Source organism: Curtobacterium sp. DN_7.5 (genome assembly GCF_022655355.1).
Classification (GTDB): domain Bacteria; phylum Actinomycetota; class Actinomycetes; order Actinomycetales; family Microbacteriaceae; genus Curtobacterium; species Curtobacterium luteum.
The window spans coordinates 228,758-340,608 of record NZ_CP093378.1; the positions used below are offsets into that span (position 1 = coordinate 228,758).

Consider the following 111,851-nt stretch of genomic DNA (forward strand, 5'->3'; position numbering starts at 1 on the left):
CGGCTGCTGGTTCCGTCTCGGTACCATCGGCCCATGTCCTCCCGACCGCCGTTCCGAGCCGACGTCGTCGGCAGCTTCCTCCGCCCCGCCGCCGTGCAGGAGGCCCGCGCCGCCCACGCCGCCGGGACCCTCGACGACGACGGACTCCGCCTGGTCGAGGACGAGGCCGTCCGGGCGCTCGCCGACGCGCAGCAGTCCGCGGGGCTGGAGGTCGTCACCGACGGCGAGGCCCGTCGCAGCTGGTGGCACCTCGACTTCTGGGGCGGCCTCGACGGCGTCGAGGTCGTCGAGCTCGACCACGGCATCGCGTTCCAGGGCACGAGCACCACGCCGAAGGGGCTCCGTGTCACCGGGCCGGTGTCCTTCCCGGTCGACCACCCGTTCCTCGCGCACGCCCGGTTCGTGGTCGAGGAGGCCGCCCGTCGCGGGGTCACGGCGAAGTTCACCATCCCGTCGCCCACCGTCTTCGACTTCCGCCTGGACGCCGACCAGGTCCGCACCGACCACTACGCCGACCGGGCCGCCATCACCGAGGACCTCGTCACGGCGTACCGCGACGCGATCGCCGCGTTCCACGCCGTCGGGGTGCGCTACCTGCAGCTCGACGACACCGCGTGGGCGTACCTCTGCTCCGACGTCGAGCTCGAGAAGGCCCGCGACCGCGGGATCGACACCGAGGGCATCGCCGCCCGGTTCTCGTCGATCGTCCGGCGGGTGCTGGACGGCCGGCAGTCCGACCTCGTCGTCACGACCCACGTCTGTCGTGGCAACTTCCGCTCGACGTGGATCTCGTCGGGCGGGTACGAGCCGGTCGCCGAGGAGCTCCTCGGCAACACCGGCTACGACGGGTTCTTCCTCGAGTACGACTCCGACCGTGCCGGCGGCTTCGAACCCTTGCGGTTCCTGCCGCAGGGCGACCAGGTGGTCGTGCTCGGCCTGGTCACGTCGAAGACCGGCGAGCTCGAGGACCCGGCGGTCGTCGAGCAGCGCATCCGGGACGCCGCGCAGTACGCGCCGCTCGAGCAGCTCGCGCTCAGTCCGCAGTGCGGGTTCGCGTCGACGGAGGAGGGCAACGTCCTCTCCGAGGACGAGCAGTGGGCGAAGGTCCGCAGCGTGGTCGCGATCGCGGACCGCGTCTGGGGCTGACGCACCCAGGACACGGACTGGAGGCGCGGTGCCGGTCGGCACCGCGCCTCCAGTCCGTGTCGGATCGGTCCGTCGCTACGCGACCGCGATCTCGTTGGGGACGCCGGGGAGCTCGTCGCTGGAGGCGACGACCTCACCACTGGTGAGGTCCACCGCGTGGACGGTCTTCGTCGCCGGATCGGTGACGAAGGCCGTGTCACCGACCACCTTCAGGGCGGGGTGCGGGTCCTGCCACTCGACGGGGCCCTCCCACGCGTCGATCACCGGGACGGTGCCGAGACGCGCACCCGTCGTCACGTCGAAGGTGTGCAGGGATCCGTCGGAGCCGAGCACGACCGCTTCGTCGTCCGGCCCGCGCGCGAGGTCGCGGAAGGTGAAGCCGACGCCCTCGGGCATGTCCGCGGTCTCGTAGGAACCCTGCTCGGTGTCGATCAGTGCGAGCTGGTCGAGGAGGTAGCCCTCGCTGTCCGGGTCGTCGTTGTGGTCGCCGACGGCGATCGGGCTCGAGTCGGTCGTGAACAGGTTGCCGGTGCGGCCGTACTCGGTCGGGGCGTCGATCTTGGTGAAGGTGCCGTCCCGGTACACGAGCGCGCCGTCCTCGCAGCCGAACACGGCGACCTCGTCGGCCACGGTGCCCTCGCCGTGCACGCCCGGGCAGACCTCGGAGCGTGCGACCTCGGAGCCGTCCTCGTCGAGCGCGCGCACGCCGGATCGCGACTCCTCGGTGCCGATGGTCGTGAGGAGCGTGCCGTCCTCGAGCTCGATCGCGACGCCGTGGTGTGCCGTCTCCGAGCGCGTCGTGTCGACGTCGGGCAGCGTGCCGTCCGCGACGGCGTCGGCGAGGTCCTCGTGGTCGAACGCCGTCACGTCGCCGGAGCCGTCGGCGAAGAGCGTCGTCCGGTCACCGTGGACGACCGCGTGGCCGCCGGCGTCGGCGGGGAAGACCGAGTCGGTGAGCGCCGGGTCCGACGCGGTGTCGAGGACACGGAAGCCCTCGGGGACGGTGACGAGCACGTGACGGCCGTCCCCGGCGGGGTTGACGCGGGTGAACCCCTCGATCGGGTCGTCGGACACCACGCGGAGGTCCTCGTCGAGGACGAGCACGCCGCCGTCGTAGGTCACGGTGACGCGCGTCCCGTCTGCGCCGCTGGTCCGTTCGGTACGGTCCTCCGCGTCCGCGGGGTCGGTGGAGCACCCCGTCAGCGCGAGGGCGGCGACCCCGAGCAGCAGGGCGGGGGCGACCGCGGTGCGTCGCTTCGATGGTGACGTCATGGTTCTCACTGGTTCCGTTCTCTTCCTCATTCGTGGGTCGACAGGCCGTCGACGATGGCCTCGGCGTTCGAGCGGGTCATGCCGAGGTAGGAGCTCGCCGGCCCGGTCGCGGTCAGCGACTCGGTGGCGAGCGGGGTGATGGTGACCTGGATGCCGGCCTCGTCCGCGAGGACCTCGGCGAGCCGGGCCGGCTGGGAGAGGTCGGCGAAGATCGTCGGGACGCCGGCGTCCTCGATCGCGGTCGCAAGGTCGCGGAGGTCTGCGGCGCTCGGCGAGGCCAGGGTCGTGCCGCTCGGGATCACGGCGCCGACGATCCGGAAGCCGTAGCGGTCGGCGAGGTAGCCGAACACGTGGTGGTTCGTCACGAGCGCGCGACGGTCGGCGGGGACGGTCGCGAACGCCGTGGCCACCTCGCCGTCGAGTGCGTCGAGCTGGGCGCGGTAGCCGTCGGCCCCCGGAGCGTCGATGCCGACCTCGTCGAGGGCGTCGTCGAGGGCCGAGACCACCTCCGCCATCCGCCGTGGGTCGGTCCAGAAGTGCGGATCCGGCCCGGAGTCGTCCTCGGTGCGCCAGTCGAGCACGTCGATCGCATCGCCCGCCGTGAAGACCGGCACGCCGTCCGCGGCGGCGGCCTCGACGTGCCGGGCGACGCCCTCCTCGAGCCCGAGTCCGTTCTCGACGACGAGGTCGGCGGACCGGAGCCGTGCGGCTTCCCGGGCGGAGACCTCGAAGGAGTGTGGGTCCGCACCCGCGGGCATGAGGACCGCGACGTCAGCGGCGTCGCCGACGACCTCGCTGACGACGTCACCGAGGATGTTCGTCGTCACGGCCACGAGCGGGCGGTCACGGTCGGCCGGGCTGCAGCCGGCGCTGGTCACGACGAGCCCGGCAGCGAGGACCGCGACGGCGGTGCGCACGGCGGCGGTGCTCGCCCGCGCGACGCGGGTCACCGACCGACCTCGGCGAGGGCGGCGACGGGGCGACCGAGCTCGATCGTGCGCGCCACCCGGGCGTCGTCGCCGAAGTCGATCTCGTGCACCACACCGGCCGTCGGGTCGGCGGCGTACGCCCGCTGTGCGTCGACCTGCAGGAGGGCCGGACCGTTCGCGGTGACCAGGGGTCGGGTCGTGGCGGTCCGGCCGTCCGGGGACGTCGGGTCCGCCGTCGCGACGACGACCACCCGCCCGGTGTCGTCGACCGCGACCACGTGCCCCTCGGGGTCGTCGACGGCCACGACCGCGCGGAACGGTCGTTCCGAGGGGACGTACCGCCAGGAGTGCTCCCGTGCGTCGAGCAGCCAGGCGCCGCCGTCCCCGGCGACCCCTGCGACGGTGGGCCGACCCGCCCGCGCTGCGAACGACGTCGGACGGCCCGCCGACCCCTCCGGCAGCGGGACCGTCGTCGCGCCGTCCTCGTCCACGACGACGGCGCCGTCGGAGCACCCGATCACGGCGCCCGCCCGGGTCACGATGCCGCCGGCGGGCTCCGGGCAGGCCACCGGCTCGCCCACGGCACGGCCACCCCGGTCGAGGACGGTCACCGCGCCGTCGTCCCCGGCGACGAAGCGGTCGCCGAACGGCAGCAGGACGGATGCCTCGACACGCAGGACCTCCGAGACCTCGCCCTGTCCGAGTGCCTCGCGGTCCAGTGCCACGGCCTCACCGTGGTCCGGCCAGGTCAGCGTGGTCGTCGTCTCCGAGGAGTGCACCGCGATCGCGCCGCCACGACCGACGTGCCCGACGACCCGCGGATCGGCGGCGTAGTAGTGCGTGTGGTCGCCGTGGTCGACCGTCCACGCGCCTCCGTCGGTGATCGTCGTCCGCTCGTCGTCGGACGTGACGAGGAAGCGCCCGTCCGTCGCGGCGTGCTCCGGGGCGTCCACGCCCTGGAGCTCGGACGACTCGTCGGTGAGCAGGTCGTGGATCGTGGTCCGGCCGTCCGGGCTCACCGCGAGGAGGCGGAGCTGCGGTTCGCCGGCCTCCCGGGCGCCCTCGACGTACCCGTGCGGGCGGTCCGTCGTCGTGGTGGGTCCCGGTGCGCCCGGGTCGGACGAGCAGCCGGCGAGCAGGAGCGTGAGCCCGAGTGCAGCGCCGACGGCGGGGGTGGAGCGGTGGTTCATGAGGCCTCTCGTGGTGCGGTGGGTGCTGGGGTCCGAGTGGTCGGGGCCTGCGTGGGCGCGCGGCCACGCAGGAGGGCAGCGGCACCGCGGGAGACCGCGACGCCGAGGACCGAGACGACGGCGATGCTCGCTCCGGCGGCGGTGCCGAGGTGCCACGAGACGAGGAGGCCGGCGAGGACGGCGGCGGCACCGATGCCGGCGCCGAGGAGCATGGTCGAGCCGATCGAACGAGACCATGCACGGGCGGCAGCGGCCGGCGCGAGGAGCAGCCCGACGACGAGGAGCGTCCCGACGGCCCGGTACGACGCGACGACGGCGAGGGTGACCAGGGCGACGAGGACCACCTCCGCAAGGCGCGGTCGCAGCCCGAGCGTCGCGGCCTTCCGGACGTCGAACGCGGTCGCGGTGAACGGGCGGTGGAAGCAGATCGCGGTACCGAGTGCCACGGCGGCGGCCGCAGCGAGGCCGACGAGGTCCGCGGAGGTCACGGCGAGCACGTCCCCGAAGAGGATCGCGGTCACGTCCGTCGCGAACGAGCGCGACCCGGACACGATGATGACGCCGAGGGCGAGCATGCCCACGAACAGCAGGCCGATCGACGAGTCGTAGGACAGCCGAGCATGCCGCCGCAGTGCGCCGACGCCGAGGACCATGGCGCCCGCGCTCGCCGCGGCACCGAGGACCGCGGGGAACCCGGTGAGGGTCGCGACCGCGACACCGGGGAGCATGCCGTGCGCGAGCGCCTCGCCGAGGAAGGCCATGCCGCGGACGAGCACCCAGGTGCCGACGACCGCGCACAGCACCGCCGCCAGTGTGCCGCCGACGAGGGCGCGCAGCATGAAGTCGACGGAGAACGGGTCGGTCAGCCAGGTCACGGACCCAGACGCTACATGAAAATGACTATCAATACTGATAGCGTGCTCAGGTGCCGCTCTCCACGACCATCGAGCTCTCCGGCGTCGCCCTGCACCGGGACGGGCGTCGCGTCCTCGACGGACTGCACGCGACGTTCCGGTCCGGCGAGGTGACGGCGCTCACCGGACCGAACGGATCGGGGAAGTCGACGGTGCTCGACGCGATCGCGGGTGTCGTGCCGTGGTCTGCCGGACGGGTGACGGGCCTCCCGGCCGACGTCGCCTACGTGCCGCAGTCCGTCCCGCCCACCGCGCTCCCGCTGACCGTGCGCGACGCTGTGGCGATGGGGCGGTGGCGGGCGCGACCGTGGTGGCGCCCGTCGACGCGACGCGACCGGTCGGTCGTGGAGGCGCAGCTCGAGCGCCTGGCCGTCGCCGACCTCGCGGACCGCTCGTTCGACCGACTGTCGGGCGGACAGCGGCAGCGCGCTCTCGTCGCGCTCGGGCTCGCACAGGAGGCCGCGGTGCTGCTCGTCGACGAGCCCACTGCCGGTGTCGACGCGGCATCCGCGGCGCTCGTCGTCGCCGCGCTGGCGGAGGAGGCCCGCGGCGGGGTGGTCGTCGTGCACGCAGCACACGATCCGGTCGCCGTAGCGGCCGCTGACGCCCTGGTCGCGCTCGGTCAGCCCTCGGCGTCGCCGGCCTGCTCGTAGAGGCTCGTCGCGAGGTCGCTCAGCAGGCTGGCCAGGTCGCCGTCGTGCGTGTCGTCGACCGCCGTCAGCAGGTCGGCGTACCGCTGCCGGTACCGACCGACGACCGCATCGCCCTCCGATGTGAGCCGGAGGAGCGATCCGCGACGGTCGTTCGGGTTCGGCGCGCGCTCGACCAGGCCGGCCGCCACCATGCGGTCGACCATGTTCGTGACGGCACCGGAGGTGAGTCCGAGGTACCCCGCGACCTCGGTCGGGGTCGAGTAGCCCGTGTCGTCGATGAGCACGAGGGCGCGGAGGGCGTTCTCGTGCACGCCCGCGCCGGCGCTGAGTTGCCGGACGAGCACCGCGTTGGCGCGCACGACCGCCTCGAACGCGCTGATGAGTTCTGCGGGGTCCGCGTTCCCTGCTCGGGTCACAGGTGGCTCCACTCCGGGTCGGGAGGGGCCGTCCGAGGCGTCCCTCGCACTGGGGACAGTACACGAGTGGCAAAGTTGGTGAATGGTTGAGTATCTTGATGAGTGAAGCAAGTGAACCCGAGCCATTTGCTCCGCGACCGTACGACCGCAGAACGAGGAGGTCCCCGTGTCCGACAAACCCCGCGCATCGCCCGTGCAGTGGCGCCGGTACGTGCCGGTCGGGCTGCTCGCCGGCATCGCCGCTGCCGTGGTCCTCTCGCTGTCGCTCACCGGTTCACTCGCCGGCGGGTAGCACGCACCACCGAGCCGGCGGCCCTCGATCGCTCCCCCCATCGAGCGAGTGCCGCCACCCCCGGCGACGCCTGGTCGCGCCCCCCCTCCGATCAGGCGTCGCCACCTTCCCCTCGCCCCACCCGCACCGGCGGCGCTCGACCGACCCCCCACCGGCCGAGCGCCGCCTGCCGTGTCGCGGCCGCGGCAACGGGCCGACGGCGTCGACGTGCTCGCTGGTCGACGGGGCATCGCGGCGACCGCCCCGGGGGTCCCGGTGCCGACTGACCGGTGTTGCCGCTCGTTCGGGTCGGGCGGCAGCACCGGTCGTCCGGCGGACGGCCCGCAGGGTGACGGGCCGGGCTCCGGGTCGGCGGCCCGCAGGATGACGGGCGCGCGGACGCAGCAGCGCCGGGTGCGACGATAGGCGCAGGCGCTAAGCGGAGTCAACTCTCCACTTGAATCGGACAGCTAGGGTCGGAGCATGTCCGCTGCCGAGCGTGCCCGTGCCGAGCGCATCGAGGTGCGCCGGAGCCGCGAGTCCATCCTCGCCGCGGCCGAGCGGCACTGGGCGGTCCACGACGCCGACCCATCGATGGCCCAGCTGGCGAAGGACTCGGGCGTCGGCATCGCGACGCTCTACCGTCGGTTCCCCGGCATCGACGAGGTGATCCGGGCCCTCCACGCCCGACTCGTCGCCGAGTTCGCCTGCATCGAGGAGGCGGTGGCGGTGCAGCCCACCGCGTGGGACGGCGTCGTCGCGCTCGTGACCGGCATCGTCGACGTGCTGCAGGATCACCCGGCGATCCCACGACTGAACCGCAAGATGGTGGCCCTCGACGACGACCGGCAGTTCAGCGACGGGTGGGCGGACCGACTCGCGGCGCTGGTCACCGCGGCCCAGGCCGAGGGACGTCTGCGGCCCGACGTCAACGCGAACGACGTCACCTTCGCGGCGTTCCGCATCGGGAGCTACTCGAACCTCCCGCCGGACGAGGCGGGACGGATCCTCGGGCGGCAGATCGGGATCGTCCTCGACGGGCTGCGCGCGGACGGCGGGACACGCCCGCTGCCGGGCGGACCGATCGCGATGGACGACCTCCACCGCGTCTTCCGCTACGAGGTCGAGCACCCCGTCGACTAGCGGCCGGTCAGCCGACGGCGTCGACGGCCCGTCGGGCGGCGGCGACGACCTCGGCGTCCGTGACGAAGTGCGCGGACCCGTCGTCGGACCCGCCCATCGGCACCCCCGCGTGGGCGCTGCCGGATGCGCGGCGCTTCGCCGAGAGGTGGACGGCCGCGGCACCGGTCGCGACGAGTGCCGGGACGTCCGCGGGGGTGACGCCGGCGCCGGCCATCACCTGGACCGACCCGGCGGCGTCCACCATCCGGGTGATCGTGCCGGCACCTGCCACGGCCGTCGACGCCCCGCCGGACGTCAGGACACGGGTGAAGCCGAGGTCGTGCAGTGCCGCGGCCGCTCGGACCGGGTCGGCGGTGTGGTCGACCGCGCGGTGCAGGGTGACCTCCGCGACGGCGCTCACCGAGCGTGCGGCGTCGACGAACCGACGGAGCGCGTCGACGTCGAGCGTGCGGTCGGGCCGGAGCGCGCCGACCACCACCCCGGCCGCGCCGGAGCGCAGCACCGTCCGCACCTCGCGTTCCATGAGCTCGAGCTCGCCGCGGTCGTGCACGAACCCGCCCGGGCGGCACCGGACGAGCGCGTGCGCCGGGATGCCGGTCTCGTGCACCGTCTCGACGAGGGCCTGGGACGGGGTGAGTCCGCCGAGCTCCAGGCCGACGCAGAGCTCGACGCGGTCGGCGCCGTGCTCGCGGGCGACGACGGCCCCGGCGGGGGAGGTCACCGCGATCTCGAGGGCGACGGAGGCGGTGGTCACGCGATGGCTCCGAGGGGTTCGTTCGACGGTGGGATGATCCGGGCGCCGAGGTCGGGCGCCGACGGGAACACCCGATCGTAGGGGAACATCGGGCGCTGGATCCTGTGGTGGCCGAGGCGCTCGAGGTCCTGGTCGACGCCGCCGGGCGTGAGGGCGAGCATCCAGTCCGCAGCCATGTCGAAGAGCTCGGGTTCGAGGTAGCCGATCTTCACGATCACGAGGTCGGCGTCCCGCGGAGCGAGGTCGAGGTCGGTGAAGTCGTGCTCGTGGTGGTACGGCTTCCGGAGCTTCGTGAGGATCGCGAACACCGACCCGACCTGCAGGACGACCTCGGTCTCCGCGTCCCGGTCCCCGTGCTTGACCGCGTGGACCCGCCCGGTCATGGTGATCGGCCCGGCGTGCAGGTCGTCGACCTCGGCACCCGCGGTGACGGTGACGGTCGCGCCCACCCCGGCCTCGACCGCGGTCTCCACGGCCGCGGGACCGGGAACGCTCGCGTAGATCACGGTCGGGCCGTCCGTGCTCGCGAACACTGGGTTCGCGAGCACCCGGGTGAGCCCCCACGTCATGTCCCCGGAGCCGCCCGCCGTCGGGTTGTCGCCGGAGTCGGACACGAAGAACGGCCGCGCCGCACCCGGGGCGAGCGCCGCGGTCAGACACTCGTCGAACGAACCGGTCGGGGCGACGAAGACGAACTCCTCGCGGACGTCCCAGAACGCGCGGGCGAGCCGCTCCGCACCGGCGGCGACGGCCTCGCGGTCCCACCCGGTGACGACCGTCACGGCACGGTCGCGCGGCTGGTCGGCCCACGCGTACCCGACCCAGATCGCTGCGTCGAGGACACCGGGGGTCGCCTCGACCTCCGGTACCTGCGCGTACAGCGACGCCGCGGGCTCGATGCGGGTCGAGGTCTGCTCGCCGGGGAGCAGCACGGGGATCGGGACCCACGCCTTCACGGGCCGCTGCTGCCCGACCGGTCGGGTCGTGAGCACGTCGACGAGGTTCCGGACCGCGCGTTCCTTCGTCTCGAGGGCGTCCTCGTGCGGGGCCATCCGGTAGCAGGTGACGAGGTCGACCTGGTGCGCGAGCTCGGCCGTGACGTTGCCGTGCAGGTCCATGGACGCCGACACGACGACGTCCGGCCCGACGACCGCGCGGATGCGGCCGAGCAGGTCGGTCTCGGCGTCGTCGAGCCCGTCGACGACCATCGCGCCGTGGATGTCGTACCAGAGGCCGTCGAGCTGCTCGGCGGCGGTGATCGCGCCCAGCCGGGACACGATCTCGTCGGCCAGCGACTCGTACGAGTCGCGGTCGACGACCCCGCCGGGCAGGGCGTGCCCGATGAGCGCACCCCGGAACTCGGCGCGGTCGGCGATGTCCGCGAGGAACGGGTACCGCGCGACCACCTCGTCGCCCCGGTCCGGGTGGAAGGCGGCTGCGTGTGTCCGGGTGGGCGTGAAGGTCGAGGTCTCGATGGCGAGTCCGGCGATCGCGATGACCGGACGACGTGCGGTGGGGGTGGGGTGGGACTCAGACACGGACGCTCCTCTTCCGGGCGGTGGACTGCGGGATGGGTGCGGACAGCTCCTCGAGCGAGGCCGTGAGTCCGCGCTGCAACGCGAACTGACCGGCCCCGACGAGCCCGGCGTCGGCACCGAGGGACACCGGCTCGATCGCGAGGTGCTGCGTCATGAGCGGGTGGCAGCTCTCGTACAGCTGGCTGCGGACCGCGGCGATGAACGGGTCGAGGGTGGACAGGATGCCACCGAGGTAGACGGCGTCCGGGTTGAAGAAGTTCACGTTCGCGGCGAGGACCTCACCGAGGTAACGACCGGCCAGGCGCACCGCCCGGGTCGCCTCCGGGTGGGCGTCCGAAGCGAGGCGCACGACGTCCGCCGTGGACTCGACCGCGACCCCGGCACCCGACAGGATGCGCACGAGGGCGGCCCCGGAGGCCACCGTCTCGAGGCACCCGGTGTTGCCGCACGAGCACGGGGTGTCACCGGCGGCGTCGATCCGGACGTGCGTGATGTCCCCCGCGGAGCCGGTCGCCCCGCGGTACAGGCGACCGTCGATGACGATGCCTGCGCCGATCGCCGACCCCGCCTTGATGGTGATGGTCTGGCGCCGCGAGGGGTCCTGCACGCTCTGCTCGCCGGCGGCCATGCAGTTCGCGTCGTTGTCGACGACGGCGGGGAGGCCGAACCGTTCGGTCAGCCACGCCGCCACCGGGAACCCGTTCCACCCCGGCATGCGGCTCGGGAGGTCGACGACCCCGGCCTCGACGTCGACGGGGCCGGGGAGGCTGAGCCCGACGCCGCGGAGGCCCGCGCGCCCCTGGTCGTCCGCGAGCCGCTCGAGCAGACCGGCCAGCCGTTGCAGCCCGGCGGTCGGGCCGTCCGCGAGCGCGAACGGGACGTTCGCGACGGACTCGAGCGCGCCTCCCGGCCGGACCACCCCGATGCGGGCGTGACCGCCGCCGACGTCCGCGGCGACCGCGTACTCGTCGGCGCCGCCGATCCGGAGCACCTTGCGCGGGCGACCCCCCGTCGAGACGTCCGTGCCCTCCTCCGCGAGCAGACCGTGGGACAGGAGCTGCGCGACCACGTGGGACACCGTCGAGGGCGCCGCGGCGAGCAGGGCCGCGATCTCGGTGCGGCTGGAGGCCTGTCCGGAGGCGACGAGCTCCAGGACGCGGGCACTGAGGTCCGGCACGACTTTCTCCAATCCGGTGGAAAGCGGTCGACGACCGCCCGTGGAGCCGAGCCTAGGCGGTGATCCGACCCGTCCACCCTTTCGTCCGTTCCGCAGAAACGCACTATTTACACGGAGATGTTTGTTTTTCCAACGGCTTTGGTCATTGACTGTCCCCGTGCCGACCGGCACGCGTGCTCCACACCCCGACACTTCCCACGCACCAGGAGACACACATGACCAAGCCCCGTCGCTGGGCGCTCCTCACCGGAGCCGCGATCGCCGTGAGCGCGCTGCTCGCCGGCTGCTCCGGGGGCGGCAACGCCTCGTCCGGCAGCAGCAACGCCGACGAGATCGACTACGCGCTGCCGGCGAACTTCACGCCGAACTGGATCCTCCCGATCGGGACGGCCGCCCACCTCAACACGAACAACGGCTCGATCGCGCAATCGCTGTACGAGCCGCTCGTCGCCTACGACGGCTCGACGGGCAAGATCGCGTGGAACAAGGCCGGATCCGTGGCCACCGACGCCGCGTTCGCGAAGGACGGCAAGAGTGTCGAGGTGACCCTCGGCGACCGCCACTGGTCGGACGGCAAGCCGATCACCAGCCGCGACGTCGAGTTCTGGTTCAACCTCATCAAGGCGAACAAGGACCAGTGGGGCTCGTACTCGAAGGGCAAGGCGCCCGACAACTGGACGTCCTTCACGACGGTGGACGACACCCACTTCACGATCACGTTCGACAAGGCGTACAACGCGGACTGGATGCTCGCGAACCAGCTGAGCCACATCGTCCCGCTGCCGCAGCACGCGTGGGACAAGACGAGCGCGAGCGGCTCCGTCGGCAACGCGGACGAGACGACGGCCGGCGCGAAGGAGGTCTGGAAGTACCTCAACACCGCCGCGGGCAAGATCTCGGACTACGCCAGCGACGACCTGTGGAAGACGATCTCCGGCCCGTACGGCGTGAGTGCGTTCACCACCGCCGGCAAGGTCACCCTCACCGCGAACAAGAAGTACGACGGCGGCGAGAAGCCCTCAATCACGACCGTGAACCTGCTGCCGTTCACGTCCGCGGACGCCGAGGTCAACGCGGTCCGCTCGGGCGGTGTCGACTACGGCTACATCAACGCCACCGACATGGACCAGAAGCAGTCGTTCGAGGCCAAGGGCTACGAGGTGCAGCCGTGGACCGGCTGGGCGATCACGTACATGCCGTACAACTTCAACAACCCGACGATGGGGGCGGTGTTCAAGCAGCTGTACGCCCGCCAGGCCGTGCAGATGTCGATCGACCAGACCTCGCTGTCGAAGGTCGTCTTCAACGGCACCGCGACCTCGACCTACGGCCCGATCCCGCAGGCGCAGGAGTCCGACTACGTCTCGAGCGTCCAGAAGGACAACCCGTACCCGTTCAGCACGTCGAAGGCCAAGGACCTGCTGACCAGCCACGGCTGGGAGGAGCAGGGCGGCACGATGGTCTGCACCGACCCGGGCACCTCCGACAGCCAGTGCGGCGAGGGCGTGGACAAGGGCACGAAGTTCACGATGAACGTGCTCTCGCAGTCCGGCTCGACCGTGACCGACAACATGATGAGCGCGATCCAGTCCTCGCTCGCGAAGACCGGCATCGGCTTCACGATCAAGACCGCGCCGGTGTCGAGCGTCCTGTCGCAGACCCCGACCTGCACGAGCGACGAGGCCAGCTGCGACTGGGACCTCTCCTTCTTCGGGACCGCGGGCAGCTGGTACTTCCCGGCCTACCCGACCGGTGAGTCGCTGTTCCAGACCGGTGGGTCGGCGAACTTCGGCTCGTACTCGAACAAGGAGGTCGACCAGCTCATCGACGCGACCACCACCTCGACCGACTCGTCGGCCGTCCAGGCCTACAGCGCGGCCGTCGCGAAGGACCTCCCGGTGATCTGGCTCCCCGAGCCCGACTACCAGATCTCGGTCGTCAAGAAGGGCCTGACCGGGTTCGACCAGGACTCCCTCGCGAACTTCCACCCCGCGCAGTGGAAGTGGAGCAAGTAACACCAAGGACAGCCGGGAGGCGCGGTGCGCGTCCGACGCGCACCGCGCCTCCCTCCCGGCTCACGTCCCCGACCCGACCATCGGAAGCCGCATGACCACAGCCCTGTACCTGCTCCGGCGCGTGCTGCAAGCACTCGCCGTGGTCCTCATCGTCACGATCGTCGTGTTCTGCCTGCTGCACGCCCTGCCGGGCGGACCCGCCCGCGGCGTCCTCGGCGTCTCCGCGACGCCGGCGCAGATCGCCGCCTTCAACCAGTCCCAGGGACTCGACCAGCCGCTGCCCGTGCAGTACCTCCGGTTCCTCGGTCGTCTGCTCACCGGCGACATCGGCATGTCGTACACGCTCAACGAACCGGTCTCGCAGCTCATCGCCGAGCGCCTGCCGAAGACCCTCGTGCTCACCGGGATGTCCGCCGTCCTCGGGCTCGTCATCGCGATCCCCGTCGGCATGTGGCAGGCCGTGCGCCGCAACGGTGCCGTCGACTACGCCGCCACCGCGCTGGCGTTCGTGTTCTACTCGACGCCCGCGTTCTTCCTCGGGCTGCTCCTCATCATCGTGTTCAGCCAGCAGCTGCCGTGGCTGCCGGCGCAGGCGCCGAGCGGCACCACCCTCGCCGAGGTCTTCCAGGACCCGGCCGGCCTCGTGCTGCCGGTGGTCACGGGCGCACTCGCGATGATCGCCGTGTTCAGCCGGTACATGCGGGCCTCCACGCTCGAGAACCTGCAGGAGGACTACGTGCGCACCGCCCGGGCCGGTGGCGCGTCGACGGTGACCATCCTCCGGCGACACGTCTTCCGGAACTCCCTGACCCCGGTCGTCGCGATGCTCGGGTACTACCTGCCCGTGCTGTTCGGCGGCGCGCTCGTCACCGAGCAGCTCTTCAACTACCCCGGCATGGGTCTGCTGTTCTGGAACGCCGCGCAGACCTCGGACTACCCGACCCTGCTCGGCTGCGTCCTCGTCATCTCGATCGCGACCGTGGTGGGCACGCTGCTCGCCGACGTCGCGCAGTCCCTCATCGACCCGCGAACGAAGGCGAGCCGCGCATGAGCGTCGTACAACTGGCACCGGAGGCGCCCGGCGCCCCGGTCGTCGTCGCATCGACCGGCTGGCGGCTCGCCGCCCGGCGCTTCCGCCGCAACACCCTCGCGGTGATCGGCCTCGTCGTCATCGTCGTGGTCGTGCTGTTCTGCTTCGTCGGTCCGTTCCTGTACCCGACCGACCAGACCCACACCCAGCTGGACCAGGTGAACCTCGCCCCGGGTGCTGCGCACCTGCTCGGCACCGACGCCGTCGGGCACGACGTCCTCGGTCGGCTCATGTTCGGCGGGAAGGTGTCGCTCATGGTCGGCATCGCCGCGGGCATCCTGGCGACGGTCGTCGGGACGCTCTGGGGCTCGGTCGCCGGGTACGTCGGCGGTTGGGTCGACGCCGTCATGATGCGGGTCGTCGATGCCGGCATCGCGATCCCCGCGCTCTTCATTCTGCTCGTCATCTCGGCGATCACGACCCCCGGTGTCTGGGGACTCATCGTGATCCTCGGGCTGGTCTCGTGGCTCGTGCCCTCCCGACTCATCCGCGCCGAGACCCTGACGCTGAAGAACCGCGACTACGTCCTCACCCTCCGCGCCATCGGCGGCTCCCACGCCCGCGCGATCGGTCGGCACCTGCTGCCGAACTCGGTGTCGACGATCGTCGTCGCGGCGACGTTCCAGGTCGCGGACGCGATCCTGCTCGTGGCGTACGTCTCGTACCTCGGTCTCGGTGTCCAGGCACCCGCGACCGACTGGGGCGGGATGCTGTCCGCCGGGCTGACCTCCGCCTACTCCGGGCGGTGGTGGCTCATCGTCCCGCCGGGACTCGCCGTGATCCTCGTCGTCTGCGCGTTCAACGCGGTGGGCGACGGGCTCCGGGACGCCTTCGACGTGAGGGGCCGCTGATGTCCATCCTGACCACCACCGACCTCGGGATCACCTTCGCCACCGAGTCCGGCACCGTCGACGCCGTCCGCGGGGTCACCCTGCACGTCGAACCCGGGGAGACGCTGGCGCTCGTGGGGGAGTCCGGCTCCGGCAAGTCGACCGTCGCGCTCGCCGCGATGGGCCTGCTGTCCGGCAACGCCACCGCCACGGGCAGTGCCGTCGTCGACGGCCACGAGGTGGTCGGCGCCCCCGAGCCCGCCCTCCGGTCCCTCCGCGGGTCCACCGTCTCCATGGTCTTCCAGGAACCCGCCACCGCCCTCGACCCCCTCACCCGGGTCGGCGCGCAGATCGCCGAGGTCATCCGGAACCACCAGGACGTGTCCGCGACGGACGCGGCGGCGCGCGCGGTCGAGCTCCTCGAACGGGTCGGCATCCCCTCGCCGGCGGCGCGTGCGAAGGCGTACCCGTTCGAGCTGTCCGGTGGGCAGCGGCAGCGGGTGGTCATCGCCATGGCGATCGCGAACCGGCCGAAGCTCCTCATCGCGGACGAGCCCACGACCGCGCTCGACGTGACCGTGCAGGCCGAGATCCTCGAGCTGCTCCGCGGGCTCGCCGCCGACACCGGCACGGGCGTGCTGCTCGTCACGCACAACATGGGCGTCGTCGCGGACTTCGCGGACCGGGTCGCGGTGATGCTGCAGGGGGAGATCGTCGAGACCGGCCCGGTCGAGGACGTCCTGCTCCGCCCGCAGCACGACTACACGAAGCGGTTGCTCGCGGCGGTGCCGCGGCTGACGGTGGCGTCGGAACCGACGGGCACGTCATCCGCGTCGTCGGCTCGGTCCGATCCGGCCGGGAGGCCCGACACAGCCCCGGTGGTCGACCTGCGGGACGTCTCGGTGACGTTCGGGCGCGGGGCACGCGCCGTGCAGGCGCTGCGCGGCATCGACATCGCCGTCCACGCCGGCGAGACCGTCGGGCTCGTCGGGGAGTCCGGCTCGGGGAAGTCGACCGCCGCCCGCGTGGCCCTGGGGCTCGTCCGGCCGACCGCGGGCAGCGTGCACCTGTTCGGCACCGACCTCGTCCGCTCCCGCGGTCGCGCCCGTCGCGCGCTGCGGTCCGGGATCGGTGTGGTCCTCCAGGACCCGGTGGCGTCGCTCGACGCCCGGATGTCGGTCGCCGAGTGCATCGCCGAGCCCCTCGCCGTGCACCGCCGCGGGATGTCCTCGGCCGACAGGCGTCGCCGCGTCGACGAGGTGCTCGACGCCGTGCGCCTCCCGCGCACCCTGGCGTCCCGCGCACCCCGGGAGCTCTCCGGTGGCCAGCGGCAGCGGGTGTCGCTCGCGCGGGCGCTCGTGCTGTCCCCGCGGTTGCTCGTGGCCGACGAGCCGACGAGCGCGCTCGACGTCAGCGTGCAGGAGACCGTGCTCGACGTGCTCCGCGAGCTCCAGGCCGACCTGGGCTTCGCGTGCCTGTTCGTCTCGCACGACCTCGCCGTCGTGCAGCAGTTCGCCGAGCGTGTCGTCGTGATGCGCCAGGGCGGCGTCGAGGAGCAGGGGCCGACCGGCGCCACGCTCGTCCACCCGGAGACCGACTACACCCGACGCCTGCTCGCCGCGGTCCCCGTGCCCGACCCCGTCGTGCAGCGTCGTCGCCGCGCCGATCGTCTCGCGACCCTCGGGACGGTGACCGCGTGAGCGCCGAGGTGCTCGCCGGCATCGACGTCGGCGGGACGAACACGAAGGTGCTGCTCACGACGCCGGACCTCGAGGTCGTCGACCGCGTCGACCTGCCGACGCCCGCGCACGCGGGCGGCGCGGCCATCGTCGCGACCGGTGTCCGTGCCGTGACGGACCTGCTCGACCGGCACCGGGCCTCCTTGTCGGGTGTCGGGGTCGGCGCAGCCGGCGTCGTGGACGCCGCGACCGGCACGGTCCTGGTGACCGGGAACTCCTTCACCGGCTGGGCCGGGTACGGCGTGACCGCGGCCGTCACCGGAGCACTCGGCGTGCCCGCGACCCTCGACAACGACGTGAACGCGTTCCTCCTCGGCGAGGTCGCCACCGGCGCGGTCGCGGGCGAGCCGGACGTGCTCGGGATGACGCTCGGGACCGGTGTCGGCGGGGCGCTCGTGCTCGGCGGATCCCTCTTCGCCGGACCACGCGGCGCCGCGGGGGAGATCGGTCACGTGCCGGGCTTCGGCGACGCGGTGTGCACGTGCGGCCAGGTCGGACACCTCGAGACCCTCGCGGGCGCCCGGGGCATCGCCGACCGCTACGAGGAGCGGTCCGGCCGGCGTCGCTCCGTGCGCGAGGTCGCCGAGGCCGCGCGCACCGGCGACGCCGACGCCGCCGAGGTCTTCGGGCGCGCCGGGTGGGGGCTCGCCCGCGCCGCACTGCTGACCGCTGGGGTCCTCGACGTGACGACCGTCGTGATCGGCGGGGGGATCGCCCGGTCGTGGGACCTCCTCGAACCCGCGATCACCGCGGCCATCGAGGCCGAACCCCCGGTCAGCGGCGCACCGATCCGGCTCGCGCTGTCCACGCTGGGGTCCGACGCCGTCGCGCTCGGTGCGGCGGCGCAGGTGCGGGACGTCGTGTTCGGGGCTGCGCCCGTCGTGTGACGCGGGTAGCGGTCACGGGCCGGCGACACCGACCTGGGGCGGGTGTTCGACCACCTCGGCGGCGCCCGCCTTGTCGAGTGAGCCCGGGAAGTTGAACCGGGCGAACCGGCCGGTCGGGTCGTGGACGCTCGACGGGCGGGTGATCGACGATCCGGCGAGCGCCGCGAGGAGCGCATCGCGGTGCGCCCCGGTCACGGTGGCCTCGCGACCCTCCCTGATGACGAGCACCACCGTGCGCCGCTTGCGGATCCCCAGACGGATCGAGAGCAGGTCCGGATCCAGGTTCGTGAACGGCTCCAGTTCCGCGGAGTCCACCGCGGAGAACGGCACGACCCTGCCGCGGATCCGCACGAGACCGCGTTCGCGGTCGATCGCGAAGGGCCGTGACACGAGGTGGAGCACACCCCACGCAGCGAGCAGGACGAGTCCCCATCCTGCGAACCAGATCGGGACCGCGATCCACCCGAACGACTGGAACGGAGACGGACCGCCCTTGCTCATGAACGCCGAGGCCGTCCCGAACGCCAGGACGAACGGCCACAACCGTCCGAGTCGACGGCGGATCACCCGCCGCTTCGGTCCGTCGTCGAACTCGACCCAGTCGCCCGCCACGGACCGGACGGTACCCGCGCGCATCCTCCGCCGACCGGCAGGGTGCATCCGCGACAGCCTCATCGACATTCGTTCAGGCTGTGGATGCTGTCACGGCGTGTGCAGCCCCGTGCCCCTGGACCGGCGCGGAGCAGCTCCCGAGCATCGTGGCCGCATGAGCCAGTACGACAAGCGCGACCCGAACACCCTCTACCCCGCACCGCCGTACCCGGAGCAGGAACAGTCCCTGCCGGGCGCCGCCTGGAAGATGGACCCGCAGCCCGACCACGGCGAGCAGAGCTACGTCGGCAAGGAGCGACTGGCGGGGTACCGCGGCATCGTCACCGGCGCCGACTCCGGCATCGGCCGTGCCGCCGCGATCGCACTGTCCCGCGAGGGCGCCGACCTCGTCCTGTCCTACCTGCCCGACGAGCAGGAGGACGCCGAGCAGGTCCGCGACCTCCTCGAGGGCGAAGGGCGCCGCGCCGTGCTGTTCCCCGGTGACATCTCCGACGAGCAGTACTGCCAGGACCTCGTGCAGAAGGCCGTCGACGAGTTCGGCGGCCTCGACACGCTCGTGATGGTCGCCGGTCGCATGGACAGCAACGACGACGTCCTGACGCTCACCACCGAGCACTTCGACTCCACCTTCAAGACGAACATCTACTCGCTGTTCTGGCTCACGAAGGCCGCGGTGCCGCACCTCGAGCCCGGTTCGACCATCGTGACGACCGGTTCGATCCAGGCGAGCACGCCGTCACCGGACAAGATCGACTACGCGATCTCGAAGAGTGCCGTGAAGACCTTCACCGAGGCCGTCGCCCAGCAGCTCGCGCCGAAGGGCATCCGCGTCAACTCGGTCGCACCCGGTCCGGTGTGGACCCCGCTGCAGCCCGGTTCGGACGACGCCGAGACCGTCGCGCACTTCGGGGAGTCGTCGCCGTTCGGTCGCCCGGGGCAGCCCGCGGAGCTCGGCGCCGCCTACGTCCACCTGGTCAGCCCGGAGTCGAGCTACCAGTCCGGCTCGACCATCACCATCGCGGGCGGGACCCCCGCGTTCTGACGGCCCACTGTCCCCCGGACTCCGGAAGACTGAGGAGTCCTCGTGAGTACGGTCTCGACCATGGTCGTGTGGATCGTGGTCGGGATCGTGCTCCTGGCGTCAGTCGTGCTCATCGTCGTCGAGGGCAACGTCATGCGGAAGCCCGCGGCCGAGCGCTCGAGCGGTGAACAGCGCTTCATCCGTGCGAGCCGGGCCGTCGGGCGCGGACAGCAGGCGTACGCCCGCGTCGTCGCGCCGTGGCTCGTGCTCGGCTCCGCGCTCGTCGGACTCTTCGCCACCGTGCCGCTCTGGATGAGCGGGGAGACGGGCGTCGCGATCGGGCTGACGGTGTTCTTCCTCGTCTTCGCGGCGGGCATGCTCGTGTTCTGGGCGAAGGTCCTCCGACACCGGGGGCCGGGCAGCGCGTGGCGGGCCGCCGAGGACGAACGCATCCGATCCGCCGACGAGGCCGGCCGGCCGCGCTGGTTCGTGAGCGTGAAGGCCGGCTGGGCCCTGTCCGGGATGTTCACCGGCCTCGGCGTGGTGTTCCTGGTCCTGGCGCTGACCGGCGGCGGCTCGCTGCTCGCACCGGCCGTCGTGCTCGGCGTCGGGCTGCTGTTCATGGTCCTCGTCGGCATCCAGCAGCGGGTCGAAGCCCGGAAGTGACCGCGGGGCCCCGCGCCCAGCGGATGAGACCGGGACCGACGGGCGCCACCGCTGCACGGTGCTGGCAGCATCGGACCCGACGACGGGAGTGACGATGACCGGTGTGACGCACGTGGTGCTGGTGACGTGGGACGGCGACGACGGACGAGCGGCACGAGGGGACGCGCTCGCACGGGAGCACCTCACGCGGATCGAGGGCGTCGAGACCGTCCGGTCGGGGACCAGCGTGAGCACCGAGGGGCTCGAGGGCGGGTTCGACTGGATGCTCGTCGTCGGGTTCCGCGACCGCGCAGCGCTCCAGGCCTACCTACCGCACCCCGAGCACCAGCCCGTCGCCGAGCACATCCGGGCCGGCAGCAGCCGGGTCGTCGTGTTCGACATCGACAACTGACGCCGCCGCGGCGGGGACGGCCGGCTCGGCGGTCCGACAGGGCCGGTTCCGGCCCCGGCGGTGACCCGGTGACGGCCGGGAGGCGCGACACGGCGCCGCCACGTGCCTCCCGGCCGATCCGTGCCTAGGCTGGGCCGGTGGCCGACGCGACCGGACCGACCGTCCTCCTGACCGCCTTCGAGCCGTTCGGGGGTGCCACGACGAACCCGTCCTGGGACGCCGTGACGGCGCTCGCCGGCCGGTGGGACGGGCCCGCCCGGATGCGGGTCGAGCAGCTGCCGGTCGTCTTCGCGGAGGTCCGGCAGCGACTCGTGGCCGCGATCCTCGAGCACCGGCCGACCGTGGTGGTCGCGACCGGTCTCGCCGAGGGTCGGTCCGCGGTGACGCCCGAGCGCGTCGCGATCAACGTGCAGGACGCGAGGATCCCGGACAACGCAGGAGCTCGGCCGGTCGACGAGCCCATCGACCCGAACGGTGCGCCGGCCTGGTTCTCCGGGCTGCCGATCAAGCGGATCGTCGCGGGCATCCGGGCGCTCGACGTCCCTGCCGCGGTCTCCAACACCGCCGGGACGTTCACGTGCAACCAGGCGTTCTACGAGCTCATGTCGCTCGCCGACCGGCACGACTTCCGTGGCGGGTTCGTGCACGTGCCGGCCACACCGGGCTTCGGTGCCCCCGGCCTGCCGACACTCCCGCTGGACGACGTCGTCCGGGCGCTGGACGTCGTGGTCCGCGAAGCCCTCCGCGGCGGACCGGACCTGGTCGAGCAGGGCGGGGCGGAACACTGAGCGCTGCGACGCTGAGGGGTTTCTGATCTTCCGTCACGGGTCTCCGGGTCGGGTGCGCCGACGACCTGGGACCATGGTCGGATGACCGCCGACGCCCCGCAGCTCCGTCCCCGAGGCCGCTCGGCCACCGCGACCGACGTCGTGGGCATCCTCGAGCCGGCGCGCTACCCACTCGTCTCGGTCGCGGTCGCCGTCATCGCGGTCGTCGTCATCACGGGGGTCGGCTTCCTGCTCGGCACGGTCGACCTCGGGCTCTCGAAGGCCCTGAACACGCTGCACACCGGGGCGCTCGGCGCGTTCACTGACGCCGTGTACCACGTGATCAGCCCGGCCCCGGCGATCGGGATCACCGTCGTCGTGGTGGCCGTCATCTGGTGGCGGTCCCGTGACCTGCGTCCGGCGCTCGCGTTCGGCGGCACGATCGCGATCACGTGGGTGCCCTCGGCGGTCGTGAAGGAGATCGTGCACCGCGCGCGCCCCGACGTCGCCGTCCTGCCGCACCCGTTCGCCGTGCAGCCCGACCCGGGGTACCCGAGCGGGCACACCGTGTACATCACCGCGTTCGTCATCGCGCTCATCTGGCTCCTGCGCGACAGCCGGTGGCACCGCACCGTGCTCGTGGCGGGCACAGCGGCGATCGTCGTGGTGTTCTTCGCGGTGTCGATCGACGCGGTGCACTACCCGACCGACGCGGCGGCGTCGATCCTCTGGTCGCTCGCCGTGGCCCCCGGCGTCCGGGTGGTGTGGGTCGACTGGCTCATGCCGCGCATCCCGTTCCTCCGGAAGCCCGTGGGCGGTCGCGCCGTCCGGTCCTGACGCCCGGGGGCGCCGTCGGTCGGGCAAGCGCGCCCGCTCCGACGTCGCTCGTGGTGATCGACGCGCGCTCCGTCGGAACGCGCACGCTCCCCGGTCCGGCCCCGCCGGTGTCAGGCGCGATGCCGGGCGAGGAGCAGGGCGACCACCGAGACCACGGCCGCGGCGAGCATCACGACCGCGAGCGGCCCCGCGGTCGTCGACCCGCCGATGCTCACGAGCGGTGAGACGAGGGCCGCGAGGCCGAACTGCAGTGCACCGAGCACGGCCGAGGCGCTCCCGGCAGCCGACGGCACCGCGCCCAACGCCAGCGCGGTCGCGTTCCCGAGCACCAGGCCGAGCGACCCCACCGCGGTGAACAGCGGGACGGCGAGCCAGAACACGGGCGCCCCGGTCACGACGAGCAGCCCGAACGCCACCGTCGACGCCGTCACGAGCCCGATCCCGACGCTGAGGACCCCGACGACGGAGCGGGTGGCCGTGAGCTTCGCGGACAGGATGCTCACGCCCATCAGCGCGAGCGCGTTGCAGCCGAACGCGACGCCGTAGCCCACCGTCCCGAGCCCGAGCATGTCCTGGTAGAGGAACGGCGACGCGGAGATGTACGCCATCATCACCGCGAACGCGAATCCGAACACGGCGGTGTACCCGATGAAGGCCGGAGAGCGGAGTGCCCGCACAGGGGAGCCCGAACCCGCCCGCTCGGCCCGGAGTGCGTCCCGGCGCGAGCGCAGGTGGGTCTCGCGGACGACGGCGAGCACGGCGACGAGCATCGCGACGGACAGGCCGAGCACGATCGTGAGCAGTCCGCGCCAGCCGAGCGGCGCGGTGAGCAGGCCGCCGAGCAGCGGGGCGACGACCGGGGCGACGCCACCGACGATCATCATGAGCGAGAACGCCCGCGCCGCGGCCCTGCCGGAGGCGAGGTCGGAGATCACGGCACGACCGATGACCATGCCGGCCGCACCACCGAGCCCCTGGAGCAGACGGGCGACGATCAGCACCCCGACGTTCGGTGCGAGCACCGCGGCCACGCTCGCGAGGACGCACAGCGCCGCACCCGCGACCAGCGGCGGCACCCGGCCGAAGCGGTCGGACAGTGGACCGAAGACGAGCTGCCCGGCCGTGACCCCGACGAGGAACGCGGTCAGCGTGAGCTGCACGGTCGTCGCGGAGGTGTGCAGCTCAGTCGTCATCTGCGGGAACGCCGGCAGGTAGAGGTCGGTGGCGAACGGCGCCACCGCGCTGAGGAGTCCGAGGACGAGCAGGAGCGCCGTGGTGATGCCCCGTGTCGTGGTCGGTGCGGCCGCGTCGTACGCGCGGATGGTCCCGGTGTCGGTCGTCATGGTTATGAAATCATAACTCATGGAGTGCCCGCGGTACAGTGCTGCCATGCCCCCGGTGTCGGACGACCTCCTCGCGGAGTTCGCCGACGTCCTGCTCCGCGTCTCGCGCGACGTCGACCCGCACGGCCTCCGCACGCTCGACATCGTGCCGCTCACAGGGACCGAGGCGCTCGTCATGCGGTGGGTCGACCGCAACCCCGGGACCTCACCGAGCGCGACCGCCGAGGCGACGGCCCTCAAGCGCAGCAACCTCAGCGTCGCGCTCAAGGCGCTCGTCGACAAGGGGATGGTCGAGCGCCGGCCGGACCCCGAGGACGCCAGGACGGTGCGCCTCCATCCGACGCTGGTCGCGCGGGAGAGCATCGGGCGGCTGCACGCGCACTGGGTCCGCACGCTGCGCGAGGCGCTCGGGGGCGACGTCGACGGGGTCGAGGACGCCTTCGCCCTGCTCACGCGGATCGACGCCGGCCTCAGGGGCGTGACGCGCTGACGGGCTCCTCCTCGACGTCCTGATCGGCTGCACGCCCGACCTCGTCCTCGATCGGCATCAGGCGCCGCGCACCCGCCCCGTCCGCGCCGAGCGCATCGCCCGGGTTCATCACCAGGCAGGCGTTCAGGGAGACGCACCCGCAGCCGATGCACTGCGTCATCTCCTCCTGGAGCCGCTCGAGCTCGAGCTGGCGGGCGCGGAGCCGTGCCCGCCACCGCTCGTTCAACCGGGCCCAGTCGCGCAGGGACGGCATCCGGTCGCTCGGCAGCGTCGCGAACTGCTCGGCGACCTCGCTCAGCGGGATACCGAGCCGCTTCGCCACCTGGATGATCGCGATGCGCCGCTCGACGTGCCGGGGGTACAGCCGGGTGCCGCCGGTCGTCCGCTCGGGGTGGATCAGGCCCTTGCGCTCGTAGAAGTGCAGGGCCGACGCGGCGACCCCGGTGCGTTCCACCACCTCGCCGATCGAGAGCAGGTCGGTCGGCTTCGGTGCGGGGATCTCCACCATGGTCGAGATCCTAGGCGCGAGTGTTCACATCGCACTTGACAGGGCTACATGTCGGTAATATGTTGGACATCACAAGGTCGGTGCAGGACCGGCTCGAACCTCGAAGGACACGACCATGAGCGTGCTCACCGCGCAGCAGGACATCGCCCGCCCCGTCTCGTCGAACTGGCCCGAGCCGACCGGCAACCCGGTCCTCGACGCGGTGCTCTCCGGTCTCGAGCGGCTCGCCGCCCGGCTGCCCTACGCCCTCGCACTCCCGGTGATGCTCGCGCACGAGGGCCTCTGCCGCACCACCGCCCGCTGAGGCCGTACGACGTCCCCGAACGCGTCGACGTCCCCGAACGGCGTCGACGTCCCCGAACGGAGTCGGCACCCCGCGGGATCAGCGCACGAGTGCCGGTCCGCGGAGCCGCTCCCGGGACAGCGCCGGCAGCGCGATGCCCGTGTCGTCCTCGAGCACGTGGGTCCCGGGCGGCACGACCTGGTCGACCGCGTCGAGCAGGTCGTCGTCGAGCGCCACCTCCGACGCCTGCAGGTACGCGTCCAGGTGCGACGTCGTCCGCGGGCCGACCACGACGCTCGACACGTCCGGGTGGGTCAGCGCGAAACCGACGGACAGCTCGAACAGGGTCAGACCGGCCTCGTCGGCGAGACGCCCGAGGCGGTCGACCACCCCGAGCTTCCGGCGGTTGCGCGGCGACCCGACGTCGTAGGCCGTGGGGTCGGCGAGCGTCCGCGGCGACACCGGCTGGCCGGCGCCCTCCCGGTAGGACCCGGCGAGCCAGCCTCCGGCGAGCGGTGCCCCCGTGAACGCGCCGAGCCCGAAGCGCCGTGCCACCGGCAGCACCGTCCGCTCGGCCGTCCGCGTCAGCAGCGAGTACGGCACGTGCGTGGCGGTCGCGCTCTTGCCGCCGGACCGCAGCCACTGGGCCTCGACGAGCTCCTCGGCGGGGAACCCGGGGATGCCGAAGGCCCGGATCCGACCGGCGGCGACGAGGTCCGCGAGGGCGTCGAGCGTCTCGTCGAGGGACGTCGCCGGGTCCGGACGCGCCGGCTGGTAGAGGTCGATGACGTCGACCCCGAGCCGCTCGAGGCTCCGTTCGACCGCGCGGAACATCCACCGACGGCCGTTGCCCCGGTGCGCGGGATCGGAGTCGACCGCGTCGCCGAACCGCACCGACACGAAGACGTCGTCCCGCCGACCCGCGAGGGCCGCCCCCACGGCGGACTCCGCGCGACCGCCGCCGTCGGCGTCCGACACGTCGACGGCCGTCACGCCGCGGTCGAGGGCTTCGTGCACGAGCACGGCCGCCTCGTCGAGGTCCCGGGTCGCCACGCCCGCGAGCGCGTGCGTCCCGAGTGTCAGGGCGCTGACGGGCGCCCCCGTGCGCCCGGTGCGTCGCTGTTCCATGCGCGTCACGATAGGTGCGCTGACGCGACGCACGGACGCGGGTGACGAAGCGTTACCGTCTGACGGCCTGGAGGCCCGTGGCGGGCCCGCCCCGTGCCTCCAGGCCGCCGCGCGGTAGGCTGGGGAAGTACCACGAACACGCAGTGTGTATCTACCGGCCGTCGCCCGCCCTCCGGGCGCGACGGACAGCGGCGGCACCCGATGGGCCCGCTGCCGCGGACGGCCGGGCCGAGAAGGCACACCCCATGCTCCACGCACGACCCACGTCCCTGATCGCCCACGCCGGTCGGTGGTACTTCCCGATCGCCTTCGTCGCGCGACTCCCGTTCGCGATGATGGTCGTCGGCGTCCTCACCCTCGTCGTCGCCGCGCGCGACTCGGTGGCCCTCGGCGGGCTGAACTCCGCCTCCGTCGGCATCGGCTCCGCGGTCTTCGGCCCGGTCGTCGGTGCGGCCGCGGACCGCTTCGGCCAACGGCGCGTGCTCGTCCCGGTCGGCATCGTCAACGGCGTGCTCCTCGGCGCGCTGCCGTTGGTCGTGACGAGCGCCGCGCCCGACGTGGCCGTCCTCGCGATGGCGTTCCTCGTCGGGGCGTCGGCGCCGCAGGTCGCCCCGATGTCCCGGACCCGGCTCGTCGCGATCATCCGGCAGCGGATGAGCCCGGACCGCCGCGAGCGGGTCACGAGCGGCACGATGGCCTACGAGTCCGCCGCCGACGAGACGGTGTTCATCATCGGACCGTTCCTCGTCGGCGTGCTCGCGAGCGCGATCGCACCGTGGGTCGCGGTGGCCGGGGCGTCCGTCCTGACGCTCGCGTTCGTCACGGCCTTCGCCCTCCACCCGACCGGGCGTCTCGTCGCCGGCGGCACCGGGCACGTGGCGCAGGCGCCCGCCCGGCAGCTGCTGCGCCCCCGGTTGCTCGTGGTGGTGGCGGGCATCCTCGGCATCGGCCTGTTCTTCGGCGCGACCCTCACCTCGCTGACCGCGTTCATGGAGGCGCACGGCGGAGCCTCGCGCGCCGGGCTCCTCTACGGCGTGATGGGCATCGGGTCGGCGGCGCTCGCGCTCGGGTCGGCGGCGTTCCCGCGGGCGTTCGGCCTCGGCTGGCGCTGGCTGGTGTTCGGGGCGGTGCTCCTCGGCGGGGCGGTGGCCTTCGCGTACGCGGACTCGGTGGTCGCGGTCGCGCTCGTGCTCGGCGTCATGGGGATCGGCATCGGCCCCACCCTCGTGACGCAGTACTCCCTCGGGTCCGAGCGGGCGCCGGTCGGACGCTCGGCGACGACCATGACGATCCTCGGCTCGGCGGTCATCGTCGGACAGTCCCTGTCGTCGGCCGTCACGGGCGCAGTCGCCGAGCGTGCCGGTGCGGCGGGAGCGATGGTGCTGCCGGCGATCGCGGCCGGCGTCGTCGTCGTGGCGGCGGTCGCGGACCTGGTGCTCGAGCGGCGGGCCACCCGGCGCTGACCGGCGCTGCGGGCGCTGCGGGCGGCGCAGCGTCGCTGTGAGACGACCTGGCCGCTGTCGCACGACATCGGCGGCGTCGTTCGACGTCGGACACCCGCCGCGCGCCGCCCCCGCCTACTCCGTGTCGTCGTGGAGCAGCGCCTCGTGCCGGTGGTCGCCCGACCGCAGCCCGGCCCGCGCGATCATGTGCGTCGACACCGGCACCAGGAACAGCTGGAAGACCATGATCGGGAGCACGACCCAGAGCGCCGTCCACGTCCACACGGCCACCACGACCGCCGCGAGCGCGAAGGCCAGCCCGAGCACCTGCGGCTTCGCCATGGCGTGCAGGCGGACGAGCGGGTCGGGGAACCGGACGATGCCCACGGCGGCGCCGAGCGACAGCACGGAGCTGACGAGCAGCAGCGCGACGGCGATCCAGGCGCGGATCCCGGCGCCCTCGACGAACGCCTCGATGAGGTCGATCACCTACGTCTCCTCCTCGATCGCGTGCTCCGGGGTCGTCGCGTCGGAACCCTCGTCCGACGGGTCAGACGAGGGTGTGACCGCCCGGGCGACGGCGACGGTCGCGAACACGCTCGTCGCGGCGATCACCACGAGGACCGGGACGGCGGTGAGGTCCCGACGGAGCGCCATCGCGGCGGCGGTCACGATGAGGACCGTCGTCAGCACCAGGTCGGAACCGATCATCCGGTCGAGGATCGTCGGCCCCCGGACGATGCGACCGACCGCCAGTGCGAGCGTCACCCCGAGGAGCACCAGGACGACGGCGACGCAGACCGCCATGACCACGACCCCGGCGCTCACCGGACGACCTCCGGCAGCGGCTCGGAGAGCTCCGAGACGTCCTGCCGCGACCCGAGCGCGCGGATGACCATGGCCTCGATGCGGAGCGCGGTCCGCCGTTCGGCCTCGACCTGCTCGATCCGTTCGGTGTCCAGCACGTGCAGCAGGACCCGACGGTGCCGCAGGTCCACGTCGGCGACGTACGAGCCCGGCACGAGCGAGACCGCGATCGTCGCGAGGGTGAACGTCATCTCGGACGTGCTGTGCAGCTGCACGAGCACGATCGAGCTGCGCCGCACCCCACGTGGACGGAACGCCGCCCACGCGACCCGGAAGGACGCGGCCACGACCAACCCGCCCCACACGACCAGGAACCAGAGGACGGCAGGGAGCGAGAAGCGCCCCGACAGGGGGACCGGTGGCAGCGGGAGCAGCTGCGTCACGAGCAGCGCGACGACGATGCCGCACAGCAGGGTCAGCGGCGTCCACGAGCCCCACAGCAGTGCCCAGAGGACGGTGAGGCCGGCGACGAGCGGTACGTCGTAGCGCCACGCGACGGCGATCCGCCGCGCGTTCGTGAAGCGTCGGGTGTCGCTCATCGGTCGCCTCCGAGCACGGCCTGCACGTACCGGTCCGGCGACTCGAGCGACTCCGCCGCCCGGGTCGCGTACCCGTAGAGGGGGCCCGCCACCACCGTGAGGGCCACCGACCCGAGGACCGCGACGGTCGTGACGCCGACGAGCATGCGGGGCAGACGGGTGCGCGGCGGCGCCTCGCCGGCGACGGGCGTCGGCCCGCCCGTGGCCGTCTCGTCCGGACGGGAGGCACGGCTCGCGTGCGGTGCGTCGGTGACCGTCACCGAGCCTCCCGGGTGGTACGCCTCACCGGTCTCCTCGGAGACGGTCAGCGGCGCCGGTTCCGGCGCCCGCAGGTGCGCGTGCGGCTCGGCCGTGCTCGCGTGCGGGGCGGCCGCCTCGGCCGCCGGCTTGGGCCGCCAGAAGGCGGCGTCCCAGACGCGCATGAGCGCGTAGAGGGTCAGGAGGCTCGTCACGACCCCGGCGGCGATCGTCGCGTACGCCAGTGGGGAACCGTCCTCGGCAGCGGCGCGGAACAGACCGAGCTTGCCGATGAACCCGGAGAACGGCGGGATGCCGCCCAGGTTGAACGCCGGCACGAGGTACAGCGCGGCGAGCAGCGGCGCGGCCTTGAGGAGCCCGCCGAGGGAACGGGTCGAGGTCGTGCCGCCGACGCGCTCCATCAACCCCGAGACCAGGAACAGGGTCGTCTGCACGACGATGTGGTGCACCGTGTAGAACACCGCCGCGGCCGTGCCGGCGACCGACCCCAGCCCGACCCCCATCACCATGAACCCGATGTGGCTGATGAGCGTGAAGGACAGCAGCCGTTTCACGTCCGTCTGCGACACCGCGCCGAGCACGCCGACGACCATCGTGAGGATCGCGACCACGAGCAGCACCGTGTTGAGCTGCGGCCGCGGGAAGATGATCGTCTCGAGCCGGATGATCGCGTAGATGCCGACCTTCGTGAGGAGTCCCGCGAAGACCGCGGTGACGGGGGCGGGGGCCGTCGGGTACGAGTCCGGTAGCCAGAACGCCAGCGGGAAGACCGCGGCCTTGATGCCGAACCCGATGAGCAGCATCGTGTGGAGCAGCAGCTGCACGTGCTCCGGCAACTCGGCGACCCGTTCGGAGATCTGCGCGATGTTCACGGTCCCGGTCGCCCCGTACACGAGCCCGATGGCGGCGAGGAAGATCGCGGACGCGATGAGGCTCGTCACGATGTACGTCGTCCCAGCGCGCACCCGTTGCTCGCTGCCCCCGACGGTGATGAGCACGTACGAGGCGACGAGGAGCATCTCGAACGCGACGTAGAGGTTGAAGAGGTCGCCCGCGATGAACGAGTCGAGCACGCCCGCCGCGAGCACGAGGTAGGTCGGGTAGAAGATCGTGACCGGGGCGTCCTCGTCGTCGTCGGCGAGGCCCTGCCCGATCGAGAACAGCAGGACGAGCAGGAGCACGCTCGCGCTGACCGTGAGGAGCAGGGCGCTCAGCCGGTCGACCACGAGACTGATGCCGTACGGCGCCTGCCAGCCGCCCACCTGCACGACGATCGTGCCGTGCCGGTCGACGAGCACCATGAGGGTGACGGCCACGGCGACGGCGATCGCCAGCACGGCGACCGTGATGGCCCGCTGCGTCTTCTGGTGACGGACGAGCCCGAGCGCGACCGCGGCGCCGAGCAGCGGGACAAGCACGAGGAGGGGGACGAGCCAGGTCATCGGGCGTTCTCCTCCTGCTGGGCGGCCTCGGGGTCGGTGTCGATCTCCGGGTCCTCGTCGACGACGTCCTCGTCGCCGCTGCCGTCGCGCTGGCGTCCGATCGCGGCGTCGGCCTCGTCGACCCCGACCTCGTCCGCGCGCGACAGCTTCCAGGAGCGGTGGATGAGGGCGAGGAGGAAGGCGCTGACCGCGAAGGTGATGACGATCGCGGTGAGGGCGAAGGCCTGGGGGAGCGGATCCGTGATGCCCTCGGCGGACTTCCCGATCGGTGGCTTGCCGGCGGCCCCGGACATCACGAGGAGGAGCAGGTTGAGCGCGTTGCCGAGGAGCAGGAACCCGAGCAGCATGCGCGTCAGGGACCGTTCGAGCAGCAGGTAGACGCCGCACGAGAACAGCACGGCCATGGCGATGACGAGGACCAGGGTGACGGTCACGTGGCACTCCCTTCCGGGGTGGCGGCCGCGGCGTCGTGCACGGGGTCGGACCGGGTCGTGTCGGGCTCCGTGGAGTCGGCGATCGGGGCGCGGAGGTCCTCGAGTCGCTGGCGGTCGACCTCGGCGCCGAGGCTGCGGAGGACGTCGAGCACGAGGCCGACGACCACGAGGTAGACGCCGATGTCGAAGAACGTCGCCGTGACGAACTCGACGTGCCCGAGGACCGGGACCGTGGCCTCGACGAACTCGGAGTACAGCGCCTCCTTCCCGAAGAACAGCGGCACGAGCGCGGTCACGGTGGCCGTCGCGACGCCGAGGCCGAGCAGGCGACCCGCGCGGACCGGGGCCGCGGCACCGAGTTCGGCCGGGCCGCCGGCGAGGTACCGGGCCGCCAGCGCGATGCCGGCGACGAGGCCGCCGGCGAACCCGCCGCCGGCGGCGTTGTGCCCGGCGAACAGCAGGTAGACCGACAGGACGACGAGTCCGTGGAAGAGCAGCCGGACGACCACGTCGAGGAGCGCCGAACGCCCGGTCGGCATCGCTGCGCTCGTCGGCAGCCAGGCCCGCGGCTCGCCGTCGGGACGGTGCTTGTCGCTCGTGATGCTCGACGGCAGGTCGCGGAGCCGCGGCAGGGTGTCCTCGCGGGAGTTGACGAAGATGAGGCTCGCGACCCCGGTGGCCGCGGCGACGACCACGGTCAGTTCGCCGAGGGTGTCCCAACCACGGAGGTCGACGAGGGCGACGTTCACGACGTTGAGTCCGTGCCCGAACGAGCTCGTCAGGGCGGGGAGGTCGGGCCAGAGCGGCTGCGCGGTCCGCGACGACGCAGCGACCACCACGACGACCGCGAGCGTGGTCCCGGCGAACCCCGCGAAGAGCGCACGCACGATCCGGAAGCGCGAGGGGTTTGCCGTCGCGATGCGCGGGGGCAGCCGTCGGAGCACCAGGACGAACGCGATGAGCGTCACCGTCTCGACCACGAGCTGGGTGAGCGCGAGGTCGACCGCCCCGTGCAGGACGAAGAGCACGGACATCCCGTACCCGGTGACCCCGACGAGCACGGCGGCGGCGAACCGGGTCTTCGCGCTCGTGACGGCGATCGCGCCGATGCTCATCACCACCACGACCGGGACCTGACCCCACGAGTCTGCGAACCGCACCGAGAACGCCCAGGGTCCGCCGACGACCAGGTTCACGAGCGCCCCCGCCACGAAGACCGACAGGATCACGGTGAGGTAGTAGGGGAGCGAGCCCCGCTGGAGCGCCGCGGTCAGGCCGGTCGCGCCGCGGTCGAGTCCGCGCATGACCCGGCGGTAGGTGCCGGCCGCGCTCGGCGCCCCCGCCAACCGGTGCTGCAGCGCCTCGACCGGACGGCGCAGGAGGAACAGGGCGGTGCCGCCGAGGAGCGTGACCGCGGACAGCCCGAGCGCCGGCTCGAGCCCGTGCCACAGCGCGAGGTGGGGCACCGGGGCGAAGCCGATCGACGCGGCGTTCGCGGCCGGTTCGACGCCCTTCGCCACGAGCGGGGTGGCGAGACCGAGCACCACGCCGAGGACGCCGAGCACCGACGGCACCGCCCCGAGGCCGTGCAGCGCGTGGGGCTCGGTGTCCGCGACGCCGGGCTTCCGGGCGAACGCACCCCACAGGAACCGCAGCGAGTACGCCACGGTGAGCAGGGACCCGATGGTGACGCCGACGAGCGCGACCCACGCCCACCCGGTGTCGGGACCGGCGTGGAGGGACTCGACGAACCCGGTGAGCACGGCCTCCTTCGCGACGAAGCCGATCGTGGGCGGCAGTCCGGCCATCGAGGCGAGCGCCAGGACGGTCACGACCACGAGCCAGGGCATCCGCCGTCCGAGGCCGCTGAGCCGCCCGAGGTCGCGGGTCCCGGCTGCGTGGTCGATCGCGCCGACGACGAGGAACAGCGTCGACTTGAACGTCGCGTGGGCGACGAGCAGGGCGATCCCCCCGAGCGCGACGGCCGGCTCGCCCCACCCGACCGCGAGCACCAGGAACCCGAGCTGGGCCACCGTGCCGTACGCGAGCAGCAGCTTGAGGTCGGTCTGCCGGAGCGCCCGGTAGCCGCCGATGAGCATGCCGCACACCCCGAGCACCGTGACCGTCCCGCGCCAGCCGTCGACGAGCGCGAAGCCCGGGGCGAGGCGGGCGACGAGGTAGATGCCGGCCTTCACCATCGCCGCGGCGTGGAGGTAGGCGCTGACCGGGGTCGGCGCGGCCATCGCCGCCGGGAGCCAGAAGTGGAAGGGGACGATCGCGGACTTCGTCAGGGCACCGAGCAGGACGAGCACGACCGACACCGGGACGAGCGCGCCGCCCGCGGACACCAGGGTCGGTGCGGCGTCGACGATGGCGCTCAGCGACGTGGTGCCGGCCCGGACGGACAGCAGCACGAGCCCGGCGAGCATCGCGAGCCCGCCGGCGGTCGTCACGACGAGTGCCTGCATGGCGGCGGCGCGGCTGGCGCGCTTCACCGCGTCGTGTCCGATGAGGAGGTAGGAGAAGACGGTCGTGGCCTCCCACAGCACGAAGAGGACGATGACGTCGTCGGCGATGACGAGTCCGTACATCGAGCCGGCGAAGGCGGTGAGGACGCCGGCGAACCGGCCGAGCCCGACCTCGCGCTCCTCGAAGTACGCCGCACAGTAGACGAGCACGAGCGTGCCCACGACGGTGACGACGAGCGCGAGCACCCACGAGAGGGCGTCGACGCGCAGGCCGATCGCGAGGTCGAGCTGCGGGACCCAGGTCGAGCGCTCGCGGATGCCAGGACCGAGGGCCGCCGGGGTCTGCGCGACCGTGAGCACCGCAGCCGCAGCGGGTGCGAGCGCGGCGATGAGGAAGACCCGGCGCCCGAGCCAGGGCGTCAGCGCCGGGACGACGAGGGCGAGGACCGCGAACGCGGCGAGGACGGTGACCATGGGGCACCTCCTCGGGGTCGGGCTGCAGTCCGGCTCACTGGATGCTCCCAGCTTAGGGTGGCCCCGATGGGCAGAACCTGTGTGCCCGGACAGTGTCAGGAGCAGCCGGTCGGGCCGTCCCGTCCAGTCTGCTCGCGCGCCGGCCGAGTCGACCGGTCAGCGTCCGTGCGCCCGCGCGGGGATCTGCGTCGCGAGCTTCCCTCCGGAGACGTCGACGAGCGTCCCCGTGATGTACCCGGCCGCGTCGCTCGCCAGGAACACGAGCAGGTCGGCCACGTCGTCCGCGGTCTCCCACCGGCGCAGCGAGAGCGTGTCGAGCAGGCGGTCCTGCCGGTCCGGCGGCATGTCCGCGAAGCCGTTCATCGCGGTCGGCACCATGCCCGGTGCGTAGGCGTTCACGGTGATGTCCCACGGCCCGAGCTCGGACGCGAGCACCCGCGTGAACTGCACGACGGCGGCCTTCGACGCCGCGTACGCCGCGCTCCCGACGCTCGGCACGATCGCGGCGAAGGACGCGGCGTTGATGATCCGCCCCCGACCCGCCGCCTGCATCACGGGCGCGACGGCCTGGCTCACGAGGAAGGTGCCGCCCGCGTTGACGTCCATGCACCGACGCCAGCCCTCCCACCCGAGGTCGGCGACGGTCCCTTCGACGTTGATGCCCGCGTTGTTCACGAGCACGTCGACCGTGCCGTGGCGCTCGACGACGGTGGCGACCGCGGCCCGGACCGACGCCGGGTCGGTGACGTCGCACACGATCCGGTCGGGCAGGGCGTGCCCGTCGTCGGGCACGGCGCCCCCGTCGTCGGCCACGTCCGGGAACCCGAGGTCGAGCGCGGCCACACGACACCCCTCGGCGACGAACCGCTCGGCGATCACCGCGCCGATCCCGCGCGCGGCTCCGGTCACGACCACCACGCGGTCGGTCAGGTCGAGGTGCATCGTCGCTCCCGTCGTCGGTCTGCAATAGGCATACTATTCACCCATGACCGATGCGCGCGTGCTCTGGATCACCGGCGGCGGGAGCGGCATGGGTGCCGCCGTGGCGGAACAGGCCGCGCGGGACGGCTGGACCGTCGTGCTGAGCGGTCGCCGGACCGACCGACTCGACGCCGTCGCCCAGACCGTGCGTGCAGCCGGCGGCAGCGCCGACGTCCTGCCGCTCGACACCGCCGACGTCACCGCCGTCGCGACCGCTCGGGACGTGCTGCTCGGCCGGCACGGTCGGCTCGACGGGCTCGTCCTCGCCGCCGGTCTCAACGCCCCCGAGCGCCGGTGGGACGACCAGACGATGGCCGACTTCCGGGCGATCGTCGACACGAACCTGACCGGCGTGGTCGCCGTCGTCGACGTGGCGCTCCCGTCGCTCCGCGCGGTCGGCGGCACCGTGGTCGTCGTCTCCTCGTACGCCGGGTGGTCCTTCCAGCCCGGCGCCGGCGTCGCGTACTCGGCGTCGAAGACCGCGCTCGCCTCCGTCGTCCGCACGCTCAACCAGCAGGAGGCCGAGCACGGCGTCCGTGCGACCCACCTCTGTCCCGGGGACGTCGCCACCGACTTCCTCGACCGTCGACCGGTGGTGCCCGACGCTGCGGCACGGGCCGTCATGCTGCAGCCGGAGGACGTCGCCCGAGCGGTGTCCTTCGTGCTCGAGGCCCCGTCGCACGTGCGCGTCGACGAGCTCGTCGTCAGCCCGGTCGCCCAGCGGTGATCTACGACCGGGTCCTCGACGAGCTCGGCGCGGCCGTCGTCCACGGCGGGTTCGGCACCGCCCCGGTGAGCATCGACGACCTCGTCGCCCGGACCGGTGCGAGCCGCAGCATCGTCCGCGAGGCCGTCCGGGTGCTCGTCGGCCTCGGACTCCTCCGTGCCCGGCGCCGTGTCGGCGTGCTGGCACTCGCGTCCTCGGAGTGGGACGTGCTCGACCCCCGGGTGATCGGTTGGCGGCTCTCCGGCCCGGACCGGCGGGCGGCCCTCGACGAACTGCGCACGCTGCGGCGCGCGGTGGAACCCGCTGCCGCGGCGGCGGCGGCCGCCGCGGACGGTGACACCGCCGGTCTGGAGGCACTGCTCGCGTCCGCCGACCACCTCGCCACCGCGGCGGGTGCCGCGGACGCCACCGCGTTCCTCCAGGCCGATCGTGCGCTGCACCGCGCCGTCCTGGACCGGTCCGGGAACACGCTCTTCCGCAGGCTCCACGGCGTCGTCGAGCGGGCCCTCGACGAGCGGGCCGGGATCGGGCCCGACGAGCACGACGTCCAGCTGCACGGCGCGCTCGCGCGCGCCGTCGCCGACGGCGACCCGGCCGCAGCCCGTGCCACGATGCAGGAGATCGTCGACCGGACCTGACCCGCGACCGGTGCCAGGCTGGCCGCAGACCAACGCGAAGGAGCGTCATGGAGTTCACCGACCTCGTCCCCGACCCGGCCGCCGTCGAGCGGATCGCGACCGGGAGCACCTGGGCCGAGGGCCCCTGCTGGGTGCCCGCCTCGAGGACACTCCGGTGGTCGGACATCCCCGGCGACCGGATCCTGCAGTGGCACGCCGACACCGGAGCCGTCGACACGTACGCCGAGCACGTCGAGTTCACGAACGGTCGGACGCTCGACCGCGACGGCTCCGTCGTGCAGTGCTCGCACGGACTGCGGCGGGTCGAGCGCGACCGGGACGGGGCGGTGTCCGTGATCGTGGACGGCTGGGCCGGTGGTCGGCTCAACTCGCCGAACGACGTCGTGGTCGCCTCCGACGGTGCGGTCTGGTTCACCGACCCCGCGTACGGGATCACCCAGCCCCGCGAAGGCCACCCCGGCGTCCGTGAGTACGGCGACCACTGGCTGTTCCGCTGCGGCCCGGACGGCGGGGACCTCCGGCCGGTGGTGACCGACGTCGACGAGCCGAACGGGCTCGCGTTCGCCCCGGACGAGCGGGTGCTCTACGTCGCGAGTTCCTCGGGCGACCTGCCGGTGATCCGCGCGTACGACGTGGACATCGACGACGTCGGGGTCCGCGTGAAGAACGGGCGCGACTTCGCACGGCTCGGTGCGGGGGAGGGCGTCCCCGACGGCATCCGTGTGGACGAGCACGGCAACGTCTGGTCCTCGTCGCACCGCGGCGTCGTCGTGTTCGACCGGGCGGGTGCGCGACTCGGGGAGATCGCGGTACCGGAGGTCGTCTCGAACCTCTGCTTCGGCGGGGACGACGGCACCGAGCTGTTCCTGACCGCGACGACCTCGGTCTACCGGCTCCCGACGCGGGCTCGGGACGCCGCGCAGGGGAAGGACGCCGTACCCTGAGACGGCCATGCAGTGCGACTACTTCGACCGCGGGGTGTGCCGATCGTGCACGCTCATGGGCCAGCCGTACGCCGACCAGGTCCTCGACAAGGAGATCCGGACGCGCGAGCTGCTCCACGACGCGGTCGAGGCCGCGGGCGGTCCGGGTGCGGTCGAGTGGCTCCCCGCGATCACGAGTCCGGAGTCGGCCTACCGCAACAAGGCGAAGATGGTGGTCGGCGGCTCCGTGCAGCACCCGACCGTCGGCATCCTCGACCACCGCCAGCGCGGGGTGGACCTGCGGCACTGCGGCATCTGCACGCCCGGCATCCAGCGCGCGCTGCCGGTCCTCGCACGGTTCATCGCCGACGCCGGACTGATCCCGTACGACGTCGCCGCCCGGCGGGGTGAGCTGAAGTTCGTCCTCGTGACGGAGTCACCCGACGGCGAGCTCATGGTCCGCTTCGTGCTGCGTTCGGAGGGACAGCTGCCCCGGCTCCGCGAGCACCTCGCCGCGCTCCGCTCCGTGCTGCCGGAGGCCGTGGTGGTCACGGCGAACCTGCTCCCCGAGCACAAGGCCGTCACCGAGGGCGACCGCGAGGTGCTCCTGACCGAGCAGGCGACGCTGCCGATGCGGATGGGGGACGTCACGATGCACCTCCGTCCGCAGAGCTTCTTCCAGACCAACACCGTCGTCGCCGCGCGGCTGTACGAGCAGGCCACCGCGTGGATCGACGAGGTGGACCCCGCCTCGATGTGGGACCTGTACTGCGGGGTCGGCGGCTTCGCCCTGCACGCCGCTCGCCCCGGCCGTGCGGTGACGGGCATCGAGACGAGCCGCGAGGCCGTCCGTTCGGCGGGACAGTCCGCTCGCGAGGCCGGCCTGACCGACGTCCGGTTCGCCGCCGACGACGCCACCGAGCACGCGCTCCGAGCCCGTCCGGACGCCGTGCCGGAACTCGTCGTGGTCAACCCGCCCCGGCGCGGGATCGGTGTGACGCTGGCGGACTGGCTCGAAGCGTCGAGCGTCGACCACGTCGTCTACTCGAGCTGCAACCCGGCGACCCTCGCGAAGGACCTGGCACGCATGCCGTCCTTCCGACTCGACCGCGTCCGGGTCCTCGACATGTTCCCGCAGACCGGCCACCTCGAGGCCGTGACCGTGCTGTCGAGACGGTGATCCGAGCCTCCTGGCCGACTTTCCCAGGGAATTGCCAAGCGAACGTACCCGGGTACAGCACCATCTGCGCGAGCACGGCGATCGGGGCGTACAGGTTTCACCGTGGGGGACATAGCACCGAAGGGTAGAACCGTTTGTCTCAGTTTGATAACGGTGCGGAGTTTCCTATGGTGGCCGACCGAGGTGCCACCGGCGCGAGACCACTGCCCCCGGTGGCGCACCCCACAACGTGACCGCGGACGGTCGGGACGGGCAGTGGACAGGTCGGAACTCCGGCGCGCGGTCCCGGTGGAGCAATCACATGAAGAAGCTTTCCCGTACCCGCACCATCGTCGGTGGCCTCGCCTTCGCAGGCATCGCCGCGACGGGTGTCGGCCTCGCGGCTGCGCCCGCGAACGCAGCGTCCGGTTCGACCTGGGACGCGCTCGCACAGTGCGAGTCCGGTGGTAACTGGGCGATCAACACCGGCAACGGTTTCTACGGCGGTCTCCAGTTCACGCTGGGGACGTGGCAGGCCAACGGCGGCTCGGGCAACCCGGCCGCTGCCAGCCGCGAGACCCAGATCGCCGTCGCCGAGCGCGTCCTCGCGTCCCAGGGCTGGGGCGCATGGCCGGCCTGCTCCGCGAAGCTCGGTCTGAGCGGCACCACCGGTGCTGCTCCGACGGCCGCCACGCCGCAGCCCGCCGCACCGGCGACCCAGGCCGCTCCGCAGCAGAGCACGACGCAGGCTGCGCCGCAGCAGAGCACCACGCCGGCGGCGCCGCAGCAGGCGGCCCCGAAGGCGACGGCCCCGGCTGCCTCGAGCAAGCCGGCCGCGGTGGCGACCAGCGGCAAGACCTACAAGATCGCGTCGGGTGACACGCTCGACAAGATCGCCGCGAAGCTCGACGTCGAGGGCGGCTGGAAGCAGCTCTGGGCGGCGAACACGTCGACGATCGACGACCCGAACCTCATCTACGCGGGTCAGACCCTGCAGCTCCCGGCCTGATCGCCGCGACTGCGTGACGGAACCCCCTCGACCTCGGTCGAGGGGGTTCCGTCGTCGTCGGGCTACTGCGGGTTCTCCGCGAGCCACCCGGCGACGTCGTCCGACCGCAGCGCCTGCGACAGCGACTGCACCGCGAGGGTGTTCACGGCGACGTACGACTGGCCGTCGCTCGAGGTCCCACCGCCGGCCGTCGGCATCGTGAAGGTCACGAGGTCGGACGACCTGACGCCGCGCAGGGACCACCCGAGGTCGACGAGCGTGCGGAGGTCGAGGCCGGCGTCGACGGACAAGTACCTGGTCGTCGCGTCCACGAAGGCCCGGATGCGACCGGGGTTCGTGATGGTGCCGCGCGAAAGGGCCCCGTCGAGCACGCCGCGCATGAAGGCCTGCTGGTTGCGGACCCGGGTGTGGTCGGCGTCGGCGAAGGCGTACCGCTCGCGGACGAAGGCCAACGCCGCGTCGCCGTCGAGGCGGTTCGGGCCGGCGACGAACTCGTCGCCCTCGCGGGCGGTGAACGCACGCGGCGAGTCCACGGTCACGCCACCGAGTGCGTTCGTCATGTCGCGGAAACCGGCGAAGTCGATCTCGGCGACGTGGTCGATGCGGGAGTCGAGGAGTTCCTCGACGGTTCGGACGACGAGCGGGACTCCGCCCCAGCTGAACGCCGCGTTGATCTTCGCGGTCCCGTGGCCGGGGATGTCGACCCACGAGTCGCGCATGATCGACATGAGGTAGGCGCGCTTGCGGTCGGCCGGGAGGTGCAGGAGCATCAGCGTGTCCGCGCGGCCGCCCGTGACGCCGTCACCGTTCGGATCGAGCGACGCGCGGGAGTCCGACCCGATCAGGAGGATGTTCTCGACGCCGTCCACCGGAGCGGGGCGCTCGCCGCTGGGGAAGGCGTGGTCGATGGTGGTGCTCTGGTCGAAGCTGCGAGCGAGACCGCCGATGAAGACACTGGCGACCACCGCGATGACCGTGGCCAGTCCCGCGAGGGTCCCGATCGTCGCGAGGAGCGCGACGAGGAACGGGCGCCTGCGTCGCCGTCGCCTCGAGGGGTTCGATCGCCCGCTGTCGTTGCGCTGCCGGACGCGGTCCGGCCGATCGGTGCCACCCACCCGGCCGTTGCCGCCGGATCGATCGCTGCCCCCCGGCAGATCCCCGCTCCCTGGCCTGACGCTCGCCGGTGCAGCGCGTCGCGGCGCGCCGACGCCGGGTCGCGGTCGGTCGTGGGATTCGGCGGTAGCCGCCCCTGCGGCGGCTCTGGCTGCACGGCGTTCGGACACATGGTCTCCTGGGATGCGGGCCGGCCCTGATGCCGACCCTCCCAGAGTACCGCATGTGCAATATCAGATGCTAGGGATTCGTCCGGCTCATGATCGCTGCGAGCGCCCCACGCAACGCTGCGTCCTCGGGCAGGACCTCGCGCTCGATGTGCTTCGCCGTGTCCCACGCGGCCCGCCCGGCATCGGTCACCGTGACCACGCGCCGCCGACGGTCCTCCGGGTGCGGCGAGCGTTCGACGAGGCCGTCCCGCTCGAGCCGCTCGAGCGTGCGGGACATCGTCTGGGGCTGCACCCGTGCCGCGCGGGCGACCGTGTCGGCGCCGGTCGGACCGGTCCGGATCAGGATGTCGATCGCGATGAGCCCGGCGTGCGGGAGCCCGATCTCGCGCAGTCGCTCGTCCCAGTCGCGCTCGACACGTCGTGCGGCCGCGGCCAGCAGGCGCCCCATGGGCCATGCCGCGGGCTGTTCCTCCATGGCAGCATCCTACGGAGCGGGCATCGACGACAGATGATCAGCATGCTGACGATCGGTGTACGCTCGCACCGTGTCCCGCTTCCTCCGAATCGTGCTCCCCGCCGTCGTCATCGTCGCCTGGCTCGCCGTCGCGTCCGTCGGCGGTCCCTACTTCGGCAAGATCGCCGAGGTCTCGACGAACGACCAGACGTCCTTCCTCCCGGCCTCGGCGGACGCCACGAAGGTGCAGGAGCGAGCGTCCGAGTTCCGGCAGGCATCCGGTGCCCCGGCCATCGTGGTCCTCGACCGTGCGGGCGGCTTGACGCGCACCGACCTCGCTGCGGCAGACCGTCTCGCGGAGGACCTCGGCGACCGCGGCGACGTCCAGGGTGTCAGCCCGGTCATCCCGAGCGAGGACGGGGACGCGGTCGAGATCGTCGCCACACTGACGCAGACGGCCGAGACCGGCGACGCGGTGGAGGCGATCCGGGCGGACGTCGACGACGCCCTGCCGACGGGCGTTCGCGGCTTCGTCACCGGGCCGGCCGGCTTCACGGCCGACCTGACCGCAGCCTTCGCCGGCATCGACGGGCTCCTGCTCGGCGTCGCCCTCGCCGCCGTGTTCGTGATCCTCATCGTCGTGTACCGGTCGCCACTCCTGCCGGTCCTCGTGCTGAGCACCGCCTCGTTCGCGCTCTGCGCCTCGATCCTCGTGGTGTGGTGGCTGGCGAAGGCCGACCTCGTGACCGTCAACGGGCAGGTGCAGGGCATCCTCTCGATCCTCGTGATCGGCGCCGCGACGGACTACGCGCTGCTCTACACCGCGCGCTACCGGGAAGCCCTCCGTGACCACCGCACCGGGTGGGAGGCCACGAAGGCCGCGCTCCGGGGCAGCCTCGAACCGATCCTGGCATCCGGTGGCACGGTCATCGTGGGTGTCCTCTGCCTCCTGTTCTCCGACCTCAACTCGAACAAGGCGCTCGGGCCGGTGGCCGCGATCGGCATCGCGTTCAGCCTGCTCGCGGCGCTCACCCTGCTGCCGGCGCTCCTCCTCGCCTTCCGGCGCGCGGCCTTCTGGCCGCTCCGGCCGGCGTACGGGTCCGCCCACCCCGTCGTGACCGGTCCGGACGCGAAGGGCCTCTGGGCGTCGGTCGGGAGGCTCGTGGCGCGTCGGTCACGAGTCGTCTGGGTCGTGTGCACGGTCGGCCTCCTCGCCATGGGAGCCGGGCTGTTCGGCCTGCGGGCCGACGGCGTGCCGCAGAGCGACCTCGTCATCGGGGCATCCCAGGCCCGGGACGGGCAGGACGTGCTGGCGGACCACTTCCCGGGCGGTTCCGGCAGCCCGGCGCAGGTCATCGGACGCGCGGACTCGCTCGACGAGCTCGTCGAGACAGTCCGCGGGGTCGACGGGGTCGACGGCGTGGTCGCGGCCGCGAAGGACTCCCCGTCCGGCACGGTCGCCGTCACCGACGGGTCCGGAGCGAGCGCTGGTGGCGGCTCCGGCTCGGCTCGGTCCGGCGCGGGCGGTGGCGGCTCCGGCCCGACCGCCGAGCCGACGGTCTCGCGCGGCGACGTCCTCCTCGAGGCCACCCTCGCCGACCCGGCCGACTCCGCGGCGGCGGAGCAGACCGTCCGCGACCTCCGGACCGCCGTGGAACGGGTGGACCCGGACGCGATCGTCGGCGGGGTCACCGCGACCGCGCTCGACACGAACGACACGGGCATCCGTGACCGCTCGGTCATCATCCCGGTCGTCCTCGCGGTCATCCTGCTCATCCTCATGCTCCTGCTGCGGAGCATCGTGGCGCCGCTCGTCCTCATCGGCAGCGTGATCGTGTCCTTCGCGGCGGCGCTCGGCGTCGGGGCGCTCGTGTTCGACCACGTGTTCCACTTCCCCGGGGCCGACCCGTCCGTGCCGCTGTACTCGTTCGTGTTCCTCGTGGCACTCGGCGTCGACTACAACATCTTCCTCATGACCCGGGTCCGGGAGGAGGCGCTGCGGCACGGCCCGCGCGAGGGTGTGCTGCGCGGACTCGGTGTGACCGGCGGTGTCATCACCTCGGCCGGCATCGTGCTCGCGGCGACGTTCGCGGCGCTCGGCGTGATCCCGATCCTGTTCCTCGTGCAGATCGCGTTCGTGGTCGCCTTCGGCGTCCTGCTCGACACGGTGGTGGTGCGCTCGCTGCTCGTCCCGGCGCTCGCCGTCGAACTCGGGCGTCGGGCGTGGTGGCCGTCGCGCCTGTCGCGCCCGGCCCATCACATGTGACACGCTGGTGCCATGCCAGTGCCCTCGACCCAGCCCGCCGCCGAGCGGAAGCTCCTCCGCGACACGGTGCAGGACAAGATCCGCGACGCGATCATGGACGGCACGCTGGAGCCGGGCGAGCGGCTGAACGACGACGACCTCATCGCCTGGCTCGGCGTCTCCCGCACGCCCATCCGCGAAGCCCTCGCGGAACTCGCCCGGTCGGGGCTGATCGAGATGGCGCCGAACCGGTACACCCGGGTGGCGGCGCCGACCAAGGACGAACTGCTCGACGCGTACCGGACCCTCGGTGTGATCTACGGCGGGGTGGTCCGGCTCGCCGTGCCCCGCTTCACCGAGCCGCAGCGCAAGAAGGTCGTCAAGATGCTCGACGACGTCATCGCGCGGAGCACGAAGGGCAAGCAGGACGAGGTCGCCCGTGAGGGTGCGAGCATCTACTCGATGTGGGTCGAGGCCTGCGGCAACGCATCGCTCGCGGCGCTCTGCCGGTCGACGACCGACGGTCTGGCGTTCAAGCTCCGGGTACCGGAACTGCCGGAGCTCATCCCCGCGGACACCGTCCTGCCGGAGCTCGAGAAGCTCAAGGCCGCGGTGCTCGCGAAGGACCCGATCGCCGCCGAGCTCGCCATGGAGGCCGTGCACCTCCTTCCCGCGCGCGAACACTGAGCCAGGCGCTCTTCGCGGACCGACCGGGCGTTCTCATCGCACGTCCGAGCACTGCGGTTACCCTTTCCGGGTGAGCGAAGCACCCGACGAGACGACCCGCCGCGCCCGCCGCGGCTCCGTGCCGCCCCGCCACGGGCGCCAGAAGCGCCGCCTGAGCGCCGTGTTCCCGGCCGTCGCGGGCGTGCTCACGATGGCGATCGCGCTCAGTGGTGCGTACGCGTTCTACACGTACGACCAGCTGGCCAGCAACGTGACGATCATCAACGCGATCACGGGCAAGAAGGACACCAAGAACGACGTCGACGGTCAGGCGCAGAACATCCTGCTCGTCGGTGACGACCACCGACCGGACAACGCCACCCCCGAGCAGATGGCCGAGCTCAGCACGGAGTCGGACGGCGGTGCGACGAACACCGACACGATGATCGTCCTGCACATCAACGCGGACGGCTCCCAGGCGACGATGATCTCGTTCCCGCGCGACTCCTACGTCGACATCCCGAACGTGGGCAAGGGCAAGCTCAACAGCGCCTTCTACTACGGCACGCTGAACGGGGGCGGCGACACCGGGGGCGCGAAGCTGCTCATCCAGACAATCGAGAACCTCAGCGGGTTGCAGATCGACCACTACGTCCGTGTCTCGCTGCTCGGCTTCTACCAGGTCGTCAAGGAACTCGGCCCGGTGAACGTCTGCCTCAACAACGCGGTCAACGACCCGTACTCCGGCGTGAACCTGCCGAAGGGGAAGTCGACGCTCGACGCCAAGCAGGCGCTCTCGTTCGTGCGGCAGCGGCACGGTCTCCCGAACGGCGACCTCGACCGCAACGTCCGGCAGCAGTACTTCCTGTCGCAGGAGGCGCGCAAGGTGCTCTCCGCCGGGACCCTGCTCAACCCGATCAAGCTCGGCAACATCCTCAAGGCGGTCGGTGGGTCGATCCAGACCGACACCGACCTCGTCTCGCTCGGCTCGCAGATGCGGAACCTCCGACCGGGCAACATCCAGTCGGCGACGATCCCGACGCTCGGCACCCCGACCATCTACGTCAACGGCTCGGCGCTGTCCATCGTCCAGGTGGACGAGGTCGGCCTCCCGGCTTTCGTGCAGGGCCTCGTCGGCGAGCCGGAGGCGTACACGAAGGCCGGGCGTGCGCAGCCGGCGAACACCACCGTCACGGTGCTCAACGGCAGCGGGGTCGAGGGTGCGGCGGCGGCGGCGACCCAGAACCTCACCGCGCGTGGGTTCCAGGTGGGTGCTCCGGGATCGTCGGACACGACGAAGGCGACGCAGGTGCAGTACCCGAAGGGCATGGAGTCGCAGGCCAAGGCCGTCGTGCGGGTGACCCCGGGCGCGGTCGCGGTCCGCACCAGCGCGGTCACCGGTGTGACGCTGGTCCTCGGTTCGGACGGCAAGACCGTCTCGGCGCCGTCACAGCCCGGGTCGTCGGCCTCGAAGCCGTCCTCCGGGGGGTCCGGGGGATCGACCTCCACGAAGAAGCCGGACGCGCGGCCGAGCAAGGAGCCGTCGCCGAAGTCCACGGACGTGCACAACTACGGCAAGGCGAACGTCTGCATCAACTGAGGACGCGGGCCTCCGGACTTGCCCCTCCCGTGATCAACATGCAAGATATCAGATGTGCATGCTGACCTCCTCGCCGTCCGAGCGGAAGAGCGCGCGCTCATGCTCGCGGTTGCCGGCGGTGACCAGGCGGCCTTCACAGCGCTGCACCGACGCCTGCGGCCGATCGTCGAGCGCTACGTCCGGCACCAGCTGACCGACCCGACCCAGGCCGAAGAGGTCGTCCAGGACGTGTTCCTGGAGCTCTGGACGATCGCCGGGCGGTACGACCCGTCGCACTCCGTGATCGCCTGGGTGCGGACGATCGCGAACCGCCGAGCGATCGACCGGGTGCGCAAGAGCGTCGCCGACCGGGACCGCGACCTGCGGATCGGCGCCCGCGACCACGAGCCCGTCGACCTCGCGAGCCAGGAACGCGCGGAGAGCGTCCTCGACCGGATGGCCCTCCGGCGTGCGATCGTCCGGTTGCCGCCACGCCAACGGGAGGCGGTCGTCCTCCGGCACCTCGTCGGACTGTCCGGTCCGGAGCTGGCTGCGGAGCTCGGCCTCCCGCTCGGCACGGCGAAGACCCGAGCCAGGGACGGCGTGCTCACGCTGCGACGGACCATGGCGTCCCTGCGCGCCGATCGGTAGGTTCGAGCGGTGAACAACGCCGCGCGTCCGATCACCCTGATGACCTACAACGTGAAGAACCCGGATCCCGCCCACGACTGGCCCGGACGGCTCCCGGTGCTGCTCGACGTGGTCCGCCGGCACGACCCCGACCTGCTCTGCGTGCAGGAGGCGTTCGATCACCAGATGGACGACCTCCGTGCGGGCCTGCCCGATCACGGTTCCGTCGGCCAGGGACGGGAGGGCGGCGACGCGGGTGAGCACGCCGCGGTCTTCTTCCGACGGTCTCGGCTCCGACCCGTCGACCAGGGCTCGTTCTGGATGTCGGACACCCCGGACGAACCGGCGTCGAACACCTGGGACAGTGCGTACCCACGCATCGCGAACCACATCCGGTTCGTCGACGTGGACGGCGACGCGTTCACCCTGCTGACCACGCACCTCGACCACGAGGAGGGCCCACGCGGCGACGAGGTCCGCGCGAAGAGCGCAGCGCTGATCGTCGAACGGCTCGCAGCGACCGACGGCCCCGTGCTCGTCGCCGGCGACTGCAACGAGCCCGCCGGTGCCGGAGCCGCATCGCGTGTGCTCGCCGAGGCGGGGTTCGAGGACACGTGGACGGTGGCCGGGGATCCGGACGACCGCACCGCCACGTTCAACGACTGGGCGCCTCCGGTGTCGTCGGGGGAGCGCATCGACTGGGTGTTCACCCGTGGTGTGCGCGGCGTCGACCGTGTCGTGATCGACCACGACGGCCCGGAGACCTGGTTCGCGAGCGACCACTTCCCGGTGATCGCGACGATCCGCGTCTGACGGTCAGCAGCTCCGGGTGGCGTTGACCGGCATCGGCGAGCCGAGCACGGCCACGGTGGTCCCGTCGGTGAGCGCCGAGACGCCGTTCCGGCCGTCCTCGTCCGCGCGGGCCGCGGCGGTCCGGGCGGCGTCGTCGCTCGTGGTGTCCGCCCGCCGGTCGTCGCTCGATCCGTCGGTCGCGTCCCAACCGCGCTGGAGCAGCACCTGCCAGGCCGACGGCTCGTCCTCGTCGTCCGCTCCGAAGGACATCCGGTCGGCGCGGTCCGTCTTCGCGATCCGTCCCGCGATGTCGTCACCGACCTGCACGCCGCGGGGGCCGGAGAGCTCGACCGTGGTGCCGTTCCGCGTCCGGACGTCGTCGCGGAGGACGCGGATCTCGACCGCGTTGCCGAGGTCCGCGGGCGTCGCCAGGGCCGCGACCCGGATCGCCCCGCCCCACGTGTAGGTCGTGCCGGCGGGGAAGCACGCGCCACCGTCGCCCTCGGCCGTGTGCGTCCGGGCCGGCGTGCCCAGCAGTCGGTCGAGCACGTCGACGGTCGTGCGGGCGTCGCGCATGGAGACCACGGCGACGGTGCGGTCGTCGCGTTCGAAGACGAGCGACTCCGCGTGGAGCTCGACCGCGTCCACGTGCGCGAGCGTGCCGTTCGTCACACGCGGGGCGGAGGACGATCCCCACGACGGCTCCGATGCCCGAGCGGGCGCTCCGGACGCGATCGTGGTCGCCGACGCGGCGAGCACGGCGACGCCGAGCGCGAGTGCGGGGCGGAAGGTCATCCGTCGACCGTACGTCGTCGTTCCTCGTCGGGCGACAGGTGTTACCGAATCGGTTCCCGCCCGTCACCGGACCGTGATCTTCGACGAGGACGTCCGGGGGACACCGGGCTGGGCGGGAATGCCGCGACGGGTGCGTACCGTACGGGCCATGACGGACCAGTACACGATGCAGGACCCGACCGCGATGTACGCGGACAAGAAGCCCGACGAGCAGTACCTGCCGGGCGCCGGAACCGACGAGGAGATGGCGCAGAACGTCCCGGCCGACCACGGTGAGGACACCTACCGCGGCTCGGGCCGACTCGAGGGCCGGAAGGCGCTCGTCACCGGCGGTGACTCCGGCATCGGGGCGGCCGTCGCCATCGCCTACGCCCGCGAGGGCGCCGACGTGGCGATCTCGTACCTGCCCGAGGAGGAAGAGGACGCGAAGCGCATCGTCGGACTCATCGAGGCCGCCGGCCGCACGGCGGTCGCGCTGCCCGGTGACATCACGTCGAAGGAGTGGTGCGAGGAGCTGGTCGCGAAGGCCGTCGACGGCCTGGGCGGGCTCGACATCCTCGTGAACAACGCGGGCAAGCAGCAGAACGTCGACGACATCACGAAGATCTCGGACGAGGAGTTCGACGAGACCTTCAAGACGAACGCCTACGCGACGTTCCGCATCACGAAGGCCGCCGTCCCGCACCTCCAGCCGGGCTCGACGATCATCAACACGACCTCGATCCAGGCGTACGCCCCCTCGCCGCACCTGGTGCACTACGCGGCCACGAAAGCGACCGTGAACAACCTGGCCAAGGGCCTCGCCGCGCAGCTCGCGCCGAAGGGCATCCGCGTGAACGCCGTCGCGCCCGGGCCGATCTGGACGCCGCTGCAGCCGGCCGGTGGACAGCCGCCGGAGGCCCTGCCGTCCGCGGGCGAGCAGACCTACCTCGGCCGCTGGGGCCAGCCGGCCGAACTCGCGCCGGCGTACGTCTTCCTCGCCAGCGGCGAGTCGTCCTACGTGGTCGGTGAGACGCTCCACGTCGACGGCGGGATGCCGACGCCGTAGCGGCGACCCAGGACGGACGGGAGGCGCGGTGCCAGCTGGCACCGCGCCTCCCGTCCGTCCGTGGTCGGTCTGCGGTCAGACCGTGAGCCGCTGTTCCTCCGGTCGGACCGGCCGGACCGACGCGTGGAGCTCAGCTGTCGTCATCCGGCCGCGCTGCCACGCGTCGAGTGCGAAAGCGACCGTCCGAGCGGTCCGGAGCTCCGCGACATCGACGTCGGAGCGCGGATCGTGCAGCGCGACGTACAGCTCCGTCAGGGAGTCGTGCGACCCGAGTCGCACGGTCGGGACGCCAGCGGACCGTGCGACCCGCTCGACGGTCCGGTCGTCCGTCACCACGAGTGCACAGTCGGTGATGCGTCGCGCGGTGACGTCGGTCGAGATGTCGTGCGCGACGAGCGCCACGGGGATCGAGGACATGCGGCGGACGACCCGGAGGACCTCGTTCGACCGTGCGCCGTCGCGCTCGTCCAGCCGGAACACGGCGATCGAAGCCGCGCCGCGTTCGCCGGCCACCGCCACGACCGCGGCGGCGAGGTCCTCCGTGGAGAGTCCGATGTCGGTCTCCGCGCCGACCGTCAGCCCGACGCCGACGGGGGTGCTCGGGACCGCGGCGACGTCGGCGGCGTGGTCGATCCACAGCAGGTCGAGGGTGCCGGCCGCGATCGAGCCCGGGGTCGCGGGCTCGATGCCGTCGGTCAGGGTGATGCGCTCGCTCCCGGTGAGCCGGACCCGGTCACGGAGGGTCAGCGGTGTGGCGGTGTGGAACGTGTCCGGGAGCAGCGCCCGCCAGGCCTCGAGGAGGACGGAGCGAGCGAACGCCGAGCGTCCGGTGGCGATGTCGGCGATGAAGCGGCGTCGTGCGGGCATGTCCGGGCCTCCGGGGGCAGGTCGCTGATCGGGTGCTGTTCGGGTCCAGCTCCTCCATCATCGCAGACCGGTATGTGAAATACAGTACGGTCAGTGAGCGCCGCGGGGTGAGCGCAGCAGCAGCCACACGAAGTAGGGCGTCCCGACGAGCGCCGTCAGGATCCCCGCGCCGAGCTGCGCGGGCGCGATGACCGTGCGGCCGAGGAGGTCGCCGAGGCAGACGAGCACCGCGCCGAGCAGCACGGCCACCGGGACCACCCGGGCGTGCGGGCGACCCACGAGCGAGCGAGCGGCGTGCGGGGCCACCAGACCGACGAACCCGATCGTGCCGACCGCGGCGATGGCCGTCGCCGTGAGCAGCACCGACAGCGTCAGCAGGCCGAGCCGGGTCCGCCCGAGCCGGATGCCGAGCAGTCGCGGTGTGTCCTCGTCGAGCGACACGAGGTCGAGCTCGCGGTGGCGGGGGAGGACGAGCACGAGTGCGACCACGAGCACCACGACCACCGGCAGCGAGTCCTGCCACGTCCGGCCGTAGGTCGAGCCCGACAGCCAGGTCAGGGCCTTCGTGGCGTTGAACGGGTCCGTGACGACGATGAGCAGGCTGATGAGTGCGGTGAGTCCGGCCGACACCCCGACACCCACGAGCACGAGGCGGTTCTGCCGGAAGCCCCCGCGGGCCGCGAGACCGAACACCACCACCGCGGCGACCGCGGCGCCGACGAACGCGGCACCGGCGACGCCCCACGTCGTCGCTGCCGGGACCGCCGTGACGACGAGCACCGCCCCGAGTCCCGCGCCGCTCGAGACGCCGAGCACGCCGGGGTCGGCGAGCGGGTTCCGGGTGACGCCCTGCACGAGGGTGCCGGCGAGGGCGAGCGCGGCGCCGGCGAGCAGGGCGGCGGAGACCCGCGGGACCCGGGTGTCGAGGATGAACGAGATGCCCTGGTTCGCCCTGCCCGACAGCCAGTTCGCCACGTCGCCGAGCAGGAGCTTCGCGTCGCCGAGGAGCACGGCCGCGACGACGACCCCGGCGAGCACCACGACGAGACCGAGCACCGTCAGCGTGACCGCGAGCCGGCCCGGGATCCGGGTGACCTCGAGCGGGGTGGTCTGGCCCGTGTCGCGCATCCGCAGCGCCATCACGACGAGGAAGACCGCGCCGACGACGCTCGTGACGACACCGGTCGGCACCGACACCGCCCGGTCGCCGTGGACCACCGCGCGGAGGAGGACGTCGGACCCCATCACGATGCCGGCGCCGACCAGGCCCGAGACCGACAGGAGCGCCCACGACCGGTGCAGCGTCGGGAAGGTCCGCGCGACGGGGCGTACCAGTGCCGGAGCGCACAGCCCGACGAAGCCGATCGGCCCTGCGATCGTGACGGCCGCGGCGGAGAGCAGCACGGCGAGGACGACGGCGACGACCCGGGTGCTCCGGACCGGGACGCCGAGGCCGCGGGCGGCGTCGTCCCCGAGCGCCAGGGCGTCCACCCGGTGCGAGACGAGCAGGAAGCCGGCCACGCCGACGACGACCACCGGCAGCATCGGCAGCACCGTGTCGTAGCCGTTCTGGGCGATGCCGCCTTGGTTCCACGCGTAGAGGCCCTGCGTCTCCTGCGGGAAGAGCAGGACCAGGGCCTGGGTCACGGAACCGAGGCCGAGCGCGAGCGCCGTCCCCGCCAGGACGAGGCGCAGGGTGCCGCTGCCGAGGCCGGACAGCGCGAGCACGAGGGCCGCCGCGGCCAGGCCGCCGACGAAGGCCACCCCGCCCTGCGCGACGACCGGGAGGCCCACACCGGCGACGGACACGACGCCGAGCGCCAGGTACGCGCCCGCGTTCACGGCGAGCGTGTCCGGCGCCGCGAGCACGTTCCGGGTGACCGACTGCAGCGCGGCACCGGCGACACCGAGTGCGAACCCGACGACGAGCCCGGCGACGGCGCGCGGGAACCGGGACGCGACCACGACGGAGGCGTCGGCGGCGTCCGCGTGCCCGGTCAGGGCCTTCCAGACGGCTCCGGCGCCGACGTTCGCGGTCCCCTGCGTCGTGTCGAGTGCCGCCAGCGCCGCGACGACGGCGATCCCGGCGACCAGGAGCACGACGCCGAGCGCGGGCCGGGCGACGCTCGGGGAGCGCCGTCCGGCCCGCTGGGGCGTGGCGGAGTCGAGCACCGCTACTTCGTGAGCGCGGCGACCGCGGCGTCGACGTAGGCGTCCATCGCGCCCGGCCCGCCGAACATCCAGATGCCGTCGTCGAGACGGTGCACGTGGTCCTGCTCGACGAACGGCAGCGACTTCCACACGGCGTTCGAGGCGAGGGTCTTCCCGAAGACGTCGTCCTCGCTGGCCTTCGCGTTGTCGATGTAGAGGAACTGCGTGTCCGACGGGAGCTTGGTCAGCCCCTCGACGTCCGTCGAGCCGAGCCCGTACGCCGCGTCGCCCTCGATGCCGGTACCGGTCCAGGCGTTCTCGAGCCCGAGCTCCTCGTTCACGGCGCCGATGAGCGAGCCGGCGGTGTACGGCCGGATGGTGACCTGGTTCGACAGTACGTAGCCGTCCGCGAACGCCACCTTCGTGCCGTCCTTGCCAGCGTCGGCGATCTCCTGCTTGCCCTCCGCGATCTTCTCCTCGAGCGCCTTCCAGACCGACTCGGCCTTCGCGGTCGTGCCGGTGGCCTCGGCGATGAGGTCGAGCGTGTCCTTGATGGTGTCGAGCTGGTCGCCGGACTTGGCCGACGCGATCACGATCGTCGGTGCGATCTTCCGCAGCTGCGTGACGACCGAGTCCTTCAGGTCGGTCGTCGCGACGATGAGGTCCGGCGCGATCGACGCGATGGTGTCCGTGCTCGGCTCGCCGCGTGTCCCGATGTCCTTCGGGTCACCGGTCAGCGGCACCTTCGAGTCCCACTGGCTGTAGCCCGTGACGTCCGCGACGCCCGCGGGTGCGACACCCAGCGTCTCGAGGTCCTCGACCACGTTCCACTCGGTGCCGACGACCTTCTTCGCGGGGCCGTCGAGGGTCACCTTCGTGCCCTGCGCGTCCGTGACGGTGATCTTCGCGGCCGAGGGGCTGGCGTCGGTGGCGGCCTGGGTGGAGCCGCACGCCGTGAGGGCGAGGGCTGCTGCGGCGGCGATGGCGGTGGTGGCGAGGAGTCGTCGCTTCATGGCGGCTCGGGTTCTTCCTGTTCGGTGAGGGGTGGACTGTCGGCGCGGACCGCTGCGAGCGGCGCGGCCGTCAGCGTGCGGGTGCAGGGGTGGTCCGGCTGTGGTGCCGACCGACCGCGCGGGTGCGGAGGCCGCCGGTGGTCGGGTCGTGGTCGACCTCGACGCGGATGCCGTAGACGTCCGAGAGCCGGTCGGCCTCGAGCACTTCGGCGGGGATGCCGTCCGCGACGACGACGCCGGCGCGGAGCAGCACGAGCCGGTCGGCGACGGCGGCCGCCTGGTCGAGGTCGTGCAGGACGACGCCGACCGCCGTGCCGTGGTGGTCGGCCAGGTCGCGGACGAGGTCGAGCAGCTCGACCTGGTACCGGAGGTCGAGGTAGGTCGTCGGCTCGTCGAGCAGCAGCACGCCCGTCTGCTGCGCCAGGCAGCTCGCCAGCCAGACCCGCTGGAGCTGTCCGCCCGAGAGCTCGTCGGCCGGTCGCTCGGCCAGGCTCGTGAGCCCGGTCACGTCGAGGGCGTGCGCCACCACGGTCTGGCCGTCGGGGTCCTGACCGCCGAAGCGGCCGCGGTACGGGTGGCGGCCGAACGCGACGAGGTCGCGGACGCGGAGGCCGCCGGGCACCGGCCGACCCTGCGTGAGCAGGGCGACCTGCCGGGCGAAGGCCTTCGGCGTCAGGGCGAGGCCGTCGACGACGTCCGCGTCGGTGGTGACGGTCGCGTCGCTGCTGGTGGTGGTCGTGGTCGTGCCGGTCACGGTGGTCCCGGTCGCGTCGGCTCCTGCCGTCCCGCGCGGCCTGGAGGCACGGCTCGCCTCGTGCGCGTCGATCGCGCCGCGCAGGTCGACAGACCCGGAGCGGGCCTGCTGCAGTCGCGCGACGGTGCGGAGGAGCGTCGACTTGCCGGAACCGTTCGGACCGACGAGGGCCGTCACGGAGCTCCCGGCGAGTTCGAGGGAGGCGGCGTGGACGACGTCCTCGCCGTGGTAGCCCACGGTGACGTCGCGTGCATGCAGATCGACCACGAGGTAAGGGTAGCCTCACCTATGTTCGATCACCTAACGCCGGTGTGCTCAGAGCGTGAACGTGCGGAAGCGCAGGCTGCCCTCGAGTCGACCGAGCACAGCCCCCACCCTGATCGCAGCCGTGCGGAGGCGCCGTCGGCCGAGGGGGGCCCGCAGGATCGCCCAGGCAGTCGACGCGAGTTCCCGACACGACGAGCGCAGGGAGTTCCGGGCGCCGTGCGGCCGGTGCATCCGGAGCAGGAGCGGGTCGTACCGGCCGTAGGCGCGGGCGTTGCGGAAAGCCTGATGGATGGTCGGTCGGAGTCGGTAGTGCACGACGGCGTCGGGCGCGTAGGCGATCGGGAAGCCCGCGTAGGCGGCCCGCCAGCAGAGGTCTGTGTCCTGGCCCTTGACGGCGCGCGGATCGAACCCGCCCGTGGCGTCGAACGCCGCTCGGCTGAGGCCGAGGTTGCACGTCGGGGCGTAGGGGAGGTGTCCGAACCGACGGCCGAGGCCCGTGCTCGAGCGGATCTCCCAGACGTCCTCTCCGTTGATCCGGTCGTACTGCAGCCGGCCGCCGACGACGTCGTGCTCACGCAGCGCGTCGACCATCGCGGCGAGCCAGCCGTCGGCGACGACGTCGTCCGCGTCGCAGAACACGAGGAGGTCGGTCTCGATCGCGGCACTTCCGGCGTTGCGTGCGGGCCCTGCTCCCAGTTCCGCTGAGGAATCGATCACGTGCAGGTGCCAGTCGGGCGGCCAGTTCACCCGGTCGCAGCGAGCGCGGACCGGCTCGACCGGTGTGCCGTTGCAGCTCAGGACGAGTTCGACTGCGCCATCGTGCTGCTGCTCGCTCAGGGCGGTGAGCTGCTGGTCGAGGTACGCGTTCGAGGGGCCGACCGCAACGACGATCCCCACGCTGGTCGGCCCTGTCGCAGCTGCTGACATGTGTTCCTCCCTGATCCGTCTGCAATGTCAAATATCGCACATCGTCCTATGACGTGCAAGTACGTCAGTGTGCACCAGGGCTGGTAGTGTCCAAGGGTCCGATCAGTGCCCGCCCAGGGGGAGCGATGTACACCTTCCACCTCGTCCTCAGCACGATCGGTCGTTCCGATGCTCTCCAGCACTTCCTCGACACGCTCGACGCGCAGGGCGAGTCGGTCTTCATCACCCTGGTCGAGCAGTCCGGAGCGCCGTCGTGCGCGACCATCATCGCGCCGTGGGTCGCTGACGGTCGCGCCGAGTACGTCCACGAACCGGTCGTCCGCGGACTCAGCCGAGGTCGGAACCGTGGCATCCGCGAGCTCCGGGGAGACATCGTCGGCTTCCCGGACGACGACTGCTGGTACCCCGACGGGCTCCTGGCCTCGGTGCGGGAGCGGCTCGGGCGCGCGGGCGTGGACGGCCGTCGCCCGGACGGCGTTTCCACCCGCCTGAGTGCGCCGAACGGTGCGGCGAACCTTCTCCGGTGGTTGGACGAGCCGGTGACCATCACAGCGTCGAAGATCCCGCGGACCGTGACGAGCGCGACCCTGTTCCTCCGCCGCGACGTCGTCGAGCGTGTCGGCGACTTCGACGAGATGCTCGGATCAGGGTCCGGCACGCCGTTCGGGGCGGGCGAGGAGACCGACTACGTGCTGCGCGCCCTCGCGCTGGGGGCTGTGATCGACTACCGCCCAGAGCTGCGGGTCTACCACCCGGAGTGGCGCGACGAGGGCCCTGAGCGTGAAGTCCTCGCGAAGGTCCGGCGCTACAACCGCGGGTTCGGTCGGGTCCTCCGGAAGCACCACCGCTGGGGTGAGGCGGCGTTCTGGATCGGTCGCTCCTGTGCTGCGGTCCTGGTTGCGTTCGTTGCGCGTGACTCCGGGCGCGCCCGGTTCCAGGTCGCTCAGTTGCGCGGGCGCCTCGAGGGCTTCATCGCCAGGGTCTGACCGTGTTCGGTCGTCGTTGCGACCTGACGTCGGCGCAAGCCCGTCACGCAACGGCGCCGGCGGATGATCGCAATCGCGACGCGAGACCGCTGACGAGCCGCCGCAGGGATGGCGTCGCGCCGATCCCGGCGACGATGGCGACCAGTCCTGCCGCCGTTCCCAGGAGCAGGGCCGCGACCGGACTGTCACCGGCCGTGCGGACCGCGCCGTACGCAGCGCAGCCAGCGACGACGGCGACCATCGCGGGGGTGGCGACGGCGGACAAGAGGTCCGTCAGCCGAAGCGGTCCCCCGCGGGTCGCGATGATGAAGCCGGGGACGACGATGACCGCTTCGGCGCACACGTACGCGATCGCCATGCCCTCGAGGCCCCACGGCACACCGGCGAAGAACGACGCGAACACGAGGGGTCGCGTCACCAGCGCCCAGCGCCGCTGCGACCGGAAGCGGCCGGTCGACACGAACACCCAGACGGTCACGTACCCGACCGTCTGCGTGACGCCGGCGAGCGCGAGTAGGCGGAAGACGTCACCTGCCGCGGCCCACTCGTCGCCGAAGACGGTGGCGATGAGTGGTGTCGCGAGGACGGCCGCGACGGTGAACGCCGGCCAGAGCACGAGCGCTGCCAGGCCGACGGCAGCGCGGTACCAGCGACGGAGCCGTTCGTCGTCCGCGGCGGCGCGACTCAGCGTCGGGACTGCGACGCGTCCCGCGGGCCCCAGGAGCTGCTCCAGCGGGAGGGTGAGCAACTGCATCGCCTGCGCCCAGAGACCGGCAGCCGTGGGGCCCGCAGTCGCGCCGATGAGGACGCGGTCGACGCTCCTGCTGCAGAAGTTGAGCGCCTGCACCGTGATGGCGTTCCCTGCCATCCGGACTGCGGCGCGAGCGACGGGATCACGTTGCGGGCGCACTGGACGCCATCCTCCGGCGAGGACGATCGGCAGTGCCGAAGCCGTGGCGAAGACGACTGCCTGCCACACGAGCGCAGGCGCTCCGACGCCCGCGGCGACGAGCACCACCGCGGTGGCGCAACCGAGCGTCATCGACGTCATCTCGACCGCTGCGAGGAACCGGAAGCGGAGCCGACTCGAGAGCACCGCGGTGGGGACCGCTGCGAGTCCGGCGAACACGAACACGAGTCCGAGTGCCGGCGCCGCGGCCCTGAGCGAGGGTGGGCCGATCGGCACCGTCGCGAGCACCACCGCTGCCAACGAGCCGAGGGTCACGCCCGCGGCGGTGTTCAGGAGGTGGAGTGTCGAGCGCGCTGGTTCGGGCATCGTGTGGTCCCGCGCGACCACCGTGGCGACGCCGGAGCCCCTCAGGAGTTCCGCTGCCGCTGACGCGATCAGCACCACCGCTGCAGCCCCGTACTCGGTGGGCCCGAGCACCCGAGCGACCACGATCACGGTGCCGAACTGCAGGACGAACCGTACCCAGGTCCCGATCCCCGTCGTCAGTGTGCCGCGTACCGCCGATGCCGCCAACGACACGGTCGGGAGCAGTCCGGTGGCGCTCACGCCGCTGTGGTCCGGACGCCGGACGTCGATGCGTTCACGGGCAGGCTCTCCCAGGCGGATCGCACGATGTCGTGGAGGTCGTGCCGAGCGCGCCAGTTGAGGTCCTGCTGTGCCCGGCTGGTGTCCGCGACCACTGCTGCCGGGTCTCCGGCCCGCGGTGGTGCGATCACGGGGCGGATGTCTCGCCCGGTGATGTCGGCGACCACGTCGAGCACCTCGAGCACGGAAGCGCCGCTCCCGGTGCCGATGTTGTACTCGGTGTGGTCGAGCGGTCCCTCGTCCAGGGCATCGAGCGCCGCGAGGTGCGCTTCGGCGAGGTCGCTCACGTGCACGTAGTCACGGATGCAGGAACCGTCTGGCGTGCCGTGGTCGTCGCCGAACACCACCGGGTCCCCGCCGGCGAGCACGGTGTCGAGGGTGATCGGGATGAGATTCGCCGCCCCCGGATCGCGGAGGTCCGCCCAGCCCGCTCCGGCGACGTTGAAGTAGCGGAGATTGGCGACGCCGACCCCCGCCGCGGCCGCTGAGTTCCGGGTCATCCACTCGCCGACGAGCTTCGACTGTCCGTAGGGGTTGACGGGGGCGCACGCTTCGGACTCCCGCACGGGCCGACCCGCGACGTTCCCGTACACGGCCGCGGACGACGAGAACACGAGTCGTCGTACGCCCGTGGCCTCGACCGCGGCGAGGAGGTTGGTGAGGCTGCCGACGTTGCGCCGGAAGTACGCGGTCGGTTCGCGCGTCGACTCCGCGACCTGCTTCGCCGCAGCGAAGTGCACCACCGAGTCGACATCGTGTTCGACGATCATGCGCTCGAGCGACGACACCGCCCCGTCAGTCGCGAGGTCGACGCGGACGAGTGGCGTCCCGAGGACCCGGGATGCGTGGCCGGTCGACAGGTCGTCGGCCACGACGACCCGGTCGCCGCGTGCGCGGAGCATCCGGACGACGTGTGAGCCGATGTAGCCGGCGCCGCCGGTCACGAGAACGGACATCGAGCCTCCTGGTGGCTGTGAGCGATGTCTCTATTCTACGTGTGAAATATCACAACTGCAATCACAATGTTGTCAGCAGGGCGCTCCGCAGGTCCGTGCCATCCGCTCCAGCAGCTCGCGGGCGGCGAGTGCCGCGGCGAGCTCCACCTCGACCGGGTTGATCCCGATCGCCCGCTCGAACGCACGACGGCGTGCCTGGTCGGCGATCGGCACCTCGGGGCGCTGGGGCAGCACGGCGATCGCCCGGGCCGCGGCCTCGAACGCGCCGGGCGGGCGTCCGAGCTGCTCCCACATCGTGCGGAGGTCGTGCGCGACCTGGTCGGCGTCGCCGCCGAACTCGAAGCCGGCCGACGCCATGGTCGCGAGGCCCTGCGCGGTGGAGTCGTTCGGTGACATGGCGGCATCGTCACACGACTGCCCGGAAGGGCGCTGAGCAGCGCGGTTGTCCCCCGGAATGCCGACACCCGGACCGGGGATTCTGGTGTCCCCCGATCTGTACCAGGATCGGACGTGCACCCGATCGGGTGCACCCCGTGCCCCACGAGGGCACCCCGGACAGGACGTCCGGCGATCGGAGGGCACGATGCTCGAGAACACCAGCGCGGACACGCACGCCGCAGCGGCCGCGGCCGCCACCCTGCACCTGCGGATCACCATCGTGGGGGCGACGGTCGACCTGCTGCGCGACGTGCCCTTCCACGAGGCCCGGCCGGAGCACGTCGCCGAGCGCATGGGGATCTCGCTCGCCGAACTCGAACTGCACTTCCCGTCGTGGGACGGCCTCGTCCTCGCCGCGGTGGACCGGTGGAACGGCGGCCGCATGGAGGAGGTGACCGCCGAGGTCGGCGACGCCCCCACGGTGGACCTCCTGCGCGCGATCGTCGCCTCGAACGCCGAGGACCCGGCACTCGCGCGGCTCCTCGTCGCGCTGCTCTCGGTCGCGGGCAACCCCGCGCACCCGATGTCGACGTACCTCCGCTCGCGCTACCAGCTCTTCTTCTCGCGGATCAAGCGCGGCCTCGAGCGGGACATCGCCGTCGGGCGGGCCCCGCACACGATGGACCCGCGTCGCGGTGCCGAGCAGCTCATCGCCCTCTACGAGGGACTCCAGCTGCAGGCGCTGCTCCGCGGCGACATGGACCTCGTCCAGGCCTTCGACCGGGCGGTCGCCCGCCTCGAGGCCGGGTGGATGGAGCGCTACCAGCCCCAGGCGCAGGTCCGGCACGCCACGTGGAGCGACCCGGGCAGCTGGGAGATCTGACCCGCGGCCCGTTGGCCGCGCAGCGCAGACCCGGGCGGGGTCGGAGCGGGCACGGGGTACTCGGTGGAGGCCCCAACCGGAAGGAGCCCGTCGTGGCGAACCCCGACCCGATCGAGATCCAGAAGTACCTGAGCGGCATCGACTACCCGGCGTCGAAGGACGACATCGTGGCCACCGCCGAGCGCGAGGGCGCGAACGGTGACGCCCTCGATGCGCTGAAGAACATCCCGGACGGCGAGTACGACGCCCCGACCGCGGTGTCGAGCGCGATCAGCGACGCGAGCTGAGCCGCGGACCGGTCGACCGCGCCGGCGTCACCAGCGCGGTCGACTGCCGTCCCCGGGGTCGTAACCGGAGTCGCGGATGACCCGCAGCGCGGTCGTGTCGCTGTGGACCGAGTGCACCACGACCTTCCGCGCTCGACGCAGGGCGCGACGGGCACCGGGCGTCGCGAACAGTCCGCCGAGGACGAGTCCCGCGCCGATCGCCAGCGCGACGGTCACCGCGGACACGAAGTCGAGTGCCGACGTCGACGACCCGGACATCACGGCGAGGAGTGCGTTCGACACCGCGACACCGGGCAGGAGCGCTCCGCAGAAGGCCGGCACGGCGATCGCACCGACCGCCGTGCGCATCCGGGCCGCCGCGATGGTCGCGAGGACACCGAGGAGCACCGAGGCCAGGAAGGTCGCGCCGAGCAGCGGGAGGCCGAGCTGCCGCAGGCCCCACAGCGCGGCCCCGGCGGTGACCGAGAAGGCCACCGCGACCGGGATCACCCGCGCGCTGGCCTGCTGCACGAAGCAGTTCGCGGCCGCGGACACGACCGTGAGGGACAGTGACGCCCAGAGCGGCAGGGGGTCGAGCACGATGCCGGACGGGTCGACCTCGATCCGCAGCCAGTGCGTCAGCGCGATGCCCGCCGGGACGCCGACGACGATCGCGGCGATGACGAGCAGGATCGAGAACGCCCGAGCGACGGCCATCGCGCGGAACCCCGAGATCGCGTCCTGCGCCCAGGTGACGAGCGACACGTGCGGCAGGAGCAGCACCACGAGCGCGGCCACCATGGTCGCGGCACCGGCGGGTCGCAGGACCCCGGCGGAGATGGCGAGGGTGCCGATCGCCGACGCCACCGCACCCTGCGCGCCGGACACGAAGAACTGCGGGAAGCCCCGGCCGGTCAGCCACCGGCCGGAGACGATGATCCCCATCATGAGGACGAAGGCCCCGACCCCTGCTCGCCAGCCACCGCCGGCCTGCATGGCGATCGAGGTCCCCAGGATCGCGAGCCCGACGTCCGCCAGCCAGGTCGGCCAGCGGGGCGGCATCCGGAGCACGGCGACGAGGGCGCTCACGGCCGAGGTCATGTCCCGCGAGCCGTGCACGAGGTCGTCGACGATCTGGTTCGCCCACGCCAGGCGCCCGAGGTCGGACCCGTCGATCGTCACCGTGCGGAACTTCACGAGCGCCGGACCCTCGGCCGGGGCGTACTGGATCGTCACCGAGCTGCCGGTGAGGTCGAGGTCGAGCGGCGCGAGGTTCCACTTCGTCGAGACCGCGACGACGGCCGTCTCGACGCTCCGGGTGTCGGCGCCCGAGGCGAGCATCACCTCCGCGAGGTCGAGGCAGAAGTCGACGATCTGCACGGGGGAGTACTGCTCACGGGGTCGGACGTCCGGGGCGACGTCCTCGTAGATCGTGCCGCGCAGTCGTGCGCGGGCGTCGCGGAGGTCGTGCTGCGCGACCTTCCGGACACGGGGCCGCGGAGGGCGGCCGGACTTCGGCACGCCGGGGAGGAACTGCTCGGCCATCCCGCCATGGTGCCAGTCGCGATCGACCGAGTCCGGACGCGCGCTGAACGTGACCCTGGCGCCGGCTGGGACGGTCAGTGCGGTCGGCGCACGCTGAGCCGACCGAGGGCGAAGGCCGCGACGACCGCGCCCACCAGGATGAGGACCGGCCCGACGACCTGCTGCCACGAGTGCGTCACGGGGTCGAAGACCGCTCCGGCGAGTGGGGCGTACGCGAACCAGCCGAACGAGGCGGTCGGTGCGGAGAGCCAGACCACCACGCCCGCGACCAGGACTGCGGTGCCCGCCCACAGGGCGAGCCAGGTCGGGGTGGCGAGGAACCGGGGCACGTCACCCAGCGTACGGGGCCGACGGACGGGAGGCCCGTGGCGGGGTCGCCACGGGCCTCCCGTCCGTCACGCCGGTGACGACTACTGCTCGAACGTCGCGTGCAGCTCGATGTCGACGCCGGTGAGCGCCTTGGAGACCGGGCAGGTCGCCTTGGCCTCGTCAGCGGCCTTGAGGAAGGCCGCCTCGTCGATGCCGGAGACCTCGCCGCTCACGGTGAGGACGATGCCGGTGAGCTTGAAGCCACCGGCCGAGTCCGGGCCGAGGGAGACGTCGGCCTTGACGTCGAGCGCCTCGACGGTGCCGCCGGCCTCGCCGAGGATCGCCGAGAACTGCATCGCGTAGCAGGAGGAGTGCGCGGCGGCGATGAGCTCCTCGGGGCTGGTGGTGCCACCGGCGTCGTCGGCGGCGCGCTTCGGGAAGGACACGTCGTAGGTGCCGACCTTCGAGCTCGAGAGTTCGACCTGACCGGAACCGTCGTTGAGGCCGCCGTTCCAGGCGGTGCGTGCGGTGCGCGTGGGCATTCCCGCTCCTTTCGTGTGGGGGTCGGCTCCGTGGAGCCGTCTGCTCCTGGTCGGAGCCAAGGCCGAGTCAATCGGAGAACGCTCGTTCTCGCAACCCGCTCACGGGGAAGACGCAGGTCTGCCCTACGATCGGGCGCATGGGGGACAGAGCGTCGTTCCGGTCGCGTGTGACCGTGCAGGGCCCGGTCGACGTGTCCGGGCGCCCGGACGTCGCCTGGGTCCGCTTCTGGACGCAGGGGTGGCGGTTCCACGGCCGCGCGAGCCGGAGCGAGTTCTTCTGGGTCATCGCCCTGCAGGCCGTGGTCGTGCTCGCGGTGTGGTGGCTCGTGGTGCAGCTCGGCATGACGGCGCGTTGGACGGTGTACGCGGACCCGTTCGGCATCGTGCCCTCGCCGCAGGTCGGGTTCCACCTGTTCGAGATCCACCGGGACCGGTACTCCGCCGCGTGGTGGGGCTACGGGACCGGTCGGGACACCTGGCCGGACAGCTGGGACGTCGCGATCATCGTCGGGGTCCTGGTGACCGCGATCCCGCGGTGGTCCTTGCTCGTCCGCCGACTGCACGACCGCGACCACACGGGGGTGTGGATCCTGCTCCTGGTGTTCACCGGGCCGATCGGGTGGCTGGTCGTGACCGGCATGGTCGTCAGCCGTGCGCGGGTGCGCGGGGCCCGGTTCGACCGCGGGGTGTTCGCCGGGCGGCGCGAGCCCGACCTCGCCGCCGACGGTGGCGCCCTGACGACGATCCGGTAACGCCCCTGGTGCGCCCGGAGTCACCGGGGCTACGGTGGGGTCGCGGGGCAGGGGCTGCCCCGCAGTGGGGAGCAGATCATGTCGACGAACCCGGACTACACCGAAGCGGTCAGGCCGCGGAGTTCCGGCAACGGGACCACCGATGGTGGCATGACGATGGGGATCCCGTACGACGCCCCGGAGCGCGGCCTCGTCAGCGGCGACGCCGAGCCGGTCTCGCGGTCGGGGCTCGCCTGGCGGATCGTCGCGTCGATCGTCCTCGCCGTGGTCGGCATCAACGCGCTCGTGGTCGTCGGGCGGATCCTGGCCGGGCCGGCGGACGTGTGGGCGGGGGCGATCGGCATGGCGCTGGTCGCCGTGCTGGCGCTCGCCTACCCCGTCGTGAACGTGGTGCGCTGGGTGCGCGCCTCCCGGCGGTAGACCCGCACGACGACTGACGGGAGGCGCGGTGCCAGCTGGCACCGCGCCTCCCGTCCGCCGTCAGCGTGCGATCGCGTAGCCCTGCGCGCCACGCGGGTTCGCTGCGGCTCCGACCACCCCGGAGGACGGCTCGCGGGTGACGCAGCACAGTCGCCCGAGCGCCCAGTCACCGGCGCGGGTCACGACGTGGCCACGTGCCTCGAGTCCGGCGATCACGTCGTCCCCGAGCCGGTCCTCGACGACCAGGCCCGCCGGCTCCCACGTCCGCGGCCAGAACGACCCCGGGAACGACGTCGTGTGCAGCGCCGGGGCGTCGATCGCCTGCTGCGGCGAGTACCCGCCGACGATCCAGCGGAGCAGGAAGAGGAGCTGCCACTGGTCCTGCTGGTCGCCGCCGGGCGAGCCGAGCGCCGCGACGGGCTGCCCGTCCCGCAGCACGAGGGTCGGCGTGAGGGTCGTCCGCGGGCGCCGGCCGGGCGTCAGCGTCGTGGCCGTCCCCTCCTCGAGCCAGGTCATCTGCAGGCGGGTGCCGAGGCAGAACCCGAGCTCCGGGATCGTGGGGGACGACTGCAGCCATCCGCCGGAGGGCGTCGCGCTGACCATGTTGCCCCACCGGTCGACGACGTCGATGTGGACCGTGTCGCCGCGGGTCTCGCCGGTCGGGGCGACGAAGGGCTCGCCGCGGTCCTCCACGGGGACCGCGCGGGCGGCGTCGCGGGCCACCCGGACGGTGGGCTCCCCGGCGGAGCCGCCGGCGTCGGTGGCGTACGTGGTGCGGAGCGGCGGTGTGGCGTGCTCGAAGCCCGGCACCGTGCCCGGCCGGAGCTCCGCCGACGCCCGTTCCCCGATCAGCGTGCGGCGCTCGTCCGTGTACGCGTCGGACAGCAGCACGTCGAGCGGCACCTCGCCGTCGCCGTAGAACAGGTCGCGGTCGGCGAGGGCGAGCTTCTGCGCCTCGACGATCGTGTGCGCCCCGACCTCGGTGGACGGGTCGAGCAGTGCGTCGTCGAGCGGTTCGAGCAGTCGCAGCGTCTCGAGGAGCGCCGGGCCCTGCCCCCACGGTCCGGTCTTCGCGATCGTGCACCCGCGGAACTCGGTCGTCGTCGCCGGCTCGTACGTCGCCCGGAACGCCTGGAGGTCGGACGCACGGATCACCCCGGCGTGGTCCGTGCCGGAAGCGTGGCGGTGCGGTTCGCGGACGAACCGGTCGATCGCCTGCGCCACGAACCCCTCCGCCCACTCGGTCCGGGCGGCGTCGATCCTGGCCGTGCGTCCGGCGTGGTCGCCGCCCGCGGCGACCAGCCGCTCCAGGACCGACGCGAGCGCCTCGTTGCGCACGATGGTCCCGGGTTCCGGCACCGCGCCTCCCGGCAGCCACCGCTCGGCGGAGGTGGGCCAGTGGTCCCGGAAGAGGTCCTGCACGGCGGTGATGGTCCGGACCACGGCCGGCGCGATCGGGTGCCCGTCACGGGCGTAGCCGATCGCGGGGGCGAGGACGTCCGCGAGGTCCCAGGTCCCGCGGTCACGGAGCAGGAGCAGCCAGGCGTCCACCGCGCCCGGGACCGTCGCCGCCAGCGCACCGGCGCCCGGCACGAGGTCGAGCCCCTCGGCCAGGTAGTGCTCGCGGGTCGCTCCGGCCGGTGCCGGACCCTGACCGCAGAGCACGACGGGAGTCGGGTCGTCGGCGGTCGCGAACACGGCCGTGAGGTCGCCGCCGGGGCCGTTCAGGTGCGGTTCCACGACGTGCAGCACGAACGCTCCGGCCACCGCCGCGTCGAAGGCGTTGCCGCCGCGCTCGAGGACCGACTGCGCGGTCGCGGTCGCGGTCCAGTGGGTCGCTGCGGCGGCGCCGAACGTGCCGGCGAGGTCCGGGCGGGTGGGGGTCGACGTCGGCGGGGTGAAGGCGGGGTTGGGCGTGGGCATGCTTCCCATCCTGCTCCGTGCCGGCCGTTGCCCCCGGAACTGGGGTTGTGCTCAGCAACGCGGAACACCGACCATCGTTCGGTGACTCGTGCAGGGCGGGTCGCAGTCCGTGCAGGGGCACGGCGCACACCGACCAGCAGGGGAACCATGACCAGCAACCCGTCCACCGTCACGCGTCCGCGCCGGATCGCCCGACGGGGTCTCGTCCGGATCGCGGCCGTCGCCACGGCCCTCGCCGTCGGCGCCGGCGCGCTCGTCGCCGTCGCCGCGCCGGCCTCGGCGTCCGTCGTCTACAAGGAGACCGTCCCGGCCGGGACGACCCTCTACCCGGGTGACTCCGTCACCTCGGCCAACGGGCAGTTCCGCCTGATCATGCAGGGCGACGGCAACCTCGTCGAGTACGGCATCGGGAACGCGGTGCTCTGGGCGTCCGGGACGTCGAACCAGCCCGGGGCCGTCGTGAAGATCGGGACGAACCGCGCGGTCGACATCCTCCGGAACGGCAAGCGGGTCGAGCGGTGGTCCTCGGCGGGCACGAAGCAGTCGACCTCGTTCAAGGTCCGCGGCGACGGCACGATGGCGCTCCTGTCCGGCACCACCTCGATCGTCGCCTGGAACGGCTACCAGGCCAGCATCCCGGCCGGGAACACCCTCCTGCCCGGCACCACCCTGCGCTCGGACACCGGGACGACACGGACCCTCGCGATGCGCATGGACGGCAACCTCATGCAGAAGCAGGGCTCCAAGGTCGTCTGGCAGTCGGGGACCAAGGGCAAGACCGGTGCCTGGACGGAGCTGCGGTCGGACGGCAACCTCATCGTCTGGTGGCGCAACGCCGCGCGGACCAAGGTCGCGCTGTGGTCCACCAAGACGACCAAGGCCGGCGGGGGGAACCTCCTCGTGCAGGTCGACGGCAACGTCGTGCTCTACGGCGGTCAGGACACCCGGGTGTGGTCGACGAAGCCCGTCACCGGCCTGCTCTGGCCCGTCAACGGCACGAAGATCACCGGCCGGTACGGCGACGACCGCGGCGAAGGACACGTGCCCCGCTACCACCAGGGCACCGACGCACCCGTGGCGGTCGGCACGCCGGTGTACGCCTCGGCGACCGGGACCGTGACGAGCACGGTGGCGAACAACGCCTCGTACGGCAACTACATCGTCGTGACCTACGGCAACATGACGGTGCTCACGGCGCACCTCAGCAAGATCGAGGTCAAGCAGGGGCAGATCGTCTCGGTGCGGACCGAGATCGGGAAGTCCGGGAACACCGGGCAGTCGACGGGACCGCACGTGCACGTCGAGACGCGGCGGGCCGGCACCCTCGTCGACCCGTTGTCGGTGCTGCACTTCCGCTGACGTCGTCGTCGACCTGCCCGCGGTACGCTCGGGACGTACGCGGTCCCTCTGCACTCCACTCGGAGAGCAATCCGAAGCCCATCACCGTTGGCGCGGTGGTGGGCTTCATCCTTGCCCGGGGCGATCGTCCGGCGTCCGGGTCGAGCAGGGCAACCTCCAGCGAACTGGTACTGCAGTTCCACGCGGCGCGCGCCGTAGGCTGGGTCGGTGCGCCGGACCCTCGCCCTCGTCGTGATCGGTGTCCTCGCCGGCCTCCTCTCGGGCCTGTTCGGCGTCGGCGGCGGAGTCGTCGTCGTGCCCGCGCTGATGGCCGTGCTCGGCATGGACCAACGCCGCGCCTCCGCCACCTCGCTCGTCGCGATCGCCCCCGCCGCACTCGTCGGCGCGATCACCTACGCCGTCCAGGGCGAGGTCCACTGGCTCGCCGCCCTCACCCTGGCGGTGGGCAGCGTGATCGGCGCTCCGCTCGGCGCCCGGCTGCTCCGGGCCGTCCCGATCCGTGCGCTGCCATGGATCTTCGTGGGCTTCCTCACGGTGGTGCTCGTGTCGCTGTTCACCACGGTGCCGACCCGCGGCGGCGAGGTGCACTTCGGCGTCGTCGAGGCGCTCGTCCTGCTCGGCCTCGGCCTGCTGTCCGGGGTGCTCTCCGGGCTCGTCGGGGTCGGCGGCGGTGTGGTGATCGTGCCGGGGCTCGAGGTCGCCCTGGGCGCCGGGGACCTGCTCGCGAAGGGGACGTCCCTGCTGACGATGGTCCCGACGTCGGCCTCCGGCACGGTCGCGAACCTCCGGCGACGGGCCGTCGACGTCCGGGTGGGGTTGCTCGTCGGCGTCACCGCGGCGGTCTGCTCACCGGCGGGAGCGTGGCTGGCGCGGCTCGTCGACCCGCAGGTCGGCACGTGGCTCTTCGCCGCGTTCCTCGTGGTGGTCGCGGTCATCGTGCTGCGGCGCGGTCGTCGGACCCGACCCGTGGTTTCGGCGACGGACGGGGAGGTCGCGTGACGGGCCTCCAGGCCGGTGGGTCCGCGGAGGACGTCCTCGCCGCGCTGGCGCGCACGACAGGCGACGTCGCCGCGGCCCGCAGGGTCGCACGGCGGTTCGCCGGGATCGACGAGGGTGAGCGGTCGGCGCTGCTCTGGAGCGAGGATCCGGGTGCCCGGCTCGTCGCGGTCCTGCTGCTCGTGCAAGCGATGCGCGAACGGGTCGACCGCGAGCTGACCGAGGAGTACCTGGCCGCGGCGAAGGCGGAGCGGTTCGAGGACCCGGTCCTGGTCGACCTCGGTGCGGAGGAGCTCGTCGGTGCGCCGCTCGTCGGCGGCGGGTCGACCGGGCAGCTCTTCTCGCTCGCGAAGTCCGACGTGGCGATGGTCCGCCGGACAGCGGTGGTCGCGACCCTGGCGTTCGTCAAGCAGGGCGACGCAGAGGTGGCGCTCGGCATCGTCGGACGCCTCGTCAGGGAGCGGGGCGACACCGTGCAGTCGGCGATCGGCCGGGTGCTGCGCGAGGTCGGGAAGCGGGCGTCGGAGCCGGCGCTCGTCGCGTTCCTCGAACGGCAGGGGCGCTGGCTCACGCCGGCGGCGCGGGCGACGGCCACGGAGCACCTGCCAGCGGCTGAGCGGGACCGCTTGCGCGGGTGAGGGCCGGGAGGCACGGCTCACGTCCGTCCCGCTGGTCCGGAACGCCGCGTGCCGGGCCGTGCACCGCCTAGCCTGCTGCCATGCACACCGACGTGCCCCGCATCGACGCCGACCTCGTCCGCCGGCTCGTCGCGGCGCAGTTCCCCCGGTGGGCGGACCTCCCGGTGCGTGAGGTCGAGCACCAGGGCTGGGACAACCGCACGTTCCGGCTGGGCGGCGACCTGAGCGTCCGGCTGCCGAGCGCCGCCGGGTACGTGCCGGCGGTCGAGAAGGAGCAGCGGGTCCTGCCGTACCTCGCGGAGCACCTCGACGTGCCCGTCCCGGAACCGGTGGCGACGGGGGAGCCGCAGGACGACTACCCGTTCCCGTGGTCGGTCCGGTGGTGGCTGCGCGGCACCGTGCTCCTGGACGCGCCGGACGTCGACCGGTCCCGGCTCGCCGCGGACGTGGGCGCCGTGCTCGTGCAGTTGCGGGGCGTCCCGGTCGGTCCGGGGCCGACAGCGGGCGCGCACTCGTTCCACCGTGGGGCGCACCCGTCGCACTACGGGGCGGAGGTCCGCGCGGCGCTGGATGCCCTCGGCGCGGACGTCGACCGGCCGGCGTGCGAGGCGGTCTGGTCGCGGGCGGTCCGGTCCAGGTGGCACGGCGGCCCGGTGTGGTTCCACGGCGACGTCGCCCCGGGTAACCTCATCGTGGACGACCACGGACGCCTCAGCGCCGTGATCGACTTCGGCACGTGCGGTGTCGGCGACCCGGCGTGCGACCTCGTGCTCGCGTGGACGTTCCTCGACGCCCCGGCACGGCAGGTCTTGCGTGACGCGGTCGGTCTCGACCCGGACACGTGGGCGCGGGCTCGGGGATGGGCGCTGTGGAAGTCGCTCATCATGCTCGCCGGCAGCGCGGGGCCGGGGGACCGCGCCGAACACGGGGCGGTCCTGGAGGCCGCCCTCGCGGACCCGGTGAGCGGCTGACCAGGCGCGGACCGGAACGCTGCGTGGGGCGGTCTGGAGGCCGGTGTGCGTCCGGCGGGCAGTGCGGCTCGCGGACGCGGCTGGGAAGCCGTGGCGTGGCGGGCGGGTACTGACGTACGGGAGACGAGCCGTGCCTCCCGGCCGGCCCGCAGCGACCACGAGAGGAACGCGACGTGCGCGCACTGACCTGGCAGGGCACCGAGAAGGTGTCCGTCGAGACCGTCCCCGACCCGACCATCCAGCAGCCGACCGACGCGATCGTGCGGATCACGTCGACCGCGATCTGCGGCTCCGACCTGCACCTGTACCGCGTGCTCGGCCCGTACATCGACAAGGGGGACGTCCTCGGGCACGAGCCGATGGGCATCGTCGAGGAGATCGGCTCCGGCGTCACGAACCTCAAGGTCGGCGACCGGGTCGTCATCCCGTTCAACATCTCGTGCGGGCACTGCTTCATGTGCCGCAACGGCCTGCAGTCGCAGTGCGAGACCACCCAGGTGACCGAGTACGGCACCGGTGCCGCGCTCTTCGGGTACACGAAGATGTACGGCCAGGTTCCCGGTGGGCAGGCCGAGTACCTCCGGGTGCCGCACGCCGACTACGGGCCGATCGTCATCCCGGACGACGGGACGCCCGACGACCGCTGGCTGTTCCTCAGCGACATCCTGCCCACGGCGTGGCAGGCGGTGCAGTACGCGAACGTGCCCGAGGGCGGGACGCTCGCGGTGCTCGGCCTCGGCCCCGTCGGCCAGTTCGCCGCCCGCATCGGCGCGCACCTCGGCTACCGGGTGCTCGCCGTCGACCCCGAGCAGGTCCGCCGCGACCTCGGGGCGAAGCACGGGGCCGAGGTGTTCGACCTGACGAAGGACGTCGTGCCGCAGCTGGTCGACCTGACCGACGGGCGCGGGCCCGACGGCGTCGTCGACGCGGTCGGCATGGAGGCGCACGGCAACCCGGTCGCCGGCTTCGCCCAGCGCGCCGCCGGGCTCCTGCCCGACAAGCTCGCACAGAAGGCGATCGAGACCGCCGGCATCGACCGGCTCGCCGCGGTGCACGCGGCGATCGACCTCGTCCGCCGCGGTGGCACGGTGTCGCTGAGCGGCGTCTACGGCGGGATGGCCGACCCGATGCCGATGATGACGCTGTTCGACAAGCAGATCACCGTCCGCGAGGGGCAGTGCAACGTGAAGCGCTGGATCGACGACCTCATGCCGCTCGTCTCGGACCCGTCTGACCCGCTCGGCACACTCGACCTGACGTCACACCGGGTGTCGCTCGAGGAGGCTCCGCACATGTACTCGGTCTTCCAGAAGAAGGAGGACGACTGCGTGAAGGTCGTTCTCGACCCGTCGATGGCCGCAGCGTGACGCGCGGGTCGCGGGTGTCGCGCGTGTCCTGCGTGGCTGCTGGATCGCGCGTGGCCGCTGGATGGCGTTCGACCGCGGCGGTGCGCTGATGCGGGTCGTCGTGGTCGGGGCGACCGGGAACGTCGGCACGGCGCTGCTGCGGCGGCTCGCCGCCGCACGCCTCACGGGAGAGGGCGACGGCGACCTCCAGGTGGTCGGCGTGGCACGCCGACTGCCGGACGCCCGGGTGGCCCCCTACGACGTGGCCGTCTGGCACGCACTCGACGTCGGTGACCCCGGCGTCGTCCCGCAGCTCGCCGCGGTCCTGCAGGGTGCGGACGCCGTGGTGCACCTCGCGTGGGCGCTCCAGCCGACGCACGACATCCCGGCGCAGCGGCGGACGGACGTCGACGGGCAGGCGCACGTCCTCGAAGCCGCGGTCCACGCGGGCGTCCGACACGTCGTCGTCGCCTCGTCCGTCGGGGCCTACCGCGGTGTCGACGCTGCCGGCAAGCGCAGACCCGTCGACGAGTCCTGGCCGGCGACGGGCATCCCGACCGCGACCTACTCGAAGCACAAGGCCGAGAACGAAGCGGCACTCGACGCGTTCGCGGCGGCGCACCCGACGGTGACGGTGACGCGGCTGCGACCCGGGCTCGTGTTCCAGCGGGCGGCCGCCGCGGAGATGCACGGGCTGTTCCTCGGACACCTCGTCCCGATGCGGATCGTCCGCTGGGTGCGGTGGGCGGTCCTGCCGCTGCCGTACCCGTTCGTGTTCCAGGCGGTGCACGCCGACGACCTCGCCGACGCGTACTGGCGGGTCCTCGACCAACGTGCCGGTGGTGCGTTCAACGTCGCGGCGGCGCCGGTGCTCACCCCACCGCGCATCGCACGGGCGCTCGGCATGCGGGGGGCCGTGCGGATCCCGCTCCGGCTGCTCCGGGGGATCGTGACGCTGACGTGGCGGCTCCGGGTGCAGCCGACCGACGCGGGATGGATCGACATCGCCGCCTCCGTCCCGGTCATGCGGACGGACCGGGCCCGGTCGGTGCTCGGGTGGGAGCCGCGGTACACGGCCGAGGAGGCGCTGCGCGAACTCGTCGGCGGGTTCGCGGACGAGGCGAACGTGCCGGCGTCCGGGCCGTTGCGGGGGTAGGGTCCCCGGCCGGTCGTTCCGCGCCGCCTGTTCGCGGGGCAGCGCTCGAGGCGTCCGAACCACTACGGTCGGAGCAGTCCGACGAAGGGGGACCACGTGCTCGGTGAACTGCTCGGCGATGATCCTGGTGCCGGTCCCGGTGCGTTCGGGGTGGTCTTCGGCGTGATCGCGGTGGTCATCGGCCTCGGGTTCGTGGCGATGATCGTGACGGTCGCGGTCCGCAGCGCCCGGATGGCGAAGCGCGGCCAGAACCCGTTCACGCTGCAGGAGGACCTCGCGTACCAGGCGATGCAGAGCAAGACCCTGGCGCCGGACAAGTCGCTCGAGCAGCGGCTCGCCGAGCTCGACGACCTCCACGCGCGCGGCGTCATCTCCGACGAGGAGCACCGGCTGGCCCGTGCGGAGGCCCTGCGCGGGTGAGCATCCCGCCGCCGTAGGGTGGTCGGGTGCTGGAACCGACGGATCTCCTCGGGGAGTGGGAACTCGACCGCCACGTGCTCGACCGGCGTGCGGGCGTCGACGGGACCGTCACCGGCACGACCGTGCTGACCGCCACCGGCCCGGACGAGGTCCGCTGGGAGGAGTCCGGCTCGATGCGCTTCGACGGTCGCACCGTGCCTGTGTCGCGCACGTTGGTCGTCCGACGGACCGGCGGCTCGTGGACCGTGCACTTCTCGGACGACCGGGTGTTCCATCCCTGGGTCTGGGGGACGTCGGTGTCCCACGCCTGCACGCCGGACGACTACACGGGGGTGCTCGAGGGCGACGCCGATCGGTGGACGGTCCGGTGGGAGGCCCACGGCCCCGCGAAGGACTACGTGCTCGAGAGCGTGCTCCGTCGGACCCGCACGGCAGACTGACCCCATGGCCCGCAGAACCGACGGTACCGACGCCCCGCGCACCTCCTTCACCGAGCCGGCCGACCTCGAGCCCTGGGCGCCCGGCGCCGGCGACGTCCTGTCCGGCGACCGGATCGACGGCAAGCGCATCGACGTGCTCGACCTCGCGGGGGAGCGTGTGCCCGACCTCGAGCTCGAGGAGTCCGTCGTCGACTCCCTGCGGGCTGGAGACGCCGATCTGCGCGGGCTCCGGATCCGCGACGCGACGGTGGGGGAGTTCGATGCGCCGGTCCTCCGGGCGTCGAGCAGCACCTGGCGGGAGGTCCGGGTGACCGGCGGTCGCATCGGGTCGGCGGAGCTGTACGACTCCGCGCTCACCGGGGTCGAGTTCGTCGGCATGAAGCTCGGCTTCGTGAACCTCCGCGGTGCGACCCTCACCGACGTCGTGTTCCGCGACTGCGTCGTCGACGAGCTCGACCTCGCCGACGCGAAGCTGCTCCGGGTGGCGTTCCCGGGGACACGGATCCGGGCGGTCGAGGGCACGAACACCCGCGTCGAGCACGTCGACCTGCGCGAGGCCGACCTCGACCGGGTGGAGCGCCTGGAGGGCCTCCGCGGCGCGACGATCGGTACCGACCAGCTGTACACGCTGGCTCCGCTGCTGGCGGCGCAGGCGGGCTACCGCGTCGACTGACCTCGCACCGTGCGACGGCCTGGCGCACCGTGCGACGGCCTGGCGCGGCGTGCGACGGCGCAGCGTGCGAGGTCGTGCACACGGTGCGAGGGTGTGGCGCTGCCACCGTGCGTGGAACCTCGCACGCAGCGCTCAGTGGCAAGGCGTGCCCCCCGCCGACGCCACCGCGGCCGCCACGTCCGCCTGCACCAGGTCCCCGTGGACCGCTGCCCCGACCGCCGTCCCCGCAGCAGCCGATGCGATCACGGTCGCCATCGGCGAGGACACGTTCCCCGCGGCGTAGACCCCGCGGACTGCCGTCTGCCCGACCTCGTCGACCGGCAACGCGCTCCCGTACCGGTGGTCGCCCATGAACTGGTCGGCGGCCTCGAGTCCGAGACCGGTCAGGAACCCGACGCGGGCCTCCGGATCACTCGCCGCAGCCAGGGCATCGAGTCCGACGAGACCGCCCGCCGCGAGCGTCACGCCGGTCAGACGATCGCCGTCGGACACGACCGCGGTCACCCTGTCCCGCACGACGTCGATGCCGCGGGCCGACAAACCCGCCAGGGCGGTGTCATCGACGAGGGAGGGATCGGCCACGAACGCCGTCACGTCGTCGCTCAGGGCGCGGAACATCAGTGCGTGGTGCGCCCCGGTCGGCGTGGTCACGAGCACGCCGATCCGTCGGTCGCGGATCTCCCACCCGTGGCAGAACGGGCAGTGCACGACGCCCCGCCCCCACTGCTCGGCGAGCCCCGGGACCTCCGGCAGGACGTCCACGGCGCCGGAGGCGACGACCAGCCTGCGGGCCGTGACGACCGCGCCGGAGTCGAGCGTGACCGAGAACCCGACCGGGTCGTCCGCGTCGCCCTCGGTGGCGGACGCAGCCACGATCCTCCCGGCAGTCACCTGGACGCCGTAGGCGGCGACCTCCTCGCGGCCGAGGCGGCCCAGCTCGGCGGGGGCGGCGCCCTCCCGCCCGAGGTAGTTGTGGATGCCCGCCGCCGGAGCGTTCCGCGGCTCGCCCGCGTCCACGACGAGGACGGAGCGCCGAGACCGGCCGAGGACGAGCGCGGCGGACAGGCCGGCGGCCGCGCCGCCGACGATGATGACGTCGAAGTGATCTCGCATGACGGCAGCTTGGGCGGGATCGCCCGCGATCAGCAAGCACGGTTGCCGGCATGGCAACATGGCGGCATGGCACACGACCGGGAGGCGCGGATCACCCCGAGCACGACGGCCGACGTCGTCGAGGCGGTCGGCCCACGACTCCGCGCGCTGCGCGGGCGCCGCGACGTCACGCTGGCGGCGCTCGCCGCGGAGACCGGCATCTCGGTGTCGACGCTCTCACGGCTCGAGTCCGGGCAGCGGAAGCCGACGCTCGAACTCCTCCTGCCGCTCGCGCGGGCCTACCAGGTGCCGCTCGACGACCTCGTCGGGGCGCCGCCGACGGGGGATCCGCGGGTGCACCTCAAGCCCGAGCGCCACGGCGACCGGATCGTCGTCCCACTGACTCGGCGGACCGGCGGGGTGCGATCCTTCAAGCAGCTGATCCCGCCCGGACCGGCGAACACGGATCGGACGTTGCGGACCCACGAGGGCTACGAGTGGCTGTACGTGCTGTCCGGACGGCTCCGGCTGCTGCTCGGCGACCGTGACCTCGACCTCGGCCCGGGCGAGGTCGTCGAGTTCGACACGCACACGCCGCACTGGGTGGGCAACACGACGGACGAGGTCACCGAGGTGCTCTGCCTCTACGGGCCACAGGGGGAGCGGGCGCACGTCCGGTCCCGCCCGGTCCCGCGGCGAGCGGAGCGCTAGAACACGTGCGCGATGACGTCGTCGAGCAGCCCGGAGGTCGTCACGTTCGACTGCCGGATGTGGATCCCGACGTCGCCGCGGGTGTAGTACGTGTCGCCGTCGGTGACCGGGTACTGGCTGTTCTTCGAGACCTTCTGGCAGCGGTAGCCGTACCCGTCGAGTGTGCAGTCGTACCCTTGCAGGGCGCTCTCGAGGTGCGGGTACGCCTTCGCGGAGTCCACCGTGGCGACCCGGATCGACAGGTTCGTGGTGTCCGCCCCAGGATCACGCCAGACGCAGTACAGGGACTTCCCGTCCGGCTGCAGCACCGGCGTCAGCGCGTCCTTCGGCACCTCGGCCGGGTCGCCGACGCTGCTCGGGTCGTTGAGGGGAGCTGACGCGAACGAGTCGTCCCACTTGCCCGCGGTGATGAGTCCGGTGCAGGAGTCGGGGAGGTTCCCCGCATCGTCGTCGACACCGGGAACGGGGGTGATCGTGGAGGTCGGGCGGGGCGTCGGCGAGGTCGTCGGCGACGAGGTGGCGGCGTCGGCGGTCGCGGTCGGCTGGCCTCCTGCGCTGGTCGTCGCCGTGGGCGAACCCTGTCCGGCCGGCCCCTGCTGCGCGCAGCCCGCCAGTGCGGTCGTCACGAGGAGCAGTACCCCGATCGCGACCGTGCTGTTCGTCCGGTGTCCCATGGCTCCCCCTGCCGTCGTCGTGGTCCCGACGGTAGCCCGCCGTGTGGGTGCGGGCGCGGGGGGCGCGGGAGTCGTCACCGGATCGTGTCCGGACGCGTCACCGCGGGTCCCGGCGGGGGTGGACGCCGGGATCCGGTGCCCTCGCTCGGTCAGCCTCGCCAGACGACGTGCGGGGCGAGCAACCGGTGCCCGCCCGAGGCCGGCAGGACCGACCGCCCGGACCCCATCAGGAGCTCCACCGCCGCTGCGGCCGCTGCGTCCAGGGGCTGCTCGACGCTCGAGATGCCGACGGCCGCCGCCACCGGGGTGTCGTCGTACCCGACCACCGGCACCTCGGCACCGAGCGCGAACCGGGCTCCGAGCGCGAGAGTGTCGGAGGCGCACACCACGGCGTCGAACACGGTCCCGCCCTGCAGGGCCGCGGCGACGACCGCGGTGGCGGCCGCGACGTCGTCCTCGCAGGCGAGGTCCACGGCGCCCGAGGCCGAGCCCGAGCCCGCGCCCGTGGCCCCGTCGGCGGCCGCGTCGGCGCCGCCGGCCGGGGGAGCGCCCAGTCCCGCGTCGGCGCCGCCGGCCGGGGGTGCGCCCAGTCCCGCGTCGGCGCTGCCGGCCGGGGGAGCGCCCAGTCCCGCGTCGGCGCTGCCGGCCGGGGGTGCGCCCAGTCCCGCGTCGGCGAGGGCGTCGCGCCACCCGAGTCGTCGTTCGTCGCCCTGGCCGGAGGGGCTCGGCCAGCCGAGGAACCCGATCCGCCGGTGACCCCGGGCAACGAGTCCGGCCGTGGCCTCACGGAGCCCGGCCCGCCCGTCGACGTCGACCCAGGGGTGCGGGGCGTCGTCCATGTCCGGCACGCCCCACGGTCGGCCGAAGGTGACGAACGGCACGTCACGCTCGCCGAGCCAGGCCGCGCGCGGGTCGCCGTGCGCGGTCGACGTGAGGACGAAGCCGTCGACGTCGGACCCCTCCACGAGCCGCTCCATGTGCGCCAGCTCGTCGTCGAGGTCGGTCGCCGTGAAGAGCAGGATGCGCATCCCGCGTTCGTCGGCGCGTTCCACGAGGGCGTGGAGGAAGCGGTCCAGGACCGCGCCGGAGATGCCGTGCACCGGCGGGAGCCGGACGCCGAGCGTGGAGCTCTGCCGTGTGCGGAGGCGCCTTGCCGAGGCGTGCGGCCGGTACCCGAGCTCGTCGATCGCGGCGCGGACCCGGGTGAGGGTCGCCGGCCGGACGATCTCGGGCCGGTTCAGCGCGTTCGACACCGTCTGCCGGGACACGCCCGCGGCGGCGGCGACGTCGGCGACGGTGGCTGGCTGGGACACGGGGTTCACGCTAGCGCGTCGAGGGTGTACCGTGGACGCGTTTGATCGATCAAATTTGAACGATCGAAGCCGACTCGACGAGGAGCCCTCCCTGATGCAACGACGCACAGCACGCAAGCTGACCGCGGGCGCGATCGCGCTGACCGCGGCCCTGACCCTCTCCGCCTGTGGCTCGGGCTTCTCGGGCTCCGGCGGATCCGGTGCTTCCGGTCGCTCCGGTGACGCCGGCAAGCTCACCTCGAGCGACAAGGACCTGACCGTCCTCATCGGCTCGTCCGGCGACGCGGAGACCGCCGCGGTGAAGAGCGCTGCCTCCGCCTGGTCGAAGTCGTCCGGCACCGGCGTCTCGGTGCAGGCCGCCAACAACCTCGACCAGCAGCTCGCGCAGGGCTTCGCGTCCGGCAAGCCGGCGGACGTCTTCTACGTGAGCACGTCGTCCCTCGCCGGGTACGCGTCGAACGGCTCGCTCCTGCCCTACGGCGACCAGCTGAAGGACACGGGGGACTTCTACCCGACCCTGACCAGGTCGTTCACCGTCGACGACCAGCTCTACTGCGCGCCGAAGGACTTCTCGACCCTCGCGCTCTTCATCAACACCGCCGACTGGAAGGCCGCCGGCCTCACGGACGCCGACGTCCCGAAGACCTGGGACCAGCTGGAGACCGTGTCCGAGAAGCTCACCCAGGACGGCCGGGTCGGACTCTCCACCAGCCCGCAGATCGAGCGCCTCGGTGCGTTCATGGCCCAGGCCGGCGGTGGCCTGACGAACGCCGACCAGACGAAGGCCACCGTGGACTCCGCGGCGAACGTCGAGGCGCTCGACTACGTCAAGGGCCTGCTCGACCAGGGGTCGATGAAGTTCTCGAGCGACCTCGGCGAGAGCTGGGGCGGCGACGCCTTCGGGAAGGACAAGGCCGCGATGACCATCGAGGGCAACTGGCTCACCGGCGCGATGTCGTCCAGCTACCCCGACGTCGAGTACGAGGTCGTCCCGCTGCCCGAGGGCCCGAAGGGTGCCGGCACGCTCCAGTTCACCAACTGCTGGGGCATCGCGAAGGACTCGCCGAACCAGAAGGCGGCGCTGTCCTTCGTCGAGAAGATGACCAGCACCGACCAGCAGCTCGCGTTCGCCAAGGCCTTCGGCGTCATGCCCTCCGTGGAGTCCGCGGCCAGCACCTGGAAGCAGGAGTACCCGCAGTACGCGGCGTTCCTCGACCAGGCCGACGCGGCGCAGGGCCTGCCGAACGCGAGCGGCACGGCCGACGTCATCGCCGACTTCGACTCCAAGCTCGGCACGCTGCGGAGCACCGACGTGAAGACCCTGCTCGAGGGCGTGCAGAAGAACATGTCCGCCGCGTTGAAGGGCTGACGGACGTGTCCCGGAAGAACCGCGGCGAAGCCGTCTCCGGCTGGCTGTTCACCGCCCCGACCGTCATCGTCCTCGGCCTGTTCCTCCTCGCCCCCGTGCTCATGGCGGCCTGGGTGAGCGTGTCCGACTGGCGCGGGGTGGGCAGCCCGTTCTCCTCCGACGTGTCGTTCGTCGGCGGCCAGAACTACGCGAAGATCCTCGGCGGGGGCGGCCTCGACGAGCAGAACTTCGGGACCGCCCTGCGGAACAACCTCTGGTACGTCGTCTTCGTCGTGCCGCTGCAGACCGCCGTCGCGCTCGGTCTGGCCGTCCTCGTGAACGGTCGGGCCCTGCGCGGCCGCGGGTTCTTCCGGACCGCGTTCTACTTCCCGTCGGTGACGAGCTCCGTCGCCATCACGGTGCTCTGGCTGTTCCTGTTCTCGTCGACCGGCGCCGTGAACACGATCATCGGGTGGATCGGACTGCGGGGTCCGAACTGGTTCAACGAGCCGACCGGGATCTTCCAGCTCGGGGCCGGGAACCCGCCGGCGTTCCTCGCCGACCACACCCTGCTCGGCATCTCGTGGTGGGAGTGGCTGTCGGGGCCGTCGGTGGCGATGACGGCGTTCATCCTGCTCGCGGTGTTCACCACGAGCGGCACGTTCATGCTGCTCTTCATCGCGGCGCTGCAGAACCTGTCGCACGACGTCGACGAGGCGGCGATGATCGACGGCGCCGGTGCGTGGACGCGGTTCTGGCGGGTGACGCTGCCGCAGCTGCGCCCGACCCTGTTCACCGTGCTCACCCTCGGGCTGATCGGCACGTGGCAGGTGTTCGACCAGATCTACACGGGCACGCGGGGCGCGCCGGCGAACACCACCATCACCCCGGCGTACCTGTCGTACTCCACGGCGTTCGGCAGTCAGCAGTGGGGCGTGGGCGCGGCGATCGCGTTCGTGCTCTTCGGCATCATCGTCGTCTTCGCGCTGCTGCAGCGCTGGGCGCTCCGGGAACGACCGGTGTCGCGTCGTCGCATGCGCTGGATCGAGAAGGGATCGGTCCGGTGACCGCCACCTCCACCCGGCCTGGAGGCGCGGTGCCCGACCTCCGCGCCGCCACCGTCACGCAGGCGCCCGGCCCGGGCCGGCGGCCGCGGCGGCTCACCGTCCGCGGGATCGCCTTCCTCGTCGTCGGCGCGCTGATCGCCGCCGTCTACCTGCTGCCGTTCTACGTCGCGATCGTCAACGCCTTCAAGACCGACCAGGACGCGTCGCTGCACCCGCTGGCGCTCCCCACGACCTGGACGGGCGCTGCGTTCCGCACCCTGTTCGAGAACTCCGACTTCGGGATCTGGACGATGAACTCGATCATCGTCGCGGTGTTCGTGACGCTCGGGCGGATCTTCTTCGACTCGCTCGCCGGGTACGCGCTGGCCCGCCTGCGCTTCCCCGGACGTCAGACGGTGTTCGCGCTGATCATCGCGGTGATGGCCGTGCCCGGGGTCGTCCTGCTCATCCCGAAGTTCCTCGTGATCAACCAGCTCGGCATGTACGACTCGTACTCGGGCATGATCGTCCCGCTGCTCGTCGACGCCGCCGGTGTGTTCATCATGAAGAACTTCTTCGAGTCGATCCCGGCGAGCGTCGAGGAACAGGCCCGCATCGACGGCGCCGGGGTGTTCCGCACGTTCTGGTCGATCGTGCTGCCGATGGCCCGGCCGGCCGTCGTCACCATCACGATCCTGTCGTTCCAGGGCTCGTGGAACGAGCTCGCGCACTTCATCGTCTCGACGTCGTCGCCGAACCTGACGACCCTGACCAAGGGCGTCGCGTCGCTCGCCTCCGGAGCGCTCAGCGCCGGCAACCAGTACCCGATCAAGCTCGCCGCCGCGTTCGTCATGACGATCCCGGTCGCGGTCGCGTTCTTCGTCTTCCAGAAGCGCATCATGAACTCCAGCGAAGGGGCGGTCAAGGAATGACCACCACGACCACCAGCACACCCACCACGAAGGCCGAGGCCCCCGCGATGCCCCTGCAACCGCTGCTGCACGACGAGGTCGTCGTCCTCGCCGCGCCCACGCAGGCGTGGTCCGACCGGCACGGTTCGGTCGGCACCAACCCGGTCCACGGCTACTGGACCGGTGACCAACGGGTCGTGTCCACGGTCGGCGTCAGCGTCGCCGGGTCGGACGTCGAGCCCGTGTCCGTCGCTCCGGCGTCGGCCCGCGAGGTCGTGTTCTCGGCGCTCCTGCGCGGACTCGACGCGCCGGGCGCCGACCCCGACGTCCGACTCGACCGTCGCCGCACCGTCCGCACCGACGGCGTGCGCGAGACCCTCCGCATCGAGGACCGCACCGCTTCCGCGGAGCCGGAGCCGGAGCCGGAGCCGGAGCCGGGGCCGGACGGCCGCACGCTCGAGGTGGTGGTCCGCATCACGCCGGACGCGAGCGGCATGGACGCGGTCAAGGCGGGGGGCGCCCCCGCGCCCGTGTCGGCCGTGCTCGCACCGGGAGCCGACGCGGACGGGGTGCGCCGCGCCTCCTGGACGGCCGGCTCGGTCGACGTGACACTCGACGCCCCCGGGGCCGACGTCGCGCTCGACGACGGCGACGTCGTCCTCACCTGGCGCGTCCCGCGCGCCCGGGTCACCGAACTCGGCTGGGACTGCGCGGTCGTCGCGCCCGACGCCGTCGTCGGCGGCGCGACCACGCCCGCGACCTTCGCCGCACCCGAGGGCGTCGCCGACGACCGGCTCCGGCGCTGGCTGGTCCGGGCGACCGACGACCTCGACGCGCTGCGGATGACCCGGCCGGAGGGCGAGTTCCTCGCCGCCGGGGCCCCGTGGTTCTTCACGCTCTTCGGGCGCGACTCGATCTGGGCGGCACGGTTCCTCCTGTCGGTCGACACGTCCATCGCTGCCGGGACGCTCCGCGTGCTCGCGGCACTGCAGGGGACCCGGAGCGACCCGGCGACCGCCGAGCAGCCGGGCAAGGTGATGCACGAGCTGCGGCAGGCGAGCCTCCCCGTCGACAACGACGAGATCTCGCTGCCACCGCTCTACTACGGCACCGTGGACGCGACCGCGCTCTGGGTCTGCCTGCTCCACGACGCGTGGCGCGCCGGACTGCCCGACGCCGAGGTCGAGGACCTGCTCCCGACGCTCGAGCTGGCCCTGGCGTGGATGCGCGACCACGGCGACGACGACGGCGACGGGCTCCTCGAGTACGTCGACGAGTCCGGCAGGGGCCTGGCGAACCAAGGGTGGAAGGACTCCGGCGACAGCGTGCAGTGGCGCGACGGCACCCTCGCGGAGGGGCCGATCGCCCTCTGCGAGGTGCAGGGGTACGCGCACGAGGCCGCCGTCCACGGTGCCGACCTGCTCGACGCCTTCGGACGACCCGGCGGCGACGACTGGCGTGCCTGGGCGGCCCGGCTCGCCGAGCGCTTCCGCGCGACCTTCTGGGTGCAGGATGCGATCGGGCCGTACCCGGCGATCGCGCTCGACGCCCGGAAGCGGCCGGTCGACTCCGCCACGAGCAACATCGGCCACCTGCTCGGCACCGGTTTGCTCACCGCGGAGGAGGAGGCCGTCGTGGCCGCCCGCGTCGTCGCGCCCGACATGGCGAGCGGGTTCGGCCTGCGGACCCTGTCGACCACCGCGTCGGGCTACTGGCCCCTGAGCTACCACGGCGGCTCCGTGTGGGCGCACGACACCGCGGTGGTCGTGAGCGGCCTGACGCGGACGGGGCACACGGCCGAGGCCCGGACGCTCGCCGAGCAACTCCTCGCCGCCGCGGTGGCGTTCGACTTCCGCATGCCCGAGCTGCACGCCGGGGACGACGCGCACGACGTCTCGCGACCGGCGCCCTACCCGGCGGCGTGCCGACCGCAGGCCTGGAGTGCGGCGGCCGCCTTCCCGGTGTGGGTCGCGCTGCGCTGACGCACGCAGGGGACGGACGGGAGGCCCGTGGCGACGCCGCCACGGGCCTCCCGTCCGTCCCGGGGTGCGCTGGTGCACCCGCCGACGGCGGGTACGGTCGGACCATGACCGAGCCCGCGGACGACCTGGCCGACGCCCTCCGGGAGTCGGTCGGACGGCTCGTCCGGGCGACCCGCGGGCACGCCGACAGCCTCCCGCCGGCCCATTCCGCGACGTTGGGGCTGCTCGACCGTGAGGGCCCGCGCACGATCGCCGCGCTCGCCCGGCGACGCGGCGTGAAGCACCAGGGGCAGTCGCGCACGGTGGCCGAGCTCACGGCGCGCGGGATGGTCGAGCGCGAGACGTCGGGCGACGACCGGCGCGTCTCGGTGATCCGGATCACGACGGCCGGCGAGGCCGCGATCCGCGAGGACCGCCGGGCTCGTGCGGACTGGCTCGCCTCGGCGATCGACAGTGAGCTCGACGACGACGATCGGGCCCTGCTCGAACGGGTCCCGGCACTCCTCCACCGCCTCGCCGACCACGGATGATGTCTACAACAGTGTTGTAGACTTGCTCGCATGGAGCTCACGAAGTACAACCACGCCACGGTCGTCCTCGAGCAGGACGGCACCACGCTCGTCATCGACCCGGGCACCTTCACGCCCGAGTCCGCCGACCTGCTGCGCTCCGCGGTCGGCGTGCTGATCACGCACGAGCACTTCGACCACTTCGACGTCGAGGCCGTGCGCTCCGGCCTCGAGGCGAACCCGGCGCTCGTCGTGCGCGGGCCGCAGGCCGTCGTCGACCAGCTCGGGACGCACGACGGACGCGTCACGGCGGTGCAGGCCGGGGACGCGTTCGAGGTCGGGCCGTTCCCGGTGCGCGTCTTCGGCGAGGAGCACGCCGTCATCCACCCGGACATCCCCACGATCGCGAACGTCGGCTACCTCGTCGCCGACCGTGTCTTCCACCCCGGCGACGCCTACCTGGTGCCCGGCGTCCCGGTGCCCCTCCTGCTCCTGCCCACCAGCGGTCCGTGGACCCACACGGCCGAGGCGGTCGACTACGTCCGCGCGGTCGCGCCGGAGCGGGCGGTCCAGATCCACGAGGCGATGCTGAGCGACCTCGGCCAGCAGTCGGCCGGCCGGTTCCTCGGGTCGGACGGTCTCGGTCCGGTGCCCGTGACGATCCTGCCCGCGGGCGAGTCGATCACCGTCTGACCGCACGAGGCGGCCTGGGAAGGGGCACGCCCGACGCGGAGGACCATCGAGTGATGGCCGACGCACCCAGGACCGCAGTCCTCTTCGACATCGACGGCACGCTCGTCGACTCCAACTACGCCCACATCGACGCCTGGTCACGGGCCTTCGCGGCGGCGGGCGAGTCGGTCGACGCCTGGCGGATCCACCGCTCGATCGGGATGGACTCGGCGAAGCTCCTCGGAGCGCTGCTCCCCGACGCCTCGGAGGGCACCCGGACGACCGCGCAGCAGTACCACTCGGCCTACTACTCGGAGCACCAGCCGCGGCTCCGGCTCCTCCCCGGCGCCCGGGAACTCCTCGCCGCGGTCGCCGACGCCGGGCACGCCGTGGTCCTGGCCACGAGTGCGCCCGAGCCCGAACTCGTCCGACTCCGCGAGCTCCTCGACGCCGAGCAGTGGCTCACCGCGGTGACGAGCTCGGAGGACGTCGAGCAGGCCAAGCCGGACCCGGGCATCATCCAGGTCGCGCTCGACCGGGCCGGGGTCGACGCGGGCGAGGCGGTCATGGTCGGCGACGCGGTGTGGGACGTCGAGTCAGCCGGTCGGGTCGGTGTGACGAGCATCGGCGTGATGACCGGCGGCGTCGGCGGTGACGAGCTCCGTGAGGCCGGCGCTGCGGCGGTGCACGACGACGCGGCCGCGGTCCTCGCGGCGTTCCGGGCGGGGGAGGGGCCGATCGCGGCGTTGCGCTGACGGTGGACGCAGTCGGTGACAGCGGCTGCCTTGGCCTCTGTGGTGTCGGCAGCGGGCACAGCGTCGCCGACACCCCTGCCCTCGCCCGTACCGGCGGCCGGTGCCACGAGCGCCCAGGCAACAGCCACCCTCATCGCGGCGATCATCGCCGGTGCCGCCGCACTCACCGCCGCAGTCATCGGACTGATCAACGCGTCACGGAGCCTTACCCAGATCCGACGCGAGCAATGGCGGCAGCAGTTCCAGTGGGCGATCGAGAAGGCGCTCAGCCACGATGTCGACGAGTCGAACGTCGACCTCGCCGTTCTCACGAAACTTGTTCAGCAGCCAGAGGCCCACGAGGAAGATAATGAGATCGCGCTAGTGGTTGCCGACCTCGTCACAGATCGGACCACGCAGCCGTGCTGATGGAGGTGGCGAACATGGTCATGGAAGCAGCCCCGCGTCCGCACTTGTTGTTCGGCGGCGACGTCCGCGAGGAGAAGTCCCGACAACTGGCAGCCGAACTCCGCCAGACCGTGCTCCGCAATCTGGGCCGGGCCGTCGATCCTGAATCGAACAGGCGCTCCATCCGACCAGGGAGGAAGAACTCATGAGCGACACCTCCGCCGAACACTCCCGAGCACTCGCCGACCAACTCCGCGAGACCGCTCTCAAGAATCTCGGCCGAAGCGGCCCCCACCGTTCGGCTATCTCCGGACGCTTCATCACGCCCGGGTACGCGTCGCGGAACCCCGCGACCACGACCACCGAGATGACGGGCGGCTCGTCGACGACGTCCCGCAGCACGGAACGGCTCAGCCGGAAGTCGCGGAAGCCCTGACCTACTGCAGTGCTGGTGAAGCGTCCCGGACAGCACAAACCGCCGATCGGCATTGTCGGCTGCTACACCCTCGATGCCGAGCGAAGCGCTGCGCTGAGAGTGCGTTAAGACCGAACCGGTACTACCGACTCTGATCTGGGCTTTTCCTCCCGACCCCCGTTTGGGTGACACGATTCAAGGCGTGCGCTGCTCTTACGCTGCGAGAACGAACAGCAACTTGTGCAGTTCGTTCATAGAGGGGGTCTCGTGCAACCAGTTCTGCACGCTCCGCGGGTGAGGAAGCGCAGCCTGGCTGCTGCGGTCCTCGGCGCGCTCGCACTTGTCGGCTCTTTGCTGGTGGCCGCGCCGCCAGCTCAGGCGTTGAACGACACCGGGACGGGTGGTGTGTTCGTCCCCGCGACGGGCCGCATCCTCGACACGCAGGCCGGCACGGGCGGGTACAACACCCCGATGCCGGCCGGAACGTACCGCACCATCAAGGTCGCAGGACTGTTCGGGTTGCCTGACGATGGTTCGGTCGGTGCCGTGTCGCTGAACGCCACAGTAGGCGCCTCGAGCGGCGCCGGCACCTTGTTCGGTCGCCCTGACGCGGACACGGGTCGCACAACGATGCTGATCTACAGCGGGGTCAAGGGCGAATTCACCTCCAACACCGCCACCCTCGCAGTTGGTGCGGACGGCACGATCCAGGTGATGGCGGAGACGAACGCTCGCCTGATCTTGGACGTGCAGGGCTACTACACGGCGAACACGGATGGCACCGCCGCCGGCGGATTCGTACCCGTCGCGAAGCGCATCGTCGACACCCGGTCCGGCCTCGGGGCTGCGAAAGCAACGATCGCGCCCGGGAAGAGCATCGACGTGCAGATCACCGGCGCGAACGGGATCCCGGCCGGTGCGTCCGGCGTCGTGGTGAACCTCATCGCGATCAACACCACCGACAGTGACGGCTACCTCACCCCGTATGCCACCGGCAGCACGAAGCCACAGAACGCGCTGCACTACGCCCCGTCCGTCACCACCTCGATGCAGGCACAGGTGCCGGTCTCCTCGGGTGGGAAGATCACGATCGCGAACGGCTCATCGACCGCGAACCTCGTGATCGACCTGCAGGGCTACTTCACCGCAGCCGGCACCAACGGGGCCGTCTTCACCCCCTCCTACGGGCGGGCATACGATTCCCGGGCATCCGGGAACACGGCACTAGCGAAGAGCGAGACACGGCTGATCCAGATCGCCGGCCAGGCCGGCGTCCCCATCATGGGATCCGGCATCACCGCGGTCACGCTGACGCTCATCGTCTCCCACGCAGGCAGCGCCGGCTACGCGCAGGTCTACGCCGATGGAACGTCGAACCCGGGGACCACCGCGATCAACTTCCAAGCCGACGACATCCGCACCAACACGATCACCGTCCCGCTCGGCGCGAACGGGAAGATCGCGCTTCGCAACGTCGCCGACGCTTCGAACTACATTGTGGATGTGCAGGGCTGGTACACCAATCCACAAGCGCCGACGATCACTTGTCCGAGCCCATACGCTGCTGGTAGCTGGGCGACGACGGTGCCGTCGGCTGACATCACGTGCACCGTGATCACGCCCGCGGAGTCGAGCAGCAACCAGCAGCTCACGGTCAATCTGGACGGAGATCTCGACAGCCTCAACGACCTTTCCGAGACCGCCAGCACGTCGACCTCGGTGACGGTACCTGCGCAGGGTGGGGTGCACACTATTGCGGTAGAGGTTGACGACGCCCGCGGCACCACTATCGCAACGAACGCGTACTCGTTTGGTCTCGGCGACTGGTTCTCGAAGACGCTGACTCCTACTCCCGCCGACGGAGCGGAGGCAGACACAGCCGGATCCCTCTCGGTCGCTCCCGCGAACGACAATTTCGGCACAGACGCTCAGTTCGACTACGTCATCACGAATGGCACAGCTACGAATGATCCGGTGGCCGACAGCGGCTGGGTCACGGGTGCGTTCCAGATCCCGGCAACCGTAATGACGGCTGGGACCACCTACTACTGGACCGTGACGGTACGCGGCACCAGCGGAGGCTCCACGACAGTCAAAACCGAGACGTCGCCAACATGGTCGTTCATCGCGAGCACAGCACCGACCGCTGCGATCTCCTGCCCCGCTCCGTATACAGACGGCAGCTGGCAACGAGACGCCCTCACCTCACCGGTGACGTGCACAGTAACAGCGCCCTCGGCGTACACGACCGCGGCGAAGCTGTCCGTCGCACTCGATGGCAATATCACCGATACTCAATCGCTCAGCAGCCAAGGTTCAACGAGCACATCTGTGACGATCCCAGCAGGGGCCGCGGCGCACTCGATTACCGCCACAACATCAATTGATGCAACCGGCGCCAGCACTGACTCCACATCCGATTTTGGTTCCGGGCTATGGAGCAACGCCAACTACGTGCCATCAATCACAGGCGGAGCCAACAGCAACGACAGCGCCCCGGTGCTTTACACGAACACGGACGGCGCTCCCTTCACGAGCAGCGTGGTGCTGCAGTATACCGTGAGCGCAAATCAGGACGGATCAGGCGTTATTGCGCAGTCTGACTGGTCCGCTCAACCGCTTGCAGTCCCAGACGGAACTTTGATCAACGGCCAGACCTACTACTGGCATGCAGAAGCCAAGGGAAAACTCAACGACGGGTCAGGTGACGCAGACACCATTTCTCCTACCTGGTCATTCGTTGCAACCGCCGATCCGACGTTGTCTGCATCCACCCAGGCGTCCACGACGACACAGTCGTCTTCCGTGCAAGCATCCGCGACTTCAAGCTGTCCGTCGTGGCTATTCATCGGGGTACGCGGAACGAACGAGCCGGCTGGCTCTGGCAAGTCCCGAGGGGGTTATGGTTGGACTTCTGGGGGTTTGGGCGAGATGGAACAAGTTGCAAAGAAGCTCAAAAGGGACCAAAATGCCACAATTGAATCGCTCAAATACCCTGCCTCATGGGCGGGTGTCGTCGGGCCGGCATATTGGAATAGCGTAGCCGCAGGACAAGCGAATCTCGTTGCTGAGGTTAATGCAGTAGCGAAGAGTTGCTCGTCCACAAAGATATGGCTTGGTGGCCATTCCCAAGGAGCTCATGTCGTCGAGAACACCATAGCCAGCGGAAAATTCTCGCGAACCGCCAAAATTAACTTCCGCGGTGCTGTGCTCGCAGGCAATCCGACTTACGATAATTCCGATAAAATTGATGCGCCGGGTAACGGTACTGATAACGGTCCCCTGCATGCTTGGCATCACAATATCAACTACTACACTGCGGTTAACAATAAGGGAAAGAGAGTTACCCAGGCTCGCTCCTGGTGCTTCCGTAACGACATATTCTGCCAGAAGTGGGGAATGTCCTTGCCGGTACACAATTCGTACAAGAATGAACCAACTCCCACTAACGAGGAGAAATGGCTGAGGCAGTTCGCATGAGTAAATCGACCAGCGGCAATCGAGAGCGATCGGGTTCGACTAGTGACCTGGTCACGATCTGGGTTACCTTTTTTGTGAGCTTGCTCGCGGCCGTGGTAGGCGCAGGTGTTGTGTTCGACAATAATCTGACTGTCTATGCGGCTTGTGGAGAGAAATCAAGCGCACTCTGTTCCGGTGTTGGCTGGTACGGGAGCATGGCTATATCTCTTGCTATCGGATTCGGTGTCGTCGTAGCAGGGCTCGTTCTTGGCATACTTCGACATCGCACCGGCCGCCGGGGTGCGTGGTTTTCCCTAGGCGCATTTGTCGGGGTGATTCTTGTCACGCTCCTAGCGATTGTATTCCTCAGGGTGACGGTCCCTTGAACGCCAGCCCACCAGGGTGCTGACCGGCGATTCACCCGCTGAACGAACGCGGGGAGACCGACCGTCACCGGTCCGGCAGTGACTCGAAGCACCGCCGGAGCGGGGACCGTGAGTCGCGCCAGCTGACGCGGAGCGGGGGCGGGCACCCTTGGTGCCCGCCCCCGCTCCGTGTCTGCATAGTGTCGCGGTGCTCGGCGCGGCGCTTCTCATCGCGCTTGTCGGGGTCGTAACCGGCGCCCTCGAGGAGTCGACGCTCGCTCTCACGATCACAGTCGGCGATCCGCCAACTGCCTAGCAACTCGCGCCGATAATATAGATTATGCCAGCTTTGATGTGCGGCTCGGTGGCATTCGCCGACCGCTGCGCTGCCCCGTGGCGACAAGCGTTACCCCAATGTCGCCGGAAACGATGCTGACTATGAGGGACGCGCCACCGAACGCGTGGCCCCCACCCCCGACACGGGTGCGGGAGCCACGCGTCATGCATCGATCGGATTGCAGTACAGAGGAGATATGCGGCCAAGAGAATGACGGGCAACTTCCGCTAACTCGAGGTCAACCCGAATGATTCTCTGCAAGGAACCGTCCCTGGCTAGAGGTAGCTAAGCCCTGCGCGACGCCATGATGCGAATGATGGTCGCTGCTAAACCTGAAACAACCCCTACCCCACCGGCACCTAGGGCAAGGATGGCAAGAATACCAATCCCGATATTGGCGCCCCCCTCTGTGTCCCCATAGTTGACGACCAAAAAGAACGCCGCCAACCCTATATATCCAACTGCGAGCAGGGCGACACATACACCAAAGAGGCGCTTTGAGATTTGCTTCAATTTTAGTTCTTTCCGTTGTGCAACCGCAGGAGCGCACCACCTAAGATGCAAAACGCGGCCGCTATGAGTAATGTGTATGCAACGCTGATGTCAGCCCCGCTGGAAGCATCGATTAGAGCCACAACGATTTTGACGACTGTCCAAGCAAAGAACGCAAGGCCAATGCCGAGGAGCAAGCCGCCGAAAAGCGTCTTTGTCCTCGACCGGCGTACCCCAGGGGGCGACAGCGACTGACGGCGGTCGCCGTACGGCGGGGTAGACCTTTGTCCGCTCAGACCGTCTTCAAATTCGTCAACCATGCCACTCAACATCTCCTACATCTACGGTCAGCGCTCTACCTCGGGTCACCCTTGCCCTTGTAGAACACGCGCCCAGCCGCTCGAACTCCTGCATAGTAGCTTGCTGCGATTGAGATGCATCCAGCTCTTTTCGCAGCGTTGACAAGGCCGCTGTTACGCGGATAGACCGTCCAGCAGACCGCTTGGAGACCTGCAGCGAAGGCTAGGTCGCAATTGAGTGGCCTGCGCCTGGCCCGTCAGCCGTTATCGTCGTCGCGAGGTTCTGCGGGCTCCGGTGATAGAACCTCCACTAGTCCGTTGAGGCCGTACCAGCGCACCTCACCCGTGCTGAAGGTCACCTCTCCGACGAGGCGAGAACTGAGCTGCCAGTCGGAAAGGTCAGGCTCATTGTTTCCCGGTGCAGGCTTGTATCCCCATACCCTGCGCTCTGCACGCCGGACATCCGGGGCGGGGTACGGCGGGGGCATCGGATCGTCCCCGCTGACGGCGCGCAGCGATCGCCGCACATACTCGCTGTAGTTCAGCAGGTCGCTATAGTCGCGTCGCCGGTCATCATCGGACCGCTCGGGCTGCGTCGAGGTGTTGAATCGGACCAGCCAAGTGAGCGCATCCCAACGGTCTCTCACCGGCTCAGGTAGGGCATGCGAGTAGCTGGCACCTGATTCAAGTAGGGCGGACTCTCGACGGTCGCGATCACGGTGAACATCGTCAGTCGCGCGCACTCGTACGAAGTGAGCAAGAGCGTCGAGGCGGCCTTCAGCAGAAGTTAGACAGCTCGCGAGAGCCGCAATCAACCGATCGGCAACAACTGACTGTCGACGCTCGTCTTCCACTCGCTCAGCCTCACGGCGCTCGGCTGCTGCCATTGCGGTTTCGTGCTTCAGGACCTTGCCCGTCTGCCAGGCACTCCCTCCAGCGGATAGCAGGCCACCAAGGAGTGCGCCCAGGAGCGCCGCCAGCATCTCGGTCATGACGTGAAATCTAGTTGCCGGTGGCTCCCGTGTGCAGTACGCCTCGGAATGCTTCGGCTACGCGGCGCTCTGCATCTTTGGATCAACTGACGAGGACCTCCATGCTCGCGACGCTAGTAGAGCTGCAACCGGTCAGGAGCACAGTCCTCCGCGGGGGCCTGCAGCGTGCCATTCCTTGCGGTGAGCCTCGAGCAAGCACCCTCGCAGTCACTCAGAACTGATGAGACGCGAAGCTTGACAGGTCCGCCGATAATGTCTCTTAAGTCAGATGGACGATTGTGCGCTTCCCAGCGCGGCTGGGGACGGCCGCTCTTGCCGCCGGGCTGCGTCGACCCGGTCGATGCCTCCGTCTTCGACGTCGATCGCGACGAGGAGGACGACGTGTTGCTGCTCGACTTCGACGGCCAGGGCTTGATCGCACCGGTTGCAAGCTCGCCCGCGGCGATGCCGAGACCGCCGGCGACCGCCGCGCCAGCGGCTCCGCCGCCGGCAAGGGCGACCATCCTGGCGATGAAGCGCATGAGCGCCGGCAGCGCGACGAGGGCGATGATCATCAGCGCCAGGCCGGTCATGACCAACCAGATCCCGCCGTCATCCTTCAAGAAGATGTCCGTGCCGATGAGCTTGAACGCTGCGGCGTAGATCAGCGCGGCGGCGGGCTTGTAGAGGATGAACGTGACCAACCAGCCGAGGGAGCGGCGGAACCACTGCTCGCCGCTGGGAATGCTCGTGAACGACGCTGTCAGCGGCAGAACGCCCGGCAGGAGAACGAGCACCGCCGATCGAACGACCATGAGGGCGATCTGCACGAACGTCATCAGGATCGCGATCAGCGCCAGGATCAGGACGCCGAGCGTTCCGATGGGCGACTGCGCCGTGAGGCCGATGAGACCGGCGAGGTTCGTGCCGAAGCAGGACGACGTGCCCGTGTCTGCGGCGACGCTGCAGTCCGTGGCGGCGTTGATCACACCGACCGAGAGGGCGTCGCTCGCGCCGACGGCGAGCTGGATGACTGTCCGCTGCGTCGTCGTGCTGCCGCGTCGGCGTGCCAGGATCGTTCTTCGTGATCACGATCGAACGCGTCGCCTGGGACGACCCTCGCGGAGTGGCCCTCCGCGCCACGATGGACGAGGAGATGCACGAGCGCTACGGCTCGGCGAACGCGACGGAGGACCCCGCCGTCACCGCCGAGCGCGACCGCGTGCTCACCGTCGACCCGGCGGACGTCATCACCTCGGTGCTCGCGATCGACGACGACGGCACCCCGCTCGGGCACATCGCCGTGCGGCGCCTCGGGGACGAGGTCGAGCTGAAGCGCCTGATCGTGCTGTCGGCTGCCCGGGGGAAGGGTGCGGCGACGGCGTTGCTGGCCGAGGGGGAGGAGGTCGCGCGCGAGCAGGGGGCTGCGCGGGTGATCCTGCAGACCGGCGACAAGCAGCCCGAGGCCGTTGCGCTGTACCGGAAGACCGGCTGGGAGCAGATCCCGGTGTACGCGCCCTACGCGGAGACCATGCCGTGGTCGTTCTGCTTCGCGAAGGCGCTGCCGTCGTCTTCTTGATTGCACTCTCAGACCGATAGTGCAATTCTGGTGCGGTGAGCACCACCGAACGCACCCGCGCGCTGCGCCGACGCATGATCGTCGAGGCGCGCCGGGCGACGATCGAGCACGGGCTGCACGGCTTCACCATCGAGCAGCTGTGCGAGCGGGTCGGGGTGTCCCGTCGGACGTTCTTCAACCACTTCGCGTCGAAGGACGATGCCGTGCTCGGGATCGAGCAGGGCGCGTCGGAGGAGATGTTCCGTGCCTTCGCCGCCCGGACGCTCGTGCCCGAGGAGACCGACCCGCTTGGATCCGTCGTCGCGCTCGCGATCGAGCAGATGCACGTCGTCGGACTCGACCGTGCGGACGAAGCCCTCGTCCGTCGGGTGTTCGACCGCGAGCCCGCGATGGTCCCGAAGTTCCTCGACGTCGTCGACGTGCAGCTCGCCGCCGTCGCCCGCGCCGTGCGCGAGCGCTTCGGCTGGCACGACCCCGCCGACCGCCGCGCACAGCTCGTGGCGGAGACCGCGGGGGCGCTGCTCAAGGTCACCGCCGGCACCTACTTCGACGACGCCTACGACGAGGCGACCGACCCGCCGTTCGAGGCGTTGCTCACCGACAACCTCCGCCAGCTCAGGGCGGCCCTCACCACCACCGGACAGGACCCCACCGCATGACCGCCACCGCGCAGGGCGCCCGACGCGCCCGCCCCGGCTCCGACGGGCCGCTGCTGCTCACCCAGCGGCGCATCTGGATCATCTTCTCGGCGCTCATCGCCGGGATGCTGCTGTCCAGCCTCGACCAGACCATCGTCTCGACCGCGATGCCCACCATCGTCGGCGAGCTCGGCGGCGTCGCGCACCAGGCGTGGCTGACCACCGGGTACCTGCTCGCCTCGACCATCGTCATGCCCGTCTACGGCAAGTTCGGCGACGTCCTCGGGCGACGGAACCTGTTCCTCGTCGCGATCGCGCTGTTCACCATCGCGTCCGCCGGGTGCGCGTTCGCCGGTGACTTCACGCAGCTCGTGGTGTTCCGTGCCGTGCAGGGACTCGGTGGTGGCGGCCTGATGATCCTGTCGCAGGCGATCATCGCGGACATCGTGCCCGCCTCGCAGCGCGGCAAGTACCTCGGCCCGCTCGGCGCGATCTTCGGGCTCTCCGCGATCGGCGGACCGCTGCTCGGCGGCTTCTTCGTCGACCACCTCACCTGGAACTGGGCGTTCTACATCAACATCCCGGTCGGCATCGCGGCGTTCTTCGTGGCCTGGTTCGCACTCACGCTCCCGACCAAGAAGGCGACGAAGCGGATCGACGTCCTCGGCGTGCTGCTGATGTCGGCAGCCACGACGTGCCTCGTCTTCTTCTCGGAGTTCGGCGGGAGCAAGGACCACGGCTGGGACGCCCTCGAGACCTGGGCGTGGTTCGCCGGCCTCGTCGTCGCGGCCGCGCTGCTGGTGCTCGTCGAGTCGCGCGCCCAGGACCCGGTGCTCCCGCTCGCGTTCTTCCGCAACCGCACGTTCCTCCTCGCGACGGGCATCGGGCTCGTCCTCGGCATCGGCATGTTCGCGGCGATCGGCTTCGTCCCGACGTTCCTCCAGATGGCCTCGGGCACCTCGGCGGCGGTCTCCGGGCTGCTGATGCTGCCGATGATGGTCGGGCTCATCGGGACCTCGATCGTCTCCGGCATCCTGATCACGAAGACGGGCCGCTACCGGATGTTCCCGATCGTGGGGACCGTCCTCGTCGCGATGGCGATGCTCGCGATGACCCAGCTCGCGGCGGACACCCCGATCTGGCTGATCTGCGCGTACCTGTTCGTGTTCGGCGCCGGCCTGGGGTTGATCATGCAGGTGGTCGTGCTCGTCGCGCAGAACGCCGTGCCCGCGGACCAGGTCGGGACCGCGACCTCGACCAACAACTACTTCCGCGAGGTCGGGGCCTCCCTCGGCACGGCCGTCTTCGGCGCGCTGTTCACCGCGCGGCTCACCACGGCCCTGACGGACGTGTTCCGGGGTGCCGGGGGATCGGCGACGGACGCGGCGTCGTCGGCGGGGAGCATCGACCCGGCGACCGTGGCGAAGCTGCCGGCGGCCGTGCAGGACGGCATCGTGAACGCCTACGCCGACTCGCTCGCGCCGGTGTTCTGGTACCTCCTGCCGTTCATCGGCGTCGCGTTCCTGCTCGCACTGTTCCTGCCGCAGATCACCCTGTCCGACACGGCCGGCATGGTCGCCCGCGGCGAGGCCGTCGGCGGTGCGGAGGCCGAGCAGCTCGAGCGAGCGCAGCGCGGCGGCGCCGCCGCCGCGCCCGCGGCCGCGGCCGCCGACGGCGCGGGCGACGGCGTGGGTCGAGACTCGGCCTGAGCGACAGGACTCGCGCGATCGGGCGCGAGCCTTGTCGCCCTGCGCGAGTCTCGGACCCGCCGGCCACCGGACGGGAGGCGCGGGACCAGCCGGCACCGTGCCTCCCGTCCGCCACGTGGACCGGTCCCGAGACTCGGCCTGAGCGACGGGACTCGCGCGGATCGGCGCGAGTCCTGTCGGCCTGCGCGAGTCTCGGACGCGCCAACCACCGCACGGGAGGCGCGGGACCAGCCGGCACCGTGCCTCCCGTCCGTCACGTGGACCGGTCCCGAGCCTCGCGGTGTGCGACGGTTCTCGCGCGGATCGGCGCGAGCCTTGTCGCCGTGCGCGAGTCTCGGACCCGCTGGCCAGCGGACGGGAGGCGCGGGACCGGCCGGCACCGTGCCTCCCGTCCGTCTCGTGGACCGGTCCCGAGACTCGGCCTGAGCGACAGGACTCGCGCGATCGAGCGCGAGTCCTGTCGCCCAGCGCGAGTCTCGGACCCGCCGACCACCGCACGGGAGGCGCGCGCCCAGCCGGCACCGCGCCTCCCGTCCGTCACGTGGACCGGTCCCGAGACTCGGCCTGAGCGACAGGACTCGCGCGATCGAGCGCGAGTCCTGTCGCCCAGCGCGAGTCTCGCGCCCACGCGGCCCGCGCCGCGCGGCTCAGCCGGCGGTGCTCGCCCGCACGACGAGCCACGTCGGCAGGGACGGCGCCTCCGGGGCACCGCCGTCGAACGTCGCGAGCAGTCGGAGCGCCGCCGCCCGACCGAGGTCCGCGCCCGGGAGGGCCACGCTCGTCAGTGCGGGCGCCGTGACCGACGACGACGGCAGGTCGTCGAAGCCGGCGACCGCCAGTCGCCCGGGCACGGCCACCCCTCGAGCCGCCGCAGCACGGAGCACCCCGTACGCCAGGGTGTCCGCCGCGGCGACGACCGCCGTCACCCCGTCGTCGAGCCAGTCGTCGAGCAGGTCGTCCGCGGTCGACGCGCCGGCGTCCACGGCGAGGTCCGCCGAACCGACGATCGGGGACACCGACAGTCCGGCGGCCACGGCGGCGTCCTCCAGGAGTCGGCGGCGGAGGGCGAACGTCGCCGCGCGCGAGGTGCCGTCGAGGTACCCGATGCGGCGGTGCCCGAGGTCGGCCAGGTGCGCGACGAGTTCCTGGACGCCGGTCGCGAGGTCGTAGTTCACGGCGTCGGCCCCGCCCGGGGCGTCGAGCTGGACCACGGGGACGCCGGCGGAGAGGTCCTCGCCCGCGGCCGGGGCGTCCACGAGGATGCCCGCGGGGCGCAGCCGCTCGAAGCGCCGTACGTCCGCCGTGACCGGCTGCCGCCCGCGCTCGGTCACGGACAGCACGAGCTGGAAGCGGTCGGTCAGGGTGTCCCGGACGCCGCGGATGACCTCCGCGAAGAACGGGTTCGACAGGTCGGGGGCGATGAGGACGACGAGGTCCCCGCTACCCCGCGCCAGGGAGCTCGCCGCGTGGTCGACGACGTACCCGAGCTCGTCGACGGCCGCGCGCACCCGCTCGGCGATCGGCGCGGACACCCGGCCGCGGTCCTTGCCGTTGACCACGAGGGAGACGGTGGCGATGCTCGTCCCGGCGCGCTCGGCGACCATCGCGGCGGTCACGCGGGCGGGGGAGGGCACCAGGCGATCGTAGCGAGTGCGCGAGCCGACAAGCGCTCACGAGTTGACGTCAAGCGCTTGACGTGTTCTGATGTCAAACGCTTGACGCGCCGCGGGAGCTGATTCCTCCGCCGCGGACCCCACCGCGTCAGGCCCTGACGTCCCATCCCCGAAGAAGTGGAGACCCGCGGTGCCCCGCAAGATCATCCTCGACTGCGACCCCGGCCACGACGACGCCGTCGCCATGCTGCTCGCCCACGGGAACCCCGACATCGAGCTGCTCGCCGTGACCACCGTCGTCGGCAACCAGACCCTCCCGAAGGTCACCCGGAACGCCCTCGCCGTCGCCCGGATCGCCGGGATCACCGGTGTGCCGTTCGCCGCCGGCTCGTCACGACCGCTGCTGCGCGAGATCGAGGTCGCCGGCGACATCCACGGCGAGAGCGGCCTGGACGGGCCGGAGCTGCCCGAGCCAGCGTTCGACCTCGACCCGCGGCACGCGGTCGACCTCATCATCGACACGGTCATGGCGCACGAGCCCGGGACCGTCACCCTCGTCCCGACGGGTGGTCTGACGAACATCGCCCTCGCGGCCCGGAAGGAGCCCCGGATCGTCGAGCGTGTCCGGGAGGTCGTCCTCATGGGCGGCGGCGTGCACGTCGGCAACTGGAGCCCGGTGGCCGAGTTCAACATCGTCATCGACCCCGAAGCCGCCGACATCGTCTTCCGCGCCGGGTGGGACGTCGTGATGGTCGGGCTCGACCTGACGCACCAGGCACTGGCCACCCCCGAGGTCGCCGACCGCATCGCAGCCGTCGGCACCGGTCCGGCCGCCTTCGTCGGCGAGCTCCTCGACTTCTTCGGCCAGACCTACAAGGACGCGCAGGGGTTCGACGCACCGCCCGTGCACGACCCGTGCGCCGTGGCGTACGTCATCGACCCGACCATCGTGCGCGCCGTGCGGGTGCCGATCTCGATCGAGACACGGGGCGTCCACACCCTCGGCATGACCGTCGCGGACTTCCGCGCACCCGCGCCCGCCGACTGCCGGACGAGCGCGGCGCTCGAACTCGACCACGGCCGGTTCTGGGACCTCGTCGTCGACGCCCTCGAGCGCATCGGCGAGACACCGGACACCGGATGGACACCCCGCGGAGGCGCCAGCGCGCCGCGCGCGGACGCACCCCACGCCGTCGCCGCCGCCCTCACCGACCCCGCCGTCACCCCGGAGCACTGACCCACCATGACCACCACCTCGACGACGACGTCGACCCCGAAGCGGTCCGTCACGGCCCTCACCGCCGCCCTGCTCGCGGCGTGCATCGCGTTCCAGCTCAACGCGAGCATGCTCAGCCCGGCACTCGTCACGATGGCGCGCGACCTGCGCACGGACGACGCCACGATCGGGCTCTCGCAGACCCTGTTCTTCACCCTCGCGGCGCTCTTCTCGCTGTTCCTGCCGCGGCTGTCCGACATCGTCGGCCGGAAGCGGGTCCTCCTCGGCATGCTCCTCGTGATGCTCGTCGGCAGCGTCGTCGCGGCGCTCGCCGTGAACGTCCCGATGCTGTTCGTCGGTCGGATGATCCAGGGCGTCACCGGCCCCGTCGTGCCGATCGGCCTGCTCGTGCTCCGCAACGAGATCGCCGACCCGAAGCGCTACGGCGCGGCACTCGGCCTGCTCACCGCGGTCAACGGCGGCATCGCGGGCGTCGACGCCCTCGCCGGCGGCTGGATCGCCACGCACTTCGGCTTCCGGGGCATCTTCTGGGTGATCGCGGCCGTGACCGTCGTCGCCGCCCTCATGGTGGCCGCCTGGGGCGTCGAGTCGAAGCCGTCCGCCGGCACCCGGATGGACTGGTGGGGTGTCCTGCCGCTCGTCGTCAGCGTCGGCGCACTGCTCACCGCGTTCAACGAGGCGGGCAAGCTCGCAGCCGCCGACTGGGGGCTCGTGGTGGGTGGCATCGTCCTCGCCCTCGTCGCCTTCGGCGTCTTCTGGTCGGTCGAGTCGCGGGTGCGCGAGCCCCTCGTCGAGACGCGGTTCCTCAAGCGCCGCGGGACCTGGGCGCTCCTCGTGACGACACTGCTCACGATGACGGGTGTGTTCGCGGTCGTGAACGGACTGGTCACGAGCCTCGCGCAGAACCCGGACGCCGGCTTCGGGATGGAGGCCGACCTCGCCTCACTCGCGTTCCTCACGCCGTACGCGCTGGTCGGCTGGGTCGTCGGACCCTTCGCCGGTCGGCTCGCGCCGACGCTCGGCTACCGGGCCGTGCTCCGCGTCGGCCTCGTCGGGAGCATCGTCGCGACGCTCGTGATGGCGTTCGTCGGCGTGCACTCGCTCCCCGTGCTCGTCGCCGCCACGGTCCTCATCGGCATCACGTACGCGGGCATCGCGAACATCATCCTGAACGGCCTCGGCATCGTCCTCTCGCCGGAGTCGAACCCCGGGTTCCTCCCCGGCCTCAACGCGGGGGCGTTCAACCTCGGCGCGGGCATCAGCTTCGCGGTGCTCCCGGCGCTCCAGATCGCGCTCGGGACCGGCGGGTCCGCGGGCACCGCCGGGTACTCCGGTGGCATGCTGCTCGGTGCCGTGATCACCTGCGCGGCCCTCGCCACGTCCTTCCTCATCCCGCGCCCGGCCTCGGCCGAGACAGGAGCAGCCGCATGACCGGCATCGTCGTCGTCGGCAGCCTCAATGCCGACCTCGTGGTCCGCACGGAGCGCTTCCCGAAGCCCGGTGAGACCCTCCAGGGGTCGGACCTCGCGATCCTCCCCGGTGGCAAGTCCGCCAACCAGGCTGTGGCAGCCGGGAGGCTCGGGGGCACGGTGCGCATGATCGGTGCGGTCGGCGACGACGGGAACGGTGCGCTGCTCCGCGACTCCGTCGCGGCCGCCGGTGTCGACACGACGCACGTCGCCGTCCGCGAGGGGGTCGCCACCGGCACGGCGGTCATCACGGTCGACGGCGCCGGCGAGAACACCATCGTGATCTCCGCCGGGGCGAACGGCACGCTGACGCCGGCCGACGTCCCCGCCGACGCCTTCGCCGACGCCGGGGTGCTCGGGCTCTGCCTCGAGGTGTCGCTCGACGTGGTCGTCGCCGCAGCCCGGGCCGCGCACGAGGCCGGGGTCACGGTCCTCACGAACCTCTCGCCGTTCGGTGCCGTCCCGCAGGAACTGCTGGACCTGACCGACGTCCTCCTCGTGAACGAGCACGAGGCCGCGGAACTCGGTGCCCACGGCGTCCGCCGCTCGATCGTCACCCGCGGCGGGGCCGGCTGCACGGTGCACGACGGCGACGCAGAGCCCGTCCCCGTCGACGCCGTCCGGGTCGAGCCCGTCGACACGACCGGCTGCGGTGACGCGTTCATGGGTGCCGTCGCTCTGCGGCTCGCCGCCGGGGACACGCTGCTCGACGCCGCCCGGTTCGCGGTCGGGGTCGGGGCGTACGCCGCGACGAAGCCGGGCGCGCAGGCGTCCTACCCGACCACCGCCGAACTGGAGGCGTTCCTGCGGGCGTGAGACGCGCCTCCAGTCCGCACTAGCGTGGTGCCATGCGCGTGGGAGTCCTCGACATCGGGTCCAACACCGGCCACCTGCTCGTGGTGGACGCCCACGGCGGTGCCGCGCCGCTCCCGGCGTCCTCGTTCAAGCAGCCGCTGCGCCTGGCCGAGCACCTCGACGGATCGGGTGCCGTGACCCGAGCGGGGATCGACGCGCTCACGGCGTTCGTCGCCGACGCCGTCCGCATCGCCGAGGACCGCGGCTGCGAGGACATGCTGGCGTTCGCCACCTCGGCGGTCCGCGACGCCGTGAACTCGGACGCCGTCCTCGCCCACGTCGAGGCCGAGACGGGCGTCGAGCTCGCCGTGCTCTCCGGTGGCGACGAGGCGCGGCTGACCTTCCTCGCCGTCCGCCGCTGGTTCGGCTGGTCCGCCGGTCGGCTCGCGGTGTTCGACATCGGTGGTGGTTCGCTCGAGATCGCCGGGGGAGCGGACGAGGCCCCCGACGTCGCGTGGTCGATGCCGATCGGCGCCGCACGGCTCGCCCGCTCCTTCTTCGCCGCCGGCACACCGACCGAGGACGACGTCCGGCGGCTGCGGCACGAGATCCGGGTGTCGATCGCACGGGACGCTGGGCTCCTGCTCCGCTCCGGACGGCCCGACCGTGCCGTCGCGACCTCGAAGACGTTCCGGTCGATCGCGCGGATCTGCGGCGCCGCGCCCTCAGCCGAAGGGTCGCTCGTCCCGCGGTCACTCGACGGCGCCGAGCTCCGGCGGCAGCTGCCCGGCCTGCTCCGGATGACGGTCGACGAGCTCGCGACGCTGCCCGGTGTCTCGCCGAGCCGGGCGCACCAGGTCGTCCCCGGAGCGCTCGTGGCCGAGGCGTGCCTCGACATCTTCGACCTGCCCGCGCTCGAGGTCTGCCCGTGGGCGCTGCGCGAGGGCGTGATCCTCGAGCGGCTCGACCAGCTGTCCGTGCTGGGCTGAGGTCGGGGTCAGGCCCTCCGGGGTGGGGCGAGCAGCCAGGGGCGGATGAGCCCCGTGACGAACGGCAGCACCCAGAACGTCATGATCGGCGTGAGCACGAGCGTCGTCACGAGGACCCGGGGCAGCACCGGGAGGTGTCCGAACGCCGGCACGAGCCAGCCGACCAGGTACGTGAAGACGAGGTTCACCGGGAAGAAGCCGAGCCAGATGCTCACCGCCTGCTTCCACCGCGGCGGCGCGCTCGACGTCGGGGCGTCCTGCGGAGCGTCGAACCACCCCTCGATGCCGGTGCGCTTCTCGACGCGGGACTCGACGACGAGGTCGCGGCCGAGGTCCAGCCACCGCAGCCGGTCGTCGGAGTTCTCCCACGTGGCGAGCTGCTCGTGGTCGGCGAACCGGTAGAGCATGTGCCACTCGTGGCTCGTCGCGTGCGAGCGGACCCAGCCCGAGCCGAGGAAGCCGGGGTAGCGGTTCGCGAGGTTCACACCCGACTGCACCCAGCGGGTGGCGTCCGGGATGCGGTCGGGTTCGACGAGGCGGGTGATGGACACGGTGACGGGCGGGCCTGCACTCACGGATGACGAGGACAGGCTCCCAGGCTCTTGTGGAGTCATGCCTCCAGTGTCCCCGATGCGTGTTTCCGCTGCGTGACGGAGCGCCCGGCCGTGCTCCTCGTGGCGACCAGTACGGTCGCGGCATGAGCGAGTTGCAGCGGGGCCGGAACGAGACCCCGACCGAACGGTGGGACCGCAACTGGAGCGACATCCAGCAGGAGCTCCGGATCGTGCAGACCGGCACGCAGATCCTCGCCGGGTTCCTGCTCACGCTGCCGTTCCAGCAGCGGTTCTCCTCGCTCAGTAGCCGGCAGGAGACGATCTACCTCACGCTCGTCGTGCTCGCCGTCGTCGTCACCGTCGTGGCGCTCGCCGTGGTCGCCACCCACCGGCTGGTGTTCAAGCAGCGGCAGAAGCACGACCTCGTCCGAGCAGGCAACGTCCTGCTGCTCGTCACGCTGTTCGCCGCCGCACTCCTGTTCGCGGGGACCGTCTGGTTCGTCTTCGACGTGGTGCTCGGCGGCCGCGGCGGGATCATCGCCGGCGTGGCCGTGTTCGTGGGCACCGGGACGCTGTGGACGGCCCTGCCCACCGTGCTCCGCCGGACCGCGAAGGACACGGAGGACTAGGAGGACACGGAGGACCAGCCGGGTCCGAGGACCAGCAGCAACCGAGGACTAGCTCGCGCGCTTCTTCGCGGCGGGCTTCTTCGCGGGGGTCTCCTTCGCGGGGGTCTCCTTCGCCGGGGCCTTCTTCGCCGGTGTGCGTCCCGCCGGCGCCTTCGTCGTCGCAGTCTTCTTCGCGGCGGCCGGGGTCTTCGCGGGGGCCGTCTTCTGCGCGGGGGTCTTCTTCGCAGGGGTCTTCTTCTCCGCGGCAGGAGCGTCGTCGCTGGACGCGTCGCCGGCAGTGGAGCCGGCCTTCGTGGTCCGCGACCCGCCCCGGGACCGCGACCCCGAGCCTCCCGTCCGCTTCTTGTCGACGGACGCCCGCAGGGCGGCCATCAGGTCGATCACGTCGCCGCCCTCTCCGTCGTCGTCGTCCGAGTCGCGGTCGCCGAACGTCTCCGCGGTGTCGACGTCGTCGCCCGACGCGAGCTTCGCGTCGATGAGCTGCTGCAGTTCCTCCTGGTACGCGTCGGTGTAGCGGTCCGGGTCGAAGTCGGTGGACATGCTGTCGACGAGCGAGGACGACATCTTCAGCTCGCTCGCGCTCACCTTCACCGTCGAGTCGAGGCTGCCGAAGTCCGCCGCACGGACCTCGTCGCCCCAGAGCAGGCCCTGCAGCAGGATGACGTCGTCGTGGACCCGGAGCACGCCGAGCCGGGTCTTCTGCCGGAGCGTGAACTGCACGATCGCCAGCCGGTCGGTCTTCGCGAGCGTCTCGCGGAGGAGCACGTACGCCTTCGGGGAGCGCGAGTCCGGTTCGAGGTAGTACGACTTCTCGAACATCATCGGGTCGACCTGCTCGACGGGCACGAACTCGAGGACCTCGATCTCGTGCGACTGCTCCTCGGGCAGCTGCTTGAAGTCGTCGGCGGTGAGCACCACCGTCTTGTCACCGTCGTCGTACGCGCGCTGGATGTCGGCGTACTCGACCTCGTGGCCGAACTCGCACACACGCTTGTAGCGGATGCGTCCCTTGTCCTCGTCGTGCACCTGGTGCAGGGAGACGTCGTGGGTCTCGGTGGCCGCGTAGACCTTGATGGGCACGTTGACGAGCCCGAACGCGATGGAGCCCTTCCAGATCGACCTCATGGGCACATGATGCCCGTCCCTGCACAGGAGCGTCCGGAGCGAGCGGTCGTCCACAGGTCGGGCTTCGCTGGACCGGAGCCGCGCCGGGACGAGCACGATGGGCGCATGAGCCAGCTCGACAAGCAGGATCCGCGCACCCAGCACCCGCGACCGCCGTTCCCCGAGCAGACCCAGACCGGTTCGGGCCTGGCGAGCGCGATGGACCCCGCGCCCGACCACGGCGAACGCAGCTACCGGGGCACGGGGCGGATGCCGGGCTACCGCGTCCTCGTCACCGGGGCGGACTCCGGCATCGGCCGGGCGGCGGCGATCGCGATGGCGAAGGAGGGCGCCGACGTCGCCCTCAACGCCCTCCCGGAGGAGCAGGACGACCTCGAGGAGGTCCGCGACGTCATCGGCGCCCTCGGCCGCAGGGCCGTGCTGCTGCCGGGCGACCTGACGGACGAGGCGTTCTGCGCCGACCTCGTGCGCGACGCCGTGAGCACGCTCGGCGGTCTCGACGCGCTCGTGCTCGTCGCCGGCCACCAGCAGGTGCACGAGGACGTCACCGAGCAGACGACGGAGTCGTTCGACCGGACGCTCAAGGTCAACCTGTACTCGCTGTTCTGGCTCGTGCGGGCCGCGGTGCCGCGCATGGCGCCCGGCAGCGCGATCGTCACGACGAGCTCGGTCTCCGCGCACGAGCCGCAGGCGCGGATGATCGACTACGCGGCGACGAAGTCCGCGATCACCACCTACACGAACGGCCTCGCCCGGCAGCTCGCGTCGCGGGGGATCCGGGCGAACACGGTCGTGCCCGGCCCGGTGTGGACGCCCCTGCAGCCGACCAGCTACCCGGGCGACGAGATCGCCCACTACGGCGAGGGCACCCCGTTCGGCCGTCCGGCGCAGCCCGTCGAGCTCGGCAGCGCCTACGTGTACCTCGCCGGGCCGGAGTCCTCGTACACGTCCGGCTCCACCCTCACGGTCGCGGGAGCGACCGGGGTGGCGCTGTGAGTCCCGTCGCCAAGCGCAGGACCGTCCTCGTCGGCGGGCGGACGATCAGCCTGAGCAACACCGACAAGGTCCTCTACCCGGCGACCGGCACGACGAAGGGGCGGGTGATCGAGTACTACGAGCGGGTCGCCCCGTGGATGATCCCGCACGTCAAGGACCGCCCGGTCACCCGGAAGCGCTGGGCGAACGGTGTCGACGGCAAGGTCTTCTTCGAGAAGAACCTGCCGGACACCGCACCCGACTGGGTCCGGCACCACACCATCGCGCACAAGGAGCACGACACCGAGTACCCGATCGTCGACGACGTCGCGACGCTCGTGTGGATGGCACAGCAGGCCGCCCTCGAGCTGCACGTCCCGCAGTGGCGCTTCGGGCCACGCGGTGGACACCATGACCCGGACCGGCTCGTCCTCGACCTCGACCCCGGCGAAGGCGTCGGCCTTGCGGAGTGCGTCGAGGTCGCCGTCGCCGCACGTGAGGTCCTGCAGGGCATGGGACTCGACCCCTACCCGGTGACCTCCGGCTCCAAGGGCATCCACCTCTACGCCGCCCTCGACGGACGCGCGACGACGACGCAGGTCTCCGAGGTCGCGCACGAGCTCGCGCGTGCACTCGAGCAGGACCTGCCCGACCTCGTCCTGTCGTCGATGAGTCGGGCCGACCGCACCGGCAAGGTGTTCGTCGACTGGTCGCAGAACAACGGCAACAAGACGACGATCGCTCCGTACTCGTTGCGCGGCCGTGACCGGCCGACGGTCGCTGCCCCGCGCACCTGGGACGAGCTCACCCAGCGCGGCCTCGCCCAGCTGACGCTGGACGAGGTCCTGGACCGCCTGGAGGCCCGTGGCGACCTCCTGCACCCGGTCGCCGCCGCCTCGTTGTCGGTCGGCCGCCCGGACGCCGGACACTGGGACGGCGCGCGGACGGCCGACGCGAACCGGGCGAGCGAGGACCGGCTGAGCGCGTACCGCGCCAAGCGCGACGCGTCGAAGACCCCGGAGCCGGTCCCGGCCGGACCGCCGACGGTCCGCGAGGACGGCCTGCCGACGTTCGTCATCCAGGAGCACCACGCCACGAGGGACCACTACGACTTCCGGCTCGAACACGACGGGGTGCTCGTCAGCTGGGCCCTGCCGAAGGGGGAGCCCACCGACCCGGGGAAGAACCACCTCGCCGTGCAGACCGAGGACCACCCGCTCGAGTACGGCGGGTTCGAGGGGACCATCCCGCACGCCGAGTACGGCGGGGGGACCGTCACGGTGTGGGACGACGGCACGTACGACCTCGAGAAGTGGCGCGACGGCGAGGAGGTCATCGTCACGCTCCACGGCCGCACCGGCGGCGCCCGTCGCCTCGCACTCCTGCACACCCGCGGCCGTGGTCGTGGACGCGACGGCGACGAGAAGAACTGGCTCATCCACCGGACGAAGGAGCAACCCGCCCGCGAACCCGGCGCCGGCGACCAGGCAGCGTCGGGGCGGACCGAGCGGCCGGCGGTCCACGCGACGGCCCGTGCCTCGGAACCTCCGAGCGAGCGCCGCACCATGCAGGCCTCCCTCGCGACGGGCGAGCCGCACCTCGACCCCGACGACTGGGCCTTCGAGCTGAAGTGGGACGGCGTCCGCGCGCTCGCCACCGTGCGGGACGGCCACGTCACGCTCCGCAGCCGGAACGGCAACGACCTGACCGACCAGTACCCCGAACTGCAGGACCTCGGCGACCGGGCCGCGGTCGACGGCGTCTACGACGGCGAGGTCGTCGCGCTCGACGACCGGGGTCGGCCCTCGTTCCAGCTCCTCCAGGAGCGCATGGGCCTCACGAAGCCGCGCGAGGTGGAGGCAGCCCGCCGACGGACCCCCGTGCGGCTGTTCCTCTTCGACGTGCTCGAGGCCGACGGGCACGAGCTGACCCGGCACGGGTACACGGCACGCCGGGAGGCCCTCGCGACCGTGGTCGAGCCCGGCGGTGCGGTCGAGGTGCCCGACGCCGTCGAGGGCGACTTCGCGGCGGCGCTCGCCGAGTCCCGTCGTCGTGGTCTGGAGGGCGTCGTCGCGAAGAAGCGCACCTCCCGGTACGCCGAGGGCCGCAGGTCAGAGGCCTGGCTGAAGGTGAAGCACCACGCGACGCAGGAGGTCGTCGTCGGCGGGTGGAAGCCTGGTGCCGGTCGACGTGCCGGCGGCATCGGGTCCCTCCTGCTCGGGGTGCCGGGGCCGGACGGGTTGGAGTACGTCGGCAAGGTCGGCACCGGCTTCCGCGACCGGGACCTCGACGAGATCGCGGACACCCTCGGCCCCCTGGAGCGGAAGACGTCGCCGTTCGTGGACGTCCCGCGTCCCGATGCGCGCGACGCGCACTGGGTCCGAGCGACACGGGTGGGCGAGGTGGAGTTCGCCGAGTGGACCGGCGACGGTCGGCTCCGGCAGCCCTCGTGGCGCGGGTGGCGGCCCGACAAGGACCCCGGGGACGTCGTCCGGGAGTCCTGATCGCGCACATGCACACGCATGGGGTCCGCCTCGGGCGAACTTCCGTCCCCCGTTCGGCCGCTCCACGGGGGACGATCCCGCCGGGAGCCTGCCGCCGCTCCTCGCGCGACTGTTACGTTCACGGGGACGGAAGGGCGTGACCATGAGCACGAGCAAGTACCTGCCGCCGTTCACCCCGGAGGAACGCGGAGCGGCACCGGGCAACCGTGCGCGACACGCGGTGGAGCCGCCGGCCGTCGTCTCGGACGGCGAGATCACGTACGCGGACTTCCTCGGCGACGAGGTCGAGGACTGAGACGCGGTGAAGGTGAGACGCGGCCGAGGACTGACCGCACTGACGGCGAACTGAAGGCGGCCCGCACGCCGGATCAGGGGACGCACGGGCCACCGTCGGGAGCGCCGTGACCGGCGTTCAGGGATGGACCGGCCACGGCGCGCTCGGGCCAGCAGCGGGGAGCCGCTGGCAGGCTCACCACTGAGACGGTGTGACGAACCGGATCGTCACACCGGGTCGTGACGATGTCCGGATGACGCGGGTCAGGGTGCCGGAGCGGGACCGTCCGCCGGTGCGGCGTCGTCGGCGGCGGCCAGGTCCTCATCGACGAGCTCTTCCTCGTCGGGCTCGGTCACGTCGGCCGCAGCGGCCTTCGCCTCGTCGATCGCGTCCTGGGAGCGGCGGAGGAGTTCGTCGTCGTGGTCGGTCATGACCGCGACGCTACGCGGGGGTCCCTGAGTCGGCCTCGCGGCGAGGCGTGGGGAGCGTCGGCATCGGCGATCGTGGCGCACCGTGCGACGACTCGTAGTCCACTGCGGACGTCGGCGCCGGGGTCGACGGCATGGCCGGGGCGGCGGGGGCGCCGAACGCGTCGGCGGCGTCGAGCACGGCCCGGGTCGCGGCAGCTGCGGTGCGGAGTGCTTCGGCCGTCGGCATCGCCCGGTGCGCCGCCGTCCGGACCTCGACGCCCCAGGGCTCGTCGAAGCCCAGGTCGCGGACCGTCCGGACGAAGCCGGGCAGGTCCCACGCACCGGACCCGGGGAGGTGGCGGGCAGCGCGGGACTCCTCGGCGAGCGTCATGCCGGCCGGTGTGTGGAGGAGACCGTCGCTCAACTCCACGGCGGCGAGGGCCGACGGGGCGACACCCTCGTGGACGGACGCGAGGGTCGAACCCCCGCGGAGCGTGTGCATCGCGTCGAGGAGCAGGCCGCCGTTCGGGTGCCCGGCGGCGGTGACGAAGCGGGAGGCCCGCTCGACGGTGGGCAGGTTCGACCACGGTTCGGGCTCGAGGACGAGCTGGGCGCCGAGGTGCTCCGTCCGTTGCGCGAGCGCGATCCAGTCGTCGAGCATCGCGTTCGGCGTGACGGTGAGGGTGGTGTCGGCGCGGACGACGACCTGCCACGCGCGCAGCGCAGCCGTCGCCTCGAACACCACGCCCCGGTCGGCCTCCTCGTCCGCGGAGCGATCGGCGCTGGTCCACCACCGGTCGAGCGGGCCGAGCTGCACCCACACGATCCCGGCACGGTCGAGCACGCGACGGAGCGCAGCGAAGCCCATCGTCGCGCGCACCTCGTGGAGGTCGCCCACGGTGAGCGAGAGCCCCGCGAAGCCGGCGTCACCGACGGCGCGGACACGGTCGCCGATCGGTTCGTCGCCAGCCCAGGTCGAGGACGTGGCGAGCAGGTCGTGTTCGAGCACGGCGGCACCTCCGGAATCCGGACGGGCGACTGCTCCCCAGCAGGCTGCCCCGTCCGTGGTGTTGCGACGCCGCAGACCCCCGACGTCACACCGAGGTCTACGCCGCAGACCTGCGAGCGCTCCCAGTCGCTCGACACGTGGCCGGTGTGCGCGGGTGCTCAGACGATCCGTGTGCGCACGGTCCCGACGCCGGCGATCCGGCCCTCGACGACGTCACCGCGCACGAGCGGGCCGACCCCGTCCGGGGTGCCGGTCATCAGCAGGTCGCCCGGAGCGAGGCGGACGGACCGGGACAGCTCGGCGATGGTCTCCGCGACCGACCAGATCTGGTCCGCGAGGTCGCCGGACTGGCGCAGCGCACCGCCGACGTGCAGCTCCACGGCTCCGGAGGTCGGGTCGACCCCGGCGGCCGGCACGAGCGTCCCGACGGGGGCCGAGGCGTCGAAGCCCTTCGCGGCGTCCCACGGGCGCCCGAGTCGCTTGGCCTCGGCCTGCAGGTCACGCCGGGTGAGGTCGAGTCCGACGCCGTAGCCCCACACGACGTCGAGGGCATCGGCCACGGGGACGTCGACCGCGGGTGCGCCGATCGCGACGACGAGCTCGACCTCGTGCTCGAGCTGGCCGGTCAGCGGCGGGTACGGGGTGTCGGCGTCGTCCGTCACCACGGCGTCCGCCGGCTTCGTGAAGAAGAACGGGGGCTCGCGGTCCGGGTCGTGGCCCATCTCCCGAGCGTGCGCGGCGTAGTTCCGGCCGACGCAGAAGACGCGGCGGACCGGGAACCGACCGCCGGTGCTCGTCGGGACGGACGGCTGGGGCGGTACCGGGACCACGAAGTCGCTCACCCGCCCACCATGGCACGACGAGGCCGGACCGTCCCCGTCACCCCTCGGCGAGGGACGCTTCGGCGCGGAGCTTCCGGGCGCGGGCACGCTCTTCGCGCTCCCGGCGTTCGATCCGCAGCTCCTCGAGGCGTTCGAGTGACCCGTCCGAGCGGATGATCGGGCCGTAGTGCGGGTCCTGGAGCAGTTCGAGCGTGCTGCGCTCGTACCGCGCGAAGACCTCGAAGAACCGCTCGTCCTCCATCTCACCGATCATGATGTGTCTCCTTCCGCCTCCTGTTGGACGCCCAGACTTCGTGGTCGTCGAGGGCACGGTCCATCCACTTGTCATCCGGCGTCGACCATGACCGGGTCAGGACCGCATGAGCCATGAACGCCGCCGCGTCCTGCTCGGTGTCGTCGTCCGAGAGCGCCCGCTCGGCGATCCACGACCAACGCTGCCACCAGTGGTCGTGGTGCGCCAAGAACTTCGTATGTCGCCGTGCCCGGACGCCCTCGACCACCGTCACGACCAGGCTCGTGACCGCCACCACGGCACCGATGACCGCCACCGCCGCACTCGTCCACCCCACGTCCACGCCCCGAGCTTGACGGCACTGGACCGGCCACGCGACGAGCGTGACCGGTCCTGTGGAGGGTGGGGCGTGCCTCCAGGCAGGTGCAGGAGCCGCGTCCGGGGACCGCCCGGCGGGGCCGCGGCCCGCTCAGTCCTGCGGCCACCCCGCGAACTCCCACCCGGCGACCGACGGGTGGTCCTCGCCCCGCGAGTACGCGTACGCACGGGCAGCGTCACGGGCCGCGGTCAGGCGGTCGAGCAGCTCGCTGTGCGCCGACGCGTCGACCCGCGTCAGTGCGTCGTGGGCCAGGGCGAACCGGTCCATGTCGTTCCGGATGAGCATGTCGAACGGGGTCGTGGTCGTGCCCTGCTCCTGGAAGCCGTGCACGTGCAGGTCGTCGTGCCCGTGGCGGCGGTAGGTGAGCTGGTGCACGAGCGCCGGGTACCCGTGGAACGCGAAGACGGCGGGCGTCCCCGGGAGGAACACCTCGTCGTACCGCTCGTCCGACACCGGGTGGTCGTGCTTCCGCGGGTCGCCGATCGACAGCAGGTCGACGACGTTCACGACCCGGACGCCGACGCCGGGGGCGTGCTGGCGGATGATGGCCGCCGCGGCGAGGGTCTCGACGGTCGGGACGTCGCCGGCGCCCACGAGCACCACGTCCGCGCGCCCGACCTCGGTCTCGGTGCCGGCCCAGTCCCAGACGCCCAGGCCGGCCGCGGCGTGGGCGACCGCGTCCTCGAGGGACAGGAACACCGGCTCGGGGTGCTTGCCGGCGACGATGACCTCGATGCGGTTCGTCGTCTCGAGCGCGTGGGCGGTGACCGCGAGCAGGGTGTTCGCGTCGGCCGGCAGCTTGATGCGCACGAGGTCCTGCTGCTTCGACGCGACGACGTCGAGGAAGCCGGGGTCCTGGTGGGAGAAGCCGTTGTGGTCCTGCCGCCAGACGTGCGACGAGAGCAGGATCGTCAGGTTCGAGACCGGCAGGCGCCAGTCGAGGTCCGAGGACGACTCGAGCCACTTGGCGTACTGGCCGACCATCGAGTCGATGATGTGCGCGAAGGCCTCGTAGGTGTTGAGGATGCCGTGCCGACCCGTCAGGACGTAGCCCTCGAGCATGCCCTCCAGCACGTGCTCGGACAGCAGTTCGATCACGCGGCCCCGCGCGGCGAGGTGCTCGTCGCCGGGTGCGCGGTCCGCCCGCCACACGCGCGAGGTCACGTCGAACACCGCGTCGAGCTTGTTCGAGACCGTCTCGTCGGGCCCGAACAGCCGGAAGGCCGACCCGTTCCGCTCGACCACCGACGCGAGCCAACGGCCCAGCGTGCCCGTCGCGGAGGCGGGTTCGCCGGCCGCGACGCCGTGCTCCGTGATGGCGGGCAGGTCGAGCGCGGTCCGGAGCCGCCCACCGTTCGCGACGGGGGTGGCGCTCATGCGCAGGTCGCCCTCGGGCCGGATCGAGCCGAGGATCCCGATCGGACGGCCCCGCTCGTCGAAGAGCTCCTCCGGGCGGTAGGAGCGCATCCACGCCTCGAGCCGGGCGCGGTCCTCGTCGTTCGTCCGCACGTCCGGCAGCGGGATCTGGTGCGAGTGGAACGTGCCCTCGTTCGGCCCCGTCCACCCCTTCGGCGTCCGGAGGATGATCATCGGCCAGCGCGGCCGCAGGTCGGCGGCCCCGGCGGGCTGTCCGGCAGCGGCGCGCTCCGCCTGGGCGCGGGCGGCGGCCTGGATGTCGTCGATGCGCGCGAGGGCTCGCCGGAGCGCGGCGTCGAAGAGTGCGTGCACGGCGTAGGGGTCGTCGCCGACCCGGCCGGAGTCCACGGTGATCGGCTCGTACCCGAGACCGCGGAAG

Annotated in this window: 112 protein-coding genes (1 of these 112 cut by a window edge); 64 read left to right on the plus strand and 48 right to left on the minus strand. The window is 71.9% G+C overall.

Annotation, left to right across the window (positions count from 1 at the left end):
* Window positions 1-33: 33 nt before the first annotated feature.
* Complete coding sequence (locus MON03_RS01110) at window positions 34-1,146, plus strand: 5-methyltetrahydropteroyltriglutamate--homocysteine S-methyltransferase (protein ID WP_022902763.1); 1,113 nt, start codon at window positions 34-36, stop codon at window positions 1,144-1,146.
* A gap of 75 nt (window positions 1,147-1,221) precedes the next feature.
* On the opposite strand, the gene MON03_RS01115 is transcribed toward MON03_RS01110, so the two are convergent.
* The 4 genes from MON03_RS01115 to aztB are packed head-to-tail and all read right to left on the minus strand — an operon-like array spanning window position 1,222 to window position 5,412.
* A complete protein-coding gene (locus MON03_RS01115; RefSeq protein ID WP_242089977.1) occupies window positions 1,222-2,418 on the minus strand; it encodes a hypothetical protein in 1,197 nt (398 codons plus the stop codon).
* A gap of 26 nt (window positions 2,419-2,444) precedes the next feature.
* The gene (locus MON03_RS01120) at window positions 2,445-3,368 is read right to left on the minus strand and encodes a metal ABC transporter solute-binding protein, Zn/Mn family (RefSeq protein ID WP_350355064.1); all 924 of its coding nucleotides are present in this window, start codon (window positions 3,366-3,368) and stop codon (window positions 2,445-2,447) included.
* Window positions 3,365-4,537: an ABC transporter gene (locus MON03_RS01125; RefSeq protein ID WP_242089978.1), complete on the minus strand. Its 1,173-nt coding sequence runs from the start codon at window positions 4,535-4,537 to the stop codon at window positions 3,365-3,367. The genes MON03_RS01120 and MON03_RS01125 overlap by 4 nt, the downstream gene beginning before the upstream one ends.
* Window positions 4,534-5,412 carry a zinc ABC transporter permease AztB gene (gene aztB / locus MON03_RS01130; protein ID WP_022902759.1) on the minus strand — a complete coding sequence of 293 codons (879 nt, stop codon included), beginning with the start codon at window positions 5,410-5,412 and terminating at the stop codon, window positions 4,534-4,536. The genes MON03_RS01125 and aztB overlap by 4 nt, the downstream gene beginning before the upstream one ends.
* Before the next feature lie 50 nt (window positions 5,413-5,462).
* On the opposite strand from aztB, the gene MON03_RS01135 reads away from it, so the two are divergent.
* Window positions 5,463-6,104, plus strand: a complete 642-nt coding sequence (locus tag MON03_RS01135) for a metal ABC transporter ATP-binding protein (RefSeq protein ID WP_022902758.1) — start codon at window positions 5,463-5,465, stop codon at window positions 6,102-6,104.
* Here MON03_RS01135 and MON03_RS17345 read toward each other — a convergent pair.
* Window positions 6,074-6,520 (minus strand): MarR family winged helix-turn-helix transcriptional regulator, encoded by a 447-nt coding sequence (locus MON03_RS17345; RefSeq protein WP_022902757.1) that lies wholly within the window; start codon window positions 6,518-6,520, stop codon window positions 6,074-6,076. The genes MON03_RS01135 and MON03_RS17345 overlap by 31 nt on opposite strands.
* Before the next feature lie 166 nt (window positions 6,521-6,686).
* On the opposite strand from MON03_RS17345, the gene MON03_RS17350 reads away from it, so the two are divergent.
* Together MON03_RS17350 and MON03_RS01150 are read left to right on the plus strand one after the other, a co-directional pair.
* Window positions 6,687-6,812, plus strand: a complete 126-nt coding sequence (locus MON03_RS17350) for a hypothetical protein (protein ID WP_261976508.1) — start codon at window positions 6,687-6,689, stop codon at window positions 6,810-6,812.
* Window positions 6,813-7,274: 462 nt separating this feature from the next.
* Window positions 7,275-7,934, plus strand: coding sequence for a TetR/AcrR family transcriptional regulator (locus tag MON03_RS01150; RefSeq protein WP_175327919.1), 660 nt, complete (start codon window positions 7,275-7,277; stop codon window positions 7,932-7,934).
* 7 nt (window positions 7,935-7,941) lie between these two features.
* Here MON03_RS01150 and MON03_RS01155 read toward each other — a convergent pair whose 3' ends face one another.
* Genes MON03_RS01155 through MON03_RS01165 form a run of 3 tightly spaced genes read right to left on the minus strand, consistent with a single transcriptional unit; the run spans window position 7,942 to window position 11,403 of the window.
* Window positions 7,942-8,688 carry a copper homeostasis protein CutC gene (locus MON03_RS01155; RefSeq protein ID WP_175327918.1) on the minus strand — a complete coding sequence of 249 codons (747 nt, stop codon included), beginning with the start codon at window positions 8,686-8,688 and terminating at the stop codon, window positions 7,942-7,944.
* Complete coding sequence (locus MON03_RS01160; protein WP_175327917.1) at window positions 8,685-10,226, minus strand: M81 family metallopeptidase; 1,542 nt, start codon at window positions 10,224-10,226, stop codon at window positions 8,685-8,687. The genes MON03_RS01155 and MON03_RS01160 overlap by 4 nt, the downstream gene beginning before the upstream one ends.
* The gene (locus MON03_RS01165; protein ID WP_022902752.1) at window positions 10,219-11,403 is read right to left on the minus strand and encodes an ROK family protein; all 1,185 of its coding nucleotides are present in this window, start codon (window positions 11,401-11,403) and stop codon (window positions 10,219-10,221) included. Before MON03_RS01165 ends, MON03_RS01160 begins: the two co-directional genes overlap by 8 nt.
* Window positions 11,404-11,618: 215 nt before the next feature.
* On the opposite strand from MON03_RS01165, the gene MON03_RS01170 reads away from it, so the two are divergent.
* The 5 genes from MON03_RS01170 to MON03_RS01190 all read left to right on the plus strand — a co-directional run bounded on the left by MON03_RS01170 (window position 11,619) and on the right by MON03_RS01190 (window position 17,964).
* Window positions 11,619-13,418, plus strand: coding sequence for a peptide ABC transporter substrate-binding protein (locus MON03_RS01170; protein ID WP_242089979.1), 1,800 nt, complete (start codon window positions 11,619-11,621; stop codon window positions 13,416-13,418).
* Window positions 13,419-13,509: 91 nt separating this feature from the next.
* A complete protein-coding gene (locus MON03_RS01175; RefSeq protein ID WP_242089981.1) occupies window positions 13,510-14,469 on the plus strand; it encodes an ABC transporter permease in 960 nt (319 codons plus the stop codon).
* Window positions 14,466-15,359, plus strand: coding sequence for an ABC transporter permease (locus MON03_RS01180; protein WP_242089983.1), 894 nt, complete (start codon window positions 14,466-14,468; stop codon window positions 15,357-15,359). Before MON03_RS01175 ends, MON03_RS01180 begins: the two co-directional genes overlap by 4 nt.
* Window positions 15,359-17,038, plus strand: coding sequence for a dipeptide ABC transporter ATP-binding protein (locus tag MON03_RS01185; protein WP_242089985.1), 1,680 nt, complete (start codon window positions 15,359-15,361; stop codon window positions 17,036-17,038). The genes MON03_RS01180 and MON03_RS01185 overlap by 1 nt, the downstream gene beginning before the upstream one ends.
* Complete coding sequence (locus MON03_RS01190) at window positions 17,035-17,964, plus strand: ROK family protein (protein WP_242089987.1); 930 nt, start codon at window positions 17,035-17,037, stop codon at window positions 17,962-17,964. The genes MON03_RS01185 and MON03_RS01190 overlap by 4 nt, the downstream gene beginning before the upstream one ends.
* Window positions 17,965-17,976: 12 nt before the next feature.
* Here the strand turns inward: MON03_RS01190 and MON03_RS01195 are convergent, their stop codons facing one another.
* Window positions 17,977-18,576, minus strand: a complete 600-nt coding sequence (locus MON03_RS01195; RefSeq protein WP_242089989.1) for a hypothetical protein — start codon at window positions 18,574-18,576, stop codon at window positions 17,977-17,979.
* Window positions 18,577-18,730: 154 nt separating this feature from the next.
* Between MON03_RS01195 and MON03_RS01200 the strand changes: the two genes are divergently transcribed.
* The 5 genes from MON03_RS01200 to MON03_RS01220 all read left to right on the plus strand — a co-directional run bounded on the left by MON03_RS01200 (window position 18,731) and on the right by MON03_RS01220 (window position 22,258).
* Window positions 18,731-19,618, plus strand: a complete 888-nt coding sequence (locus tag MON03_RS01200) for an SDR family oxidoreductase (RefSeq protein WP_242089992.1) — start codon at window positions 18,731-18,733, stop codon at window positions 19,616-19,618.
* Between the two features lie 60 nt (window positions 19,619-19,678).
* Entirely contained in the window at window positions 19,679-20,263 is a 585-nt protein-coding gene (locus tag MON03_RS01205) for a hypothetical protein (RefSeq protein WP_242089994.1), read from the plus strand.
* 94 nt (window positions 20,264-20,357) lie between these two features.
* Window positions 20,358-20,654, plus strand: coding sequence for a Dabb family protein (locus MON03_RS01210; RefSeq protein ID WP_242089996.1), 297 nt, complete (start codon window positions 20,358-20,360; stop codon window positions 20,652-20,654).
* Between the two features lie 137 nt (window positions 20,655-20,791).
* The gene (pcp, locus tag MON03_RS01215) at window positions 20,792-21,442 is read left to right on the plus strand and encodes a pyroglutamyl-peptidase I (RefSeq protein ID WP_242089998.1); all 651 of its coding nucleotides are present in this window, start codon (window positions 20,792-20,794) and stop codon (window positions 21,440-21,442) included.
* Between the two features lie 81 nt (window positions 21,443-21,523).
* Entirely contained in the window at window positions 21,524-22,258 is a 735-nt protein-coding gene (locus MON03_RS01220) for a phosphatase PAP2 family protein (RefSeq protein WP_242090000.1), read from the plus strand.
* 110 nt (window positions 22,259-22,368) lie between these two features.
* On the opposite strand, the gene MON03_RS01225 is transcribed toward MON03_RS01220, so the two are convergent.
* Complete coding sequence (locus tag MON03_RS01225; protein ID WP_242090002.1) at window positions 22,369-23,601, minus strand: multidrug effflux MFS transporter; 1,233 nt, start codon at window positions 23,599-23,601, stop codon at window positions 22,369-22,371.
* A 46-nt stretch (window positions 23,602-23,647) separates the two neighbouring features.
* On the opposite strand from MON03_RS01225, the gene MON03_RS01230 reads away from it, so the two are divergent.
* Window positions 23,648-24,091, plus strand: a complete 444-nt coding sequence (locus tag MON03_RS01230; RefSeq protein ID WP_242090004.1) for a MarR family winged helix-turn-helix transcriptional regulator — start codon at window positions 23,648-23,650, stop codon at window positions 24,089-24,091.
* On the opposite strand, the gene soxR is transcribed toward MON03_RS01230, so the two are convergent.
* The gene (gene soxR / locus MON03_RS01235) at window positions 24,072-24,599 is read right to left on the minus strand and encodes a redox-sensitive transcriptional activator SoxR (protein ID WP_242090005.1); all 528 of its coding nucleotides are present in this window, start codon (window positions 24,597-24,599) and stop codon (window positions 24,072-24,074) included. The genes MON03_RS01230 and soxR overlap by 20 nt on opposite strands.
* 115 nt (window positions 24,600-24,714) lie before the next feature.
* On the opposite strand from soxR, the gene MON03_RS01240 reads away from it, so the two are divergent.
* Entirely contained in the window at window positions 24,715-24,903 is a 189-nt protein-coding gene (locus MON03_RS01240) for a hypothetical protein (protein WP_022902902.1), read from the plus strand.
* A gap of 78 nt (window positions 24,904-24,981) precedes the next feature.
* Here MON03_RS01240 and MON03_RS01245 read toward each other — a convergent pair whose 3' ends face one another.
* On the minus strand, window positions 24,982-26,010 hold the full coding sequence (locus MON03_RS01245) for an aldo/keto reductase (RefSeq protein WP_175327906.1): 1,029 nt from the start codon (window positions 26,008-26,010) through the stop codon (window positions 24,982-24,984).
* Between the two features lie 245 nt (window positions 26,011-26,255).
* Here MON03_RS01245 and MON03_RS01250 point away from each other — a divergent pair, with 245 nt between their 5' ends.
* The gene (locus MON03_RS01250) at window positions 26,256-27,473 is read left to right on the plus strand and encodes an MFS transporter (RefSeq protein ID WP_242090007.1); all 1,218 of its coding nucleotides are present in this window, start codon (window positions 26,256-26,258) and stop codon (window positions 27,471-27,473) included.
* 114 nt (window positions 27,474-27,587) lie between these two features.
* On the opposite strand, the gene mnhG is transcribed toward MON03_RS01250, so the two are convergent.
* From mnhG to MON03_RS01285, 7 genes are all read right to left on the minus strand, one after another.
* On the minus strand, window positions 27,588-27,941 hold the full coding sequence (gene mnhG / locus MON03_RS01255) for a monovalent cation/H(+) antiporter subunit G (RefSeq protein WP_242090009.1): 354 nt from the start codon (window positions 27,939-27,941) through the stop codon (window positions 27,588-27,590).
* Window positions 27,942-28,280 (minus strand): MrpF/PhaF family protein, encoded by a 339-nt coding sequence (locus MON03_RS01260; RefSeq protein ID WP_229727953.1) that lies wholly within the window; start codon window positions 28,278-28,280, stop codon window positions 27,942-27,944.
* Window positions 28,277-28,858, minus strand: a complete 582-nt coding sequence (locus tag MON03_RS01265) for a Na+/H+ antiporter subunit E (protein WP_022902897.1) — start codon at window positions 28,856-28,858, stop codon at window positions 28,277-28,279. Before MON03_RS01265 ends, MON03_RS01260 begins: the two co-directional genes overlap by 4 nt.
* Window positions 28,855-30,558 (minus strand): Na+/H+ antiporter subunit D, encoded by a 1,704-nt coding sequence (locus MON03_RS01270; protein ID WP_242090011.1) that lies wholly within the window; start codon window positions 30,556-30,558, stop codon window positions 28,855-28,857. The genes MON03_RS01265 and MON03_RS01270 overlap by 4 nt, the downstream gene beginning before the upstream one ends.
* Window positions 30,555-30,992 carry a Na(+)/H(+) antiporter subunit C gene (locus MON03_RS01275; protein WP_022902895.1) on the minus strand — a complete coding sequence of 146 codons (438 nt, stop codon included), beginning with the start codon at window positions 30,990-30,992 and terminating at the stop codon, window positions 30,555-30,557. Before MON03_RS01275 ends, MON03_RS01270 begins: the two co-directional genes overlap by 4 nt.
* On the minus strand, window positions 30,989-33,934 hold the full coding sequence (locus MON03_RS01280; RefSeq protein WP_242090014.1) for a Na+/H+ antiporter subunit A: 2,946 nt from the start codon (window positions 33,932-33,934) through the stop codon (window positions 30,989-30,991). Before MON03_RS01280 ends, MON03_RS01275 begins: the two co-directional genes overlap by 4 nt.
* 156 nt (window positions 33,935-34,090) lie before the next feature.
* The gene (locus MON03_RS01285) at window positions 34,091-34,876 is read right to left on the minus strand and encodes an SDR family NAD(P)-dependent oxidoreductase (RefSeq protein ID WP_242090016.1); all 786 of its coding nucleotides are present in this window, start codon (window positions 34,874-34,876) and stop codon (window positions 34,091-34,093) included.
* A 43-nt stretch (window positions 34,877-34,919) separates the two neighbouring features.
* Between MON03_RS01285 and MON03_RS01290 the strand changes: the two genes are divergently transcribed.
* The 5 genes from MON03_RS01290 to MON03_RS01310 all read left to right on the plus strand — a co-directional run bounded on the left by MON03_RS01290 (window position 34,920) and on the right by MON03_RS01310 (window position 39,371).
* A complete protein-coding gene (locus tag MON03_RS01290; RefSeq protein WP_022902891.1) occupies window positions 34,920-35,642 on the plus strand; it encodes an SDR family oxidoreductase in 723 nt (240 codons plus the stop codon).
* The gene (locus tag MON03_RS01295) at window positions 35,639-36,280 is read left to right on the plus strand and encodes a FadR/GntR family transcriptional regulator (RefSeq protein ID WP_242090018.1); all 642 of its coding nucleotides are present in this window, start codon (window positions 35,639-35,641) and stop codon (window positions 36,278-36,280) included. Before MON03_RS01290 ends, MON03_RS01295 begins: the two co-directional genes overlap by 4 nt.
* Before the next feature lie 47 nt (window positions 36,281-36,327).
* Entirely contained in the window at window positions 36,328-37,224 is an 897-nt protein-coding gene (locus MON03_RS01300; protein WP_242090020.1) for an SMP-30/gluconolactonase/LRE family protein, read from the plus strand.
* Window positions 37,225-37,231: 7 nt separating this feature from the next.
* The gene (gene rlmC / locus MON03_RS01305) at window positions 37,232-38,383 is read left to right on the plus strand and encodes a 23S rRNA (uracil(747)-C(5))-methyltransferase RlmC (RefSeq protein WP_242090022.1); all 1,152 of its coding nucleotides are present in this window, start codon (window positions 37,232-37,234) and stop codon (window positions 38,381-38,383) included.
* 301 nt (window positions 38,384-38,684) lie between these two features.
* The gene (locus MON03_RS01310; protein ID WP_022902884.1) at window positions 38,685-39,371 is read left to right on the plus strand and encodes a LysM peptidoglycan-binding domain-containing protein; all 687 of its coding nucleotides are present in this window, start codon (window positions 38,685-38,687) and stop codon (window positions 39,369-39,371) included.
* Between the two features lie 62 nt (window positions 39,372-39,433).
* Here the strand turns inward: MON03_RS01310 and MON03_RS01315 are convergent, their stop codons facing one another.
* Complete coding sequence (locus tag MON03_RS01315) at window positions 39,434-40,336, minus strand: LCP family protein (RefSeq protein ID WP_175327896.1); 903 nt, start codon at window positions 40,334-40,336, stop codon at window positions 39,434-39,436.
* Between the two features lie 388 nt (window positions 40,337-40,724).
* Window positions 40,725-41,129 (minus strand): MarR family winged helix-turn-helix transcriptional regulator, encoded by a 405-nt coding sequence (locus MON03_RS01320; protein WP_242090024.1) that lies wholly within the window; start codon window positions 41,127-41,129, stop codon window positions 40,725-40,727.
* 70 nt (window positions 41,130-41,199) lie between these two features.
* Here MON03_RS01320 and MON03_RS01325 point away from each other — a divergent pair, with 70 nt between their 5' ends.
* The 5 genes from MON03_RS01325 (at window position 41,200) to MON03_RS01345 (ending at window position 47,041) form a co-directional block, all read left to right on the plus strand.
* Window positions 41,200-43,374, plus strand: coding sequence for an MMPL family transporter (locus MON03_RS01325; RefSeq protein WP_242090026.1), 2,175 nt, complete (start codon window positions 41,200-41,202; stop codon window positions 43,372-43,374).
* A gap of 12 nt (window positions 43,375-43,386) precedes the next feature.
* Window positions 43,387-44,040 (plus strand): GntR family transcriptional regulator, encoded by a 654-nt coding sequence (locus tag MON03_RS01330; protein ID WP_022902881.1) that lies wholly within the window; start codon window positions 43,387-43,389, stop codon window positions 44,038-44,040.
* A gap of 70 nt (window positions 44,041-44,110) precedes the next feature.
* Entirely contained in the window at window positions 44,111-45,619 is a 1,509-nt protein-coding gene (locus tag MON03_RS01335; protein ID WP_242090028.1) for an LCP family protein, read from the plus strand.
* 54 nt (window positions 45,620-45,673) lie between these two features.
* Window positions 45,674-46,249 (plus strand): sigma-70 family RNA polymerase sigma factor, encoded by a 576-nt coding sequence (locus MON03_RS01340; protein WP_242090030.1) that lies wholly within the window; start codon window positions 45,674-45,676, stop codon window positions 46,247-46,249.
* A 9-nt stretch (window positions 46,250-46,258) separates the two neighbouring features.
* Window positions 46,259-47,041 (plus strand): endonuclease/exonuclease/phosphatase family protein, encoded by a 783-nt coding sequence (locus MON03_RS01345; protein ID WP_242090032.1) that lies wholly within the window; start codon window positions 46,259-46,261, stop codon window positions 47,039-47,041.
* A gap of 3 nt (window positions 47,042-47,044) precedes the next feature.
* Here the strand turns inward: MON03_RS01345 and MON03_RS01350 are convergent, their stop codons facing one another.
* Window positions 47,045-47,815: a hypothetical protein gene (locus MON03_RS01350; RefSeq protein WP_242090034.1), complete on the minus strand. Its 771-nt coding sequence runs from the start codon at window positions 47,813-47,815 to the stop codon at window positions 47,045-47,047.
* A 148-nt stretch (window positions 47,816-47,963) separates the two neighbouring features.
* Between MON03_RS01350 and MON03_RS01355 the strand changes: the two genes are divergently transcribed.
* Window positions 47,964-48,863 carry an SDR family oxidoreductase gene (locus MON03_RS01355; RefSeq protein WP_022902878.1) on the plus strand — a complete coding sequence of 300 codons (900 nt, stop codon included), beginning with the start codon at window positions 47,964-47,966 and terminating at the stop codon, window positions 48,861-48,863.
* Between the two features lie 75 nt (window positions 48,864-48,938).
* On the opposite strand, the gene MON03_RS01360 is transcribed toward MON03_RS01355, so the two are convergent.
* The 5 genes from MON03_RS01360 to MON03_RS01380 form a co-directional block, all read right to left on the minus strand.
* Window positions 48,939-49,730, minus strand: coding sequence for a hypothetical protein (locus MON03_RS01360; RefSeq protein WP_242090036.1), 792 nt, complete (start codon window positions 49,728-49,730; stop codon window positions 48,939-48,941).
* Between the two features lie 90 nt (window positions 49,731-49,820).
* Window positions 49,821-51,902 (minus strand): iron ABC transporter permease, encoded by a 2,082-nt coding sequence (locus MON03_RS01365; RefSeq protein WP_277927268.1) that lies wholly within the window; start codon window positions 51,900-51,902, stop codon window positions 49,821-49,823.
* A 2-nt stretch (window positions 51,903-51,904) separates the two neighbouring features.
* Window positions 51,905-52,894, minus strand: a complete 990-nt coding sequence (locus MON03_RS01370) for an ABC transporter substrate-binding protein (protein ID WP_022902875.1) — start codon at window positions 52,892-52,894, stop codon at window positions 51,905-51,907.
* 70 nt (window positions 52,895-52,964) lie between these two features.
* Window positions 52,965-53,915, minus strand: a complete 951-nt coding sequence (locus tag MON03_RS01375) for an ABC transporter ATP-binding protein (RefSeq protein ID WP_242090038.1) — start codon at window positions 53,913-53,915, stop codon at window positions 52,965-52,967.
* A gap of 48 nt (window positions 53,916-53,963) precedes the next feature.
* Entirely contained in the window at window positions 53,964-54,842 is an 879-nt protein-coding gene (locus MON03_RS01380; protein ID WP_242090040.1) for a glycosyltransferase family 2 protein, read from the minus strand.
* 125 nt (window positions 54,843-54,967) lie between these two features.
* On the opposite strand from MON03_RS01380, the gene MON03_RS01385 reads away from it, so the two are divergent.
* A complete protein-coding gene (locus MON03_RS01385) occupies window positions 54,968-55,828 on the plus strand; it encodes a glycosyltransferase family 2 protein (protein ID WP_242090042.1) in 861 nt (286 codons plus the stop codon).
* Window positions 55,829-55,871: 43 nt separating this feature from the next.
* Here MON03_RS01385 and MON03_RS01390 read toward each other — a convergent pair whose 3' ends face one another.
* The 3 genes from MON03_RS01390 to MON03_RS01400 form a co-directional block, all read right to left on the minus strand.
* Window positions 55,872-57,344, minus strand: a complete 1,473-nt coding sequence (locus tag MON03_RS01390; protein WP_242090044.1) for an oligosaccharide flippase family protein — start codon at window positions 57,342-57,344, stop codon at window positions 55,872-55,874.
* Window positions 57,341-58,339, minus strand: a complete 999-nt coding sequence (galE, locus tag MON03_RS01395; protein ID WP_242090046.1) for a UDP-glucose 4-epimerase GalE — start codon at window positions 58,337-58,339, stop codon at window positions 57,341-57,343. Before galE ends, MON03_RS01390 begins: the two co-directional genes overlap by 4 nt.
* A gap of 72 nt (window positions 58,340-58,411) precedes the next feature.
* Window positions 58,412-58,735 (minus strand): hypothetical protein, encoded by a 324-nt coding sequence (locus MON03_RS01400; protein ID WP_242090048.1) that lies wholly within the window; start codon window positions 58,733-58,735, stop codon window positions 58,412-58,414.
* Between the two features lie 187 nt (window positions 58,736-58,922).
* On the opposite strand from MON03_RS01400, the gene MON03_RS01405 reads away from it, so the two are divergent.
* Together MON03_RS01405 and MON03_RS01410 are read left to right on the plus strand one after the other, a co-directional pair.
* The gene (locus MON03_RS01405; protein WP_242090050.1) at window positions 58,923-59,600 is read left to right on the plus strand and encodes a TetR/AcrR family transcriptional regulator; all 678 of its coding nucleotides are present in this window, start codon (window positions 58,923-58,925) and stop codon (window positions 59,598-59,600) included.
* Window positions 59,601-59,692: 92 nt separating this feature from the next.
* Window positions 59,693-59,887, plus strand: coding sequence for a DUF2795 domain-containing protein (locus MON03_RS01410; protein ID WP_242090052.1), 195 nt, complete (start codon window positions 59,693-59,695; stop codon window positions 59,885-59,887).
* A 27-nt stretch (window positions 59,888-59,914) separates the two neighbouring features.
* Here MON03_RS01410 and MON03_RS01415 read toward each other — a convergent pair whose 3' ends face one another.
* The 3 genes from MON03_RS01415 to MON03_RS01425 form a co-directional block, all read right to left on the minus strand.
* On the minus strand, window positions 59,915-61,411 hold the full coding sequence (locus tag MON03_RS01415) for a threonine/serine exporter family protein (RefSeq protein ID WP_022902871.1): 1,497 nt from the start codon (window positions 61,409-61,411) through the stop codon (window positions 59,915-59,917).
* Window positions 61,412-61,485: 74 nt separating this feature from the next.
* Entirely contained in the window at window positions 61,486-61,740 is a 255-nt protein-coding gene (locus MON03_RS01420; protein WP_148286086.1) for a hypothetical protein, read from the minus strand.
* A gap of 81 nt (window positions 61,741-61,821) precedes the next feature.
* On the minus strand, window positions 61,822-62,262 hold the full coding sequence (locus MON03_RS01425) for an OsmC family peroxiredoxin (protein ID WP_022902870.1): 441 nt from the start codon (window positions 62,260-62,262) through the stop codon (window positions 61,822-61,824).
* A gap of 137 nt (window positions 62,263-62,399) precedes the next feature.
* Here MON03_RS01425 and MON03_RS01430 point away from each other — a divergent pair, with 137 nt between their 5' ends.
* Window positions 62,400-63,014, plus strand: coding sequence for a DUF805 domain-containing protein (locus tag MON03_RS01430; protein ID WP_022902869.1), 615 nt, complete (start codon window positions 62,400-62,402; stop codon window positions 63,012-63,014).
* Window positions 63,015-63,092: 78 nt separating this feature from the next.
* Entirely contained in the window at window positions 63,093-63,434 is a 342-nt protein-coding gene (locus MON03_RS01435; RefSeq protein ID WP_242090054.1) for a hypothetical protein, read from the plus strand.
* A 60-nt stretch (window positions 63,435-63,494) separates the two neighbouring features.
* On the opposite strand, the gene MON03_RS01440 is transcribed toward MON03_RS01435, so the two are convergent.
* The gene (locus MON03_RS01440; protein WP_242090056.1) at window positions 63,495-65,357 is read right to left on the minus strand and encodes a gamma-glutamyltransferase family protein; all 1,863 of its coding nucleotides are present in this window, start codon (window positions 65,355-65,357) and stop codon (window positions 63,495-63,497) included.
* A 147-nt stretch (window positions 65,358-65,504) separates the two neighbouring features.
* On the opposite strand from MON03_RS01440, the gene MON03_RS01445 reads away from it, so the two are divergent.
* From MON03_RS01445 to MON03_RS01485, 9 genes are all read left to right on the plus strand, one after another.
* Window positions 65,505-66,716 (plus strand): peptidoglycan DD-metalloendopeptidase family protein, encoded by a 1,212-nt coding sequence (locus MON03_RS01445; protein ID WP_242090058.1) that lies wholly within the window; start codon window positions 65,505-65,507, stop codon window positions 66,714-66,716.
* A 207-nt stretch (window positions 66,717-66,923) separates the two neighbouring features.
* The gene (locus MON03_RS01450) at window positions 66,924-67,715 is read left to right on the plus strand and encodes a sulfite exporter TauE/SafE family protein (protein ID WP_242090060.1); all 792 of its coding nucleotides are present in this window, start codon (window positions 66,924-66,926) and stop codon (window positions 67,713-67,715) included.
* Entirely contained in the window at window positions 67,712-68,350 is a 639-nt protein-coding gene (locus MON03_RS01455; protein ID WP_242090061.1) for a DNA alkylation repair protein, read from the plus strand. Before MON03_RS01450 ends, MON03_RS01455 begins: the two co-directional genes overlap by 4 nt.
* Before the next feature lie 80 nt (window positions 68,351-68,430).
* The gene (locus tag MON03_RS01460) at window positions 68,431-69,321 is read left to right on the plus strand and encodes an aminoglycoside phosphotransferase family protein (protein WP_242090063.1); all 891 of its coding nucleotides are present in this window, start codon (window positions 68,431-68,433) and stop codon (window positions 69,319-69,321) included.
* A gap of 173 nt (window positions 69,322-69,494) precedes the next feature.
* Window positions 69,495-70,688: a zinc-dependent alcohol dehydrogenase gene (locus MON03_RS01465; protein WP_242090077.1), complete on the plus strand. Its 1,194-nt coding sequence runs from the start codon at window positions 69,495-69,497 to the stop codon at window positions 70,686-70,688.
* 61 nt (window positions 70,689-70,749) lie between these two features.
* Window positions 70,750-71,823: an NAD-dependent epimerase/dehydratase family protein gene (locus MON03_RS01470; protein WP_502798682.1), complete on the plus strand. Its 1,074-nt coding sequence runs from the start codon at window positions 70,750-70,752 to the stop codon at window positions 71,821-71,823.
* 96 nt (window positions 71,824-71,919) lie between these two features.
* Window positions 71,920-72,243: an SHOCT domain-containing protein gene (locus MON03_RS01475; protein WP_242090079.1), complete on the plus strand. Its 324-nt coding sequence runs from the start codon at window positions 71,920-71,922 to the stop codon at window positions 72,241-72,243.
* A gap of 26 nt (window positions 72,244-72,269) precedes the next feature.
* Window positions 72,270-72,683 (plus strand): DUF6314 family protein, encoded by a 414-nt coding sequence (locus MON03_RS01480; protein ID WP_022902854.1) that lies wholly within the window; start codon window positions 72,270-72,272, stop codon window positions 72,681-72,683.
* A gap of 4 nt (window positions 72,684-72,687) precedes the next feature.
* On the plus strand, window positions 72,688-73,356 hold the full coding sequence (locus MON03_RS01485; RefSeq protein WP_022902853.1) for a pentapeptide repeat-containing protein: 669 nt from the start codon (window positions 72,688-72,690) through the stop codon (window positions 73,354-73,356).
* Between the two features lie 132 nt (window positions 73,357-73,488).
* Here the strand turns inward: MON03_RS01485 and MON03_RS01490 are convergent, their stop codons facing one another.
* Complete coding sequence (locus tag MON03_RS01490) at window positions 73,489-74,469, minus strand: NAD(P)/FAD-dependent oxidoreductase (protein ID WP_242090081.1); 981 nt, start codon at window positions 74,467-74,469, stop codon at window positions 73,489-73,491.
* A 66-nt stretch (window positions 74,470-74,535) separates the two neighbouring features.
* On the opposite strand from MON03_RS01490, the gene MON03_RS01495 reads away from it, so the two are divergent.
* A complete protein-coding gene (locus tag MON03_RS01495; protein ID WP_242090083.1) occupies window positions 74,536-75,159 on the plus strand; it encodes a cupin domain-containing protein in 624 nt (207 codons plus the stop codon).
* Here the strand turns inward: MON03_RS01495 and MON03_RS01500 are convergent.
* Together MON03_RS01500 and MON03_RS01505 are read right to left on the minus strand one after the other, a co-directional pair.
* Window positions 75,156-75,833: a hypothetical protein gene (locus MON03_RS01500; protein ID WP_242090084.1), complete on the minus strand. Its 678-nt coding sequence runs from the start codon at window positions 75,831-75,833 to the stop codon at window positions 75,156-75,158. The two genes, MON03_RS01495 and MON03_RS01500, sit on opposite strands and share 4 nt — an antisense overlap.
* 149 nt (window positions 75,834-75,982) lie before the next feature.
* A complete protein-coding gene (locus tag MON03_RS01505; RefSeq protein WP_242090086.1) occupies window positions 75,983-77,146 on the minus strand; it encodes a LacI family DNA-binding transcriptional regulator in 1,164 nt (387 codons plus the stop codon).
* A 94-nt stretch (window positions 77,147-77,240) separates the two neighbouring features.
* Here MON03_RS01505 and MON03_RS01510 point away from each other — a divergent pair, with 94 nt between their 5' ends.
* The 10 genes from MON03_RS01510 to MON03_RS01555 all read left to right on the plus strand — a co-directional run bounded on the left by MON03_RS01510 (window position 77,241) and on the right by MON03_RS01555 (window position 88,651).
* Window positions 77,241-78,515, plus strand: coding sequence for an extracellular solute-binding protein (locus MON03_RS01510; RefSeq protein WP_242090088.1), 1,275 nt, complete (start codon window positions 77,241-77,243; stop codon window positions 78,513-78,515).
* Window positions 78,516-78,520: 5 nt separating this feature from the next.
* On the plus strand, window positions 78,521-79,561 hold the full coding sequence (locus MON03_RS01515; protein WP_242090090.1) for a carbohydrate ABC transporter permease: 1,041 nt from the start codon (window positions 78,521-78,523) through the stop codon (window positions 79,559-79,561).
* A 29-nt stretch (window positions 79,562-79,590) separates the two neighbouring features.
* The gene (locus MON03_RS01520; protein WP_175327795.1) at window positions 79,591-80,472 is read left to right on the plus strand and encodes a carbohydrate ABC transporter permease; all 882 of its coding nucleotides are present in this window, start codon (window positions 79,591-79,593) and stop codon (window positions 80,470-80,472) included.
* A complete protein-coding gene (locus MON03_RS01525) occupies window positions 80,469-82,433 on the plus strand; it encodes an amylo-alpha-1,6-glucosidase (RefSeq protein ID WP_242090092.1) in 1,965 nt (654 codons plus the stop codon). Before MON03_RS01520 ends, MON03_RS01525 begins: the two co-directional genes overlap by 4 nt.
* Before the next feature lie 104 nt (window positions 82,434-82,537).
* The gene (locus MON03_RS01530; RefSeq protein WP_022902845.1) at window positions 82,538-82,963 is read left to right on the plus strand and encodes a MarR family winged helix-turn-helix transcriptional regulator; all 426 of its coding nucleotides are present in this window, start codon (window positions 82,538-82,540) and stop codon (window positions 82,961-82,963) included.
* A 30-nt stretch (window positions 82,964-82,993) separates the two neighbouring features.
* A complete protein-coding gene (locus MON03_RS01535; RefSeq protein WP_242090094.1) occupies window positions 82,994-83,635 on the plus strand; it encodes an MBL fold metallo-hydrolase in 642 nt (213 codons plus the stop codon).
* Window positions 83,636-83,688: 53 nt separating this feature from the next.
* Window positions 83,689-84,369, plus strand: coding sequence for an HAD family hydrolase (locus MON03_RS01540; protein WP_242090096.1), 681 nt, complete (start codon window positions 83,689-83,691; stop codon window positions 84,367-84,369).
* Between the two features lie 30 nt (window positions 84,370-84,399).
* Complete coding sequence (locus MON03_RS01545) at window positions 84,400-84,777, plus strand: hypothetical protein (RefSeq protein ID WP_242090099.1); 378 nt, start codon at window positions 84,400-84,402, stop codon at window positions 84,775-84,777.
* Window positions 84,778-84,961: 184 nt separating this feature from the next.
* On the plus strand, window positions 84,962-85,192 hold the full coding sequence (locus tag MON03_RS01550) for a hypothetical protein (protein ID WP_242090101.1): 231 nt from the start codon (window positions 84,962-84,964) through the stop codon (window positions 85,190-85,192).
* 273 nt (window positions 85,193-85,465) lie between these two features.
* Entirely contained in the window at window positions 85,466-88,651 is a 3,186-nt protein-coding gene (locus MON03_RS01555) for a cutinase family protein (protein ID WP_242090103.1), read from the plus strand.
* Window positions 88,652-90,380: 1,729 nt separating this feature from the next.
* Here MON03_RS01555 and MON03_RS01560 read toward each other — a convergent pair.
* Together MON03_RS01560 and MON03_RS01565 are read right to left on the minus strand one after the other, a co-directional pair.
* Window positions 90,381-91,115 carry a hypothetical protein gene (locus MON03_RS01560; RefSeq protein WP_175327785.1) on the minus strand — a complete coding sequence of 245 codons (735 nt, stop codon included), beginning with the start codon at window positions 91,113-91,115 and terminating at the stop codon, window positions 90,381-90,383.
* A 113-nt stretch (window positions 91,116-91,228) separates the two neighbouring features.
* Entirely contained in the window at window positions 91,229-92,083 is an 855-nt protein-coding gene (locus MON03_RS01565; protein WP_242090105.1) for a TrbL/VirB6 family protein, read from the minus strand.
* Window positions 92,084-92,178: 95 nt separating this feature from the next.
* Here MON03_RS01565 and MON03_RS01570 point away from each other — a divergent pair, with 95 nt between their 5' ends.
* From MON03_RS01570 to MON03_RS01580, 3 genes are read left to right on the plus strand one after another with little or no spacing between them, the layout of a single operon-like run.
* Window positions 92,179-92,673 (plus strand): GNAT family N-acetyltransferase, encoded by a 495-nt coding sequence (locus MON03_RS01570; protein ID WP_242090107.1) that lies wholly within the window; start codon window positions 92,179-92,181, stop codon window positions 92,671-92,673.
* 35 nt (window positions 92,674-92,708) lie between these two features.
* Entirely contained in the window at window positions 92,709-93,332 is a 624-nt protein-coding gene (locus tag MON03_RS01575) for a TetR/AcrR family transcriptional regulator (RefSeq protein ID WP_022902841.1), read from the plus strand.
* Window positions 93,329-95,020: an MDR family MFS transporter gene (locus tag MON03_RS01580; RefSeq protein ID WP_175327783.1), complete on the plus strand. Its 1,692-nt coding sequence runs from the start codon at window positions 93,329-93,331 to the stop codon at window positions 95,018-95,020. The genes MON03_RS01575 and MON03_RS01580 overlap by 4 nt, the downstream gene beginning before the upstream one ends.
* 647 nt (window positions 95,021-95,667) lie before the next feature.
* Here MON03_RS01580 and MON03_RS01585 read toward each other — a convergent pair.
* Window positions 95,668-96,654, minus strand: coding sequence for a LacI family DNA-binding transcriptional regulator (locus tag MON03_RS01585; RefSeq protein ID WP_242090109.1), 987 nt, complete (start codon window positions 96,652-96,654; stop codon window positions 95,668-95,670).
* Between the two features lie 169 nt (window positions 96,655-96,823).
* Here MON03_RS01585 and uriH point away from each other — a divergent pair, with 169 nt between their 5' ends.
* Genes uriH through MON03_RS01605 form a run of 4 tightly spaced genes read left to right on the plus strand, consistent with a single transcriptional unit; the run spans window position 96,824 to window position 101,123 of the window.
* Window positions 96,824-97,870, plus strand: a complete 1,047-nt coding sequence (gene uriH / locus MON03_RS01590) for a uridine-preferring nucleoside hydrolase UriH (protein ID WP_277927269.1) — start codon at window positions 96,824-96,826, stop codon at window positions 97,868-97,870.
* Window positions 97,871-97,876: 6 nt separating this feature from the next.
* On the plus strand, window positions 97,877-99,301 hold the full coding sequence (gene uriT / locus MON03_RS01595) for a uridine transporter UriT (protein WP_242090111.1): 1,425 nt from the start codon (window positions 97,877-97,879) through the stop codon (window positions 99,299-99,301).
* The gene (locus tag MON03_RS01600; protein ID WP_242090113.1) at window positions 99,298-100,155 is read left to right on the plus strand and encodes a ribokinase; all 858 of its coding nucleotides are present in this window, start codon (window positions 99,298-99,300) and stop codon (window positions 100,153-100,155) included. Before uriT ends, MON03_RS01600 begins: the two co-directional genes overlap by 4 nt.
* Window positions 100,156-100,187: 32 nt before the next feature.
* Window positions 100,188-101,123, plus strand: coding sequence for a Ppx/GppA family phosphatase (locus MON03_RS01605; RefSeq protein WP_242090114.1), 936 nt, complete (start codon window positions 100,188-100,190; stop codon window positions 101,121-101,123).
* 8 nt (window positions 101,124-101,131) lie between these two features.
* Here MON03_RS01605 and MON03_RS01610 read toward each other — a convergent pair whose 3' ends face one another.
* Window positions 101,132-101,737 (minus strand): putative antibiotic biosynthesis monooxygenase, encoded by a 606-nt coding sequence (locus MON03_RS01610; RefSeq protein WP_042726460.1) that lies wholly within the window; start codon window positions 101,735-101,737, stop codon window positions 101,132-101,134.
* An 83-nt stretch (window positions 101,738-101,820) separates the two neighbouring features.
* Here MON03_RS01610 and MON03_RS01615 point away from each other — a divergent pair, with 83 nt between their 5' ends.
* Complete coding sequence (locus MON03_RS01615) at window positions 101,821-102,306, plus strand: DUF6328 family protein (RefSeq protein ID WP_022902833.1); 486 nt, start codon at window positions 101,821-101,823, stop codon at window positions 102,304-102,306.
* Between the two features lie 48 nt (window positions 102,307-102,354).
* Here MON03_RS01615 and ku read toward each other — a convergent pair whose 3' ends face one another.
* Window positions 102,355-103,431: a non-homologous end joining protein Ku gene (ku, locus tag MON03_RS01620; protein WP_175327779.1), complete on the minus strand. Its 1,077-nt coding sequence runs from the start codon at window positions 103,429-103,431 to the stop codon at window positions 102,355-102,357.
* A gap of 105 nt (window positions 103,432-103,536) precedes the next feature.
* Here ku and MON03_RS01625 point away from each other — a divergent pair, with 105 nt between their 5' ends.
* From MON03_RS01625 to MON03_RS01635, 3 genes are all read left to right on the plus strand, one after another.
* Window positions 103,537-104,427, plus strand: a complete 891-nt coding sequence (locus MON03_RS01625; protein ID WP_175327778.1) for an SDR family oxidoreductase — start codon at window positions 103,537-103,539, stop codon at window positions 104,425-104,427.
* On the plus strand, window positions 104,424-106,910 hold the full coding sequence (locus MON03_RS01630; RefSeq protein WP_242090116.1) for an ATP-dependent DNA ligase: 2,487 nt from the start codon (window positions 104,424-104,426) through the stop codon (window positions 106,908-106,910). Before MON03_RS01625 ends, MON03_RS01630 begins: the two co-directional genes overlap by 4 nt.
* A gap of 142 nt (window positions 106,911-107,052) precedes the next feature.
* Window positions 107,053-107,205 (plus strand): hypothetical protein, encoded by a 153-nt coding sequence (locus MON03_RS01635; RefSeq protein WP_022903656.1) that lies wholly within the window; start codon window positions 107,053-107,055, stop codon window positions 107,203-107,205.
* Between the two features lie 242 nt (window positions 107,206-107,447).
* Here MON03_RS01635 and MON03_RS01640 read toward each other — a convergent pair whose 3' ends face one another.
* The 6 genes from MON03_RS01640 to MON03_RS01665 all read right to left on the minus strand — a co-directional run.
* Window positions 107,448-107,615 (minus strand): hypothetical protein, encoded by a 168-nt coding sequence (locus MON03_RS01640; RefSeq protein WP_242090119.1) that lies wholly within the window; start codon window positions 107,613-107,615, stop codon window positions 107,448-107,450.
* A 10-nt stretch (window positions 107,616-107,625) separates the two neighbouring features.
* The gene (locus tag MON03_RS01645) at window positions 107,626-108,603 is read right to left on the minus strand and encodes a sugar phosphate isomerase/epimerase family protein (RefSeq protein ID WP_242090121.1); all 978 of its coding nucleotides are present in this window, start codon (window positions 108,601-108,603) and stop codon (window positions 107,626-107,628) included.
* Between the two features lie 158 nt (window positions 108,604-108,761).
* Window positions 108,762-109,445, minus strand: coding sequence for a fumarylacetoacetate hydrolase family protein (locus MON03_RS01650; RefSeq protein ID WP_242090123.1), 684 nt, complete (start codon window positions 109,443-109,445; stop codon window positions 108,762-108,764).
* A 37-nt stretch (window positions 109,446-109,482) separates the two neighbouring features.
* On the minus strand, window positions 109,483-109,698 hold the full coding sequence (locus MON03_RS01655; RefSeq protein WP_022903652.1) for a hypothetical protein: 216 nt from the start codon (window positions 109,696-109,698) through the stop codon (window positions 109,483-109,485).
* Entirely contained in the window at window positions 109,688-110,020 is a 333-nt protein-coding gene (locus MON03_RS01660) for a hypothetical protein (protein WP_242090125.1), read from the minus strand. Before MON03_RS01660 ends, MON03_RS01655 begins: the two co-directional genes overlap by 11 nt.
* A 126-nt stretch (window positions 110,021-110,146) precedes the next feature.
* Window positions 110,147-111,851 carry the 3' portion of a phosphoketolase family protein gene (locus MON03_RS01665; RefSeq protein ID WP_242090127.1) on the minus strand. 677 nt of this gene lie beyond the right edge of the window, so only the last 1,705 of its 2,382 coding nucleotides appear in the window; its start codon lies off the right edge, out of view — the gene reads right to left on this strand; it ends in the stop codon at window positions 110,147-110,149.

What these genes read in the sequence shown, in the direction of transcription:
- MON03_RS01430 (WP_022902869.1), top strand. Translation starts at nt 62,400, where the DNA reads ATGGGGGACAGAGCGTCGTTCCGGTCGCGTGTGACCGTGCAGGGCCCG.
- MON03_RS01150 (WP_175327919.1), top strand. Translation starts at nt 7,275, where the DNA reads ATGTCCGCTGCCGAGCGTGCCCGTGCCGAGCGCATCGAGGTGCGCCGG.
- MON03_RS01230 (WP_242090004.1), top strand. Translation starts at nt 23,648, where the DNA reads ATGCCCCCGGTGTCGGACGACCTCCTCGCGGAGTTCGCCGACGTCCTG.
- MON03_RS01350 (WP_242090034.1), bottom strand. Translation starts at nt 47,815, where the DNA reads ATGACCTTCCGCCCCGCACTCGCGCTCGGCGTCGCCGTGCTCGCCGCG.
- MON03_RS01355 (WP_022902878.1), top strand. Translation starts at nt 47,964, where the DNA reads ATGACGGACCAGTACACGATGCAGGACCCGACCGCGATGTACGCGGAC.
- MON03_RS01225 (WP_242090002.1), bottom strand. Translation starts at nt 23,601, where the DNA reads ATGACGACCGACACCGGGACCATCCGCGCGTACGACGCGGCCGCACCG.
- MON03_RS01320 (WP_242090024.1), bottom strand. Translation starts at nt 41,129, where the DNA reads ATGGAGGAACAGCCCGCGGCATGGCCCATGGGGCGCCTGCTGGCCGCG.
- MON03_RS01605 (WP_242090114.1), top strand. Translation starts at nt 100,188, where the DNA reads ATGCGCGTGGGAGTCCTCGACATCGGGTCCAACACCGGCCACCTGCTC.
- MON03_RS01615 (WP_022902833.1), top strand. Translation starts at nt 101,821, where the DNA reads ATGAGCGAGTTGCAGCGGGGCCGGAACGAGACCCCGACCGAACGGTGG.
- MON03_RS01110 (WP_022902763.1), top strand. Translation starts at nt 34, where the DNA reads ATGTCCTCCCGACCGCCGTTCCGAGCCGACGTCGTCGGCAGCTTCCTC.
- uriT (WP_242090111.1), top strand. Translation starts at nt 97,877, where the DNA reads ATGACCACCACCTCGACGACGACGTCGACCCCGAAGCGGTCCGTCACG.
- MON03_RS01245 (WP_175327906.1), bottom strand. Translation starts at nt 26,010, where the DNA reads ATGGAACAGCGACGCACCGGGCGCACGGGGGCGCCCGTCAGCGCCCTG.
- MON03_RS01425 (WP_022902870.1), bottom strand. Translation starts at nt 62,262, where the DNA reads ATGCCCACGCGCACCGCACGCACCGCCTGGAACGGCGGCCTCAACGAC.
- MON03_RS01380 (WP_242090040.1), bottom strand. Translation starts at nt 54,842, where the DNA reads ATGTCAGCAGCTGCGACAGGGCCGACCAGCGTGGGGATCGTCGTTGCG.
- MON03_RS01125 (WP_242089978.1), bottom strand. Translation starts at nt 4,537, where the DNA reads ATGAACCACCGCTCCACCCCCGCCGTCGGCGCTGCACTCGGGCTCACG.
- MON03_RS01495 (WP_242090083.1), top strand. Translation starts at nt 74,536, where the DNA reads ATGGCACACGACCGGGAGGCGCGGATCACCCCGAGCACGACGGCCGAC.
- MON03_RS01310 (WP_022902884.1), top strand. Translation starts at nt 38,685, where the DNA reads ATGAAGAAGCTTTCCCGTACCCGCACCATCGTCGGTGGCCTCGCCTTC.
- MON03_RS01470 (WP_502798682.1), top strand. Translation starts at nt 70,750, where the DNA reads ATGGCGTTCGACCGCGGCGGTGCGCTGATGCGGGTCGTCGTGGTCGGG.
- MON03_RS01115 (WP_242089977.1), bottom strand. Translation starts at nt 2,418, where the DNA reads ATGACGTCACCATCGAAGCGACGCACCGCGGTCGCCCCCGCCCTGCTG.
- MON03_RS01250 (WP_242090007.1), top strand. Translation starts at nt 26,256, where the DNA reads ATGCTCCACGCACGACCCACGTCCCTGATCGCCCACGCCGGTCGGTGG.
- MON03_RS01220 (WP_242090000.1), top strand. Translation starts at nt 21,524, where the DNA reads ATGACCGCCGACGCCCCGCAGCTCCGTCCCCGAGGCCGCTCGGCCACC.
- MON03_RS01490 (WP_242090081.1), bottom strand. Translation starts at nt 74,469, where the DNA reads ATGCGAGATCACTTCGACGTCATCATCGTCGGCGGCGCGGCCGCCGGC.
- MON03_RS01400 (WP_242090048.1), bottom strand. Translation starts at nt 58,735, where the DNA reads ATGTCACCGAACGACTCCACCGCGCAGGGCCTCGCGACCATGGCGTCG.
- MON03_RS01265 (WP_022902897.1), bottom strand. Translation starts at nt 28,858, where the DNA reads ATGAGCGACACCCGACGCTTCACGAACGCGCGGCGGATCGCCGTCGCG.
- MON03_RS01600 (WP_242090113.1), top strand. Translation starts at nt 99,298, where the DNA reads ATGACCGGCATCGTCGTCGTCGGCAGCCTCAATGCCGACCTCGTGGTC.
- MON03_RS01445 (WP_242090058.1), top strand. Translation starts at nt 65,505, where the DNA reads ATGACCAGCAACCCGTCCACCGTCACGCGTCCGCGCCGGATCGCCCGA.
- MON03_RS01485 (WP_022902853.1), top strand. Translation starts at nt 72,688, where the DNA reads ATGGCCCGCAGAACCGACGGTACCGACGCCCCGCGCACCTCCTTCACC.
- MON03_RS01625 (WP_175327778.1), top strand. Translation starts at nt 103,537, where the DNA reads ATGAGCCAGCTCGACAAGCAGGATCCGCGCACCCAGCACCCGCGACCG.
- MON03_RS01290 (WP_022902891.1), top strand. Translation starts at nt 34,920, where the DNA reads ATGACCGATGCGCGCGTGCTCTGGATCACCGGCGGCGGGAGCGGCATG.
- MON03_RS01205 (WP_242089994.1), top strand. Translation starts at nt 19,679, where the DNA reads ATGGTCGTGTGGATCGTGGTCGGGATCGTGCTCCTGGCGTCAGTCGTG.
- soxR (WP_242090005.1), bottom strand. Translation starts at nt 24,599, where the DNA reads ATGGTGGAGATCCCCGCACCGAAGCCGACCGACCTGCTCTCGATCGGC.
- MON03_RS01655 (WP_022903652.1), bottom strand. Translation starts at nt 109,698, where the DNA reads ATGATCGGTGAGATGGAGGACGAGCGGTTCTTCGAGGTCTTCGCGCGG.
- MON03_RS01200 (WP_242089992.1), top strand. Translation starts at nt 18,731, where the DNA reads ATGAGCCAGTACGACAAGCGCGACCCGAACACCCTCTACCCCGCACCG.
- MON03_RS01180 (WP_242089983.1), top strand. Translation starts at nt 14,466, where the DNA reads ATGAGCGTCGTACAACTGGCACCGGAGGCGCCCGGCGCCCCGGTCGTC.
- MON03_RS01240 (WP_022902902.1), top strand. Translation starts at nt 24,715, where the DNA reads ATGAGCGTGCTCACCGCGCAGCAGGACATCGCCCGCCCCGTCTCGTCG.
- MON03_RS01540 (WP_242090096.1), top strand. Translation starts at nt 83,689, where the DNA reads ATGGCCGACGCACCCAGGACCGCAGTCCTCTTCGACATCGACGGCACG.
- rlmC (WP_242090022.1), top strand. Translation starts at nt 37,232, where the DNA reads ATGCAGTGCGACTACTTCGACCGCGGGGTGTGCCGATCGTGCACGCTC.
- MON03_RS01285 (WP_242090016.1), bottom strand. Translation starts at nt 34,876, where the DNA reads ATGCACCTCGACCTGACCGACCGCGTGGTGGTCGTGACCGGAGCCGCG.
- MON03_RS01535 (WP_242090094.1), top strand. Translation starts at nt 82,994, where the DNA reads ATGGAGCTCACGAAGTACAACCACGCCACGGTCGTCCTCGAGCAGGAC.
- MON03_RS01280 (WP_242090014.1), bottom strand. Translation starts at nt 33,934, where the DNA reads ATGGTCACCGTCCTCGCCGCGTTCGCGGTCCTCGCCCTCGTCGTCCCG.
- MON03_RS01580 (WP_175327783.1), top strand. Translation starts at nt 93,329, where the DNA reads ATGACCGCCACCGCGCAGGGCGCCCGACGCGCCCGCCCCGGCTCCGAC.
- MON03_RS01270 (WP_242090011.1), bottom strand. Translation starts at nt 30,558, where the DNA reads ATGACCTGGCTCGTCCCCCTCCTCGTGCTTGTCCCGCTGCTCGGCGCC.
- MON03_RS01550 (WP_242090101.1), top strand. Translation starts at nt 84,962, where the DNA reads ATGAGCGACACCTCCGCCGAACACTCCCGAGCACTCGCCGACCAACTC.
- MON03_RS01300 (WP_242090020.1), top strand. Translation starts at nt 36,328, where the DNA reads ATGGAGTTCACCGACCTCGTCCCCGACCCGGCCGCCGTCGAGCGGATC.
- MON03_RS01175 (WP_242089981.1), top strand. Translation starts at nt 13,510, where the DNA reads ATGACCACAGCCCTGTACCTGCTCCGGCGCGTGCTGCAAGCACTCGCC.
- MON03_RS01460 (WP_242090063.1), top strand. Translation starts at nt 68,431, where the DNA reads ATGCACACCGACGTGCCCCGCATCGACGCCGACCTCGTCCGCCGGCTC.
- MON03_RS01525 (WP_242090092.1), top strand. Translation starts at nt 80,469, where the DNA reads ATGACCACCACGACCACCAGCACACCCACCACGAAGGCCGAGGCCCCC.
- MON03_RS01510 (WP_242090088.1), top strand. Translation starts at nt 77,241, where the DNA reads ATGCAACGACGCACAGCACGCAAGCTGACCGCGGGCGCGATCGCGCTG.
- MON03_RS01405 (WP_242090050.1), top strand. Translation starts at nt 58,923, where the DNA reads ATGCTCGAGAACACCAGCGCGGACACGCACGCCGCAGCGGCCGCGGCC.
- MON03_RS01640 (WP_242090119.1), bottom strand. Translation starts at nt 107,615, where the DNA reads ATGACCGACCACGACGACGAACTCCTCCGCCGCTCCCAGGACGCGATC.
- MON03_RS01560 (WP_175327785.1), bottom strand. Translation starts at nt 91,115, where the DNA reads ATGACCGAGATGCTGGCGGCGCTCCTGGGCGCACTCCTTGGTGGCCTG.
- MON03_RS01385 (WP_242090042.1), top strand. Translation starts at nt 54,968, where the DNA reads ATGTACACCTTCCACCTCGTCCTCAGCACGATCGGTCGTTCCGATGCT.
- MON03_RS01435 (WP_242090054.1), top strand. Translation starts at nt 63,093, where the DNA reads ATGTCGACGAACCCGGACTACACCGAAGCGGTCAGGCCGCGGAGTTCC.
- MON03_RS01635 (WP_022903656.1), top strand. Translation starts at nt 107,053, where the DNA reads ATGAGCACGAGCAAGTACCTGCCGCCGTTCACCCCGGAGGAACGCGGA.
- galE (WP_242090046.1), bottom strand. Translation starts at nt 58,339, where the DNA reads ATGTCCGTTCTCGTGACCGGCGGCGCCGGCTACATCGGCTCACACGTC.
- MON03_RS01330 (WP_022902881.1), top strand. Translation starts at nt 43,387, where the DNA reads ATGCCAGTGCCCTCGACCCAGCCCGCCGCCGAGCGGAAGCTCCTCCGC.
- MON03_RS01210 (WP_242089996.1), top strand. Translation starts at nt 20,358, where the DNA reads ATGACCGGTGTGACGCACGTGGTGCTGGTGACGTGGGACGGCGACGAC.
- MON03_RS01530 (WP_022902845.1), top strand. Translation starts at nt 82,538, where the DNA reads ATGACCGAGCCCGCGGACGACCTGGCCGACGCCCTCCGGGAGTCGGTC.
- ku (WP_175327779.1), bottom strand. Translation starts at nt 103,431, where the DNA reads ATGAGGTCGATCTGGAAGGGCTCCATCGCGTTCGGGCTCGTCAACGTG.
- MON03_RS01185 (WP_242089985.1), top strand. Translation starts at nt 15,359, where the DNA reads ATGTCCATCCTGACCACCACCGACCTCGGGATCACCTTCGCCACCGAG.
- MON03_RS01370 (WP_022902875.1), bottom strand. Translation starts at nt 52,894, where the DNA reads ATGAAGCGACGACTCCTCGCCACCACCGCCATCGCCGCCGCAGCAGCC.
- MON03_RS01360 (WP_242090036.1), bottom strand. Translation starts at nt 49,730, where the DNA reads ATGCCCGCACGACGCCGCTTCATCGCCGACATCGCCACCGGACGCTCG.
- MON03_RS01415 (WP_022902871.1), bottom strand. Translation starts at nt 61,411, where the DNA reads ATGGCCGAGCAGTTCCTCCCCGGCGTGCCGAAGTCCGGCCGCCCTCCG.
- MON03_RS01500 (WP_242090084.1), bottom strand. Translation starts at nt 75,833, where the DNA reads ATGGGACACCGGACGAACAGCACGGTCGCGATCGGGGTACTGCTCCTC.
- MON03_RS01170 (WP_242089979.1), top strand. Translation starts at nt 11,619, where the DNA reads ATGACCAAGCCCCGTCGCTGGGCGCTCCTCACCGGAGCCGCGATCGCC.
- MON03_RS01610 (WP_042726460.1), bottom strand. Translation starts at nt 101,737, where the DNA reads ATGACTCCACAAGAGCCTGGGAGCCTGTCCTCGTCATCCGTGAGTGCA.
- MON03_RS01440 (WP_242090056.1), bottom strand. Translation starts at nt 65,357, where the DNA reads ATGCCCACGCCCAACCCCGCCTTCACCCCGCCGACGTCGACCCCCACC.